The 111,096-nt window shown below is 69.2% G+C and carries 112 protein-coding genes, 3 tRNA genes and 3 pseudogenes (2 of these 118 running past the window's edge); 78 read left to right on the top strand and 40 right to left on the bottom strand.

Going from position 1 to position 111,096, the window contains the following annotated elements; translation table 11 throughout:
* Window positions 1-441: the 5' portion of a phosphate signaling complex protein PhoU gene (phoU, locus tag BJQ95_RS14795; RefSeq protein ID WP_130177718.1), read on the bottom strand. The gene continues 222 nt to the left of window position 1, outside the view; 441 of the gene's 663 nt are visible here — the first part of the coding sequence; the start codon lies at window positions 439-441; the stop codon falls past the left edge of the window.
* 182 nt (window positions 442-623) lie between these two features.
* Between phoU and BJQ95_RS14790 the strand changes: the two genes are divergently transcribed.
* Window positions 624-1,778, top strand: a complete 1,155-nt coding sequence (locus BJQ95_RS14790; RefSeq protein ID WP_130177717.1) for a cell wall metabolism sensor histidine kinase WalK — start codon at window positions 624-626, stop codon at window positions 1,776-1,778.
* Entirely contained in the window at window positions 1,775-2,455 is a 681-nt protein-coding gene (locus BJQ95_RS14785; protein ID WP_130177716.1) for a response regulator transcription factor, read from the top strand. The genes BJQ95_RS14790 and BJQ95_RS14785 overlap by 4 nt, the downstream gene beginning before the upstream one ends.
* Before the next feature lie 91 nt (window positions 2,456-2,546).
* Here BJQ95_RS14785 and BJQ95_RS14780 read toward each other — a convergent pair whose 3' ends face one another.
* The gene (locus BJQ95_RS14780) at window positions 2,547-3,089 is read right to left on the bottom strand and encodes a hypothetical protein (protein WP_130177715.1); all 543 of its coding nucleotides are present in this window, start codon (window positions 3,087-3,089) and stop codon (window positions 2,547-2,549) included.
* A gap of 191 nt (window positions 3,090-3,280) precedes the next feature.
* On the opposite strand from BJQ95_RS14780, the gene BJQ95_RS14775 reads away from it, so the two are divergent.
* The 4 genes from BJQ95_RS14775 (at window position 3,281) to rlmB (ending at window position 7,661) form a co-directional block, all read left to right on the top strand.
* Complete coding sequence (locus BJQ95_RS14775) at window positions 3,281-3,763, top strand: CarD family transcriptional regulator (protein WP_130177714.1); 483 nt, start codon at window positions 3,281-3,283, stop codon at window positions 3,761-3,763.
* Between the two features lie 128 nt (window positions 3,764-3,891).
* Window positions 3,892-5,136, top strand: coding sequence for a 2-C-methyl-D-erythritol 4-phosphate cytidylyltransferase (gene ispD / locus BJQ95_RS14770; protein ID WP_130177713.1), 1,245 nt, complete (start codon window positions 3,892-3,894; stop codon window positions 5,134-5,136).
* Between the two features lie 9 nt (window positions 5,137-5,145).
* Window positions 5,146-6,561: a cysteine--tRNA ligase gene (gene cysS, locus BJQ95_RS14765; RefSeq protein ID WP_130177712.1), complete on the top strand. Its 1,416-nt coding sequence runs from the start codon at window positions 5,146-5,148 to the stop codon at window positions 6,559-6,561.
* Window positions 6,561-7,661 (top strand): 23S rRNA (guanosine(2251)-2'-O)-methyltransferase RlmB, encoded by a 1,101-nt coding sequence (gene rlmB / locus BJQ95_RS14760; protein WP_130177711.1) that lies wholly within the window; start codon window positions 6,561-6,563, stop codon window positions 7,659-7,661. Before cysS ends, rlmB begins: the two co-directional genes overlap by 1 nt.
* A 197-nt stretch (window positions 7,662-7,858) precedes the next feature.
* Here the strand turns inward: rlmB and BJQ95_RS14755 are convergent, their stop codons facing one another.
* Together BJQ95_RS14755 and BJQ95_RS14750 are read right to left on the bottom strand one after the other, a co-directional pair.
* Window positions 7,859-9,166: a DUF4032 domain-containing protein gene (locus tag BJQ95_RS14755; RefSeq protein ID WP_256041402.1), complete on the bottom strand. Its 1,308-nt coding sequence runs from the start codon at window positions 9,164-9,166 to the stop codon at window positions 7,859-7,861.
* 156 nt (window positions 9,167-9,322) lie between these two features.
* Window positions 9,323-10,420 (bottom strand): ABC transporter ATP-binding protein, encoded by a 1,098-nt coding sequence (locus BJQ95_RS14750; protein ID WP_130177614.1) that lies wholly within the window; start codon window positions 10,418-10,420, stop codon window positions 9,323-9,325.
* A 287-nt stretch (window positions 10,421-10,707) separates the two neighbouring features.
* On the opposite strand from BJQ95_RS14750, the gene BJQ95_RS14745 reads away from it, so the two are divergent.
* Together BJQ95_RS14745 and BJQ95_RS14740 are read left to right on the top strand one after the other, a co-directional pair.
* The gene (locus BJQ95_RS14745) at window positions 10,708-11,637 is read left to right on the top strand and encodes a thioredoxin domain-containing protein (RefSeq protein ID WP_130177613.1); all 930 of its coding nucleotides are present in this window, start codon (window positions 10,708-10,710) and stop codon (window positions 11,635-11,637) included.
* Between the two features lie 101 nt (window positions 11,638-11,738).
* A tRNA-Thr gene (locus tag BJQ95_RS14740) sits at window positions 11,739-11,814 on the top strand.
* Window positions 11,815-12,076: 262 nt separating this feature from the next.
* Here the strand turns inward: BJQ95_RS14740 and BJQ95_RS14735 are convergent.
* Both BJQ95_RS14735 and BJQ95_RS14730 read right to left on the bottom strand, forming a co-directional pair.
* Window positions 12,077-12,382 (bottom strand): CopG family transcriptional regulator, encoded by a 306-nt coding sequence (locus BJQ95_RS14735; RefSeq protein WP_130177612.1) that lies wholly within the window; start codon window positions 12,380-12,382, stop codon window positions 12,077-12,079.
* Complete coding sequence (locus tag BJQ95_RS14730; protein ID WP_130177611.1) at window positions 12,379-12,675, bottom strand: transposase; 297 nt, start codon at window positions 12,673-12,675, stop codon at window positions 12,379-12,381. The genes BJQ95_RS14735 and BJQ95_RS14730 overlap by 4 nt, the downstream gene beginning before the upstream one ends.
* Window positions 12,676-12,860: 185 nt before the next feature.
* On the opposite strand from BJQ95_RS14730, the gene BJQ95_RS14725 reads away from it, so the two are divergent.
* Window positions 12,861-13,145, top strand: coding sequence for a hypothetical protein (locus tag BJQ95_RS14725; protein WP_130177610.1), 285 nt, complete (start codon window positions 12,861-12,863; stop codon window positions 13,143-13,145).
* Window positions 13,142-13,669, top strand: a complete 528-nt coding sequence (locus BJQ95_RS14720) for a nucleoside deaminase (RefSeq protein WP_240694728.1) — start codon at window positions 13,142-13,144, stop codon at window positions 13,667-13,669. The genes BJQ95_RS14725 and BJQ95_RS14720 overlap by 4 nt, the downstream gene beginning before the upstream one ends.
* A 9-nt stretch (window positions 13,670-13,678) precedes the next feature.
* Here BJQ95_RS14720 and BJQ95_RS14715 read toward each other — a convergent pair whose 3' ends face one another.
* Window positions 13,679-15,040 (bottom strand): chloride channel protein, encoded by a 1,362-nt coding sequence (locus tag BJQ95_RS14715; protein ID WP_256041401.1) that lies wholly within the window; start codon window positions 15,038-15,040, stop codon window positions 13,679-13,681.
* Between BJQ95_RS14715 and BJQ95_RS14710 the strand changes: the two genes are divergently transcribed.
* The 4 genes from BJQ95_RS14710 (at window position 15,039) to BJQ95_RS14690 (ending at window position 17,732) form a co-directional block, all read left to right on the top strand.
* Complete coding sequence (locus BJQ95_RS14710; RefSeq protein WP_240694789.1) at window positions 15,039-15,563, top strand: PLD nuclease N-terminal domain-containing protein; 525 nt, start codon at window positions 15,039-15,041, stop codon at window positions 15,561-15,563. The two genes, BJQ95_RS14715 and BJQ95_RS14710, sit on opposite strands and share 2 nt — an antisense overlap.
* 93 nt (window positions 15,564-15,656) lie before the next feature.
* The gene (locus tag BJQ95_RS14705) at window positions 15,657-15,950 is read left to right on the top strand and encodes a maltose acetyltransferase domain-containing protein (RefSeq protein WP_256041400.1); all 294 of its coding nucleotides are present in this window, start codon (window positions 15,657-15,659) and stop codon (window positions 15,948-15,950) included.
* 102 nt (window positions 15,951-16,052) lie between these two features.
* Window positions 16,053-17,363 carry an oxidoreductase gene (locus BJQ95_RS14695; protein ID WP_305088557.1) on the top strand — a complete coding sequence of 437 codons (1,311 nt, stop codon included), beginning with the start codon at window positions 16,053-16,055 and terminating at the stop codon, window positions 17,361-17,363.
* A gap of 132 nt (window positions 17,364-17,495) precedes the next feature.
* Entirely contained in the window at window positions 17,496-17,732 is a 237-nt protein-coding gene (locus tag BJQ95_RS14690) for a helix-hairpin-helix domain-containing protein (RefSeq protein ID WP_130178128.1), read from the top strand.
* 140 nt (window positions 17,733-17,872) lie between these two features.
* Here BJQ95_RS14690 and msrB read toward each other — a convergent pair whose 3' ends face one another.
* Window positions 17,873-18,274, bottom strand: coding sequence for a peptide-methionine (R)-S-oxide reductase MsrB (gene msrB, locus BJQ95_RS14685; RefSeq protein WP_130178129.1), 402 nt, complete (start codon window positions 18,272-18,274; stop codon window positions 17,873-17,875).
* Window positions 18,275-18,470: 196 nt separating this feature from the next.
* On the opposite strand from msrB, the gene BJQ95_RS14680 reads away from it, so the two are divergent.
* The 6 genes from BJQ95_RS14680 to BJQ95_RS14655 all read left to right on the top strand — a co-directional run bounded on the left by BJQ95_RS14680 (window position 18,471) and on the right by BJQ95_RS14655 (window position 24,038).
* On the top strand, window positions 18,471-18,770 hold the full coding sequence (locus tag BJQ95_RS14680; protein WP_240694790.1) for a DUF3263 domain-containing protein: 300 nt from the start codon (window positions 18,471-18,473) through the stop codon (window positions 18,768-18,770).
* Window positions 18,771-18,820: 50 nt separating this feature from the next.
* On the top strand, window positions 18,821-19,381 hold the full coding sequence (locus tag BJQ95_RS14675) for a LytR C-terminal domain-containing protein (protein WP_130178131.1): 561 nt from the start codon (window positions 18,821-18,823) through the stop codon (window positions 19,379-19,381).
* 221 nt (window positions 19,382-19,602) lie between these two features.
* Window positions 19,603-19,806 (top strand): cold-shock protein, encoded by a 204-nt coding sequence (locus tag BJQ95_RS14670; RefSeq protein ID WP_088457037.1) that lies wholly within the window; start codon window positions 19,603-19,605, stop codon window positions 19,804-19,806.
* A 132-nt stretch (window positions 19,807-19,938) separates the two neighbouring features.
* Complete coding sequence (locus tag BJQ95_RS14665) at window positions 19,939-20,985, top strand: DUF3048 domain-containing protein (protein ID WP_130178132.1); 1,047 nt, start codon at window positions 19,939-19,941, stop codon at window positions 20,983-20,985.
* A gap of 141 nt (window positions 20,986-21,126) precedes the next feature.
* On the top strand, window positions 21,127-22,755 hold the full coding sequence (gene groL / locus BJQ95_RS14660) for a chaperonin GroEL (protein ID WP_110128146.1): 1,629 nt from the start codon (window positions 21,127-21,129) through the stop codon (window positions 22,753-22,755).
* A gap of 122 nt (window positions 22,756-22,877) precedes the next feature.
* Complete coding sequence (locus BJQ95_RS14655; protein ID WP_130178133.1) at window positions 22,878-24,038, top strand: hypothetical protein; 1,161 nt, start codon at window positions 22,878-22,880, stop codon at window positions 24,036-24,038.
* 60 nt (window positions 24,039-24,098) lie between these two features.
* On the opposite strand, the gene BJQ95_RS14650 is transcribed toward BJQ95_RS14655, so the two are convergent.
* The 3 genes from BJQ95_RS14650 to BJQ95_RS14640 form a co-directional block, all read right to left on the bottom strand.
* Window positions 24,099-24,389 carry a WXG100 family type VII secretion target gene (locus tag BJQ95_RS14650; protein ID WP_130178134.1) on the bottom strand — a complete coding sequence of 97 codons (291 nt, stop codon included), beginning with the start codon at window positions 24,387-24,389 and terminating at the stop codon, window positions 24,099-24,101.
* Between the two features lie 166 nt (window positions 24,390-24,555).
* Window positions 24,556-26,340 carry a cell wall metabolism sensor histidine kinase WalK gene (locus tag BJQ95_RS14645; protein WP_256041399.1) on the bottom strand — a complete coding sequence of 595 codons (1,785 nt, stop codon included), beginning with the start codon at window positions 26,338-26,340 and terminating at the stop codon, window positions 24,556-24,558.
* 29 nt (window positions 26,341-26,369) lie between these two features.
* Entirely contained in the window at window positions 26,370-27,062 is a 693-nt protein-coding gene (locus BJQ95_RS14640) for a response regulator transcription factor (protein ID WP_066597326.1), read from the bottom strand.
* A 169-nt stretch (window positions 27,063-27,231) separates the two neighbouring features.
* On the opposite strand from BJQ95_RS14640, the gene BJQ95_RS14635 reads away from it, so the two are divergent.
* From BJQ95_RS14635 to BJQ95_RS14625, 3 genes are read left to right on the top strand one after another with little or no spacing between them, the layout of a single operon-like run.
* Complete coding sequence (locus BJQ95_RS14635; protein ID WP_130179216.1) at window positions 27,232-28,521, top strand: NAD(P)/FAD-dependent oxidoreductase; 1,290 nt, start codon at window positions 27,232-27,234, stop codon at window positions 28,519-28,521.
* A gap of 49 nt (window positions 28,522-28,570) precedes the next feature.
* Window positions 28,571-29,479 carry a dihydropteroate synthase gene (folP, locus tag BJQ95_RS14630; protein WP_256041398.1) on the top strand — a complete coding sequence of 303 codons (909 nt, stop codon included), beginning with the start codon at window positions 28,571-28,573 and terminating at the stop codon, window positions 29,477-29,479.
* Entirely contained in the window at window positions 29,479-30,192 is a 714-nt protein-coding gene (locus tag BJQ95_RS14625) for a pyrimidine reductase family protein (RefSeq protein WP_256041397.1), read from the top strand. Before folP ends, BJQ95_RS14625 begins: the two co-directional genes overlap by 1 nt.
* Before the next feature lie 112 nt (window positions 30,193-30,304).
* Here the strand turns inward: BJQ95_RS14625 and BJQ95_RS14620 are convergent, their stop codons facing one another.
* The 3 genes from BJQ95_RS14620 to BJQ95_RS14610 form a co-directional block, all read right to left on the bottom strand.
* Window positions 30,305-31,963, bottom strand: coding sequence for a DNA repair helicase XPB (locus BJQ95_RS14620; RefSeq protein ID WP_130179215.1), 1,659 nt, complete (start codon window positions 31,961-31,963; stop codon window positions 30,305-30,307).
* A 64-nt stretch (window positions 31,964-32,027) separates the two neighbouring features.
* On the bottom strand, window positions 32,028-33,875 hold the full coding sequence (locus tag BJQ95_RS14615; RefSeq protein ID WP_130179214.1) for a helicase-associated domain-containing protein: 1,848 nt from the start codon (window positions 33,873-33,875) through the stop codon (window positions 32,028-32,030).
* Between the two features lie 5 nt (window positions 33,876-33,880).
* Window positions 33,881-34,156 (bottom strand): multidrug ABC transporter ATPase, encoded by a 276-nt coding sequence (locus BJQ95_RS14610; protein ID WP_130179213.1) that lies wholly within the window; start codon window positions 34,154-34,156, stop codon window positions 33,881-33,883.
* Window positions 34,157-34,250: 94 nt separating this feature from the next.
* Here BJQ95_RS14610 and BJQ95_RS14605 point away from each other — a divergent pair, with 94 nt between their 5' ends.
* Window positions 34,251-34,631 (top strand): cold-shock protein, encoded by a 381-nt coding sequence (locus BJQ95_RS14605; protein WP_130179212.1) that lies wholly within the window; start codon window positions 34,251-34,253, stop codon window positions 34,629-34,631.
* The gene (locus tag BJQ95_RS14600; RefSeq protein ID WP_130179211.1) at window positions 34,624-35,424 is read left to right on the top strand and encodes a DUF3027 domain-containing protein; all 801 of its coding nucleotides are present in this window, start codon (window positions 34,624-34,626) and stop codon (window positions 35,422-35,424) included. Before BJQ95_RS14605 ends, BJQ95_RS14600 begins: the two co-directional genes overlap by 8 nt.
* Here BJQ95_RS14600 and BJQ95_RS14595 read toward each other — a convergent pair.
* Window positions 35,359-35,526, bottom strand: a pseudogene (locus tag BJQ95_RS14595) (DUF2530 domain-containing protein); the annotation flags it as partial. The gene BJQ95_RS14600 and the pseudogene BJQ95_RS14595 sit on opposite strands and share 66 nt — an antisense overlap.
* 6 nt (window positions 35,527-35,532) lie before the next feature.
* Window positions 35,533-36,648 carry a phosphoserine transaminase gene (gene serC, locus BJQ95_RS14590; protein ID WP_130179210.1) on the bottom strand — a complete coding sequence of 372 codons (1,116 nt, stop codon included), beginning with the start codon at window positions 36,646-36,648 and terminating at the stop codon, window positions 35,533-35,535.
* Window positions 36,649-36,722: 74 nt separating this feature from the next.
* Between serC and BJQ95_RS14585 the strand changes: the two genes are divergently transcribed.
* The 9 genes from BJQ95_RS14585 (at window position 36,723) to BJQ95_RS14545 (ending at window position 43,415) form a co-directional block, all read left to right on the top strand.
* A complete protein-coding gene (locus BJQ95_RS14585) occupies window positions 36,723-37,430 on the top strand; it encodes a metal-dependent transcriptional regulator (RefSeq protein ID WP_130179209.1) in 708 nt (235 codons plus the stop codon).
* A gap of 291 nt (window positions 37,431-37,721) precedes the next feature.
* Entirely contained in the window at window positions 37,722-38,531 is an 810-nt protein-coding gene (locus tag BJQ95_RS14580) for a C40 family peptidase (protein ID WP_130179208.1), read from the top strand.
* 366 nt (window positions 38,532-38,897) lie between these two features.
* Window positions 38,898-39,116, top strand: coding sequence for a hypothetical protein (locus tag BJQ95_RS14575; protein ID WP_370688342.1), 219 nt, complete (start codon window positions 38,898-38,900; stop codon window positions 39,114-39,116).
* Complete coding sequence (locus tag BJQ95_RS14570) at window positions 39,113-39,631, top strand: HNH endonuclease (protein WP_130179207.1); 519 nt, start codon at window positions 39,113-39,115, stop codon at window positions 39,629-39,631. Before BJQ95_RS14575 ends, BJQ95_RS14570 begins: the two co-directional genes overlap by 4 nt.
* Window positions 39,632-39,823: 192 nt before the next feature.
* Window positions 39,824-40,138 carry a hypothetical protein gene (locus BJQ95_RS14565; protein ID WP_130179206.1) on the top strand — a complete coding sequence of 105 codons (315 nt, stop codon included), beginning with the start codon at window positions 39,824-39,826 and terminating at the stop codon, window positions 40,136-40,138.
* 148 nt (window positions 40,139-40,286) lie between these two features.
* Window positions 40,287-40,643 (top strand): three-helix bundle dimerization domain-containing protein, encoded by a 357-nt coding sequence (locus BJQ95_RS14560; protein ID WP_205750249.1) that lies wholly within the window; start codon window positions 40,287-40,289, stop codon window positions 40,641-40,643.
* 313 nt (window positions 40,644-40,956) lie between these two features.
* Window positions 40,957-42,132: a CHAP domain-containing protein gene (locus tag BJQ95_RS14555; RefSeq protein ID WP_130179205.1), complete on the top strand. Its 1,176-nt coding sequence runs from the start codon at window positions 40,957-40,959 to the stop codon at window positions 42,130-42,132.
* A gap of 142 nt (window positions 42,133-42,274) precedes the next feature.
* A tRNA-Arg gene (locus tag BJQ95_RS14550) sits at window positions 42,275-42,346 on the top strand.
* Between the two features lie 64 nt (window positions 42,347-42,410).
* Window positions 42,411-43,415: a Gfo/Idh/MocA family protein gene (locus BJQ95_RS14545; protein ID WP_130179204.1), complete on the top strand. Its 1,005-nt coding sequence runs from the start codon at window positions 42,411-42,413 to the stop codon at window positions 43,413-43,415.
* Window positions 43,416-43,751: 336 nt separating this feature from the next.
* On the opposite strand, the gene BJQ95_RS14540 is transcribed toward BJQ95_RS14545, so the two are convergent.
* Entirely contained in the window at window positions 43,752-44,021 is a 270-nt protein-coding gene (locus BJQ95_RS14540; protein ID WP_130179203.1) for a hypothetical protein, read from the bottom strand.
* Window positions 44,022-44,448: 427 nt separating this feature from the next.
* On the opposite strand from BJQ95_RS14540, the gene BJQ95_RS14535 reads away from it, so the two are divergent.
* Window positions 44,449-44,721: a DUF2277 domain-containing protein gene (locus BJQ95_RS14535; RefSeq protein WP_130179202.1), complete on the top strand. Its 273-nt coding sequence runs from the start codon at window positions 44,449-44,451 to the stop codon at window positions 44,719-44,721.
* A gap of 50 nt (window positions 44,722-44,771) precedes the next feature.
* On the opposite strand, the gene BJQ95_RS14530 is transcribed toward BJQ95_RS14535, so the two are convergent.
* From BJQ95_RS14530 to BJQ95_RS14520, 3 genes and pseudogenes are all read right to left on the bottom strand, one after another.
* A complete protein-coding gene (locus BJQ95_RS14530; protein WP_256041396.1) occupies window positions 44,772-45,692 on the bottom strand; it encodes a S1C family serine protease in 921 nt (306 codons plus the stop codon).
* A gap of 85 nt (window positions 45,693-45,777) precedes the next feature.
* Window positions 45,778-45,951 (bottom strand): annotated as a pseudogene (locus BJQ95_RS14525) (helicase HerA-like domain-containing protein); the annotation flags it as partial.
* Window positions 45,952-45,957: 6 nt separating this feature from the next.
* A complete protein-coding gene (locus BJQ95_RS14520) occupies window positions 45,958-46,845 on the bottom strand; it encodes a hypothetical protein (protein ID WP_130179201.1) in 888 nt (295 codons plus the stop codon).
* Between the two features lie 164 nt (window positions 46,846-47,009).
* Between BJQ95_RS14520 and BJQ95_RS14515 the strand changes: the two genes are divergently transcribed.
* Complete coding sequence (locus BJQ95_RS14515) at window positions 47,010-47,213, top strand: hypothetical protein (protein ID WP_130179200.1); 204 nt, start codon at window positions 47,010-47,012, stop codon at window positions 47,211-47,213.
* Between the two features lie 12 nt (window positions 47,214-47,225).
* On the opposite strand, the gene BJQ95_RS14510 is transcribed toward BJQ95_RS14515, so the two are convergent.
* The gene (locus tag BJQ95_RS14510; RefSeq protein ID WP_130179199.1) at window positions 47,226-47,423 is read right to left on the bottom strand and encodes a hypothetical protein; all 198 of its coding nucleotides are present in this window, start codon (window positions 47,421-47,423) and stop codon (window positions 47,226-47,228) included.
* Between the two features lie 127 nt (window positions 47,424-47,550).
* Complete coding sequence (locus BJQ95_RS14505) at window positions 47,551-47,853, bottom strand: hypothetical protein (RefSeq protein WP_130179198.1); 303 nt, start codon at window positions 47,851-47,853, stop codon at window positions 47,551-47,553.
* Window positions 47,854-47,975: 122 nt separating this feature from the next.
* Here BJQ95_RS14505 and BJQ95_RS14500 point away from each other — a divergent pair, with 122 nt between their 5' ends.
* The 6 genes from BJQ95_RS14500 to BJQ95_RS14475 all read left to right on the top strand — a co-directional run bounded on the left by BJQ95_RS14500 (window position 47,976) and on the right by BJQ95_RS14475 (window position 57,584).
* Window positions 47,976-48,581 carry a DUF4287 domain-containing protein gene (locus BJQ95_RS14500; RefSeq protein ID WP_240694935.1) on the top strand — a complete coding sequence of 202 codons (606 nt, stop codon included), beginning with the start codon at window positions 47,976-47,978 and terminating at the stop codon, window positions 48,579-48,581.
* A gap of 149 nt (window positions 48,582-48,730) precedes the next feature.
* On the top strand, window positions 48,731-48,955 hold the full coding sequence (locus tag BJQ95_RS14495) for a hypothetical protein (protein WP_240694934.1): 225 nt from the start codon (window positions 48,731-48,733) through the stop codon (window positions 48,953-48,955).
* A gap of 29 nt (window positions 48,956-48,984) precedes the next feature.
* Window positions 48,985-49,149, top strand: a complete 165-nt coding sequence (locus BJQ95_RS14490) for an EamA family transporter (RefSeq protein ID WP_240694938.1) — start codon at window positions 48,985-48,987, stop codon at window positions 49,147-49,149.
* A 423-nt stretch (window positions 49,150-49,572) separates the two neighbouring features.
* Window positions 49,573-53,520 carry a Pls/PosA family non-ribosomal peptide synthetase gene (locus tag BJQ95_RS14485; RefSeq protein WP_205750252.1) on the top strand — a complete coding sequence of 1,316 codons (3,948 nt, stop codon included), beginning with the start codon at window positions 49,573-49,575 and terminating at the stop codon, window positions 53,518-53,520.
* Window positions 53,521-53,525: 5 nt separating this feature from the next.
* The gene (locus BJQ95_RS14480) at window positions 53,526-54,860 is read left to right on the top strand and encodes a M1 family metallopeptidase (RefSeq protein WP_205750248.1); all 1,335 of its coding nucleotides are present in this window, start codon (window positions 53,526-53,528) and stop codon (window positions 54,858-54,860) included.
* A gap of 336 nt (window positions 54,861-55,196) precedes the next feature.
* Window positions 55,197-57,584, top strand: a complete 2,388-nt coding sequence (locus tag BJQ95_RS14475) for an HAD-IC family P-type ATPase (protein WP_130179197.1) — start codon at window positions 55,197-55,199, stop codon at window positions 57,582-57,584.
* Here BJQ95_RS14475 and BJQ95_RS14470 read toward each other — a convergent pair.
* A complete protein-coding gene (locus tag BJQ95_RS14470) occupies window positions 57,566-57,976 on the bottom strand; it encodes a hypothetical protein (protein ID WP_240694933.1) in 411 nt (136 codons plus the stop codon). The two genes, BJQ95_RS14475 and BJQ95_RS14470, sit on opposite strands and share 19 nt — an antisense overlap.
* Before the next feature lie 108 nt (window positions 57,977-58,084).
* The gene (locus BJQ95_RS14465) at window positions 58,085-58,855 is read right to left on the bottom strand and encodes a 4'-phosphopantetheinyl transferase superfamily protein (RefSeq protein ID WP_130179196.1); all 771 of its coding nucleotides are present in this window, start codon (window positions 58,853-58,855) and stop codon (window positions 58,085-58,087) included.
* A 291-nt stretch (window positions 58,856-59,146) separates the two neighbouring features.
* On the opposite strand from BJQ95_RS14465, the gene BJQ95_RS14460 reads away from it, so the two are divergent.
* The 4 genes from BJQ95_RS14460 (at window position 59,147) to BJQ95_RS14445 (ending at window position 64,962) form a co-directional block, all read left to right on the top strand.
* Window positions 59,147-59,764 (top strand): hypothetical protein, encoded by a 618-nt coding sequence (locus BJQ95_RS14460; protein ID WP_130179195.1) that lies wholly within the window; start codon window positions 59,147-59,149, stop codon window positions 59,762-59,764.
* A 76-nt stretch (window positions 59,765-59,840) separates the two neighbouring features.
* A complete protein-coding gene (locus BJQ95_RS14455) occupies window positions 59,841-60,857 on the top strand; it encodes a magnesium and cobalt transport protein CorA (protein ID WP_130179194.1) in 1,017 nt (338 codons plus the stop codon).
* A gap of 138 nt (window positions 60,858-60,995) precedes the next feature.
* Window positions 60,996-64,706, top strand: a complete 3,711-nt coding sequence (locus BJQ95_RS14450) for an AAA family ATPase (RefSeq protein WP_240694932.1) — start codon at window positions 60,996-60,998, stop codon at window positions 64,704-64,706.
* Entirely contained in the window at window positions 64,699-64,962 is a 264-nt protein-coding gene (locus BJQ95_RS14445) for a hypothetical protein (protein ID WP_240694931.1), read from the top strand. The genes BJQ95_RS14450 and BJQ95_RS14445 overlap by 8 nt, the downstream gene beginning before the upstream one ends.
* Window positions 64,963-65,299: 337 nt before the next feature.
* On the opposite strand, the gene mscL is transcribed toward BJQ95_RS14445, so the two are convergent.
* The gene (gene mscL, locus BJQ95_RS14440; RefSeq protein ID WP_130179192.1) at window positions 65,300-65,785 is read right to left on the bottom strand and encodes a large conductance mechanosensitive channel protein MscL; all 486 of its coding nucleotides are present in this window, start codon (window positions 65,783-65,785) and stop codon (window positions 65,300-65,302) included.
* A gap of 68 nt (window positions 65,786-65,853) precedes the next feature.
* On the opposite strand from mscL, the gene BJQ95_RS19580 reads away from it, so the two are divergent.
* A complete protein-coding gene (locus BJQ95_RS19580; RefSeq protein WP_370688404.1) occupies window positions 65,854-66,054 on the top strand; it encodes a hypothetical protein in 201 nt (66 codons plus the stop codon).
* 62 nt (window positions 66,055-66,116) lie between these two features.
* Here BJQ95_RS19580 and BJQ95_RS19575 read toward each other — a convergent pair.
* Both BJQ95_RS19575 and BJQ95_RS14430 read right to left on the bottom strand, forming a co-directional pair.
* A pseudogene (locus tag BJQ95_RS19575) lies at window positions 66,117-66,209 on the bottom strand (FmdB family zinc ribbon protein); the annotation flags it as partial.
* Between the two features lie 59 nt (window positions 66,210-66,268).
* On the bottom strand, window positions 66,269-66,847 hold the full coding sequence (locus tag BJQ95_RS14430; protein ID WP_130179190.1) for a 5-formyltetrahydrofolate cyclo-ligase: 579 nt from the start codon (window positions 66,845-66,847) through the stop codon (window positions 66,269-66,271).
* 51 nt (window positions 66,848-66,898) lie between these two features.
* Between BJQ95_RS14430 and galU the strand changes: the two genes are divergently transcribed.
* The 8 genes from galU (at window position 66,899) to BJQ95_RS14390 (ending at window position 73,187) form a co-directional block, all read left to right on the top strand.
* A complete protein-coding gene (gene galU / locus BJQ95_RS14425) occupies window positions 66,899-67,792 on the top strand; it encodes a UTP--glucose-1-phosphate uridylyltransferase GalU (RefSeq protein ID WP_130179189.1) in 894 nt (297 codons plus the stop codon).
* A 99-nt stretch (window positions 67,793-67,891) separates the two neighbouring features.
* Entirely contained in the window at window positions 67,892-68,515 is a 624-nt protein-coding gene (locus BJQ95_RS14420; protein ID WP_370688341.1) for a GNAT family N-acetyltransferase, read from the top strand.
* Between the two features lie 54 nt (window positions 68,516-68,569).
* A complete protein-coding gene (locus BJQ95_RS14415; RefSeq protein WP_130179187.1) occupies window positions 68,570-69,592 on the top strand; it encodes a hypothetical protein in 1,023 nt (340 codons plus the stop codon).
* Window positions 69,593-69,648: 56 nt separating this feature from the next.
* Window positions 69,649-69,724: transfer RNA gene (locus tag BJQ95_RS14410), tRNA-Ala, on the top strand.
* Between the two features lie 211 nt (window positions 69,725-69,935).
* The gene (locus tag BJQ95_RS14405) at window positions 69,936-70,349 is read left to right on the top strand and encodes an ankyrin repeat domain-containing protein (RefSeq protein WP_130179186.1); all 414 of its coding nucleotides are present in this window, start codon (window positions 69,936-69,938) and stop codon (window positions 70,347-70,349) included.
* A gap of 155 nt (window positions 70,350-70,504) precedes the next feature.
* Complete coding sequence (locus BJQ95_RS14400) at window positions 70,505-71,308, top strand: hypothetical protein (protein WP_205750247.1); 804 nt, start codon at window positions 70,505-70,507, stop codon at window positions 71,306-71,308.
* Window positions 71,309-71,387: 79 nt separating this feature from the next.
* Window positions 71,388-72,524 (top strand): hypothetical protein, encoded by a 1,137-nt coding sequence (locus BJQ95_RS14395; RefSeq protein ID WP_130179184.1) that lies wholly within the window; start codon window positions 71,388-71,390, stop codon window positions 72,522-72,524.
* 417 nt (window positions 72,525-72,941) lie between these two features.
* A complete protein-coding gene (locus tag BJQ95_RS14390; RefSeq protein ID WP_130179183.1) occupies window positions 72,942-73,187 on the top strand; it encodes a hypothetical protein in 246 nt (81 codons plus the stop codon).
* Window positions 73,188-73,253: 66 nt separating this feature from the next.
* On the opposite strand, the gene BJQ95_RS14385 is transcribed toward BJQ95_RS14390, so the two are convergent.
* The 3 genes from BJQ95_RS14385 to BJQ95_RS14375 are packed head-to-tail and all read right to left on the bottom strand — an operon-like array spanning window position 73,254 to window position 77,017.
* Complete coding sequence (locus BJQ95_RS14385) at window positions 73,254-74,900, bottom strand: threonine/serine exporter family protein (RefSeq protein ID WP_165385029.1); 1,647 nt, start codon at window positions 74,898-74,900, stop codon at window positions 73,254-73,256.
* Window positions 74,893-76,086, bottom strand: a complete 1,194-nt coding sequence (locus BJQ95_RS14380; protein WP_130179181.1) for an acyl-CoA dehydrogenase family protein — start codon at window positions 76,084-76,086, stop codon at window positions 74,893-74,895. The genes BJQ95_RS14385 and BJQ95_RS14380 overlap by 8 nt, the downstream gene beginning before the upstream one ends.
* Before the next feature lie 10 nt (window positions 76,087-76,096).
* A complete protein-coding gene (locus tag BJQ95_RS14375; RefSeq protein WP_130179180.1) occupies window positions 76,097-77,017 on the bottom strand; it encodes a DUF4349 domain-containing protein in 921 nt (306 codons plus the stop codon).
* Between the two features lie 162 nt (window positions 77,018-77,179).
* On the opposite strand from BJQ95_RS14375, the gene BJQ95_RS14370 reads away from it, so the two are divergent.
* The 3 genes from BJQ95_RS14370 to BJQ95_RS14360 are packed head-to-tail and all read left to right on the top strand — an operon-like array spanning window position 77,180 to window position 79,318.
* Window positions 77,180-77,392 (top strand): hypothetical protein, encoded by a 213-nt coding sequence (locus tag BJQ95_RS14370; protein WP_130179179.1) that lies wholly within the window; start codon window positions 77,180-77,182, stop codon window positions 77,390-77,392.
* A gap of 23 nt (window positions 77,393-77,415) precedes the next feature.
* A complete protein-coding gene (locus BJQ95_RS14365) occupies window positions 77,416-78,288 on the top strand; it encodes an alpha/beta fold hydrolase (RefSeq protein ID WP_205750246.1) in 873 nt (290 codons plus the stop codon).
* A 49-nt stretch (window positions 78,289-78,337) separates the two neighbouring features.
* Window positions 78,338-79,318, top strand: coding sequence for an aldo/keto reductase (locus BJQ95_RS14360; RefSeq protein WP_130179178.1), 981 nt, complete (start codon window positions 78,338-78,340; stop codon window positions 79,316-79,318).
* Window positions 79,319-79,402: 84 nt separating this feature from the next.
* Here BJQ95_RS14360 and BJQ95_RS14355 read toward each other — a convergent pair whose 3' ends face one another.
* Both BJQ95_RS14355 and BJQ95_RS14350 read right to left on the bottom strand, forming a co-directional pair.
* Window positions 79,403-80,221: an aldo/keto reductase gene (locus BJQ95_RS14355; protein WP_130179177.1), complete on the bottom strand. Its 819-nt coding sequence runs from the start codon at window positions 80,219-80,221 to the stop codon at window positions 79,403-79,405.
* A 91-nt stretch (window positions 80,222-80,312) separates the two neighbouring features.
* Window positions 80,313-81,221, bottom strand: a complete 909-nt coding sequence (locus tag BJQ95_RS14350; protein ID WP_130179176.1) for a hypothetical protein — start codon at window positions 81,219-81,221, stop codon at window positions 80,313-80,315.
* A gap of 199 nt (window positions 81,222-81,420) precedes the next feature.
* Between BJQ95_RS14350 and BJQ95_RS14345 the strand changes: the two genes are divergently transcribed.
* On the top strand, window positions 81,421-82,395 hold the full coding sequence (locus BJQ95_RS14345; RefSeq protein ID WP_130179175.1) for an SDR family oxidoreductase: 975 nt from the start codon (window positions 81,421-81,423) through the stop codon (window positions 82,393-82,395).
* 65 nt (window positions 82,396-82,460) lie between these two features.
* Here the strand turns inward: BJQ95_RS14345 and BJQ95_RS14340 are convergent, their stop codons facing one another.
* Window positions 82,461-83,669 (bottom strand): MFS transporter, encoded by a 1,209-nt coding sequence (locus tag BJQ95_RS14340; RefSeq protein WP_130179174.1) that lies wholly within the window; start codon window positions 83,667-83,669, stop codon window positions 82,461-82,463.
* A gap of 73 nt (window positions 83,670-83,742) precedes the next feature.
* On the opposite strand from BJQ95_RS14340, the gene BJQ95_RS14335 reads away from it, so the two are divergent.
* Complete coding sequence (locus tag BJQ95_RS14335; protein WP_130179173.1) at window positions 83,743-84,627, top strand: sulfurtransferase; 885 nt, start codon at window positions 83,743-83,745, stop codon at window positions 84,625-84,627.
* A 54-nt stretch (window positions 84,628-84,681) separates the two neighbouring features.
* Here the strand turns inward: BJQ95_RS14335 and BJQ95_RS14330 are convergent, their stop codons facing one another.
* A complete protein-coding gene (locus BJQ95_RS14330) occupies window positions 84,682-84,984 on the bottom strand; it encodes a PhzF family phenazine biosynthesis protein (RefSeq protein WP_130179172.1) in 303 nt (100 codons plus the stop codon).
* 37 nt (window positions 84,985-85,021) lie between these two features.
* On the opposite strand from BJQ95_RS14330, the gene BJQ95_RS14325 reads away from it, so the two are divergent.
* The 8 genes from BJQ95_RS14325 (at window position 85,022) to BJQ95_RS14290 (ending at window position 93,214) form a co-directional block, all read left to right on the top strand.
* On the top strand, window positions 85,022-86,101 hold the full coding sequence (locus BJQ95_RS14325) for an iron ABC transporter permease (protein WP_130179171.1): 1,080 nt from the start codon (window positions 85,022-85,024) through the stop codon (window positions 86,099-86,101).
* The gene (locus BJQ95_RS14320) at window positions 86,098-87,165 is read left to right on the top strand and encodes an iron chelate uptake ABC transporter family permease subunit (protein ID WP_130179170.1); all 1,068 of its coding nucleotides are present in this window, start codon (window positions 86,098-86,100) and stop codon (window positions 87,163-87,165) included. The genes BJQ95_RS14325 and BJQ95_RS14320 overlap by 4 nt, the downstream gene beginning before the upstream one ends.
* Window positions 87,165-88,076, top strand: coding sequence for an ABC transporter ATP-binding protein (locus BJQ95_RS14315; protein ID WP_130179169.1), 912 nt, complete (start codon window positions 87,165-87,167; stop codon window positions 88,074-88,076). The genes BJQ95_RS14320 and BJQ95_RS14315 overlap by 1 nt, the downstream gene beginning before the upstream one ends.
* A 67-nt stretch (window positions 88,077-88,143) precedes the next feature.
* The gene (locus BJQ95_RS14310) at window positions 88,144-89,169 is read left to right on the top strand and encodes an iron-siderophore ABC transporter substrate-binding protein (protein ID WP_130179168.1); all 1,026 of its coding nucleotides are present in this window, start codon (window positions 88,144-88,146) and stop codon (window positions 89,167-89,169) included.
* Window positions 89,170-89,388: 219 nt separating this feature from the next.
* Complete coding sequence (locus BJQ95_RS14305) at window positions 89,389-90,285, top strand: ABC transporter substrate-binding protein (protein ID WP_130179167.1); 897 nt, start codon at window positions 89,389-89,391, stop codon at window positions 90,283-90,285.
* Window positions 90,286-90,479: 194 nt separating this feature from the next.
* Entirely contained in the window at window positions 90,480-91,376 is an 897-nt protein-coding gene (locus BJQ95_RS14300) for an ABC transporter substrate-binding protein (RefSeq protein ID WP_130179166.1), read from the top strand.
* 3 nt (window positions 91,377-91,379) lie between these two features.
* A complete protein-coding gene (locus BJQ95_RS14295) occupies window positions 91,380-92,420 on the top strand; it encodes an amino acid ABC transporter permease (protein ID WP_130179165.1) in 1,041 nt (346 codons plus the stop codon).
* A 41-nt stretch (window positions 92,421-92,461) separates the two neighbouring features.
* Window positions 92,462-93,214 carry an amino acid ABC transporter ATP-binding protein gene (locus BJQ95_RS14290; RefSeq protein ID WP_130179222.1) on the top strand — a complete coding sequence of 251 codons (753 nt, stop codon included), beginning with the start codon at window positions 92,462-92,464 and terminating at the stop codon, window positions 93,212-93,214.
* A 115-nt stretch (window positions 93,215-93,329) separates the two neighbouring features.
* Here BJQ95_RS14290 and hrpA read toward each other — a convergent pair whose 3' ends face one another.
* Window positions 93,330-97,433, bottom strand: a complete 4,104-nt coding sequence (gene hrpA / locus BJQ95_RS14285) for an ATP-dependent RNA helicase HrpA (protein WP_130179164.1) — start codon at window positions 97,431-97,433, stop codon at window positions 93,330-93,332.
* 86 nt (window positions 97,434-97,519) lie between these two features.
* Here hrpA and BJQ95_RS14280 point away from each other — a divergent pair, with 86 nt between their 5' ends.
* The 7 genes from BJQ95_RS14280 (at window position 97,520) to pnuC (ending at window position 102,899) form a co-directional block, all read left to right on the top strand.
* The gene (locus tag BJQ95_RS14280; protein ID WP_130179163.1) at window positions 97,520-98,179 is read left to right on the top strand and encodes a hypothetical protein; all 660 of its coding nucleotides are present in this window, start codon (window positions 97,520-97,522) and stop codon (window positions 98,177-98,179) included.
* A 2-nt stretch (window positions 98,180-98,181) separates the two neighbouring features.
* A complete protein-coding gene (locus BJQ95_RS14275) occupies window positions 98,182-98,478 on the top strand; it encodes a transcriptional regulator (protein ID WP_130179162.1) in 297 nt (98 codons plus the stop codon).
* Window positions 98,475-99,449: an ABC transporter ATP-binding protein gene (locus tag BJQ95_RS14270; RefSeq protein ID WP_130179161.1), complete on the top strand. Its 975-nt coding sequence runs from the start codon at window positions 98,475-98,477 to the stop codon at window positions 99,447-99,449. Before BJQ95_RS14275 ends, BJQ95_RS14270 begins: the two co-directional genes overlap by 4 nt.
* A complete protein-coding gene (locus BJQ95_RS14265; RefSeq protein ID WP_240694930.1) occupies window positions 99,446-100,273 on the top strand; it encodes an ABC transporter permease in 828 nt (275 codons plus the stop codon). The genes BJQ95_RS14270 and BJQ95_RS14265 overlap by 4 nt, the downstream gene beginning before the upstream one ends.
* A 170-nt stretch (window positions 100,274-100,443) precedes the next feature.
* Complete coding sequence (locus tag BJQ95_RS14260) at window positions 100,444-101,277, top strand: aldo/keto reductase (RefSeq protein WP_256041395.1); 834 nt, start codon at window positions 100,444-100,446, stop codon at window positions 101,275-101,277.
* A gap of 261 nt (window positions 101,278-101,538) precedes the next feature.
* Window positions 101,539-102,120, top strand: coding sequence for an FMN reductase (msuE, locus tag BJQ95_RS14255; RefSeq protein WP_130179160.1), 582 nt, complete (start codon window positions 101,539-101,541; stop codon window positions 102,118-102,120).
* Window positions 102,121-102,233: 113 nt separating this feature from the next.
* Window positions 102,234-102,899 (top strand): nicotinamide riboside transporter PnuC, encoded by a 666-nt coding sequence (pnuC, locus tag BJQ95_RS14250; RefSeq protein WP_130179159.1) that lies wholly within the window; start codon window positions 102,234-102,236, stop codon window positions 102,897-102,899.
* Window positions 102,900-103,012: 113 nt separating this feature from the next.
* Here the strand turns inward: pnuC and BJQ95_RS14245 are convergent, their stop codons facing one another.
* From BJQ95_RS14245 to BJQ95_RS14235, 3 genes are all read right to left on the bottom strand, one after another.
* Window positions 103,013-103,792 (bottom strand): J domain-containing protein, encoded by a 780-nt coding sequence (locus BJQ95_RS14245; protein WP_256041394.1) that lies wholly within the window; start codon window positions 103,790-103,792, stop codon window positions 103,013-103,015.
* Between the two features lie 66 nt (window positions 103,793-103,858).
* The gene (locus BJQ95_RS14240) at window positions 103,859-104,119 is read right to left on the bottom strand and encodes a PLDc N-terminal domain-containing protein (protein WP_130179157.1); all 261 of its coding nucleotides are present in this window, start codon (window positions 104,117-104,119) and stop codon (window positions 103,859-103,861) included.
* 296 nt (window positions 104,120-104,415) lie between these two features.
* On the bottom strand, window positions 104,416-104,832 hold the full coding sequence (locus BJQ95_RS14235; RefSeq protein WP_130179156.1) for a hypothetical protein: 417 nt from the start codon (window positions 104,830-104,832) through the stop codon (window positions 104,416-104,418).
* Window positions 104,833-105,119: 287 nt separating this feature from the next.
* Here BJQ95_RS14235 and BJQ95_RS14230 point away from each other — a divergent pair, with 287 nt between their 5' ends.
* Window positions 105,120-107,105 (top strand): thioredoxin domain-containing protein, encoded by a 1,986-nt coding sequence (locus BJQ95_RS14230; protein WP_240694929.1) that lies wholly within the window; start codon window positions 105,120-105,122, stop codon window positions 107,103-107,105.
* Between the two features lie 403 nt (window positions 107,106-107,508).
* Window positions 107,509-109,326, top strand: coding sequence for a stealth family protein (locus BJQ95_RS14225; protein ID WP_130179155.1), 1,818 nt, complete (start codon window positions 107,509-107,511; stop codon window positions 109,324-109,326).
* On the opposite strand, the gene BJQ95_RS14220 is transcribed toward BJQ95_RS14225, so the two are convergent.
* Window positions 109,256-110,194, bottom strand: a complete 939-nt coding sequence (locus BJQ95_RS14220) for a phosphodiesterase (protein WP_130179154.1) — start codon at window positions 110,192-110,194, stop codon at window positions 109,256-109,258. The two genes, BJQ95_RS14225 and BJQ95_RS14220, sit on opposite strands and share 71 nt — an antisense overlap.
* Window positions 110,195-110,497: 303 nt before the next feature.
* Window positions 110,498-110,734, bottom strand: a complete 237-nt coding sequence (locus tag BJQ95_RS14215; RefSeq protein ID WP_130179153.1) for a hypothetical protein — start codon at window positions 110,732-110,734, stop codon at window positions 110,498-110,500.
* A 125-nt stretch (window positions 110,735-110,859) separates the two neighbouring features.
* Between BJQ95_RS14215 and BJQ95_RS14210 the strand changes: the two genes are divergently transcribed.
* A protein-coding gene (locus BJQ95_RS14210; RefSeq protein ID WP_240694928.1) for a phosphatase PAP2 family protein crosses the window boundary here: on the top strand, window positions 110,860-111,096 show its 5' end (the start). It continues 600 nt past the right edge of the window; 237 of the gene's 837 nt are visible here — the first part of the coding sequence; the start codon lies at window positions 110,860-110,862; its stop codon lies beyond the right edge, outside the window.

Genomic DNA, 111,096 nt, shown 5'->3' with positions numbered 1-111,096 from the left:
GGCCAGTGCCATGTCTTCGGTGGTGAGCAGCTCGGCGAGCATGTTCGCGATCTTCACGTCCAGGGCGCCCATCTCGGCGAACGTGGGGCGCAGGCTCTTGGGGATCACCTTGTCGGGGAACCGGTACCGGGCCAGCTGGGAGATGTGGGTGGACATGTCGCCCATCCGCTCCAGGGACGCGCTGATCCGCAGGGCGCTGACGACGATGCGCAGGTCGCGGGCGACCGGCTGCTGCCGGGCGAGGATGGTGATGGCCAGCTCATCGAGCTGCACGGTGAGCTCGTCGATCTTGTTGTCGTCGGCGATGACCTCTTCGGCCAGCGCCACGTCGGACTTGTTGAAAGCCTTGGTGGCCTTCTCAATGGAGATGGCCACGAGGCGCGCAATCTCGGCGAGACGGTCCTGCACCTCGGCGAGCTCTTGCTGAAATACTTCACGCATGTATCTGTGGTCCTTCCTGGTCGCGCCAAAGCGCGCGAACGCATGAGACCCGCCTGGCCCCCGATAAATAGTGGCGAACGCAGGTTAACAGCAGGTGCCGTGCGACTGAACAACTACCAAAGTAGCGTGTGCCCACCCTTGCCGTCGCGATTGACCCGTGCCAGGGTCACTAATCTGGTCAAATGGAATCATCCTGGCTTGTGTTGCTGTCCCTGGCACTGGGCCTCACCGTCGGCGCTGGGTTCGTGACCCTGCTCTATGTGGCGGAGCGGCACGGCAAACGGGCCGCCGAGGTGGTCAACCCGGCGGTTCCGGACGGCATCGACCAGGTCCTCGATGCCCTGGAGAGCGCCGGGGTGGTGCTCGACCCGTCGAACAACGCGATCAAGTCCTCACCCGGGGCGCTGAGCATGGGACTGGTGGTCAACCAGCAGCTCACCCACCCCGAACTGCTGGACCTGGCTCGTGGCGTCCGCCGCACTGGCGAATCCGTCTCGGAAGACCTGGTGCTCTCCCGCGGTCCGTTCGGTGACGCGAGCATGCACCTGCGGGTGCGGCTGGCCCGGCTGGGCTCCCGGTATGTGCTGCTGCTGGCCGAGGACCGCACCGAGGCGTTCCGGCTCGACGAGGTGCGCCGGGACTTCGTCGCCAACATCAGCCACGAACTGAAGACCCCGATTGCCGCGGTCGGGCTGCTCGCCGAGGCGCTCGACCATGCGGCCGACGAGCCGGTGCAGGTGCGACGTTTCGCCGACCGGCTCACCACGGAGGCCGGCCGGCTGGCCCGGCTGACCCAGGAGATCATCGAACTGTCCAGGCTGCAGGCCCAGGATTCCCCCCGGCAGCCGGAGTTGCTCGAGGTCGACGACATCGTGGCCGCCGGCATCGACCAGAACCGGGTCGTGGCGGATGCCGACCGCATCACCATCGCGGTGGGCAAGAAGTCCCGCGCCCAGGTGTACGGCGACGAACGGCTGCTCGTGATGGCCGTGCACAACCTGGTCGCCAACGCCGTGAACTATTCGTCGCCGGGGTCCAGGGTCGGCGTCGGGTCACGCGTCACCGACGGTGTGATCCAGATCACCGTCACCGACCAGGGTGTCGGCATCCAGGAGAGCGATCTGAACCGGATCTTCGAGAGGTTCTTCCGCGTCGACCAGGCCAGATCCCGCAACACCGGCGGAACCGGTCTGGGCCTGTCCATCGTCAAACACGTCGTGCAGATCCACGGCGGCGACATCCGGGTCTGGTCCCAACCTGGCCACGGCTCGACCTTCACCATTCGCCTGCCAGAGGCGACACACCCCGCGCCAGCGGCGACAGGAGACATCCCATGACCCGAATCCTTCTAGTTGAAGACGAGCAGGCGCTGAGCGAGCCGCTGAGCTTCCTGCTCGAACGGGAAGGCTACGAGGTGACCGTGGCGGAGGATGGCCCGAGCGCCCTGGCCGAATTCGACAGGGCCGGCGCCGACCTGGTGCTGCTGGACCTCATGCTGCCCGGCATCCCCGGCACCGAGGTGTGCCGGGAGATCCGCACCCGCTCCTCGGTTCCGATCATCATGCTGACGGCCAAGGACTCCGAGGTTGACATCGTCGTGGGACTCGAATTGGGCGCAGACGACTACGTCACCAAGCCGTACTCCACCCGGGAGCTGCTCGCGCGCATCCGGGCCGTGTCGCGACGGCACGCCGACCCCGCCGAAGAGGATGACGGCGTCCTCAACGCGGGCACCGTGCGGATGGACATCGAACGGCACACCGTGGCGGTCTCCGGCGACGTGGTAAACATGCCGCTGAAGGAATTCGAGTTGCTCGAGTTCCTGCTGCGCAACGCCGGCCGGGTGCTCACCCGCGGACAGCTGATCGACCGGGTCTGGGGCACCGACTACTTCGGCGACACCAAGACCCTCGACGTGCACATCAAGCGCATCCGCTCCCGGATCGAGGCGACACCGTCGGAGCCCACCATGCTCGTCACCGTGCGCGGCCTGGGCTACCGCTTCGAGGCCTGACCCTCCCGGCGGCGGGTATCCGCCCCCGGAGACGCCGAAATGCCCCGCGGCTTTCGCTCGCGGGGCATTTTCGCGCGTTGTCGCGGACCGGTTACGGGGCCGTGGTGGCTTCCGGCGTCGCTGTGGGCAAAGGGGTTTCGCCGGCGGGTTCCGTGGGAACGACCGTGGGCACGGGTGCCGGGGTCGGGACCAGGGTGGAGTACTCCGCCAGTGTGCCGTCGAGCACCGGAACGAGCAGCTCGATGCCGGTGAGGTCGCCGTATTGGAAGAACACCGGGAACAGCGACCCGGCCGAGGCGTTCAGGCTCTGGACGGCGAGCAACTCGCCGCCGGGCAGGCCGATCTCGGTGGTGGCGTTCGCGTCGATGGTCACGGTCTTGTCGACCTTCTCGTCGACGCCCTCGTACTGCACCAACAGATCGATGTCTTCGTCGCCGCCGTTGACAACGTGCACCACGAGGTTCGCGTTCTCACCGTCCTCGGTGATCAGCATCGCGTTGCGGATCGCCAGGTCGCCGAGGTCGCCGCTGACGCCGTCGCTGGCGTCATACTGGATGGTCGTCGCTTGGGGAGCGAACAGATTGCATCCGCTGGTGCCCAACAGGATGCCGGCCGCCACAACGACGGTTGCCATGGTTCGCGCTCTCACAAGACCTCCACAAGAGTTCAGCGTTCAGCCGAGGTGGCGTGAACGCTGCAGATTTGGGTTGAGTTTAGCTTACGGAACCGACCGGCCACGGCGCAGCAGGGTCGACCGTGAATACGGCCACCGGAGGCTGACGGGGAGCGGTGGTATCATAGACGTTGCTGAAGGGATATCAATACATGTTATTTGAAGTCGGCGAAACAGTCGTTTATCCCCACCACGGCGCTGCGACGATCACCGAGGTGAAAACTCGCATCATCAAGGGTGAAGAGAAACTGTATTTGAAGCTCAACGTCACCCAGGGAGACCTCACCATCGAGGTGCCCGCCGAGAACGTCGATCTTGTCGGTGTGCGCGACGTGATCGGTCAAGACGGCCTTGACAAGGTGTTCGAGGTCTTGCGCGCCCCGTTCACCGAGGAACCGACCAACTGGTCGCGCCGGTACAAGGCCAACCTGGAAAAGCTGGCCAGCGGCGATGTCATCAAGGTGTCAGAGGTCGTCCGCGACCTGTGGCGCCGGGATCAGGACCGCGGCCTGTCGGCCGGGGAGAAGCGGATGCTCGCGAAGGCGCGGCAGATCCTCATCTCCGAACTGGCCCTGGCCGAGAAGACTGACGAGGACCAGGCCTCAACGGTGCTCGACGAGGTGCTCGCCTCGTAGTATCTCCTGTTCGTACGACAGGCGGCGCCCAACGGTGCCGCCTTTCGCACGTTCTGCGCCTGTGTCCCACCCCGATCACCGCCCACATTCACCGCGCATCACTGCGCCCCACCAGATAGCCTCCAGACATGCCTGAAATTCCGGTTCCCGCCGTCGCGGTCATCGTCGTCGCCGCCGGCAGCGGCAGCCGGCTCGGTCGCGACCAGCCCAAGGCGTTCGTGCCGCTTCAGGGTCGCGCCATCCTTGAACACGCCCTCAGCGGGGTGTTCGGCCTGGCCGAACCCGCCCAGGTGATCGTGGTCGCACCCGAGGCCCAGCTCGCCGAAGCCAGGGTCATCGCCGACCGGGTCGCCGGCAGCGCCGCCGGGTATGTCGACGTCGTCGCCGGCGGGGACACCAGGCAGGCCTCCGTGGCCAGGGGCCTCGCCCGGGTGCGCGCCGGCGTCGCCGTGGTGCTCGTGCACGACGCCGCCAGGGCGCTCACCCCGGCTGCCCTGATCGACGCCGTGGTGGCCGCCGTGCGGGCCACCGGCCACGGCATCGTGCCCGGACTGTCCGTGGTCGACACCATCAAGAGTGTCGACGCAGACGCCACCATCCTGGGCACCGTCGACAGGTCCCTGCTGAGCGCGGTGCAGACGCCGCAGGGTTTTCCCCGCGCCATGCTCGACGCCGCATTCGCCTGGGCCGCCACCCTGCCGGCCACGGATGCCGCGGCGCGGGACCTCACCGACGATGCGGCCCTCGTCGCGGCGGCCGGCAACGCCGTCACCGTCATTCCCGGCGACCCGCTGGCCTTCAAGGTGACCACGCCCTGGGACCTGCGCCGCGCCGAACTGCTGCTCGGGGCGGACGCCCCGGCGCCGGCCGCCGCCCAGCGGGTGGGCACCGGCCTGGACGTGCACGCCTTCGACGACACCAGCGCGCTCTGGCTGGCGGGCCTGCACTGGCCGGGGGAGCGGGGCCTGTCCGGGCACAGCGACGGCGACGCGGCCGTGCACGCCATCTGCGACGCCCTGCTCGCCGCCGCGGGCCTGGGCGACATCGGTCAGGTCTTCGGCACCGCCGACCCGCGGCTCACCGACGCGCACGGCGAGGTGTTCCTCGCCGAGACCCTGCGCCTGGTGACCGAGGCCGGTTACCGGGTGGGCAACGTCACCGTTCAGATCATCGGAAACCGGCCCAAGCTCGCCCCACGACGGGCCGAAGCCCAGGAGCTGCTCACCGGCATCCTGGGCGCGCCGGTGTCGGTGTCGGCGACCACCACCGATCTGCTGGGCTTCACCGGGCGCGGTGAGGGCATCGCCGCACTGGCCACCGCACTGCTCATACCCGAGCAGGTCCACCCGAGCATCCGAGCGACCCTCGCCTAAACTGAACCAGTGAGCATGCGACTATACGACTCGAAGGCCCAAACCCTTCGCGATTTCCTGCCGATCGTTCCGGGCAAGGTCGGAATCTACGTCTGCGGACCCACGGTGCAGTCGTCCCCGCACATCGGCCACCTGCGCAGCGCCCTGGTCTACGACCAGCTGCGCCGCTGGCTCAGCTACCGCGGCAACGACGTCACCTTCATCCGAAACGTCACCGACATCGACGACAAGATCCTGCTCAACGCCACGGGCACCACCGAACAGTGGTGGGCACTCGCGTACCGCTACGAACTCGAGTTCACCGCCGGCTACCAGAAGCTCGGTATCCTCGCCCCCACCTACGAGCCGCGCGCCACGGCGAGCGTGCAGGAGATGCAGGACATCATCGGCCGGCTCATCGACGCCGGCCACGCGTATCCGGTCGCGGATGACTCCGGTGACGTGTACTTCGACACCACGAGCTGGCCCGCCTACGGCGAGCTCACCCGGCAGAACCCCGACAACATGGAGGCGGCCGCCGACGCCGACCTGCGCGGCAAGCGCGACGGGCGCGACTTCGCCCTCTGGAAAGGCCACAAGGAGGGCGAGCCCGCCTCGGCCGCCTGGGCGTCCCCCTGGGGTTCCGGCCGGCCCGGCTGGCACATCGAGTGCTCCGCCATGGCCGCCCGCTACCTCGGGCCGCACTTCGACATCCACGGCGGCGGCCTCGACCTGCGCTTCCCGCACCACGAGAACGAGCTGGCCCAATCCACGGCCGCCGGCGACGCGTTCGCCAACTACTGGGTGCACAACGGCCTGGTCAACACCAACGGCCAGAAGATGTCCAAGTCGCTGGGCAACTCGGTCTACGCCGCCGAACTGCTCGACCAGGCCCGCGCCATCGTGGTGCGGTACTATCTGGGCGCCGCGCACTACCGGTCCACCCTCGATTTCCACGAGGGCTCCCTGGCCGAGGCCGAGGCCGCCCTCGAACGCATCGAGAGCTTCCTCGACCGCGCCGACCGGCGCCTGGCCGACACCCGTTTCGCCGGCTCCGGCGTTGAGATCGTGCCGGATGACTTCGCCAGGGCCATGGATGACGACCTCGCGGTGCCGCAGGCGCTCGGCGTGCTTCACGACACCGTGCGCGCCGGAAACGCGGCCCTCGACGCCGAAGACCTGCACGCGGCCGCGGCCGCGCGCGGCCAGGTTCTCGCGATGAGCGAGGTTCTCGGCATCAACCCCCTGTCGCCCGGCTGGGCCGTGGCGACAGACGAACCCGCCATGGTGGCCCTCACCGCCCTCGTGGAGCGCCTGCTCGACGACCGCGAGACCGCCAGGCAGAGCCGCGACTACGCAGCCGCAGACCGTATCCGGGACGAGCTCGTCGTCGCCGGCATAACCATCGAAGACACCCCGTCGGGTGCACATTGGAGTTTTGACTGATGAAGAACTTAGACCGCAAATCGCGCACCGGCGCGGTACGCAAGGGCAGCAGGGGGCCGCAGGTCGGCTCCGGCGGCCAGGGCCGTCAGGCTCTCGAGGGTAAGAAGCCCACCCCCAAGGCCGAAGACCGTCCGTACCACCCCGCCGGCAAGGCCAAGGCTGCCAAGGACCGCTTCGCCGCGGCCGGCGGCGGTCGCAGCCGCGCACCCGGAGGCTCCGGTTCCGGCGCCCCGCGCTCGGGCCGCAGCACCGGCACCGGCAACACCGGCGGCGGCGGTTCGTCCACTCGCAAGGCCAAGTCGGATGCCGAGTTCGAGGTCGTCACCGGCCGCAACTCGGTGCTCGAGGCGCTGCGCGCCAAGATCCCCGCATCGGCGCTCTACGTGGCCACCCGCATCGAAATGGATGACCGGGTCAAGGAAGTCCTCAAGCTCGCCACCACCCGCAACATCCCGGTTCTCGAGGTCATGCGCCCCGAGATCGACCGGCTCTCGGGCAAGGACGCCGTGCACCAGGGCCTCGCCCTCAAGGTGCCCGCGTACGAGTACGCGCACCCGGTGGAGCTGCTCGACCTGACCATCAGCCGCGGCCACAGGCCGCTGTTCGTGGCCCTGGACGGCATCACCGATCCGCGCAACCTGGGGGCGATCATCCGTTCCACCGCGGCGTTCGGCGGCCACGGCGTCATCGTGCCGCAGCGTCGCTCCGTTGGCGTCACCGCCTCGGCCTGGAAGACCTCGGCCGGAGCGGCCGCGCGCCTGCCCGTCGCGATGGCGAGCAACCTCACCCAGACCCTCAAGGCGCTCAAGGAGCGCGGCATGCTCGTGATCGGCCTCGACGGCGGCGGCGACACGCAGCTGCCCGAGCTCGGCCTCGGCTACGCGGAGCGCCCCATCGTCGTGGTCGTCGGCAGCGAGGGCAAGGGCCTGTCCCGCCTCGTCACCGAGACCTGCGACGCCATCGTGTCGATCCCGATCAACGCGAACACCGAGTCGCTGAACGCCGGAATCGCCGCCGGCGTCACGCTGTACGAGATCTCCAAGCTGCGCGCCACGGCGGCGGCCGCGAAGGCAGCAACGAAGGCGGCCGCGCAGGCCTAACCGCACGCTGCGCACGCTGCAACGGGCAGGTCCTCCCCACCGGGGAGGACCTGCCCGTTTCTCATAGAGTCGCCCCTGCCCCTGCCCCTGCCCCTGCCCCTGCCCCTGCCCCGCGCTCGCGAGAGGGCAGTTGGGGCTAGTGGAGAGGGTTGTGACTGGCCTCGAGTGACTTCTCACCGCAGCGCGGGAGCGGGGTGTCAGACGTTCAGGCGCCAGTCGTCGACGTCAACGCCGTCGTCGGCTGTGAGGCCTTCTTCTTCGAGGTCAGGCAGGGCGATCGGCGTGGTGGGCGGGTCGATCACGGTGGCCTCGTCGCGGCGGTGCCGCAGCACATCCTGAACGTAGGAGGTGACGGCTTCGGCCAGGGGGATGTCCCGGCTCGCGTTCTGCGCCATGTACCAGCGGTGGTCGAGCAGTTGGTGGAACACCTCGGCCGGCTCGAGCTTGCCCTTGAGCTCGCGGGGGATGGCCCGCACGACGGGCTCGAACACCCGCACCAGCCACTCGTGCGCCATCATCTCCTCGTCGGCGTCCGGGTTGCCGTAGGCGACCCCGTAGGAGTCGAGGTCGTTCAGCAGCCGACGGGCCTGGTTCTCTTCAGCGTCGAGACCGGTCAGGCGCAGCAGTCGGCGCTGGTGGTGGCCCGCGTCGACGACCTTGGGCTGGATGCGCACCGTCGTGCCGTTCTCGTCGGTCTTGATCGCGAGTTCCTCGATATCGAAGCCGAGATGGTTGAGGCGTTCGACGCGTTCGGTGATGCGCCAGCGCTCACTGCTGGCGAACGACTCGGAGCCGGTGAGCTCCTTCCACAGCAGCCGGTAGGCCGCGACGATGCCGTTGCTCACGTTGATCGGGTCGAGCTCGTCGGCGACGCGGCCGCCGGCCTCGAGGTCCATCAGCTCGCCGGCGATGTTCACCCGGGCGATTTCCAGATCGTTCTCGCGCTGGCCGTTGGACAGGCCGCCGGGGTAGAGCTGCCCGGTTTCGGCGTCGACGAGGTACGCGGCGAAGGCTCCGGCGTCACGGCGGAAGAGCGTGTTCGACAGCGACACGTCGCCCCAGAACAGGCCGACCATGTGCACTCGCACGAGCAGCAGGGCCAGCGCGTCGACCAGGCGGGTGGCGGTGTCTGGCCGCAGGGCCTGGGAGTACAGCGCCCGATAGGGCAGCGAGAACTTGAGGTGCCGGGTCACCAGCACCGAGTTGAGCGGGTCGCCGTCTTCGTCGGTGCGGTTGGTGATCACGGCAAGCGGTTCGACGCAGGGGATTTCCAGGCCTTGCAGGGTGCGGAGCATGTCGTACTCGCGCTTGGCCATCTCGCTGGTGGTCTCCTTGATGGCGACAACCCGGCCGCTCAGGTGCGCGAACCGCACGAGGTGGCGGGAGAGGCCCTTGGGAAGCGAGGCGATGTTCTCGTTCGGCCACGCATCCAGCGGCACGTTCCAGGGCAGATCGAGTAGGGCCGGGTCGGCCGTTGCGGACGTGATGTTCAGAGAACCGCTCATGAGGAGCCTAACTATCGGGAAGGCCCGGCAGGGCCGCAATCCGCCCCGGCCGGAAGCGGCGCGGAGGCGAGGAAACGGCGCCGACGGGCATCCGGGCGCCGATATGACAAACTCGACCGCCGAAACTGCCGACGGTCGAGTTTGTCGTGGGGCAACTTAGTCGCTGACGGCGCCGCCGAGACGGAGGCCGGTCTCAGCGTCGAACACGTGCAGGTGGTTCGGCGTCGGGGTCAGGTAGACGGTGTCGCCGGCGGACGGGTGCGAGCGGCCATCGACGCGAGCGACGATGTCGGTGCGCTTGCCCTCGACCGTGGAGTGGCCGTACAGGTAACCGTCGGCGCCGAGCTCCTCGACCAGGTCGACGTCAACGGCGAGGCCTTCGCCCACCGTGGTGGACAGGTGGATGTCCTCGGGGCGAACTCCGATGGTGACCTTCGGGCCGGTTGCGCCGGCGAGGGTGTCGCGGGCCACGGGCACCGTTGCGGTACCGAACTTGATGCCACCGTCGACGGTGTCGGCCAGGAACAGGTTCATGGCCGGGCTGCCGATGAAGCCGGCAACGAAGACGTTGTTCGGCTTGGCGTAGAGGTCGCGCGGGGTGCCGACCTGCTGCAGGACGCCATCCTTGAGTACGGCGATGCGGTCACCCATGGTGAGCGCCTCGGTCTGGTCGTGGGTGACGTAAACGGTGGTGACGCCCAGGCGACGCTGCAGCGACGCGATCTGGGTGCGGGTCTGAACGCGCAGCTTGGCGTCAAGGTTCGACAGCGGCTCGTCCATGAGGAACACCTGGGGCTGACGCACAATGGCGCGACCCATGGCGACACGTTGACGCTGGCCACCGGAGAGCGCCTTGGGCTTGCGGCTGAGGTAGGGCTCGAGGTCGAGCAGCTTGGCGGCCTCGAGGACGCGGGCAGCGCGCTCGTCCTTGTTGACACCGGCGATCTTGAGCGCGAAGCCCATGTTCTCGGCGACGGTCATGTGCGGGTACAGCGCGTAGTTCTGGAAGACCATGGCGATGTCGCGGTCCTTCGGGGGAACGTCGGTGACGTTGCGCTCACCGATGAAGATGTCGCCGTCGTTGACCTCTTCGAGGCCGGCGAGCATGCGCAGAGACGTGGACTTTCCGCAGCCGGACGGGCCGACGAGGACGAGGAATTCACCATCGGCGACCGAGAGGTCGAGGTGATCGACTGCCGGGCGGGTCGAGCCCGGGTACAGACGGGTGGCCTTGTCAAAGGTTACTGAAGCCATTATTTCGTTATTCTCCTTCACCGGCAGGTACGTGCCGGACGATCCGTTGTGATGGGATTTGTGCGTCCGGCTGACGTAGCACCAGCGCAAGACCTTCCCAGTATGGCATGCCCGGGATGCGTGTCCGCTGAATTCGTTGCCCAGCGCGCGCCGCCGGGTCCGGTGTGCCCGCCGTGTGCGCCCGGTGAGGCGCCGGTTGGTTATTTCCCAGACTGGGGACCTACTATTTGAAAGTGCTCACGCGCACATCCGCGGGCGCAACCCCCTTCAACTCGGAGCGATCATCCATGACAACTGGCGGCCCAGGCGACTCACGTCCCTCGAAGAATCAGCGTCGCGACGCCGCGCGCACGAAGGCCGCACAGATCCGGGTGGAGCAGAAGAAGCGCGACCGCCGCAACCGGGTGTTCCTGCAGGGCGGCATCGCCGTCGCCGCCATCGCCGTGGTGACGGCCATCGTCCTGATCATCGTCAACTCCGTGCAGCCGGCCGGTCCCGGCCCGCGCAACATGGCCAGCGATGGTCTCCTCATCGGCGAGGGCCTGACCGCCGTGACCACCCCGGCGTTGCAGCCGGGCGCCGAGCTGGTACCGTCCACCCCGGACCCCACCGGCGCCGTCCCCGACATCCGGGTGTACATCGACTACCTGTGCCCGTTCTGCGGCACGTTCGAGACCACAAACGCCGAGCAGATCTCGCAGTGGGTCGACTCAGGCGCCGCCACCGTCGAAATGCACCCGATTTCTATTTTGACCAGCAAATCCGCGGGAACCCAGTATTCGCTTCGGGCCGCGAACGCGGCCGCTTGCGTGGCGGATTCCTCGCCGGACGACTTCCTGGCCTTCAACTCGGCGCTCTTCGAGGCGCAGCCCGTCGAGGGCACGGCCGGGTTGAGCGACGACGACCTCAAGGGCATCGTGACGAGCTCCGGCGTGTCGGCGAACCTGTCCACGATCAACGACTGCATCGACGAAACCACGTTCAAGTCCTGGGTGCAGGACGCCACGGACCGGGCGCTGAGCGGACCCATCCCCAATTCGACCTCCCTTGAGGCGATCACGGGAACCCCGACGGTGCTTGTGAACGGCAAGCAGTACGTGGGCGCCCTGGACGACCCCAAGGAGTTCGCGGCTTTCGTGCTGCAGGCAGCCAGTGAGGCGTACTCCACCACAACCCCCACGCCGACCGCCACGCCCACCGAGACCCCGGCCGGATAGCCGGCTGTTTCCTTCCCGAATCCGGCCGCGGGCGCGAATGCGTCGTCATCGTGTCGTCGGGTGATTTAGGATGAATGCTCGAGGCGGTTCGATTGCCTCATGCCGGCCTGGCGCAATTGGTAGCGCACCACTCTTGTAAAGTGGGGGTTACGGGTTCAAGTCCCGTGGCCGGCCCCACACCCTCTGAAATCACTGGGATCCACGCCGATCCGGCTCTGACGGAATCTGCCGCAGTCGTGATTCAGCGAAGATGAGAAACGACGGCCGGGCAGCGAGCGCGGCGTCGCGGGCGCGGCCCGTGCGGCCAGGTGGCGCAGCTTCGGCCCTCCGGCTCATTGTGGCGTGAGGCTCTCGATATGGTCGGATGCTGTGCAGTCGAAATTCCGGGTAGTGGTCGATCGAATACTCGGCCACGAAGCTGAGGGCACGCGATGCAACGTCAGGCGACGAGCTCGCGGAGTCGCTGGATGTCTGCGGTGACCCTGTCGAGTGCGGTGCCAATGGACTCGTCACGGTGGGTCGCGAGGGCATCCAGAATCCAACCGCGCAGGAGGGTGGACACCGGAACGTCGAGCTTATCCGCAAGGATCTCAATCGCGGCGACGTCGTCGGGCGCGAGCCGAACGGCAACCGGAACCGACTTGTTGGGACGGGACGGGGTGGCTCTGGGCGGCATCGGTTCGTCACGTGTGGCATCTGCCTCGGCGGCGACATTTTCAACCAGCTTTTGGATGTTGCTGCTCACTGTTCAAGCCCTTCTCGATACGTTCGCCGGTCTGCGGTGCCGGCTCGCCATCCATTCGCACCCCACCACGCCTGAGTGCGGTCATCCCGATGGATCAGGACGACCACGATCACAGCGCTCGCCGTGTGCGAATAGCCGAGCACTCGCGCGCTGTTGCCCGACGTGCTCTTGGGGTCCGGGTCGAACCACTGCGCGTCGACGTCAGCCAGCGCTTCCGTCGCCTCAGTCACGGACACTCGATGCTTCGACCACATGTGATCACTGAGGTGCGTCCAATCAACGTCGAACCCCATAGTGGAAGTTTACGATTGTAAACACCGGCCTGCAAGGGGGTGGTGGGGCCGAAACGGGACAGAACGCACGTGAGGGTTACGGGTTCACGTACCGTCGCCGGCCCCACTTTCCTGGCGCCCGGGCACCTCGGGCTACGATGACCCCGTGTCGGCCAGCCGCAGCGCCGGCGGAATCGAGGATTCCCATGTTCACCTTGCACATCGAACACTCCGTCGGGGACTACGACGCGTGGAAGCGGATGTTCGACTCGGATCCGCTCGGCCGCAAGACCGCCGGCGTCTCCGCGTTCCGGGTCATGCGCCCGGTCGACAACGCGGGCTCGGTGCGGATCGACCTCGACTTCGAGTCCCGCGCCGATGCGGAGAAGATGAAGGTGGCGCTCGAGCAACTCTGGAAGGGTCCTGGGGCGGCCTTGATGCGCGACCCCCGCGCGCTGCTCTCCGAAACAGTGGAAGACATCACCCTGTGACGGGACCGCGACCGGGCGGCGAGATCCTGACCGATCCGACGCTCATCTCGGCGGCCGATGAGATGCACCTGGCCCTTGCACTGGACGTGGCCCGGCGCTCCCGAACGAACGGCAATCACCCGTTCGGCGCCATCCTCGTGGCCGGTGACGGCACCGTACTCGAAGGCCAGAACACCGTCGTCACCGCCGGCGACCCGACCGGGCACGCCGAAACCAACCTCGTCCGCCTCGCCAGCGCACGTCTGTCCACCGACGACCTGCGTTCGAGCACCCTGTACACCAGCACCGAACCGTGTGTGATGTGCTCCGGTGCCATCTACTGGGCCGGGATCGGCCGGGTGGTCTACGCGCTGCCCGAACAGATGCTCGCACAGGTGGTGCCGGAACAGGGCGGGGAACCCACGCTGGACCTGCCCTGTCGGGACGTGTTCGCCCGCGGCGGCAACACCGTGCACGTCGCTGGACCTGCGCTCATCGCCGACGCGGCTGCCGTGCACGCGGGGTTTTGGGACGCCGCTCACTGACAGCGGGAGTCAGCCCGTCGCCGGGCCGTCGGTCGAGAGTGCGCCGCTCAACCGCCGGCCCGGCGGCTCAGGGAGTCGGCCGGTGATGACGTGCGCGACCACCACGGCCACGATCACCAGCGGCATCACCGCGAATGCGTCACTGCTGAGCAGTACCGTGGCCAGCAGCACGCTGGTCAGCGGCAGGCGCAGCATCGACACGCACATCGCCCCGATGCCCACGCCCACCGCCGGCACCAACGCCATCCCCGGCAGGTGCGAGGCCGCCACCCCCAGGGCGGCGCCGACGAACATTGCCGGGAAGACCGGGCCGCCCCGGAACGCGCTGAGCGAGAGCCCATAGGCCAGCGCCTTACACAGCACCAGCAGCAGCAGGGCGCCCACCGGCCACGCTGCACCGCCGGAGAGGAGCGCGGGCAGCGCCGACTGGCCGGAGAAAAGCACTTCGGCAGTGTCCTCTCCGGTCACAACCGCGAACAGCACGGCCAGTCCGGCGATCGCCACACCCAGCGCGGGCGTCACGATGATCCGGTGAGCGTGCACGAACGGCCGCACGATGCGGGCGAGGGCCCGGATGCCCCAGGCGACCAGCGGGCATCCGGCCCCGAGCGTGAGAGCCCAGAGGAACATGGCCAGGGTGGGGGTGGAGAACGCCGGCAGGTCGGGGAGGGCGAGGGAAAAGGTGCCCAGGCCGGTCCAGGAATCCAGTCCGACGAAGACGAGGGAGCCGATCCCGGCCGCGAGCAGTCCAGGCAACAGGCCCACCCCGAGCATTGCGCCGGCCAGCCCGGAGGCCTCCATCAGCAGGAACGCGCCGAGCAGAGGCGAGCCGAGCAGGGTGCTCACGGCAGCGAAACTGCCGGCGGAAGCGATCACCGCGACGGCCGTCGGCGGGGAATCCTTCTTGATCAGCAGCAGTGCGAGGGCGCCCAGGCCGCCGCCGAGGGCGATCAGCGGTGCCTCGGGGCCGAGCACGGCGCCCAGGGCCAGGGTGGCCAGGGCGGCCAGGATCAGTCCCGGCAGTTCCCGGGGCTCGGGGAACCCACCGGCTTTGAAGCCCTCCGAGGGCGGATGGCCGCTGGTGCCCGGCAGTCGCTGGATGCTCAGCGCCACCAGCAGCCCCGCCAGGGCCAGCAGCGGGAACGGCCACCAGAGCGGCACGCTGGCGAAGCCAAGCATGCCGGGCATCTCGGTGAACAGGTACGCCTGCAGCCAGTCCACCAGCGCCAGGAAGCCGTAGGCAGCGATGGAGACCGGCACCCCGATCAGCCCGGCCAGGAGGAGGATGCGGAGGTAGCCGCGAGAACGGATCACCGCCAGCGGATCGACCGCACTCGGTGGCGCTGCCGGCGGATCGGGGTGGGCGGGCATGTCGCGATCCTCCTCGGTCGGGGCGGGCGTGGCGGAGTCCCAGCCCACGCTGGCCCTGTCGTGTTGCCTGCGCAAGGCCGGTGCCGCCGCGCCGCCAATGGGGGATGGTCGGCCGGTTGTCCGGTTCACTAAGCTGACCGCCATGTATGCGCTCTTCTCTGCCGTGCTCCTGGTGCTCCTCATCGCCGCCCTGGTGGACATCATCACCCGGCAGGAGGGGCAGGTGAAGCACCTGCCCAAGGTCCTCTGGGTGATTCTGGTGATCTTCCTCCCGGTAATCGGCAGTGTGCTCTGGTTCGCCATCGGCCGGGAGTATCCGGCGCGTGCCGACCGGCCCCGGGTGAATGTGCCGCGCCGTCCGGCGTACCAGGGGTTCGCGGAGCCGCCGGTCCGGCGGGTGCGCACCACCGAGGAAGAACTGGCCGACCTGGACCGGGAGATCGATTTCCACACCGAACAGGCTCGCATCCGTCGTATCGAGGCCGAGCTGGCCGAACGGCGGAGGCCGACGGACGAACCGTGAGGCGGCCGGCGGACGGGGAGCGCGACTGAGCGTCACGCGGAGGGCTGTCGACGGTCTACGCTCGGGTTTGTGGTCAGAGACAACAAAACTTCTTTGCATCCCGTTCTCTCCGAATTCGACAAGATGGTCGCGGGGGAATGGTACCGGTACCGCTTCGGGCCCGAGCTGGCGGAAATGACGACGAGCACCCAACCTATCTGCCGGCAGATCACCGCGCTCTACGACGACGACCAGCCCGCTGCGCATACGCTGGTCAACGAGATGCTCGGCAGCGTGGGCGCCGGAGCGGACTTCCGGCCGCCCCTGTACCTGGACTACGGCGCCCAGCTGCACGTGGGTGCGAACACCTTCTTCAATGCGGACTTCCTCACGCTGGGCGGCGGATAGATCACCATCGGCGCCAACGTGCTGGTGGGGCCGAGCGCCCGGCTGTACACGCCGAGTCACGCTCTGGATGTTCAGGAGCGCCGCGCGGGCTATGAGCGGGTCTTGTCGATCACCATAGAAGAGGACGTCTGGCTCGGCGGCAACGTTGTGGTCTGTCCCGGTGTCACCATCGGAGCTGGGTGCATCATCGGTGCCGGCTCGGTCGTCACCAAGGATGTGCCGCCGGGGGTCATCGCCGCCGGCAATCCGGCCCGTGTGGTGCGCGCGATCGGACCGGACGACCGGATCGGGCTGGGCGCGGCCTCACCGCGGCCGCGGGTCGCGGCAAGTCAGAACTGCCCGAGGATCTCCTGGCGCTTGGCCGCGAAGTCCCCCTCGGTGACCAAACACTCATCCCGCAACCGGTCCAGCTCCTGCGCGCACGCGTACGCTGGAGCGATGAGCACAACACCCCAGCACGCCCTTCCCTCTGGATTCACCGCGCGATCGACCGCGACCGAGGTGCTCGCCGGCATCGACCTCGGCGGCAAGACGGCCATCGTCACCGGCGGCTACTCCGGCCTCGGCATCGAGACCGTCGCCGCGCTCGCCGCGGCCGGCGCCCGGGTGGTGGTGCCGGCCCGGCGTCCAGAGGCGGCCTGGGCCGCCCTGGATGCGCGCGGCCTGGCCACCGTGGAGGTCGAGGCGCTCGACCTGGCCGATCTGGTCAGCGTGCGCGCCTTCGCCGAACGCTTCGTGGCCACCGGCCGCAGCATCGACATCCTGATCAACAACGCCGCCATCATGGCGTCCGCCGAGGCCAGGGTCGGCGACGACTGGGAGTCCCAGTTCGCCACCAACCACCTCGGTCACTACGTGCTGACCAACCTGCTCTGGCCCGCGCTCACGGCCGAGGGCGGCGCCAGGGTCGTTGCGCTGTCGTCGACGGGCCACAAGCTCAGCGGCATCCGCTTCGACGACCCCAACTTCAGCTCCGGCTACGACAAGTGGCAGGCGTACGGGCAGGCCAAGACCGCCAACAGCCTCTTCGCGGTGCACCTGGATGCCCTCGGCGCCGACTCGGGCGTGCGCGCGTTCGCCGTGCATCCCGGCGGCATCATGACCGAGTTGCAGCGACACCTGCCCCGGACGGAGATGATCGCCGCGGGGTGGATGACCGAGGACGGCACCGTGAACCCGCTGTTCAAGTCCCCGGAGCAGGGCGCGGCCACCTCCACCTGGGCGGCCACCTCGCCGATGCTCGCCGGCATGGGCGGCGTCTACTGCGAAGACTGCGACATCGCCGAACCCACCGTGGCCGGCAGCGCCACGGCCCGGATCAGCGGAGTCGACGCGCATGCCATCGACCCGGCTGCGGCGGCCAGGCTCTGGGCCTTCTCGGCCGAGCTCACCGGAGTGAACGCCTTCGCTTGACCCTGGCACTGCTCCCGACCGCCCGCCCCGCCCAACTGTTTCCGCAACGGACAAGTGCACCCGGTGCGCCGGGTGCAGTTGTCCGCATGGGCAACAGTTGCGAACGCTCGGCCGGGATTCTAGGTTGGGGAGATGGGCGAGGATGCGGGTCGGGCAGTGGGTGCGGCTGAGGTGCCGGGTCGGGCTGGAGATGCGGACGGGACGCTGTGGGTCGAGCAGGGAATCCCGGCTCCAGCACGGCGCGCGCTCGTCGCAGCGGGCATCCTTACTGTTGAGGACCTGTGCAGGGCGGACCCGGATGTTCTCGCCCGGCTGCACGGGATGGGCCCCAAGGCGCTGGCGCGGTTGCGTCCGCTGTGCGACGGCTGACACCCCGGCCCCGGTTCGTCCGGCCCGCGATCGCCTAACTGTTTCCGTAACGGACAAGTGCACCCGGTACGCCGGGTGCACTTGTCCGCACGGGTAACAGTTGCGACTGCGCAGCCGCAGCCGCGCGAAGCGGATGCGGCTTACTCGCCTGGCGTGAAGTTGAGCGAGATCGAGTTCATGCAGTAGCGGTCGCCGGTGGGGGTGCCGAAACCGTCGTCGAACACGTGGCCCAGGTGCGATCCGCAGGCGGCGCAGCGTACCTCGGTGCGCACGACACCGAGCGAGCGGTCTTCGATGAGCTCGACGGCCTCGGGGCGCACCGACTCGTAGAAGCTCGGCCAGCCGCAGCCGGAGTCGAACTTGGTGCCGCTCTTGAACAGCTCGGCGTTGCAGGCACCGCAGGTGTACACCCCTGCACGACCCTCGTCGAGGAGCTCGCCGGTCCAGGCTCTTTCGGTGGCCGCACCGCGCAGCACGCTGTACTGCTCCGGGGTGAGTTCAGCCTTCCATTCGGCGTCAGACTTGGTGACCTCGTAGTCCATGGTGCGTCCTTTCAATCCAGTCTCGGCAGAGAACTGCCTCCAGCGTAAACTCGGCCGGCGGCCCTGGCATTCCCGGCTGCGGCACACTCGGTAATTGCCCAGCCGATTCCCACCTTGACGGTATCGGGTCCGGGTCTTGCGCGACAGGCGGGACCGGTCAGGGAAAACCCAGTCCGTGCCAAATAGGATGACGCGTATGGCGACCAGTGAGCACGGCGAGAGCGAACGGCGCGCCGACGGCGCTCTGGGCCTCAGCCCTCGCGATAAAAACCTGCTCGCTTTCGAGCGGCGCTGGTGGTCACAGCCCGGCGCCAAGGAGCAGGCAATTCGCACCGAGTTCGGCCTTTCAGCCGCCCGCTATTATCAGATGTTGGGTGCCTTGCTCGACTCGCCGCTTGCCCTCGCGCACGATCCCATGCTGGTCAAACGACTGCAGCGGATGCGTGACGCGCGCTCGCAGGCACGGTCGGCCAGAGCCATCCGCCCCATCGAGTAGGGAACCTCCTACCGTATGTTCAGCCAACCGAGGATCGAACCAGACAGACGATGCCCACTTCGTACCCGAAAGACCGCTTCGATGACCTCCCCCACAAGCTCGACCGGGTGGGGGCGCACCGAGCACCAGCCAAGAAGGGGCGCCGGTGGGTTGCGGTGTGGTGGGCGCTCGGCGCGACCGCTCTGCTGATCGGTGTGGGTGCCGTCGGCCTGACCGTGTTGGACAACCGGTTGAATTTCACCATTCCCGGGATTGAGGCCGAGACGCCCGCTGCGGAGCCGACGACCGAGCCGGTGCCCACCGCGGAGCCGACCACTGACCCCAGTGCGAGTGTCACGGTGCTCAACGGCACCCCGACGACCGGCGTGGCCCGGTCGGTGGGCGACCTGCTCACCACCGGCGGCTGGACCGTCGGCAGTACCAGTGACGCAGACGCCGAAGACGTCGTCACGACGACCGTTTATTACTCGGATGCCTCTCTGGAGGGCGCTGCCCGCGGTGTGGCGGCCTTGCTGCCCGGTTCGGTGGTGTTGCTTTCCGAAGACTTCGCGGGCTCAGACGCCAGCCTGACCGTCGTGGTCGGCTCCGACTACGCCATGCCCGTCGAGTGAGCTGACCACCCGTCTCGAGCCATACTGGGAATGCGGCGCACAGTCAACCCCCTTTTGATCTTGGCTCCCGTCACTAGTGTCTGCAGTGGTCGCTCATCTTCTCTGAAAGCGCTCTCAGCCTGAGGGCGCTTTCACAAGACGGTGGACGCAGTTTCTGCGCCAGGCCCGGTCACACCAACGGGTGAGTGCCGAAATACAACACTGCACTAGGGGAGTTTCACATGGCGAACGGAACCGTCAAATGGTTCAACGCTGAAAAGGGTTTCGGCTTCATCACTGTCGATGGAGGAGGACAGGACGTCTTCGTTCACTACTCCGCCATTGACATGCACGGCTACAAGGTTCTTGAAGAAGGTCAGCACGTCATCTTCGAACTCGGTACCGGAGCCAAGGGTCCGCAGGCCGAATCGGTCCGCCCGGCTTAACCACCACGCGTCGAACAGCATCACCCACCCGCTCGATCGGGATCTTCACGAACACTGATCGAGCGCCGATTGTCAGTCACGCCACCACCTAGACCGCCAGGCAGACATACCAGGCGGGCTAAAGTGTGTGGCGTGACTGCGTTTCGGATGTCCCTTCGGCCCACCCGTCGATCCCGGCCCCGCCTGCGCGGGCCGCTCGCGGCGATCCTGGTCGCCGCCGGGCTCGGTCTGGGGCTGGTCGGCTGCTCGGCACCGCAGCCTGAGCCGACCGCATCACCGAGTCCGACACTGCCACCCGGCGTCGCGCCCCTGCGCGGCACACCGGTGGATCCGGCCGCTTCCGAGCATCCGTCGTTGGCCGTCAAGATCGACAACCACCCCGCCGCCCGGCCGCAGATCGGCCTCGAGAGCGCCGACCTGGTCTTCGAGGAACTGGTCGAGGGCGGGCTCACCCGCTACGCCGCCATCTGGCACTCCGACATGCCCGCCGAGGTGGGTCCGGTGCGGTCGATCCGCCCGATGGACCCCGAGATCCTGAGCTCCTTCGGCGGGATCGTGGCGTATTCGGGCGGACAGCCGCAGTTCGTCGACGCGATGAAGGCCACCCCGCTGTTGAACGTCATCTTCGACGAGGATGCCACGGGCCTGTTCGTTCGCGCCGAGGACCGGGATTCCCCGCATGACCTGGTGCTCGCCGCGGACGAAACCGTGCGGCTGCACTCCGACCTCGCCGAGCCGCGCGCCCAGTTCGACTATGCCGACGGCGGCGAAGACACCACCGCGGTCCTGGCCGGCGACCCCACGGCCACGATCGTCACCCGGTTCTCCGAGGCCGGCGGGCGGGCCTGGGACTGGGACCCTGCAGCGGGCTACCTCCGCAGCCAGGACGGCGCCGCGGACCTCGACACCACGGGAACCCAGCTGCGCGCCACCAACATTCTGGTGCTGCGGGTGGAGGTGGACCGGAGCGGCGAGGTGCCCCGCACCATCCTGACCGGCTCCGGTGAGGCCTGGGTGTCGACCGGCGGGTCGACGATGCCGGCCACCTGGTTCAAGGATGGCCCGGCCGCGCCGATCCGGTTGGCCGACGCGGCCGGGGCCACGATCGAGCTCGCACCTGGAAACACCTGGATCGAACTGGTTCCCGCTGACGGCGGCAGCGTGGAGCTGGTGCCCTGACTCGACCGTCCGGCAGGCACCGACGCCCCATGTTCACTTGCACTCTCGACCCCAGAGTGCCAGAATCGGTTTAGCACTCTGCTGTTTGGAGTGCTAACCCATCATCGTTTTGGTAACGTCCGGGAGGGACGAGAAACACATATGGCAAAGATCATTGCTTTCAATGAAGAGGCCCGTCGCGGCCTTGAGCGCGGCCTCAATATCCTCGCTGACACGGTCAAGGTGACCCTCGGCCCGCGCGGACGCAACGTCGTGCTGGAGAAGAAGTGGGGCGCCCCCACGATCACCAACGACGGCGTGTCCATCGCCAAGGAGATCGAGCTCGACGACCCGTACGAGAAGATCGGCGCTGAGCTCGTCAAGGAGGTCGCCAAGAAGACCGACGACGTCGCCGGCGACGGCACCACCACTGCCACCGTTCTCGCTCAGGCTCTGGTTCGCGAAGGCCTGCGCAACGTCGCAGCCGGCGCCGACCCGATCAGCCTCAAGCGCGGCATCGAGAAGGCCACCGCTGCGGTCATCGCCGAGCTCATCGCCAGCGCCAAGGAGATCGAGACCAAGGAAGAGATCGCGGCCACGGCTTCGATCTCTGCCGGCGACGCCGAAATCGGCGCGATCATCGCCGAGGCCATCGACAAGGTCGGCAAGGAAGGTGTTGTCACCGTTGAGGAGTCGAACACCTTCGGCACCGAGCTGGAGCTCACCGAGGGCATGCGCTTCGACAAGGGCTTCCTGTCGGCGTACTTCGTCACCGACCCCGACCGTCAGGAAGCGGTCTTCGAAGACCCCTACATCCTGATCGTCAACTCAAAGGTCTCCAACATCAAGGACCTGTTGCCGATCGTCGACAAGGTCATCCAGAGCGGCAAGCAGCTGCTCATCATCGCCGAGGACGTCGACGGCGAGGCCCTGGCCACGCTCGTTGTGAACAAGATCCGTGGCATCTTCAAGTCGGTTGCCGTCAAGGCCCCCGGCTTCGGTGACCGTCGCAAGGCGCAGCTGCAGGACATCGCCATCCTCACCGGCGGCCAGGTCATCTCCGAGGAGGTCGGCCTCAAGCTTGAGAACGTCACCCTCGACCTGCTCGGTAACGCCCGCAAGGTCGTCATCACCAAGGACGAGACCACCATCGTCGAGGGTGCCGGCGACGCCGAAGCCATCGCCGGTCGCGTTCAGCAGATCCGTAACGAGATCGAGAACACCGACTCGGACTACGACCGTGAGAAGCTCCAGGAGCGTCTCGCCAAGCTCGCCGGTGGCGTTGCCGTCATCAAGGCCGGCGCCGCGACGGAGGTTGAGCTCAAGGAGCGCAAGCACCGCATCGAGGACGCCGTTCGCAACGCGAAGGCAGCCGTCGAAGAGGGCATCGTCGCCGGTGGTGGCGTTGCACTCATCCAGGCCGGCAAGACCGCCTTCGAGAGCAAGGCCATCCTTGACCTCGTCGGCGACGAGGCAACGGGCGCGAATATCGTGCGCGTCGCCATCGACGCTCCGCTCAAGCAGATCGCGCTCAACGCCGGCATGGAGCCGGGCGTTGTCGCCGACAAGGTGCGCAACCTGCCCGTCGGATTCGGCCTCAACGCCGCGACCGGTGAGTACGTCGACATGATCGCCGCCGGCATCAATGACCCGGTGAAGGTCACCCGCTCGGCGCTGCTGAACGCATCGTCGATCGCCGGTCTGTTCCTCACCACTGAGGCCGTCGTCGCCGACAAGCCCGAGAAGAACCCGGCCCCGGCCGGCGACCCCTCGGGTGGCATGGACTTCTAAGTCGCGCCTCACCAGCACTGACGAATAGATGTGGGCGTCCCCTTCTGGGGGCGCCCACATTCGTGTGTCCGGTGCGGTTCTCGAACTCCTGGGTGTTACCGTGCGGTATGGGGACGCGGGGGTTGTCGACGTCGTCGGGCACGCTGGTGCCGGCGGCGTTGCTGGCGGTCGCACTCCTGGCCGGATGCACGACTGAATCGCCAGTACCGGCAGAATCGGCAGTTGGCCCGAGCGGCACCCCGGCCCCGGCGGATGCGGTCACCGCACCGGCATCCAGGCTGGGCCTGGACTGCGCCGACCTCGTGCCGGATGATCTCGCTGCCGAAACCGTGGCCACCGGACTAGTGCCGCTGCCATATGCTGCAGCGTTGCTCGGCGGGGGCCCGCTCAGCTACGCGATCGAGCAGCTCGGCGGAACGGCCTGCGCCGCGACAGCCCTGACAACTTCGGTGCCGGTAGTGGGGGTCGAGCCGGTCGAGCCGGTCGTCTCCGGCTACACGGTGCTCGTGCTCCCCGACGCCGCCGAGATGTACGCCCGCTACGCGGAGCTCTATACCGACGTCCCGAGCGGCGCCGATGCGCCCTACGGTGACTCCTTTGGAGGTGCATGCTTCGGTCGCGGCGCTGAGTCGTCGTGCACGAGCAACATCCTCGTCGGCAGCACCTGGATCGACGTGCAGCTGACGGGCATCGATGCGCACGCAGCGCTCAGCGACGATGATGTGGTTGCGCGCGTAGCTCCGTTGATCGAGTCCATCGTCACGACGGTGGCGGATGCCCCGGCGCCCGGGCCGCTCTGGACGCCGGCCGGGAACGCGGTGGAGTTGCCGGCCGACTGCACCGTCTACGCCACCGCCGACGAGGCGCGGTCGACATTCCAACGCACCGAGGAGCTGTGGGTCGGCCCTGCGGGCGGCGGCGGCTGGGGTCTCTCCGCGGGCGCGTGGACCATGAGCGGAGCTGAACGATGCTCCTGGCTGCTGGAGAACTCCGACAACGGCGTACTCTCCGTCGAAGCACTTCCCGGTGCGGCTTGGGCCTACGACGCGATGTTGAGCCTGACCGCAAGACCCGACCAGGGCGCCAGGAGCGAGGAATCGATCCCGGGCGTCGAGCGGGCCTCGTTCGCCTGTGGCAGCTCGACCGAGACCTGCAGCCTCGACACTGTGATCGGCGGCAACTGGGTGCAGTTCAATACCTCGTCTGCTCACGGTGATCCTGACGTTCTACGCGACAGATTGACCCGGACCGCGGCAGGAGCCGCCGCACGTCTCTCCGGCTGAGCCGGCCCGTAGCCGGCCCGTAGCCGGCCCGTAGCCGGCGTACGGCCTCTCCGGAGGGCGCTACCGGGCGAACAGCCGGGCGTTGGCCTGCTCCACCTCCGCGTACTGAGCTCCGGCCTGCCCGAGCGCCTGGTTGAGCACGTCAGCGCTCTGCTCGACATGCTGTTGAGTGCTGCGCCACGCCGACACCGCCGCCTGGAACTGCGTGGACGCCTGGCCGGTCCAGGAGCCTTCCAGCCCGGTGAGCTGCCCGAGCAGGGCGGCCACCTCGGCCTGGATCCGCCCCATGGTGGCGCGGGCTGCGCCCGTCGTCGTGATCAACGCGTCGCTGTCTACCTGGAACTGGGCCATCGACATTCTCCGTTCGCTTCGCTCGGGTGCCCGGTCGGGCGCCCGGAGGCGACGGTACGGTGGAACGAATGTGCCAGGCGCCTGCCGCCGGTCGTTGGGGAGAACTCCGTGCCCGGCGGCCTGGGGAGGACCGGGTGCCGGGGGGTGGACCTGTCGACGGGGCGGGTCAGCCCAGCGTCGTCAACGGTAGCGCCTGCGGGGCGGCGGGGGACTCGGCCAGCGGGAACCAGACCCGGAAGGTCGCTCCGCCGCCCGGGGTCTCGACGACCTCGACCGAGCCGTTGTGGCTCGCCACGATGGAGGCCACGATCGCGAGGCCGAGGCCGCTGCCGCCGGTCTCCCTGGCCCTGGAGGTATCGGCCCGCCAGAAGCGCTGGAAGATCTTGTCACGGATCTGCGGGGGGATGCCCTCGCCGTGGTCGATGACCGAGATGGAGGCGCGCTGGTTGCGCCGGTCCACGGCGACCTCGAGTTCGACCGGACTGTCGGCCGGGCTGAACCGAAGGGCGTTGCCCATCAGGTTGGTGATGACCTGGCGCACCTTGTTCTCCTCGGCCATGATCACCGCCTCGAGCTCCGGTGGGGCCTCGACGGCGGGGGGAGCGTCGTTGGCGGGCAGGACCGCATCCGTACGCTTGGGCCGGCGGGTGCGGAGCCTGGCGAGGGTGGCGCCGGCGAAGGAGATCGTGCCGGTGCTGGACCCGGACGGGTCGGCCTTGGGCGCGGCGCTCTTGGCGGCGGCGCTCTTCGTTGCGGCGCTCGTGGCGCTCGCCCCGTTGACGGCCGGAGCCGGCGCGGGCGACACCGGGGCGGGGGTGACTTCACCGGTGGAGTGCGCCAGGTCGATGGGGGCCTCCTGCGCCTTCTCGGTGAACTCGGCCGGGTGACTGGTCAGCACCGTGACCCGGCGGCCGGGCGAGGAGGCCATGGCGTCGAGCGCGGCATCGTGGGCGAGGGGCAGCAGGTCAACCCGGGTCAGCGAGAGCGGCTTGGTCTCATCCAACCGGGCCAGTTCGAGCAGGTCCTCGACCAGTCCGCCCATGCGGATGGCTTCCTTCTCAATGCGTTGCATGGCCTGGGCCACGTCGTCGGGGGTCTGCAGCGCTCCCATCCGGTAGAGCTCGGCGTAGCCGCGCACCGAGACCAGCGGGGTGCGCAGCTCGTGGCTGGCGTCGCCGACGAAGCGGCGCATCTGGTCGATCGTGCGGGCACGGTCCTTGAAGGCCCGGTCGATGCGGCTGAGCATGGTGTTGAGGGACCGGTTGAGCCGGCCCACCTCGGTATTGGGTGTGGCTCCGCCCAGCCGCTGGCTGAAGTCGCCGTCGGCGATGGCCGCAGCCGTGCGCTCGACCTCGCGCAGCGGCGCGAAGGTGGTGGTGACCAGCAGCCGGGTGAGCATGGCGCCCACCAGCACCACCCCCACACCGAAGCCGAGGAAGATGCTGAGGTAGGTGTTGACGGTGTTCTGCGCCGACTGCAGCGATACGGCCATCAGCAGGGTGCCGTAGGTGCCGGTGGAATTGATCACGAACGGCACGGCCACGGCGTGGAACTCGGTGTCGCCCTCCTCGTCGGAGAGCTTCTGCACGGCGCCGTTCATGTTGATCACGCTCTGCAGGTCCAACGGCATCGTCACGGCGGGCAGGCTGGAGCGGGGCCGGTCCCCCCAGGTGCGCTGCTTGAGCACGCCGTTCTGGTCGTAGACCGCCACGAAGTAGTCCGAGTCCACGCCGGCGCTGCCGTTCTCCATGGAGTTGCGGTAGTCCATCAGCGTGGTCTGCGCCTCGGTCTGTAGGCTGGCATCCACCTGCTGCACGACGTAGTTCTGCAGGATCACCATGGTGCCCACCCCGGAAACGAGCAGACCGAGCGTGAGCATCAGCACGGTCACGCCGGTGATCTTGGAGCGGAGCGAAATCCGGCTCCAACGGTCCATCAGGGCCACATGCATGATTCCAGTCTAAGGAAGTGAAACTGGGTCTATGCCTTGGCGGCCTTGAGCATGTATCCGAAACCGCGCTTGGTCTGGATCAGCGGCTCGCTGGAGTGCATGTCCACCTTGCGGCGCAAGTACGAGATGTAGGACTCCACAATGCCGGCGTCGCCGTTGAAGTCGTACTCCCAGACGTGGTCGAGGATCTGCGCCTTGGAGAGCACCCGGTTGGGGTTGAGCATCAGGTAACGCAGCAGCTTGAACTCGGTGGGGCTGAGCTCGATGGGCTGGTCGCCGACGAGCACCTCGTGGGTGTCCTGGTCCATGGTGAGCTCGCCGGCGCGGATGACCGCGTCTTCGTCGGCGTGCATCGTACGGCGCAGGATGGCTTTGATCCGGGCCACGATCTCGTCGAGGCTGAACGGCTTGGTCACGTAGTCATCGCCGCCGACGGTGAGGCCGGTGATCTTGTCTTCGGTGTCGTCCTTCGCCGTGAGGAAGAGGATCGGCGCGGTGTAGCCGGCCGAACGCAGGCGCTTGGTCACGCCGAAACCGTTCATGTCGGGCAACATCACGTCGAGGATGATCAGGTCGGGCTCTTCCTCAAGCACGGCGGAGATCGCCTGGGCGCCGTTACCGACCGCGCGAACGGCAAACCCGGCGAAGCGGAGGCTGGTGGTGAGGAGATCCCGGATATTGGGTTCGTCGTCAACGATAAGGATGCGGGGGCCGTCAGTCATGCACCTAGTATCTGCGCGTTAGCTGGTGCTTTCCTGTGAGTGGGCGGTACGCGCGCAGGCGATCCGGTGACAGGGGTTCCGGTACGGTCCGGATGCCTCTACCGTCAGAGCTACCGGCAGGATCGGGTGACGGGCAGCAGAAGCTGCGATAGCGGGGCAGGAGCAGCGAATGGACGGTTCAGTGCAGCCGGGCGGGACGGGTGGTGACCCGATTGTCATCGTCGGCGCCGGGCTCGCCGGGGCTCGGGCGGCCGAGGCCGTGCGGGTGGCCGGATTCGAGGGGCGGGTGGTGCTGGTCGGAGAGGAAACCGCGGCCCCGTACCTCCGCCCGCCGTTGTCGAAGGAGTACCTCGCCGGGTCGGCCGACCGGGACTCGGTGGATGTGCATCCGCTCGGCTGGTACGCCGAGCATGCGATCGAGCGGATCGCCGGGCACCGGGCCGCGGTCCTGGACCGGGCCGGGCACCGGCTGGCCCTCGACGACGGACGGGAACTGCGATATTCGCGGCTGCTGCTGGCCACCGGGGCATCACCGCGGCCGTTCCCTGGACCGGGGGCGAGCCTGCCCGGGGTGCACTACCTGCGCACGGTCGAGGATGCCGACCGGCTGCGCGCGGCGCTGGCGCAGGGCGGCCGTCGGGTGGTCATCGTCGGCAGCGGCTGGATCGGGCTGGAGGTGGCCGCCGCCGCGAAGGGGCAGGGGAACGATGTCATCGTGCTGGGCCGCGGCGCCGTGCCGCTGCAGGCCGCGCTCGGCGCCGAGGTGGGCGCGGTCTTCGACCAGCTGCACCGTGACCACGGGGTGCACGTGGGCAACAACACGAACGTCGTCGAGCTGGAGGGGGAGACCCGCAGCGGCGGCACCCGGGTGACCGGGGTACGGCTGAGCGACCGTACCCTGGTGCGCGCCGATCTGGTGGTGGTGGGCCTGGGCGCCACGCCGAACACCCAGCTCGCCCTCGGTGCCGGCCTCGCCGTCGACAACGGCATCGCGGTGTCGGCCACATTCCAGACCGACGACCCCGACGTCTTCGCGGTCGGGGACGTGGCAAACGTCTTCCACCCGCGGCTGGGCCACCGGCTCCGGGTGGAGCACTGGGCGAACGCCGATACGGCCGGCGCCGCCGCCGGGCGGGCGCTGCTGGGCGACACCACCCAGTACGCCGCGATCCCGTACTTCTACACCGACCAGTTCGACCTGAGCATGGAGTATTCCGGGTTCGGCGACCTCGCCCGGGACGCCGAGGTCGTCTTCCGGGGCGACAGGCCCGGCCGGGAATTCGTGGCGTTCTGGCTCGCCGGCGGGCAGGTCGTCGCGGGGATGAACGTGAACGTCTGGGATATCAACGAGACCGTGCAGCGACTCATCCGGTCCAAGGTCAGAGTCGACCCGCGCCGACTCATGGATGAGAGCATAGCCTTGGAAGACCTGCTCGAGCCGACCCCCGGCATGGCCTGAGCACACCCCCGCCGCAGGCCCGCTGCGGCCCGGCACCACGAGGAGTCAGATGGCCAGCCCGACCTCCGCACCCGGGATCATCCTGCCCCGGCTGGACGTGCCAGTGCGCCGCCTGAACGGCCGCGACTTCGACTTCGACCGCGAGGTGGCGGTGATGGCGGTGATCAACCGCACCCCCGACTCGTTCTACGACCGTGGTGCCACCTTCGCGCTCGAGAACGCCGTCGCCGCGGCACGGCAGGCCGTGGCCGACGGCGCCGACTGGGTCGACATCGGCGGGGCCAAATTCGCGCCCGGCCCCGCGGTGCCCGTCACCGAGGAGATCGAGCGGGTGGTCCCGGTCGTCGCCGCACTGCGGGGCGCCGGCGTGGTGATCTCGGTGGACACCTTCGACCCCGACGTGGCCAGGGCCAGCATCGTCGCGGGGGCGCACGTGATCAACGACACCACGGGGGTGCACGACCCGCGGATGGCCGAGGTCGTCGCGGACAGCGACGCCACCCTGGTGATCACGCACAGCCTGGCCCGTCCGCGCACCCCCTACCCGGCACCGCAGTACGACGACGTGGTGCGCGAGGTCGCCGGCTTCCTGCGGGCCAGGGTGGAGCGGGCGCTGGCCAACGGGGTCCCGGCCGAGCGGCTGATCATCGACCCCGGCCACGACCTGAACAAGAACACCCGGCACTCCCTCGAGCTGACCCGCCGGCTGGGGGAGATCACCGCGCTCGGCCTACCCACCCTGGTGGCCGTGTCGAACAAGGACTTCATCGGCGAGACCCTCAACCGGGACAGGGACAGCCGGGTGGAGGGCACCCTCGCCGCGGCCGTCTACTGCATCCTGCAGGGCGCCCGCATCGTGCGGGTGCACAACGTGTCGGCGGCGGTGGACGCCGTGCGGATGACCGAAGCCATTCTCGGCTGGCGCGAACCGGCCTACCTACGCCACAACCTCGCCTGATGCACACCCTTGATCCCGGCGACGTGCTGGCCCGCTACACGGTCGGCGACCGGTCGGCCCCGCACCTGCGGGTGAACTTCATCAGCAGCCTGGACGGCGCCGCCACCCACGACGGCCTGAGCGGTGGGCTCGGCGACGATGCCGACCGGCTGGTCTTCGACACGGTGCGGATGCTCACCGATCTGATCCTGGTCGGGGCGGGCACCGTGCGCGCCGAGGGTTACGGCGGGATCCGGTTCAGCGCCGACGCGGTGGCCTGGCGGGTCAAGCACGCCCTGCCGGAGCACCCGCCGGTGGCGATCGTCTCCGGCCGGCTCGACCTGGACCCGGCCCTTCCGGTGTTCACCGACGCGGCCACCCGGCCGATCCTGATCACCCACGCCCAGGCCCCCGCGGACCGCCGAGCGGCGCTCGCCGTGGTCGCCGACGTGCTGGTCTGCGGCGAGGCATCCGTGGACCACGCGTTGATGGTGCGCACCCTCACCGGGCTCGGCTATCCGCAGGTGCTCTGCGAGGGCGGCCCGAGCCTGTTCGGTTCGCTGCTGGCCGCCGACGCGGTGGACGAGCTCTGCCTCACCCTGGCTCCGCTGCTCGAGTCCGGCCGGGCCCCCCGCATCGCCGGCGCGCCGGATGCGTCGCCGCGCCGGATGCGCCTCGCGCACGCGCTCCCCGCCGGAGACACCCTCCTCCTGCGCTATCTCCGCGCCCGCTGATCATTCGCTGGTCGAGCTTGTCGAGGCCCGGTGACGTGCCTCGTGACTGTGGCCGCGTTCCTGAGGACGGCGTGCGTGGTCTCGACAAGCTCGACCAGCGGGACGGCGCGGGTTAGCTGGCGGCTCGGGCGGGCTCGTCGAGGGCGTGGGCGTCGAGGATTGTATACGAGTAGCCCTGCTCGGCCAGGAAACGCTGGCGGTTCTGGGCGAAGTCCTGGTCGACGGTGTCGCGGGCGACCAGGGTGTAGAAACTCGCGGTGAGGCCGGACTCCTTGGGGCGCAGCAGACGGCCGAGCCGCTGGGCCTCCTCCTGCCGGGACCCGTACGACCCCGACACCTGGATGGCCACCGAGGCTTCGGGCAGGTCGATCGAGAAGTTCGCCACCTTTGACACCACCAGGAGGTTCTCCTCACCGACCCGGAACGCCTGGTAAAGCCGTTCCCGTTCGTCGACCGGGGTGGCCCCGGTGAGCTTGGGGGCCTGCAGGGTCTCGGCGAGCTCGTCGATCTGGTCGAGATACTGGCCGATCACCAGGATGCGTTCGCCCGGGTGCATCGCCACCAGCTTTTTGACGATGTCGAGCTTCGCCGGCGCGGTGGCGGCCATCCGGTAGCGTTCGTCGTCGGGCGCCGCGGCGTAGCTGAGTCGTTCGGAGTGCGGCAGGTCGATGCGCACCTCGAAGCAGGCCGCGGGGGAGATGTAGCCCTGCGCCTCGATCTCCTTCCACGGGGCGTCGAAGCGCTTGGGCCCGATCAGGCTGAACACGTCGCCCTCCCGGCCGTCCTCCCGCACCAGGGTGGCGGTCAGACCCAGCCGCCGGCGGGCCTGCAGCTCGGCGGTGAGCTTGAACACCGGCGCGGGCAGCAGGTGCACCTCGTCGTAGATCACCAGGCCCCAATCCATGGCGTCGAGTAACTCGAGGTGCGCGTATTCGCCTTTCCGCTTGGCGGTGAGGATCTGGTACGTGGCGATGGTGACCGGTTTGACCTCCTTCACCTGGCCGGAGTATTCGCCGATCTCCTCCGCGGTGAGGGTGGTGCGCTTGTGCAATTCATCCCGCCACTGCCGGGCGGACACGGTGTTGGTCACCAGGATCAGGGTGTTGGTCTTGGCGGTTGCCATCGCGCCGGCGCCCACCAGAGTCTTGCCGGCGCCGCAGGGCAGCACCACCACACCGGAGCCCGCCTCGAAGAAGTTGGCCACGGCCTTGTTCTGGTAGTCGCGCAACGCCCAGCCGTCTTCGAGCAGGGCGATGTCGTGCGGGGTGCCCGGCGTGTAGCCGGCGAGGTCTTCGGCGGGCCAGCCGAGCTTGACCAGTTCCTGTTTGAGCTGGCCGCGGGCCCACGGCGCCACCAGGAACGAGTCCGGGGTGGGCTGGCCGACCAGCAACGGGGCGATCTTGCGCGCAGCCGCCACCTCGGTAAGCACCGGGGCGTCCAGGCTGCGCAGGATGAGCGCTCCCTCGGGGTCCCTGTCGATGACCAGCCGGCCGTACCGTCCCACCGTCTCCTCGAGATCGACGGTGACGGTCTGCGGGATCGCGAATTTGGAGTACTTCGTGAGGGTGGCGAGCATGTTCGCCGCGTCGTGCCCGGCCGCCCGCGCGTTCCAGAGGCCGAGCCGGGTGATCCGGTAGGTGTGGATGTGCTCAGGCGCGCGCTCAAGCTCGGCGAAGACGGCAAGGTCGTGCCGGGCATCCTCCGCCAGAGGATGCGCGACTTCGAGCAGAACCGTGCGGTCACTTTGGACGATCAGCGGGCCATCGGACATAAGCGTCAATGCTACGCCCGTGCAGCGTGAACGTGCCTACCCGCGTCCGGGGGTGCGCTGCCGGTCAGGGGGCGGGAACGATGCTGACGACGCTGGAGAGCGGCAGGGTGCGTTCGATATCGGCCCGCCGGTCCCTGGCGCGGAAGCGGCCGCCGCCGACGCTGGCCGGCTCGAGGAGGTAGTCCACGACGTCGCCGTCGGGCATCCGCACGCTCACCAGCACGGTCTCCCGGTGCTTGATGGCCGAGTCCAGCTGCCGGGCCAGCCACGCGTGCGCGGCCTTGGCTTCACCGCCGTCGGTGGCGCGCAACTCCTCGACGAGAGCGATCGTGGGGTCGGGCAGTTCGGTTCGGGTGGGCCGCACGACCGGGTGCCGGCGCGGGTGCACCACCTCGCCGGCCGGGTTCTCGGCGGCGACGGGGTACCGGGCGTCGGTGAGGGCCCAGAACACGGCATCGGCCGGGTGCCGGCTGGTCAGCCGGGTGGCGGTGACCGACTCAAGAGCCAGGGCCGTGAACGTCTGGTCGACGGCAATGGCGCCGAGCACGGCGGAGTCGTCGGAGGACACGTAACTGGGCCCGGCCGGGTTCGCCGGGTCGACACTGCCCACCCGCACCCTGCCATACCTGTCGGCGGCGTCACGGATGAGGTAGTCCACCGGTTGCGGAACGCCGGTGAGGGAGATCGCGGCCAGGAACTGCAGGATGGACTCCGCATCGTCGCCGGCGGCCAGGGCGCGGTTGACCGACGCGCCGCTCAACCGGTAGCTGGAGGCCAGCTCGCGGCTCTCAACATCCGCGAAGGTGCGCAGCCGGGCGTCGATCGACGCCGAGAGCGGGCCGGGCGCGACGATCGAGAGGTCGTGCTGCAGGTAAACGGTGCCCACCTCGGCGGGCAGCGAGGCCGTGATCGTGGCGATGGCGGCGTCGATGTCGCCGACCAACACGGATGCGCCGGCCGCACTGGTCGTCTGCCTCGCGGTGATGCCGATCAACTCGGCGTCGCGGGCGAAGGCGGCGATGCGTTCGTCCATCCAAGTGCCGCCAGCCGGGTACAGCCAAGCCACGAACCGGTGCATGGCGTCGCCCCAGGCCACGCCGGGTCGCTGGGCGAGGATCTGCCGTACGTCGGCGGGCAGGACGCCGAGCCAGGACGCGGCGAGGACACCCCAGCGCTCGGAGGCGCTCAGGAGCAGCCAGTCGACGCCGGCGGCGGATTGGGACCAGTAACCGGCGTCGAGGGCGACCAGCTCGGCGCGGGCGGCGATGCCCACGAGCGGGGCGACGGCGTCGATGTCGACCAGCATGGCCATGGCGAGGCGTTTGGTGTCTGGCAGGCCGAGGCCGCCCCGGCTGAGTTCCCTGGCCGGCTCCTGACCGAGTTCGGTGAGCAGCTCGGCGATCGACGAGACGGCGGCGAAGGCGCGTTCGGCGGCCAGCCGTTCGGTGAACCGGCCGTCGGTCGCCGACAGTGGGGCCAGCGCGGTGGGTGCGGGCACGCCGGCCAGCTCGGCGGTGCTGGGCAGGCCGTCCTCCGGCCAGGCGCGCAGGCGCGCCGTGACGGCGGGATACGGACGTACGGAGTCGTCGGTGCGGGTCAGCAGCATCAGCTCGTCGAGGTGGTTGACGCGTGCACAGATGTCGGCGGCGTCCTGGGTGTCGTGGCCGAGGTCGGCCAGCCGTTCGACCAACTCGTCCAGCGAGGGAGCGCCGAGATCAGAGGCCACCGCCAGGACGGCCAGTGTGCTGCGGTCCAGATGCGACAGCGTCGCTTGAATCGCGGCGGGCTCAAGGAGGGCTTCGGCGAGGTCGAAGAAGTCGTGGATGCCGTGGGGATTCACGGATCTGAGAGCGATCGTGCGGCGCAGTGCTGCGTCGTTCAGTGCGCGGAGGCGTGAGGCGAGCGTCAGCATGGTGGCTACTCCATTTTCTGTCGAGCCTCGCGAGCGCGGCGGATTCCGCTGACGACCATCAAGGTGATGATCAGCAGGAAGCCGAGGGGAAGACCGAATAGGGGCAGGGTGAGCACGGCCGGCCAGACGCCCGTGCTGAACCCGTCGTTGTCGCCGGCACCGGCAGCGGTGCCGAGGATCACAGCGAGGAAGGCCAGGATCGAGAGCCCGACCACGCCCGCCACCATGTAGGCCAGGACCCTTTCGAGCCGGCCCGGGTCGTGCGGAGTTTGAGTGGTCACAGACCTAAGGATACGGGGCATAGTCAGCTACAACAGAATATGCTGAGTGAAGCGGCGCGTATTCTGCGCGCCTCAAAATCACAGCGAGGTTCAGATGCCCACCGGCAAAGTCAAGTTCTACGACGAGGAGAAGGGTTTTGGCTTCATCAGTTCCGATGACGGCCACGAAGTCTTCCTGCACGCGTCTGCGGTGCCCGCCGGAGTGACGGTGAAGACCGGGATGAAGCTCGAGTTCGGCATCGCCGATGGCAAGCGGGGCGCGCAGGCGCTGTCAGTGCGTGTGATCGAGGCTCCGCCGAGCCTGGCCAAGTTGAGCCGCAAGCCGGCCGACGACATGGCCATCATCGTCGAAGACCTGGTGAAGCTGCTCGATGGTATCGGGTCGAGCCTGCGCCGCGGCCGGTACCCCGACGCCGCGCACAGCAAGAAGATCGCAGCCGTGCTGCGTAAGGTCGCCGAGGAACTGGATGCTTGATCCCTTCGACCCCACTCCGCCCAAGGCCCCGCCGGTCGCTGCGGCCAAGGCCATCGAGCCCACCGTTGACGAGGGTGCGGCGACCACCGAGACCGGCCAGACGGATGCGGCACCGGCCGAGTCCGTCCAGGACATGCCGGAACTGGACGACGACGAGGTGTTCGAGGCCGATGAGGTGCTCGTGGCCGCGGTCGACCAGGCCAGGACGGCCCTCGAACTGATCACTCCGGCCGAGACGATCGGCGAGCCGCTGGGCTACATCGTCGAGGGCGAGCACGTGCTGTCGCTGCTCTTCGACTGCCTGATGACCGGGTACCCGGGCTGGCGCTGGACGGTCAGCCTGACCCGCGTCGAAGGAGACTCCGCGCCGCAGGTTCTGGAAACCGAGCTGATGCCCGGCGACGATTCCCTGCTCGCTCCCGAGTGGGTGCCGTGGAGCGACCGGCTCGCCGACTCCAAGGTGGCCGAGGAACTCGCTGCCGCCGGACTGGCCGGGAACGACGACCACGACGACGACGACGACGATGACAGCGACGACGACGACGATGATGACGATGACGACGACGATGACGACAGCGACGATGACGACGAGAACGCCGAGTCCGACGGCGCCGTCGACAACGGCGTCGACGTTCTCGATGGGATCGACGTGGACGAGGCGCTAGGGGCGTCTGAACAGCACGAAGCCGAGGCCGCAGAGGCCGAGGCCCAGACCGATCACGGCGCACCACAGCCACCAGCCCACGCCGGCGTCATCCAGTTCAGCTCGGAAGACGACAGTCAGCACCAGTAGGACGAGCCAGCCGGCCGAACCCGCTGCCACCGCTTTGCGCGCATTTGCGCGGACGGGCAGCGGGTCCGGCCGTCTTTCGCTGTCTTTGAGCCACAGGCGCATGGGCGACTAGGCCAGCTTGTCCACAATGTATTCGATCGACGAGACGAGCTTTCGCACATCCGCCGGGTCGATGGCAGTGAAGGTCGCGACGCGCAGCTGGTTGCGGCCGAGCTTGCGGTAGGGCTCGGTGTCGACGATGCCGTTGGCGCGCAGGACCTTCGCGATGGCGGCGGCGTCGATGCTGTCGTCGAAGTCGATCGTGGCGACGACCTGCGAGCGGTGGCTCGGGTCGGTCACGAACGGTGTGGCGTAGTCGACGGTTGCGGCCCAGTCGTAGAGCACCGACGAGGATTCGGTCGTGCGTGCGGATGCCCAGGCCAGTCCACCGTTGCCGTTGATCCAGTCAAGCTGGTTCTCCATCAGCAGCAGTGTCGATACGGCGGGCGTGTTCAGCGTCTGGTTGAGCCGGGAGTTGTCGATGGCGTTCTTCAGGCTGAGGAACTCCGGGATGTACCGGCCGCTGGCGGCGAGGCGTTCGACCCGCTCGATGGCGGCGGGGGAGAACAGGGCCAACCAGATGCCACCGTCGGAGGCGAGGTTCTTCTGCGGGGCGAAGTAGTAGACATCCGCCTGGTCGGCCTCGAAGTCGATGCCGGCAGCGGCGCTGGTGGCGTCGATCACCGTGAGCGCACCCGTGTCGCCCTGCACCCGGGTGACCGGAGCCATGACACCGGTGGACGTCTCGTTCTGCGGCCAGGCGTAGACGTCGATGCCCTCGGTGGGCACGGCGGTGGCGCGCGAGCCCGGCGCCGCCTTGATCACATCGGGAGCGGTGAGGAACGGGGCGGCGGCGGCGGCGGCGAACTTGCCGCCGAACTCGCCGAAGACGAGGTTCTGCGCGCGGGTTTCGATGAGCGAGAACGCGGCGGCGTCCCAGAACGCGGTCGAACCGCCGTTGCCCATGATGAGTTCGTAGCCCGCCGGGGCTCGGAACAGGTCGGTGAGGCCCGAGCGAACGCGCCCGACCAGATTCTTCACCGGTGCCTGGCGGTGGGACGTGCCCAGAATGCTTGCGCCGGCACCAGAGAGGTAATCCAGCTGCTCCTGGCGGATCTTGGACGGGCCGCAGCCGAAACGTCCGTCGGCGGGCAGCAATTCGGTGGGGATTCGTAGGTCCGGCATAACAGGATTCTAGTTGTCCGGTCCGCACGGGTAGTGTTGTGGCGTTGCACATTTGGCCGAGCGGGAGGCTGCGGATGACTGACCTTATCGACACGACCGAAATGTATCTCCGCACAATCCTCGACCTGGAGGAGGAGAACATCGTTCCCCTTCGCGCCCGGATCTCCGAGCGGCTGGGCCACTCCGGCCCGACGGTGTCCCAGACCGTGGCCAGGATGGAGCGCGACGGGCTTGTCGTCGTCTCCGGCGACCGCCACCTCGAGCTCACCCTGACCGGCCGCAGTAAGGCCGTGCACGTCATGCGCAAGCACCGACTCGCGGAACGCCTGCTCAGCGATGTCATCGGCCTCGAATGGGAGTTCGTCCACGACGAAGCCTGCCGCTGGGAGCACGTGATGAGCGAGCAGGTCGAACGCAAGATCCTCGAAATCCTCGGTCACCCCACCGAATCCCCGTACGGCAACCCGATCCCCGGCCTCGACGAGCTGGGCGACTCCCCGGCCGTGGCGTTCATGGCCGGCGTCACCAACCTGCTCGACGTCGTGGCGGCGTCGGACGTGCCCGTCAGCGCCGTCATCCGCCGGCTGGGGGAGCCCGTGCAGTTCGACCCCGAACTCCTGGCCCAGCTCAAGCAGTCCGGCGTGCTGCCGGGCAACACCGGTGTGTTCTCCGCGGTCGGTTCCTACGTTCTGGTGCAGGTCGAGGGCTTCGGCGACGGCTTGGAGCTGCCCAATGAGGTCGCGGGTCACATCTTCGTGACGACGCCCGCCACCGTCTCCTAACCGCACCAGGGGTTCTGCAAGAATTCACAGTCTCGTTACCCATTCGTTAGATTTCGTCCATTTGGGGTGACAAAAGCGAATTGGTCACGTAGCCTCAGACCTGCCCACAGATCAGAGACCGGTCGTCGGGCCCGCTCAAGACGCCTCTACCCTGCCCGTCTCTTGCTGCGGAACCTCCACGCGTTCACGCGCATCGGACGGGACAACTACCTAGTGTTGTCGAGGCGCCGGAGGTTCGACTTGTCCCCATTAGGTAGAAGACTGCCCCGAAGCGGTCGAAGTACCACGGCTGTGACCGTGCGACCCGTCACCACCGATCCGGTGCGCGCAGCGCAAACGGAGGTGGGACCCCGTGTCGTGCTGCCGCCGGGGGCGCCTGTCAGGCGCTCCAAGCGGCGCAGCGCCACTGGCCACATCGTGATGATGACCCTGGCAACCGGCCTCGTTGCCACCATGGCTTTGCCTGCCTACGCGTTCGCCCCGGCGGACGCCGAGGGCAACTTCTCTGCCACGGGTGCCACCGTGCTCACCAAGGCCGGCGCCCAGAACGTCGCCGTCGATGAGGAGGCCGCAACGGTCACGGTGGCGCAGGATGCCTTCTCGGCCACACCGCAGGCGGAGATCGACGCGGCGGACGCCGCGGAAGCGGCCGAAGCGGCCGAAGCCGCCCGCGTCGCAGCCGCGACCTCGATGACCACCTATGCGGCGTCGTACACCGGCCCGTCCGCGGCGGACTACCTGGCCAGCCCGGCGTATCCGAGCTTCAGCCTCTCATCGGTGTACAACGTCGCGCTGCAGTACCAGGGCGTGCCCTATGTCTACGGTGGCGCCACCCCGGCCGGCTTCGACTGCTCTGGCTTCGTGATGTACGTGTACGCGCAGTTCGGAATTTCTCTGCCGCATTCCTCCACCGGGCAGGGCGCCGCCGGCACCCGCATCGCCCTCGCCGAGGCCCAGCCGGGCGACCTGGTGATCATGGACGGACACGACGGGTTCTACGCCGGCAACGGCAACATCCTGCACGCCCCGTATGAAGGGGCGTCGGTGCGGGTGCAGCCGATCTGGACCAGCGACTACTACATCGTGCGCCTGGGCATTTGAGCCGCCGAACGACGGGCTGAGAACCTGCCTTCGGTAAACACTGGGTAACGCCTAGCACAAATGGTGCGCCACGATTTACGTGGTGCACCGTTTGTGGGTTAACCTGATGCCCTGATGTTCTGCGGGATTCTGGGAGAGCCAATGCGCAAGCTACGCACGATCCACACCATGGATGTGCGCGGACACTTCGCGCTGCGGCACGGCAGTCAAATCTGTTGCGAGTTCGGGTGCCGCAAGCACGCCGAAGCCAGCGGGGCGTTGTCATGATGACGACGCCCTTTTTGTTTGCCCAAATCTCCTCCCCGCGCTCGCCAGGCAGCAGTTCGAATGGCTGGAAGCCGTCCAGCCTTTTTCGAAAGGGAGCGTATGCGCACACTGGTCCTCAACGCGGGATATGAACCCCCCGCGGTCGTGTCGTTCACGCGGGCACTCGTGCTCGTCATGAACCAGAAGGCAACAATCATTCAAGCGGAGGGCCACCCGGTCTGGGCGGCGACGGAGTCCTGGGAGCGGCCGAGCATCATCCTGCCTGAACCAACGGACCGCGCATCTGCCAACGCCAGCGCATGGGAGTTGGCGTCATGAACCGCAGTCTCGTCCTCAACGCCAGCTACGAGCCGTTGGCTGTCGTTTCTGTTCGCCGCGCCCTTCACCTGGTGCTGGGCGGCAAAGCGTCTGCGATCGCTGCATCCAATGTCAAGATCCACAGCCGGTCTCTGGTCTTCGACGCTCCCAGCGTGATCCTCCTCAATCAGTACCACCACATTCCTCGCAGGTCGGTTCCACTAACGAGGCGGACCCTTCTCGAGCGCGATTCGTACACCTGCGCGTACTGCCGCAAGTACGGAGACACGATCGACCATGTACTGCCGCGCTCTCGAGGGGGCGTGAACGCCTGGGACAACGTCGTGATTGCCTGTTTCCGGTGCAACAACAAGAAGTCGGACTCCCTGCTGAGCGAACTGGGTTGGAGGCTCCCGTTTGTTCCCGCGGCGCCGGCCTCGAACGTTGCCGCGACCATCAGCTCACTGTGGAAAGAGCCCGCATGGGAGCAGTTCACGAGTCCGTGGCAACAACATGAACTCAGACTGGCTGGTTGATACACGAACCACGACCGTCACGAAACAGCCCTGGATGAGGCACCAGGGTGGGAGCGCTGCTCGCGTCACCTCATCGCGAACGAAGACGATGACCCGGCTTCGTGTCGTTCCGAAGAACGAGCTCCCGGAATTCCCAGCAGACGCCCACCGCTAGTTAACCTGATGCTCACCTTCAGGGCTGAGGATAACGTCATGATCACCATGACGGCCATCGTGCGCCCGGTCGAAGCGCTCCGCAGCTTCCCTGTTCTCGGCCAGAATCTTCGCCGACACTACGAACACACTCTGCTCTTCACGGATCAGATGTTCGTCATCTTCCCTGGCATCGGAGCGGTCCTCGTGACCGAGCACGCTAACAAGTATCGCTTCGACATCGTCGGCCACGATCAAGCGATTGCCGATCACCGCGTCATGAAGCTCGAGGCCCATATCTTGCATGAAACGGGAGGTCAGCGCATCCGGTTCGACTGGGCCAAAGCGGCCCGTGTCCCCGTGCCGTTCCGCTAGTCAGACACCTCACCGCATGGTTGTCCATGCTGCGACTTTCCAGAAGGCTTGCCGAATCCCGACGGCGCGATAGACCGATCGCGACACACGGCAAACGTTTCGCGTTATCGCGGTTGCCGTCGGAGCGCTTCCGCTGAAGAATGTCTTCATGAGCGAGCTAGACGAAACTCAAGCCATCGACCAGGTAATCGACCGGCTGGCGCAGCGGTTCCCGAGCTTGGAGCGAGACCACATCGCGAGCGTCGTCCAAGATGAGCATGAACAACTGGAGGATGGTCGGGTACGTGACTTCGTTCCCGTCCTCGTCGAGAAGGCCGCGAAGAATCGACTGAAGAAGGAAGCCAAAGAATCCGGCGCCGTGGTCCAACGGCCGGAAGCGCTGGTTCCTCTGCCGGACACTGACCCAGACCCGGACCCGATGGAGGTCGAGCGCGCAAGCCGCGAGGGCCAAGGTAGCCACTTGTTCGGCGGTCTTTTCGGCAACTCCGGCGAGAACAGGCCCTAACGAGATTCAGCGCGAAACGGCTCTTCGTCCCGATTGCGCATGAAAGCGAGGGGACGCTCCCGCAACATCGGGTCGAAGATCCGCAGACGTTCAATCACCGCCAGATCCCGTCCACAACGCTGACGAGATCTGGGCGAACAATTTCGCTCGTCATCTACTGTTGCGTCCTCCGTCGATCGACAAGGATTCGTGGATGCGCACCCCTTTATCGTGCCATTGTCACGAAAACGTAACGCTCAAGGTGACAGAGGGCATGCCCATCGCCTAAGGTTGTGAAGTCCCCCTCCGGTAGCGGCTGTATAGAGGTTTATCTGTGACTCATTCCGGCCCCGCCGGCTCGCCCGAGGGCGACGGCCCGCTTCTCACGCGCCGCGAGGCCCGGGCGCAACGCGAAGCCGCTGAGGCCGCCGCAGTCGCTGAAGCAGAGACGCCCGCCGCAGCCGCCGCAGCAGCAGAGACGGCCGCCGCGACGGAGACGCCGACCGCCGAGGCCGTCGACACCCCGCCAGCGGCAACGGTCGTCATTCCCGCCGTCCCTTTACCGCCGGTCCCGGTCCTGTCGGTATCGCCGGACCTGGCCGTTGTCGTCGAGAGCGCCAGCACCCCGACCTCCGACCTGGGCCCGCAGTCGTCTATTTCCGCGCCGACGGCGCCCACCAGCCCGGTTCCCCCGCACATCGGCCGCCTGCGCCCTGTCGGGCTCCGCTCCGTCACCGCGGCACCCAAGTCGCCGACCGGCGCCCGGACCAGCCGTCTGGTCAAGCGCCGCAAATCGGTCGCGAAGATGGTGACCCTGCTGGCGATCCCGGCCATCTTCCTCACCGCCGCGCTTCCCGCCTACGCGTTCTCGCCACAGGGCGGCTCTGCCCTCGTCAGCGCCAAGGCCTCCGGTGACACCCAGGCGCTCACCGTGGCCGCCGCCGCTGCCGCCGTGAGCATCTCGGCCGACGGGTTCACCGCCACGAGCCAGGCCGAACTCGATGACATCGAGGCGGGCATCCAGGCGGACCTCGTGCAGCAGCAAGCCGCCGAAGACGCCCGTTCCGCGGCGGCCGACTATGCCGTGATCGGCATCCGGGCCGAGGGCGACGACTATCCGTGGCGCGACGCCGCCACGGAATCCCAGGGCGGCGGGCTCTCCCCGCTGGGCTACTACTACCGCGAGTGTGTGGACTTCGTGGCCTGGCGACTCAACCGTGACGCCGGCGCCACCAGCTCGTTCAAGTGGACCTGGTCGACGATGACGCCCGGCGGCGGCAACGCGTCCGCCTGGGCCAACGCCTGGTCGAACAAGGGTTGGGCCAGCAGCAAGGCGCCCGTCGTGGGCGCTGTGGCCTGGTTCACCTACAACCACGTCGCCTACGTACAGTCGGTCCCGGGCGACGGCACCGTCGTGCTCGAGGAATACAACTGGATGGGCTCGCACGCGTATCACACGCGCACCGTGCCGATCAGCGAGGTGCCGGTCTACCTCTACCCGCCGACCTGAGGCGCCTGCCCGGTCACGACTTGCCCCGCTGCGGACGGGCTGCCCCGGTGTACCCGGGCAGGTGGTCCGCACGAGGGCAACCCGGCGAACACGGGCGTCGTGGGCTCATCGGGCGCGGATACCGGCTAAACTTTCCCGGTCAGCCTCTGTAGCTCAATGGAAGAGCAGTTCCGTCCTAAGGAAAGGGTTGGGGGTTCGAGTCCCTCCAGGGGCACCTAGCACAACACTGCACAGCCGGCCGGGCATCGGTTCGCCGGCCACGGCTGTACCGTCAAGGGATGAGGACTACGCGGTGGGCGATCCTGGGACCGGGCGATATCGGCGGCTGGTTCGCACGGGCGCTGCCCAACTCGGCCCACGGCATCCTGCACGCGGTCGGCAGCACGAACCCCGGTCGGGCGGCCGCGTTCGCGACGGAGCACGGTGCGCCCATCACCGGGACGTACGAGGAACTCCTCGATAGGGATGACATCGACGCCGTGTACATCTCCACGGTGAACACGACCCACACGCAGCTGGCGGTGGCCGCGCTCCTGGCCGGCAAGGCCGTGCTGTGCGAAAAGCCGGTGGCGCCCACCCTGGCGGAGGTGGAGCGGGTCCTGGGCCAGGCGGCTGCCTCCGGGCTGCCGTTCGTGGAGGCGTACAAGCACCGGTTCGGGCCGTTCGCGCGGGCGCTGGATGCCGCGGTCGCCGACCACGAGGTGGGTTCCGGGCTGCGGTTGACAGCGTCGTTCAGCTTCGCCGCCGGCCAGCGCACCGGCCGCCTGTTCGATCCGGAACTGGCCGGCGGCGCCATCCTCGATGTGGGCGGCTACCCGGTGTCACTCGCGGTGGGACTCGCCGCCACCGCCGGCCTCGACCCGGCCGACTTGACGCTCACGGCCGTCGCGGGACGAGTCGGAGACACCGGGGTGGATGAGCAGGCCACCGCGACAGTGTCGGCACACGGCTTCACGGCGGAGGTGGCGTGTTCCATCGTCACCGAGTTGCCGAGATCGGCAACTCTGAGCGGGAGCGCCGGCATGATCGAGCTGCCCGACGTGTTCGGCAGCCGGGCCGCATCGGCGTCGTCGTTCACCGTGAACACCTCCGGCGGCGACCGTGTCGTCGAGCCGGCGACGGTGGATCCGTTCGCCGCGGAAGCCGACGCCGTGTCGCTGGCGCTGCGGGACGGCCGGACCGAGGCGCCCGAGGTGCCCGAGGTGCCCTGGGCGCACAGCCGCAGTATTGCGCGCCTGCTCGGTCAGTGGCGGACCGGACTCGAGGCGGCGCCACGCGGCTGAGCGCATCCGGAGCCGGTTAGGGCGCGATTGCGGCGCCCTGACGGCGCGGTCACGCAACGCGGTCACGGCGCGGTCGCGGCGGGTCGCAAGGTGGTCACGGCGGGTCGCAAGGCGGTCAGGGCGGGGCGCAAGGCGGTATGCGGGTCAGGCGCCGCTAGGCGGGTGGCGCGCCACCCGCCTACCGGCGCCTGACCCGCCTAGCGGCGCTGATGCGGTGCGGCGCCGGCAGGGTGCGGAGCCGGCAGGGCGCAGCGGCGACAGGGTGCGGAGCCGGCGGGGTGCGGCGCGGGCCGCCGCCGCGGCCGGAGCCGCGGCGACGGTGCTGGGGTGCGCCGGTCATCGGAACTGGGTCAGCTTCAACACCAGGTGCTCGTCTCGAACCCGGTCCAGCTCCCGGCGGGCCTGGAGTGATTCGGGGGCGAGCGTGGGGCGTTCCCGGCGACGAGCCTGCACGGGCCGGCGTCCCCAGTGGATCAGGGCGATGCCAAGGTGCATGGCGGCGCGATCGACCAGTCCCACGCGGCGCAGCGGCTGCGCCTCGGGGGAGCGGACGGGTTGGGGCGGGTGGTCGTGGCGGCCCTCAGCGGGCGCCAGATGAGTATTCATGATGATGCATTCCTTTAATAGGATGGTTCGGAAGACTCCGGGAGAGCACCAGCGCGTTCGGGCTCGCCGAATGAAGGGTGGCCGCAGGGCGGCATGAGGGTGACACGCGGAGTGCGCGCCGCTCACGGGGTGAGTGACCCGGGCAGAGGATGCGAACGAGTGCGAATGCACACGGGTGCGGATGCTGCCTGGTCGGGCTTCGAGAGCGTCACCACCGTCTGGACCGGTGGGTTACCTACTGGCCGGTCAGGCGGTGAAGACGCCGACGAAGCCGGCAGTGGTACGGAAAGCGAATGCAATCTTCTGAGTAATCACGCTGAGCTCCTTTCGTCGTATGGCGTAGGCCTCACCGTAGCGGGCAATCCGCTCTCGGCGCAACACTTTTCTCGCACTTCCGGGCTCGCGCCGGGCTGGGTAGCCTCGACGTATGTGTCGGAACATACATCAGCTTCACAATTTCGAACCTGCAGCCACCGACGACGAGGTGCACGCAGCGGCGTTGCAGTTCGTGCGCAAGATCAGCGGCTCGACCAAGCCGTCGAAGGCCAACGATGAGGCCTTCAACCGGGCGGTCGAAGAGATCGCCCACATCTCGCGGCACCTGCTGCAGGACCTGGTCACGACCGCACCGCCGAAAAACCGCGAGGTGGAGGCGGAGAAGGCCAAGGAGCGTTCGGCGAAACGGTTCGCGGTCGCCTGATCAACCGGACCTGAGCAACCGGACCTGGCCAACCGGCCGGCGAGCCAGCGTCAGGACTCCTGAAGCTCCCGTGGCACGGTGATGGCGTCGACCAGGGCGCCGTTTCGCCAGACCGTGATCTCGATGGGCTTGTCGATCGCGTCCTCGACCATCAGCTGTTGTACGGCCGTGGCCGTGACCACCGGCTGACCGGCCAGTTCGACCACGATATCGCCGGGGTGCAGCCCGGCCTGGGCCGCCGGGCTGCCCGGGGAGACGCCGGCTACCTGCAAGCCGGTCGGCGAGCCGATCCGGGCGGCCAGGGCCGGCGGCAGCGGCACCTGCGCGCCGGCGATGCCCAGCCAGGCCCGCCGCATCCGCCCTGTGGTCTTCAAGGCGGTGATGATCGCCCGGGTAGTCGCGTTCACCGGTACCGCCAGGCCCACCCCGATGCCCGCCACCGCGGTGTTGACCCCGACCATGCGCCCGGCGCTGTCGGCCAACACGCCGCCGCTGTTTCCCGGGTTGAGGGCGGCGTCGGTCTGGATCACCTCGTCGATCACGCGCCCGGACCGGGTCGGCAGCGACCGGCCGAGCGCCGAGACGATGCCGGCGGTGACGCTTCCGGCCAGGCCGAGCGGGTTGCCCAGGGCGATGACCACCTGGCCGACGCGCAGCCGCGCGGCATCGCCGAGCTGCACCGGCGGCGGGGTAGGTTCGCGGGAGTGCAGCACGGCCAGGTCGGAGAGGATGTCGCGGCCGACGACGTCGACCCGGCTGCCGCTGCCGTCGGCAAACCCGACGTCGGCCACAGTGGCACCCGCGACGACGTGCGCGCTGGTGAGCAGGAAGCCGTCGCCGATCACGCTCGCGCTACCCGCGCCGGCTCCCTGACTGCTGCGCACCGTGACACTGGCCACGCTCGGCAGCACCCGTGTCGCCACGGCCATGACGGTTTTCGAGTAGGCGTCGAGCAGCCCGTCGTCATCCATTAGCGGCATATCGTTCATGGCACCAGAGCGTACGTCGGTCCGACGCGACGGTGGGCGCCGTTCGCTGCCAGCAGACGGAAGTCCCAAACAGCAGGTGCGCCTCGTTGAAGAAGAACACCAGCTTGGGCTTGTCCAGGTCGCCCGCCTCGGGAAGGTCGTTCAACAGGTCGGCGAGCAACCAGCTCAGGAACGTGGAAGATAGCGCGGGCCGGTCCGGCACCCCGGGCACCTCGAGCAGGCTCACCAGGCCGCGTCCGTCGGCGTGTCAGTCGGTTTTCTCGAGGGCATCGGCGGCGTCGCGGGCGTCCCGGGCGCGGGCTCTGGCGTCGTCGGCCGCACGGGTGGCCTGGGTACGGGCCTCGGCGAGGGCGTCGTCGTCGTTGGTGACGGCCCCAAGCGCCGCCTCGGCCGTGTCGAGCTGCTCCCGAAGTTCCGCGATCTCCGCCTCCAGGCTGGCCCGGCGAACTTCGAGCCGGTGGGCGCGACGCTCCAGGGCATCGACTTCGGCGGCGGCGGCGTCCGCATTGTGTTCCTGGCGTTCGGCTTCCGCCCTGGTCTCTCTGCGGCGGCGGACGTCGGCGAGTTGCACGGGGTCCGGCAGTGCGGGGCTCTGGGCGCCGCCAGGCGACGCGACCCAGGGCGCCGCGTCCGGTACGGCGACGGCACCGAGCAGGTCGACGGGGTCGAAGCCGCCGGCCCGCAGTGGCTTGACCAGCAGCCCGCTGGCGACAGCACCGGCGGCGGCGGGATCCGACGTGCCGGCCAACAGGGTCTGTTCGACGTCGCCGAGCACCGCCGCGGTGGGCGGGTGGCCGAGTCCGGCGGCTCGCGCGGCACCCGCCTGGGCCAGTGCGGTTACGGCGGCCCGGCGCTCGCCGCCGAGCCGGCGCAACGCGTCCCGGTCCAGCTGCTCCTGGGCGGTCCGCATCCGCTCGCCTAGGGCGAGGAGCGCAGTGAGATCGTCGGGGTGCTCCCGGGCGAGGAGATTCACCACCCAGGCGGAGGGTGCGGGCTTGCGCAGCGCCGCGACCTGTTTCGCCAGGGCGGCGTCCGAGGGTTTCAGTTCCTGCGCCCTGGTGTTGCGGGCGGCGGTGAAGTCCTGGGGCTGGATAGCGTAGAGCTCGCGGGCGAGCACGTCGAGGGCAGCGACCATGGCACCATCATCGCCCGCGCAGACCCCGGACACCAGCATTCCCGCTTCGTCGGCTGCCGGAAGTGCCGGCCGGAACGCACCGGTGCCGGTATCGCCTCGCGATCAGCGCGGTTACCCTGTGTTCCATCGGTCAGTCAGGTAATTCTCACGGAGCGGAGGGTCTGATGGCAACGGATGGTCGAGGCAGTGTGATCGTGCGAGACGGGTCGTGGGGATTTTTCTTCCTGTTGGCTTACGTCGGCGCCGCCATCTACTTCATCTCCACGTCGGACGGATCATTCTGGGCGTTCCTCCTGGGTCTGCTCCAGGCGATCGTCTGGCCGGCCTACGTCGTGTATCACGTGCTGCTGTTGCTGGTCGGGCCCTGATCGGGCGGGGTGTTACGCCGCGCGCTCGACGTCGGCGGGCTGGTCCGCCCCGAGCGCGATCCGGTCCATGGCGTGCGAGGGTGCCCGGTCGATGCTGACGGGGAGGTCGGCGGGGCCGTGGCCACCGGCCGACACCGTTACGACGCTCGCCGTCATCACGATGGGGCGCAGCGAGCGGCTGGCGGGAAGGGTGTGCAGGATCGTGGTCATGAAATTCCTCTCGATGGGCGGCTGCCGATCGGGTGGACGGGATCGGTAAATCCATAGTCCCGAATCCCGTCGAGGCAGGCATCCCCTGAAGGGATGAACCTGTGTAGTACGTGCGATGTAGTCGGGGTCAGCCGCGGGACTGCAGGAAGACCATGACGAGGGTGCCAGCGCCGTAGAGCAGAAGTTTTCCCTTGTAACCGGCCCACCACTGACGCTTTACGGGCTCGGTGGCGTCGGGATTGTCGCCGGCATCGGCATCCACGTCGCTGTCGACGTTCGTGCTGCCGTCGGAGCGGTCTCCGGGACCGGGCCGGGTCGGGGCGCTGACGGCCGGGCCGCCGGTCAGGCGCTCGAACGGCCGGGTCAGAAACTCGGGAATCTGGATACGGTCGAACTCGTCGCGCGGTTCCTTGCTTTTGTCCTTGCTCATCCGGAATCGCCCCCTTCGCTCTCAGTCTAGAGAATCCGGGAAGCCGTCACGTCGCCACGGGTGCCCGGCGTTGGACCTGGCAGCGGACACCCAGTATTCTCGTGCCGAGCACGGGAGTTCCGATGACCACACACGAATCCTTCACACGCACCCGGGTCTGGGTGGCCGAGCCGGTGCGGACCGACGACGCGATCCGCGAGCGCACCGGGCATGCCTGGGAGGAATGGGTCGACCTCATCGACGCCGGCCCCGGCCGGCAGGCCGGGCACACCGCCATCGCGGCCTGGGTGCACGCCGAGCACGACGTGGACGGCTGGTCGGCGCAGGGCGTGGCCGTGGGCTACGAACGCATCACGGGCCTACGGCTGCCCGGCCAGATGCCCGACGGCAGCTTCAGCGTGAGCCGCAGCCGGGTGCTGGCCCGTGACCGGGACGCGGTGCGCGCGCTGCTGCTGAACGAGGGTGCTCGCGCCGATCTGTTTCCGGGTTTCGACACGGTGCTGCGCTCGAAGCCGGCGTCGAAGGCGCTGCGATTCGCCCTGGCCCGCGCCGGCGAACCGTTGGGGTCGATCCTTCTCTCCGCCGACCAGCTGCCCGACGGACGGCTGCGGCTGGGCGTGACCCACGACGGGGTGGTGTCATACGACGAGGGCGAGCAGTGGAAGCTCTTCTGGGCCGAGTGGCTCACCGCCGTCGAGCAGCACACCACGGCCACCGGGGGCGCATAACTCCTGCAGATCCACCCGGCATCGGCGGTGCACCCCGGAATTCCGGGGGCGGAGCGCCGGGGCCCGGCAAAACAGCAGGAGTTGCGCATCCCGCTCAGACGTCAGCTGCGCATCGAAGTGTCACCGGACGACGCGCCCTCCGCGGGCCGGTGGGGGCCGGCCACGGCGACGCGCGCCGTGCGCTGTCGCTTCCGCAGGTGCTGCACGCCGTGGCGCTCGCGGCCATCGGCTACGGCGAGGGAGCGCTGCTCTCCCGCGAGTTGAGCTCCTGGCAGACCATCTGCTGGGCGCTGATCGTGGCACTGCCGGTGATGCTGCCGCTGATGCTCGCGGGCCTGGGTTCCGGCTGGCCCGAGGCGGATGCGCCGGCCTGACTGGCTTTCGCCTACCTGGCCGGGTGAGCATGTTCCTGGGCTTCTTCGCCTTGTACCGCGGCCTGGCCATCGGCCCGATCGCCCGGGTGAGCCAGATCCAGCTGGTGCAACCGGTGCTCACCATCGTCTGGGCGACGCTGCTGCTGGGCGAACGGCTCTCTCTCCTCTCGTGCTGGTCGGTGCGCTTGCGGTGATCCTCTGCGCGGCAACGGCCGTGCGGGCCCGCATCCGCTGACCCGCATCCGCCGCCGGGGGCGACGAACGTTGAAAAGGACAAAGGAGGGAAACAAGGATCCTTTGGGCAATTCCGTCCTGATTGCCTCACTATTTCCTTATTTGGAGGTGCAGGAACAGGGACACGGGGGGTGCGGAGCAGAATGAACGGGTGCGACGCGTGTTCACCCGCCGGCTACCTCATGGCCTTAGGCTGAACGGGTCGCGGTTCGTCGCGAAACCGGACAGGAGTGTGCGTGACCCCGATCCAGCCTGATCGCTACCCTCGCTCACCCGAGTCCTCCGCCGTGCCCGGACCGCACATCGGGCCCGCTGCCGGACCGCACGCCCGGCCCGCTGCCGAGTCGCTCGCCGAAGCCGTCGCGGCATCCCCGGGCGAATCGGTGCCGGCCGCCGGCCACGAGCAGGGCGTGCTGGATGCCGGCCATCTCGTGCACCCCGAGCGCACCCTGGTCGAGATCCTGCTGGCCACCGCCGAGGAGCACCCCACCGCGCTCGCGCTCGAAGACGCCGCAGGGGCCCTGAGCTACCGCCGGCTGGTGCGACTGGTCAACGACCAGGCCGTGCGGCTCAGCCAGGCCGGCGTGCGCCGCGGCGACACCGTCGGCATCCGCATCCCGTCGGGCACCCGCGAGCTCTACCTGTCCATCCTGGCCACCCTCGTCGTGGGCGCGGCCTATGTGCCCGTCGACGCCGACGACCCCGAGGAACGTGCCCGGCTGGTCTTCGGCGAGGCCCGGGTGGTGGGCGTGATCGGCGCCAAGGGGGTGTTCACGGTGCGCGACGGCCTGGACGCCGGGGTGCTCGCCGACCGGCCCGTCATGGCCGAGGAGGATCCGTCGCTGGCGCACTGGGGCGAACCGATGCCCGGCCCGGACGACGACGCCTGGATCATCTTCACCTCCGGTTCCACCGGGGTGCCCAAGGGCGTTGCCGTCAGCCACCGCTCGGCGTCGGCGTTCGTCGACGCCGAGGCCGGCCTGTTCCTCGCCAACGAACCGATCGGCCCGACCGACCGGGTGCTGGCCGGACTGTCGGTCGCGTTCGACGCCTCCTGCGAAGAGATGTGGCTGGCCTGGCGGAACGGGGCCTGCCTGGTGCCCGCCCCGCGTTCGCTCGTACGCAGCGGCGCCGACCTCGGTCCGTGGCTGATCTCGCACGGCATCACCGTGGTCTCCACGGTGCCCACCCTCGCCGCCCTCTGGCCGGAGGAGGCGCTGGAGAACGTGCGCCTGGTGATCTTCGGCGGGGAGGCCTGCCCGCCAGACCTCGCCGCTCGCATCAACGCCAGGGGCCGGGAAGTGTGGAACACCTACGGCCCGACCGAGGCGACCGTCGTGGCCTGCGGGGCCCTGCTCGACGGCAGCGACCCGGTGCGCATCGGCCTGCCGCTGGACGGTTGGAGCCTCGCCGTGGTCGACGCCGACGGCGTCCGGGTGCCGGCCGGCGAGACCGGTGAGCTGATCATCGGCGGCGTGGGCCTGGCCCGCTACCTCGACGCGACGCAGGATGCCGCGAAGTACGCCCCACACGTCGGGCTCGGCTGGGAACGGGCCTACCGCAGCGGCGACCTGGTGCGCTTCGACCCTGAAGGCCTCGTGTTCGTCGGCCGCGCCGACGACCAGATCAAGCTCGGCGGCCGACGCATCGAACTCGGCGAGATCGATGCCGCGCTGCAGGCGCTGCCCGGCGTGGCCGGCGCCGCCGCGGTCGTGCAGACCACTCCGGCCGGCAACCAGGTGCTGGTGGGCTACCTCTCCCTGGTCGATTCGGCGCCGGAGAGCCCCGGGGCCTTCGACCTGCCCGCCGCCACCGCGGCCCTGCGCGTGGCGCTGCCGGCGGCCCTCGTGCCGCTGCTCACGGTCGTGGAATCCATCCCGACCCGCACCTCCGGCAAGGTCGACCGCGCCTCCCTGCCCTGGCCACTGCCCAGCCTGGCCGGGTCCGAGGCGGCCGGCACGGATGTGCTCAGCAGCACCGCCGGCTGGCTCGCCGAACACTGGGCCGCGATCCTCGGACTGCCCGTCGCAGACGCCGACAGCGACTTCTTCGCCTACGGCGGCGGCTCTCTCTCGGCCGCCCAATTCGTCTCCGCGATCCGGGAACGCTACCCGGACACCCGGATCAGCGACATCTACGACCACCCGAGGATCGGCTCCCTCGCCGACGAACTCGACGGTCGCACCCCACCGACGGCCAGGGCCACCCGGCAGGTGCTGCCGACCCCCGCCCGCACCGGGCTGTTGCAGAGCCTGCTGAGTGTGCCGCTGCACCTGCTCGTGGGCGCCAGATGGCTGGTGTACCTGGCCGCGGCCAACAACGTGCTCGCCGCCGCCGGCGCATCCTTCGCCCCCACCGTGTCGTGGTGGGCGGTACTGGCCGGTTTTGTGCTGCTGGTCACCCCGCTGGGCAAGATGGGCATCTCGGTCGCCGCCGCCCGGCTGCTGCTGCGGGGCGTGACCCCGGGAAACTACCCGCGCGGCGGCTCGGTGCACCTGCGGCTCTGGCTCGCCGAGCAGGTGGCGCACTTCGTCGACGCCGCCAGCCTGGCCGGGGCGCCGTGGATCAGCTACTACGCACGGCTGCTCGGCGCCCGGATCGAACCCGGCGTCGACCTGCACTCGGTGCCGCCGGTCACCGGGATGCTCAGCATCGGCGAGCGCGCCGCCATCGAACCCGAGGTGGACCTGGCCGGGTACTGGCTCGACGGCGATACCCTGCGCATCGGCCGGGTGCGGATCGGCGCCGAGGCCGTGATCGGCTCCCGCAGCACCCTGCTCGGCGGGGCCAAGATCGGCGAGGGCGCCGAAATCGAACCGGGCTCCGCCGTCTCCGGCCGGGTGCCGCGCGGCGAACGCTGGGCCGGCTCGCCCGCCAGCCGGGTCGGCTCCGCCCGCCGGGCCTGGCCCGCCGAACGGCCGGCGAACGCGCGCCGCTGGCTCCTCGCCTACGGCGCCGGCTCAGTGGGCCTCACCGCCATCCCTGCCGCCGCGGTGCTGCTCGGGGTGCTCATCATCGGCCTGGTCATCGGCGACGCCGGCAGCCTCGGCACTGCGGCAGGCCGGGCCGCGCTGGCCGTGCCGCCGGCCGTTCTCGCCGCCGGCCTGCTCTACGCCGGTGCCGTGATCGGCGCCGTGCGGCTTCTCGGCCTGGGCCTGACCGAGGGCCACAACCCGGTGCGCAGCCGCGTGGGCTGGCAGGTCTGGATGACCGAACGGCTGCTCGACGGTGCCCGCACCCTGCTGTTCCCGCTCTACGCCAGCCTGCTCACCCCGGTCTGGCTGCGGCTGCTCGGCGCCAAGGTGGGCCCGGGGGTCGAAGCCTCCACGGTGCTGCTCGTACCCTCGCTCACCACCATCGCCCCCGGCGCGTTCCTGGCCGACGACACCATGGTGGCCTGTTACGAGCTCGGCGGCGGGTGGATGCGCATCGGCCGCGCCAAGATCGGCCGACGGGCGTTCCTGGGCAACAGCGGCATCGCCGGGCCCGGCCGCACCGTGCCGCGGGACGGCCTCGTGGCCGTGCTCTCGTCCACGCCGAAGAAGGCCAAGCGTGGCTCGTCCTGGCTGGGCAACCCGCCGGCGCGGCTGCGCCGCCGGGTGACCGACATGGACGAGGGCCGCACCTTCCACCCGCCGGCCCGCCTGGTCCTGGCCCGGTCGCTCTGGGAGGTGCTCCGGCTGGTGCCGGTGTTCGCCTCGGCGTGGATCGCGCTCGGCGTGCTCGTCACCCTCGAGGCGTTCTGGCTGCTCGGCGGCCCCGGCCTGGCCCTGCTCGTCTCCGGTTTTGTGCTGATCGCGGCCGGAGCGGTGGCGGCAACCCTGACCACGGCCGCCAAGTGGCTGCTGGTGGGGCGGATCCGGGCCGGGGAGCATCCGCTCTGGTCGTCGTTCATCTGGCGCAACGAGGTGTCGGACACCTTCGTGGAGATGGTGGCGCGGCCCTGGTTCGCGCAGAACGCTCCCGGAACCCCGTGGCTCGCGCTGTGGCTGCGGTCGCTGGGCGCCACCGTCGGCCGTGGCGTTTGGTGCGAGTCGTACTGGCTGCCGGAGGCGGACCTGGTCACCCTCGCCGCTGGCAGCAGTGTCAACCGGGGCTGTGTGGTGCAGACCCACCTGTTCCACGACCGGATCATGCAGCTGGACACCGTGCACATCGGCGCCGGCGGCACGCTGGGGCCAAACAGCGTGATCCTGCCGGCGGCGCGGATCGACGATCATGCCACCGTCGGACCGGGGTCGTTGGTGATGCGCGGCGAGCGGGTGCCCACCGATTCCCTGTGGTCGGGCAACCCGATTGCGCCGTGGCACCGACCGCCATGGAAGAGTTGATCCTTATGTTGAAGTGCACGCCCACCATTCTCGGGTCCGCGTCCGCGGGGGATCCCTACCTTCCGGCCAGCGGCAACGGCGGTTACACGGTGGAGCATTACGAGCTGGAGCTGGACTACCGGGTCGCCACGAACCGGCTGACCGCGATCGCCACGATCACGGCGCGGGCCCTGACCGGGCTCAGCCGGTTCAGCCTGGACCTGGCCGGCCTGAGCGTGGACAGAGTCACGGTCAACGGCGTCGCGCCGGTCAAGACCGTGCACGCCGCCCGCAAACTGGTGCTCACCCCCGCCGTGCCACTGACCATCGGTGACACGTTCGAGGTGGTGGTGCGCTACCGCGGGGCGCCGCGTCCGGTTCGCAGCCACTGGGGCGAGCTGGGCTGGGAGGAACTCACCGACGGCGTGCTCGTCGCCGGGCAGCCGAGCGGCGCACCGTCGTGGTTCCCCTGCAACGACCACCCCAGCGACAAGGCCACCTTCCGCATCCAGCTCACCTGTGAGGCCCCGTACACGGTGGTGAGCAACGGCCCGCTGGTCGCCAGGAGCACCCGCTCCGGCCGCACCACCTGGACCTTCGACGTGCGCGAGCCGATGGCCGCCTACCTGGCCAGCGTGCAGATCGGCCGGTACCGCCGGCAGGATATCGCCGCAGCACCGGTGGCGCACAGCCTGTTCTTCCCGCCCGCGCTCGCCCGGCCGGTGGCGGTGGACTTCGCCCGGGTCGGCGAGATGATCGCGGTGTTCAGCGAGGCCTTCGGCCCGTACCCGTTCCCGGCGTTCTCGGTGATCGTCACCGCCGACGAGCTCGAGATCCCGCTCGAGGCGCACGGGCTGGCCGTGTTCGGCCGCAACCACGTCGACGGCCTGCACGGCAGCGACCGGCTGATCGCGCACGAGCTGGCGCACCAGTGGTTCGGCAACAGCCTCACCCTCACCCGCTGGGCCGACATCTGGCTGCACGAGGGCTTCGCCTGCTACGCCGAGTGGATCTGGGCCGAGGCCAGCGGCGGGCTGAGCGCCCATGCCAACGCTGTGCTGCACCGCGCCGAGCTGGACCTGTTGCCCAAGAACCTCGTCGTGGCCGACCCCGGTCCGCACGACATGTTCGACGACAGGGTCTACAAGCGCGGGGCGCTGGCCCTGCACGCCGTGCGCCAGGCCATCGGCGACGAGGCGTTCTTCACGGCGCTGCGCGCATACACCCGCACCCACCGGCACGGGAGCGTCACCACCGACGACCTGCTCGGCTGCTTCGCCGTGGCCTCCGGCACCCGTGTCGCCGACAAGATCATCGCCCGCTGGGTGGCGGGCAAGAGCCTGCCGCCGCTGGCCGCCTAACCTGCCGCGGCGCGATGCATCGCGGGCGCGCAAGTGCTCCCGACTTGCCGCAAAGAGCCCCTTCGGGCGCTCCCACGGGGTAGTTCGCCGCAAGTCGGTGAGTGTCGCATCCGTCGCTTGCCGCAAAGAGCCCCTTCGGATGCCGCCAGGGGGCGCTTTGCGACAACTCGCGTACCGTATGTTGCCGAGTTACCGCGAATGTACCTGCCGGTGCTCGTCGCGACGGAGTGGGCAACGTAGTACACGAGTGGCGGCCGGACACCGGCGCGATCGCGGATCTTCCGAGGTACTGTAGCCGGTGCCGGCCGTGGCCGGGCGGGTGAGAAGGGACACACGGTGACCATTGCTGCGACCGGGTTGACTGCCGCCGAGGTGGAGGAACGCGTGGCCAGCGGCCGCACCAACGCCTTCGTGCAAGACACCAGCCGCAGCATCTGGAGCATCCTGCGGGCCAATGTGCTCACCCTGTTCAACGGCATCATCCTGGTCTGCTTCCTCGTTCTCCTCGCGATCGGGCGATGGCAGGATGCGTTGTTCGGCTTCAGCGCCATCGCGAACGCGGTCATCGGCACGGTGCAGGAGTACCGCGCGAAACTGGCGTTGGACCGCCTGGCGCTCCTCAACGCCCCGAACGCCCGCGTGCTCCGCGAGGCGGGCGAAGAGGAGATCGCCATCGAGGCGGTCGTGCTGGACGACATCCTCGTGTTGCGGGCCGGCGATCAGGTCGCCGCCGACGCGATCGTGGTCGGCTCCCGCGGCCTGCAACTCGACGAGTCCCTGCTCACCGGCGAATCGGATGCGGTGGAGAAGGCACCGGGCGACCGGGTGCTGTCCGGCTCCGTCGTCGTGGCCGGGGAGGGCACCGGTGCTGTCGATCGGGTCGGCGCCGACTCCTTCGCCAACTCCCTCGCCGCCGAAGCGAAGAAGTTCTCCCTGGTGGCGTCGGAACTCCGTTCCTCGATCAACAAGGTGCTCACCTGGGTGGCCTGGATCATCGGGCCGATCGCGCTGCTGGTGCTGAACGCCCAGATGATCGCGCAGGGCGGCTGGGAGGAGGCGACCGGTGGGGCATGGCGGGATGCGGTCACCGCCACCATCGCCGCCGTGGTGGCGATGGTGCCGCTCGGCCTGGTGCTCATGACCAGCATCACCTTCGCGGTGGGCGCTGTGAAGCTGGCCCGGCAGCAGGTGCTCGTGCAGGAGCTGGCCGCTGTCGAGGGGCTGGCGAGGGTGGACATGATCTGCCTCGACAAAACAGGCACCCTCACCCAGGGTGACATCGTGTTCGACGCGCCGCATCCGCTCACCGCCGTGGCCGGCTGGGAGGGCGTGCTGGCTTGGTACGGGGTGCAGAACGATGCGAACGCGACCGCGCGCAGCCTGGCCGGACGATTCGACGACCCGGTGGCGGAGGAGCCGTTGGACCGGGTCCCGTTCTCCTCCGCCCGCAAGTGGAGCGCCGTGGTCTTCGGTGACGGGATGTGGGTTCTCGGCGGCCCCGAGATGGTCTTCCCGGCCGCCGTGTCCGGAGGCCCGGTGCTACAGGAACTCGCCGCCCGGGCCGGCGACGTCGCCGCGACCGGCCGGCGCACGCTGGTTCTCGCGCACGGGAGTCCGACGCACGATGAAACCGTGCCGGTCGACGCCGTACCCGTCGTGCTGCTCACCTTCAAAGAGAACATCCGGCCCGACGCCGCCGAGACGCTGTCCTTCTTTGCGGCGCAGGGAGTGGGCGTGCGGATCATCTCCGGCGACAACCCGCAGACCGTCGCGGCGATCGCCCGTGAGGTGGGTCTGGATACGCCGTCCGGCTTTGACGCCCGCGACCTGCCCGACACCGACGCCGAGCTGCTCACGGTGCTCGACGACTACCTGGTGTTCGGCCGGGTCACGCCCGATCAGAAACGCCGCATCGTCGTGGCGCTCAAAGCAGCCGGGCACACCGTGGCCATGACCGGTGACGGGGTGAACGACGCGCTCGCCATCAAGGAGGCGGATATCGGCATCGCCATGAACTCCGGCGCGGCGGCCACCAAGGCCGTGGCCCGGTTGATCCTGCTGGACGGCCGGTTCTCCCACCTGCCCAGCGTCGTCGCGGAGGGGCGCCAGGTGATCGCGAACATCGAACGCGTCTCGATGCTCTTCCTCACCAAGACCTCGTACGCAACCTTCCTCGCGATCACCTTCGGCATCCTTTTGTTGCCGTTCCCGTTCCTGCCCCGGCAACTGTCGGTCATCGACGGGCTCACCATCGGCATCCCGGCGTTCTTCCTCGCGTTGCTGCCCAACGCGCAACGGTATGTGCCCGGGTTTCTCCGCCGCTCCCTCACCTTCGCGGTCCCGGCCGGCCTGGCCGTGACTCTCGGCCTCGCCGCCTATGCCCGGCTCGCGGCGGACCTGGCGATCCCGGAGCCGGAGATCCGCAGCGGGTCCACTCTGATCCTCACCATCATCGGACTCTGGATCCTCGTGGTCCTCTCCCGGCCCGTCAGTCGTCTCAAGGGCCTCGTGATCGGAGCCATGATGATCGGGCTGATTCTGGTGTACACGCTGCCGATCAGTCGCGACTTCCTGCAACTGGTCGACCTCACCCTGCCCACGGCGGCCCTCACCCTCAGCACCTCGCTGGTGTGCATCGCGCTCATCGAGATCGTGCGATTCGTGCACCGGCGCGTCTCCCGGCGCGACGCGGAGCGGGCGTTGTCTCAGCGCACCGCGAAGTAGGGCCGGCCCGGCCCGACCCACAGCGGCAGGATGACGGCGGCCACCAGAACCAGCTGGATCGTCACCCCCGACCAGTCCCCGTCGTCGGCGACCACCATGGCGGTGATCGCCAGGGCCAAACCCAGCAGGATCACCACCGTCGCGCCCAGGCGCGACGCCCGGCTGCCGCGAGCGACCCCGGAGGCGAGGGCGATCACGAACAGGCCGAACAGGATGATGCCGGCTCCGACCAGGGTCACCCCGAGCGCAATACCCTCGGCGGCCACGTCGGGGGCGTAGCGAAGGAAAACTGTCACGATCCCGAGCCCGATCTGGGTGATCCCGCCGATGTACATCAGAACCACGGCCCCGGTCACCAAGCCGGGGCGCCGCGGGTGCTCTTGCGCCGTCATGGACGGTTCCTCCTCACCGGGGACGGCCCGGCTCCGCCTCGCCGAACCGGCGGGGCAGACTGAACCGTTCGTGCGCCCAAAATACCGACGCCGAGGCCATCCGCGCAATCACCGCGGCGGCGTGGGTGCCGCGACCATGACCAGGGCAGGACGCTGGGAGCAGACCACGACGACGGTGGCCACCGTGCCCCGCGGAGCGTCCACGGGCCACACCTGTACGTCGTTGTCGGGGAAGGGGGCCTCGGGCCAGGACACGGTTCGGTGATCGGTCGGGCCCGGCGAGCGACCGTTGAGCCTGCCGGCCTCCTCGAGGGTGACCGTGAGCTCGCGGGGGTCGGCCCGGAAGCCCAGTTCGGCCGCCTTGAGCACGGCCTCCTTCGTCGTCCAGACGGCGGCCAGGGCCGACGCCGCGGCGGCCGGTGGCAGCGGGGCGAGGGTCGCGGCTTCGGCGGGGGAGAGCGCCACGTCGTCCAGCGGAGCGCGGGCGAGGTCCGCGAGCGACTCCAGGTCGATGCCCACCGGGCCGGCCGCGGTGACCGCCAGGGCGACCAGGTCGCCGGACCGCGCCAGGCTCACGTGAACGGTGGCGGAGGCAGCGGGAGCGTCGCGGAGCTGAACCCGGAGGGGGCCGTGACCGGGTCTCTCGCACGTGGGGCAGAGTTGGGTGAGGCAGACGGATGCGGCGTCGACGCCGACCAGTCGGGCCACCAGGTGCGCGAGCGACCGGTGGTCCTCGGCCCTGGCCGCCGCCCGGCTGCCCAGCGCGACCACCACCGTGCAGGTCAGATCGACCGCTTGCAGATCTGCGCTCAGGTGCTCGTGCGGGTGCTCGCCCAGGTCGTCGCGCAGGGCAGGGCGGGGGGACGGGGCATCGTGCACGCCCTCACCCTAGCGCCGGCAGGTCTGGGCTGAGTTGCCAGGTGCCGCCCCATCCGGCGGTGGGACAGGGCCGGAACTGGCAACTCACCCCGCCGGCGTCGGGCGACGTGCCAGTTGGCGCCGCTAGGAGCCCGGGGAGGGGGCACGAGCTGGCAACGCGGGAACGCGCCGGAGGCCGCACGGGGCTTGTCCAGGCGCACCGCGGGTGCGAGAATCGTCGGGATCGGCCTGAACGCACGCGCAGCGGCGTGCGCGGCTGTCGAGGCTCCAGGCGCGGTAGGTGAGGTTGCAGTGAAGAGGTTCGAGGGTCTGGCAAAGCCATCCACTCTCGCCGCCGGGTCGGTGTTCCTGATCGGCGGCATCCTGGACCAGGCATTGCGCCTGACCGGCGACCCGGTCAGCGAACTCGTGCAGGGCCCGGCGTATGCGGTGCGGTCGCTGGCCCTGCTCGGCGGAGCGCTGCTGTTGATCCTTGCGCTGGTGTCGATCTATGAGCGCCACGCCAAGCAGATCGGCCCGTTCGGTTTCTCCGCCGCGGTCGTGGCCGGCACCGGCACGATCCTGCTCAGCGGCCAGTTCTGGGCGGAGGCCTTCCTCTTTCCGACCCTCGGCCGCGTCACACCCGAGCTCCTCGACGGCACCGAACGGCCCGGCTCCTACGCGTTCGGGCTTCTGTTGACCGCCGCGGTCTTCGGGGTCGGCTGGCTGCTGCTGGGCAGCGCCATCCTGCGCGCCCGCATCTACCGGATCCTCCCCGCCGTCTTCATCCTCGCCGGCGGCGCCATCTCCCTGCTGCCCGGCTGGGCGCTCGGCCAGGCGGTGCTCGGCATCGGCCTGGTGCTGCTCTCCTTCAGCCCCAGCTATCGCAAGCACGAGGGTCCGCAGCGAGTGGGCAGTCAGCTGCACTGAAACGCCGGTGCGCCACGCCGGTGCGCGCCGCACGCATCCGCCGGTGTCACACTTGTACGGCGAGTAAGGAGCGGCAGTGGCGCTGATTGATGACGCGATCTATGTGGATGGTCGACGGGTGGCGACTCCGGAGACGCTGCAAGACGTCTTCGAGGTGCTCAAGGAGAAGGACGGGTTCGCTTGGATCGGACTGTACCGGCCGACCGATGACGAGGTCAGGAGCGTGGCCGACGAGTTCACCCTGCACCACCTCGCGATCGAGGACGCGCTCAAGGGGCACCAGCGCGCCAAGATCGAACGCTACGCCGACACCCTGTTCCTGGTGTTGCGCCCCGCGCGCTACCTCGATGAGGAGGAACGGGTCGAGTTCGGCGAGTTGCACGTCTTCGTGGGCCCGGACTTCGTCGTGACCATCCGGCACGCCGAGTCGCCAGACCTCGTCTCGGTGCGGCGCCGGCTGGAGAGCACCCCCGACCTTCTCGCGTTCGGGCCGCAGGCGGTGCTCTACGCGATCCTCGACCAGGTGATCGACGAGTACGCGCCGGTGGTCGCGGGTCTGGAGAACGACATCGACGAAATCGAGGATCAGCTCTTCGACGGCGACCAGGCCGTGTCCCGTCGCATTTACGCCCTGTCCCGGGAGGTCATCGAGTTCCAGCGGGCCACGCAGCCGCTGATCGGGATGCTCGAGTCGCTGCGGGAGGGCTTTGAGAAGCACGGCGTGGATGTGGAGCTGCACCGGCACCTGCGCGATGTGCTGGACCACACCATCCGAGTCGTGGAACGCGGCGACGCGTTTCGCCAGCTCCTGCAGAACGCCCTGACCGTGCACAGCACCCTCGTCGCGCAGCGGCAGAACGACGAGACCCGCCGACTGAGCGAGACCGGCCTGGCGCAGAGCGAAGAGGTCAAGAAGATCTCCAGCTGGGCGGCGATCCTCTTCGCCCCCACCCTGGTCGGCACCATCTACGGCATGAACTTCACCCATATGCCTGAGCTGAAATGGCAATTCGGTTATCCCTTCGCGATCACCCTGATGGTCGCCATGGGTTTCGGGCTCTACGCCGTGTTCAAACGCAAGGACTGGCTCTAGCGGCCCGAATTCGGCTGTATTCGCAGAGAATGCTGCGAATGCGGGAAAAAACCGGGTGGCCTAACCGAGAACCGGTCGGCAGAGAAATAGGGTGTGGGTGTGTGGCGCCTCGATAGAAAACCAGAAGATGACGACTTCGTGTCGGATTACTCCGACGCGCCGTCTGCCGACTCGCGTCTCGCGACCTCTCCGGACTCGGTGAGTCTGGGGGACCCGGCGCTGGTCGCCGGGAACATCGCCGAACCCACCTGGCAACGCTGGCGCGACGAACTCGGCGCCGTCGGCGGGCACTCGCCGCTGCTGCACTTCGGGGACAGCCCGCGCTCTCGCATCGAACTCTCCGCCACCCACCCCGGTGGCCTGCCGCAGTTCATCACCGGCAAGACCACGCTGCTCTCCAACCTCATCCGTGACGAGCTGGCGCTGCGCAACGCCCGCCTGGCCGCCAACGAGATCACCCAGAAGGGCATCGAACTGCGCTCGATGCGCGGCATCGAATCGGTGCACCTCGCCATCGGGCTGGCCCAGTGGCGCTACGGTGACGTGGAGTTCACCGCACCGGTGCTGCTGCGGCCCCTGGCCATCCGCCGGTACGGTCGCGACTTCGAACTCAAGCTGAAAGGCCAGCCGTTCCTCAACCCGGAGCTGGCGCGGGCGCTGCACGAACAGTTCCAGATCACCCTCGACGCCGACGCGTTCGTGGCGCTCGCCGTGACCAACGGTGCGTTCAAGCCGCAACCGGTGATCGACCGGTTGCGCGGGCTCACCTCGCACCTGCCCTGGTTCAACGTGGTGCCGCGCCTGGTGGCGTCGTCCTTCGCCGACGTCGGCCGGGCCATGGCCACCGACGCGCAGAAGCTCACGCATCCGGTGCTCGACGCCGTCGCCGGCAACCCCACCGCCAAGCGGGCCATCGAGATGGCCTACAACCCGGTGCTGCCGATCGCGCAGGACGTGCGCCCGCCCGGCACCGACACCCTGCTGCTGGATGCCGACGCCGAGCAGGAGAACGTCGTCGCGCAGATCAGCGCCGGCAACTCCCTCGTCGTGAAGACCCTGCCTGGCACCGGCGGCACCCAGACCATCGTCAACGCCATCGGATCGCTCATCGCCCAGCACAAGCGGGTGCTCGTGGTCAGCGCCCGCCGCTCCAGCCTGGACGGCATCGCGCACCGGCTCGTGCAGGTGGGCCTGCCCGGCGTGGCCGTCACCCCGCGCACGCTGCGCCGCGACCTGATCCAGTCGATCACCCGCAACGAAAAGTGCACCCAGCCCCGCGTCGGCGATGTCGACGACGCCCTGGTGCGCCTGCGCAAGGTGCTGCTGGACTACCGCTCCGCGCTCACCCGCACGGACGGCGCGCTCGGCGTGTCGGTGCTCGACGCGCTCGGCGAACTCGCCAGGCTCGCCCAGCTGCCGGCCCCGCCGTCGACAACGGCCCGGCTCGACCGGGTCGCCCTGGAGCGGCTCGCCCACGACCGGGCCAGCGCCGCCGCGATCCTGATCAAGGCCGCCGTGCTCGGCCAGTTCCGGTACGGCCCGGGCGACTCACCCTGGTACGGCGCCGCGTTCACCTCTACCGCGGATGCCGGAGCGTCGCACGAGCTGGCCAAACGGTTGAGCAAGACCGATTTGCCCCGACTGCTGGAGCGCGCCGGTCACCTGGTCGGCCAGACCCGGTTGCGCCCGTTCGAGACCGTTCACGAGCTGGGCATCTACCTGCGCCTGCTGCTGGACATCCGCGAAACCCTCGACAAGTTCCAGCCCGCCGTGTTCGACCGGTCCCTCACCGAACTCATCGCCGCGACCTCCGCCCGTCGCGATTCGCCCGAGATGACCAGCGCCAACCGGCGTCGGCTGCGGAAGCTCGCCGACGAATACCTGCGTGCCGGTGTGCACGTGAGCGACATGAACGAGAGCCTGCGGCGCATCCAGCAGCAGCGCACCCTCTGGCAGCGCTATGCCGCCGCCGGCGTCACCCCGGAGGTGCCTGTCGGCATCAACGATGTGCACGTCGCGTTCCAGCGCGTGGCCGAGGACCTCGGCAAGCTCGACGTGCCGCTCGGCACCGCCGGTACCCCGCGCCAGCTGCTCTCCCGGCCGATCCGCGAACTCGTGCACATGATGTCCGGCCTCGCCGCCGAGAGCGAGGTGCTCGCCAACCTGCACGAGCGCACCGCCCTGCTCGCGACCCTGCGCGAACACAACCTCGACCCGCTGATGACCGACCTCTCCCAGCGCCACGTGTCGGAGAAGGACGTCGCCGCCGAGCTGGAGCTCGCCTGGTGGCAGTCCGTGCTCGAGGTGATGTTGGGCGGCGACAAGGCCCTGCTCAACGCCAACACCCAGGTGCTGGACCGGCTCGAAGCCGACTTCAAGCTCGTCGACGAGGCGCACGCCTCCACGACCGGGCAGATCCTGGCCTGGCTGCTCGCCGAGACCTGGAAGATCGGCGTGGTCGACTGGCCCGAAGAAGCCGACCAGCTGCGCCGGCTGTTGCGCGCAGACCGCGCCACCCCCGCCCGGATCAACGAAGTCTCCCCGCACCTGGGCCGCGTGCTCGCCCCGGTCTGGCTCGCCTCGCCTTACGAGGTAGCCGCCCTCGACGACAGGATGACCTTCGACGCCGTGCTCCTCGTCGACGCCGGAGCGACGACCCTCGCCGAGAACGTCGGCGCCGTCCGCCGCGCCAAGCAGGTTGTGGCGTTCGGCGACCCGGTCACCCAGACGCCGTCCGGGTTCGAAACCGGAATCGTCGAGCCCTCCGAGGCACCGAACCCGCAGGAGACCAACGTCGACGCGCTGCACGCCGACTCCGCCCTGGCCCGACTGGGCGAACTACTGCCCACCCTCACGCTCACCCGTAGCTACCGGGCCGGCGGTGAGGACCTCGCCGAGCTCGTGAACCACCGTTTCTACGGTGGCCGGATCGACTCGTTGCCCTGGGCGGGCAGCTTCCTCGGCCACGGCAGCCTCACCCTCAACTACGTCAAGGGCGGCCACGGCATGCCCGACGCGGACACCGGCGCGGTCGAGAGCGTCGACGCCGAGGTCGCGAAGGTCGTGGACCTGGTCATGGACCACGCCGTCAAGCGGCCCCGCGAATCGCTGATGGTGATCACCGCCAGCGCCCGGCACGCCGTGCGGGTACACCAGGCGGTGCTCGCCGCGTTCTCCAAGCGCACCGACCTCTCCGACTTCATCCTCAAGGACCGCGCCGAACCGTTCACCGTGCTCACCCTCGAGCAGGCCGTGGCGCAGAGCCGTGACCGGGTGATCTTCTCGATCGGTTACGGCCGCACCCCGCACGGCCGGCTGTTGAGCAACTTCGGCTCGCTCGGCGAACCCGGCGGCGAACGGCTCCTCGCGATCGGTATGACCCGCGCCCGCCGGGCGATGGACATCGTCTCCTGCTTCCGTCCCATCGACATCGACGCCGACCGCCAGCGGCACGGCATCCTCGCCCTGTCACAGGTGCTCACCGAGACCGAGGCGCGACGCAACGAGGTAGCCGTGCCGGATGCCCGTGAAGCCATGCTCGTCGACCTGGCCGGCCGCCTCGAACGCAAGGGCCTCACCGTCTCGCTCGGCCACCGCGGCAAACTCGCGCTGGCGGCCTCACACGCCGGCCGCGCCGTGGTCGTGGAGACCGACGCCGTGGTCAACCGGGCGAGCCTGCGCGAGTCGCTGCGGCTGCGCCCCGAGGTGCTGCGCCGCCTGGGCTGGCACTACCTGCGCGTGCACAGCTTCGAACTGTTCAGCAACCCGGACGCCGTTGCCGCCCGCGTCGCGGCCCTCGCGGGCGTCGCGCAGACCGAAGGGTCGGACGGTCCGGCTCACCGTGCCTGACCCGGCTGCCGGGTCTGACGCGGCGGCTGCGCCCGATGGCGCGGCCGTCACCGCGGCATCCGCTGACACCGCGGTGCCGCGTCAGTCGGTGGTCAGGTCGGCCGGCGCCCGCCGGGCCCGGCTGACGCCCGCGCCGGACACGGACACCAGCCCGGAACCGCCGTCCCGCGAAAAGGGAGGCCAGACCTCTGGGGACGGCTCCTCCACAAGCGCGAATGACGCCCGCCTGCGCCAGGACAAACCGCCGCACTGGTAGCAGCTCCCGTCAGCCCCGCGTGTGACCGCGCCGCCTCGAGCCGCCCGAGCGCGAGAAGGCAGTTGGGGCCGGTGTGTGAGCCCGTGAGTGGCCTCAACTGTCATCTCGGCGATGCCCGTGACGGCGAGGGGGCAGTTGGGACCGGTGTGGCACCGCGCAAGTGGCCTCAACTGTCATCTCGGCAGGTCTTCCCTCGCAGGTGCCGCGCCGGCCCGCACGGCCGGCCGGTTGCACAACTCCTGCAATTCCCGTCACGACGGGCGGCGGATGCCGCAATCACGCGGGAGCGCAACTCGGCGCCGGAATTCTGCAGGAGTTATGCATCCCGTGGCGGGGTCTAGAGGGTGTGCTTGGGGCTTTCGGACCCGGCCGGCGCAGCAAACGGGGCGGGGGCATCCGTCGCGGCAACGGGAGCGGCGGCGCCGCTCTGCACGGCGAGCAGGTCGCGGATCTCGGTGAGCAGGTCCAGGTCGGTGACCGGGTGCTTCATCGGGTCAAGCGGCACACCGGCCTGACGGCGGCGGGCCTGGTTCTCCTTCAGCGTGTTCAGCGGCATCACGAACGCGAAGTACACCACGGCGGCCACCAGGAGGAACTGGATGAGCGCCGCGAGCACCAGGCCGAACGAGAGCTCACCGGAGAAGAACGGGACGACCATCGACTTCGCCAGGCTGTCGGCGTTGAAGATCGCCGCGATCAGGGGATTGAAGATTCCCGCGACGATGGCGTTGACCAGGCCGGTGAAAGCGGCACCGATGACGACGGCGACGGCCAGTTCGATGACGTTGCCGCGCATGATGAATTCTTTGAAACCGTTGATCATGGCTGGATGCTTTCTGGTGCGATGTTGGTACGAGGCGAGGTGCAGGTCAGGACGCCTTCGGCGCCGGCGTGGGCGTCGAGCTGGAACCGGACGACGAACCGGAGCCGCTCGAGGACGAGCCCCCGGTCGACGGGGCGGGCGAGCTGCTCTTCTCGGCAGGCTTGGACGGCGACGACGACTCGGACGAGGACGAGTCCGCCTTCGTGGAGGCCTTCTCGGCCGAGAGCGACGACTTGCCGCTGGACTCGGCACGCGAGTCGTTGCGGTAGAAGCCGGAGCCGGTGAAACTCACGCCGATCGATGAGAAGACCTTGCGCAGCTTGCCGCCGCAGGTGGGACATTCCGTGAGTGTATTGTCGGTGAACGCCTGCTGAATATCGAAGGCGGTGTCGCACTCGGTGCAACGGTAAGAATAGGTAGGCACTGCGTCTTTTCGGTTTGTGGTGTTCGGGGCTCTGACCGGCAGGTGCCGGTCGGGAAAGTCTAGAAGACGACGATGCGCGTGGGGGTGACGAGGCCGTTCACCGGCTGATCGTGCACCTCGCGGGGAACCTCGTCGACGTATTCATTGTCGTACACGACGGCGTACACCGGCGGGCACTTCTCCATCGAGCCGAGGGTCTTGTCGAAATAGCCGCGACCCCAGCCCATCCGCAGCCCGGTCATGTCGATCGCGGCGGCGGGCACGATGATCAGGTCGACGTCGTTGATCGCGATCGGGCCGAGCAGCTCGCCCTGGGGCTCGGGGGCTCCGGACAGGCCCGGCACTTCGGTCTCCTCCTCGCCGACGGTCCAGTCCAGCAGCCCGTCGTCACGGGAGACCGGGAACAGCACCCGGATGCCTCTGGCCTCGGCCCAGTTGACGAACGGCCGGGTGTTCGGCTCGGTCGGGCTGGAGAGGTAGCAGGTGATCGACCGCGCCGAGAGATCGGTGACGATGCTCTGCAGGTTCTCGGTGAACCCCGCGGTGGCGGCTTCACGCTCTGCGGCGGTCATGGTGTGGCGGCGCTCCCGGAGGTCTGCGCGGAGCGCCCGCTTGCGGTGCTCGATGTCAGAATCCATACAAGTCATCCTAGGTGCGTAACCAATACAGGTTGCCGCTAACCTAATGCCATGGTTACTCACATTACAAAGGCCGTTATTCCCGCCGCCGGTATGGGAACCCGGTTTCTGCCGGCAACCAAGGCGATGCCCAAAGAAATGCTGCCGGTCGTCGACAAGCCCGCCATCCAGTACGTCGTCGAAGAGGCCGTTGCCGCCGGGCTGACCGACGTGCTGATGATCACCGGCCGCAACAAAAACGCCCTGGAGAACCACTTCGACCGGGTCACCGAGCTCGAAGCGGTGCTCATCCAGAAGGGTGACCGCGACCGCCTGGCCAAGGTCAACGAGTCCACCGACCTCGCCGACATGCACTACGTGCGTCAGGGTGACCCGCTGGGCCTGGGCCACGCGGTGCTCCGCGCCAAGATGCACGTGGGCAACGAGCCGTTCGCGGTGCTGCTCGGTGACGACATCATCGACGCCCGCGACCCGCTGCTCGACAAGATGCTCGCCGAACAGATCGGCCGCAACACGAGCGTCGTCGCGCTGCTCGAGGTCGACCCGTCGCAGATCCACCTCTACGGTGCCGCCGCGATCGAAAAGACCGACGACCCCGACGTGGTGCGCATCACCGGCCTGGTCGAGAAGCCCGCGGCAGAGGATGCGCCGTCGAACCTGGCCATCATCGGCCGCTACGTGCTGCGCCCCGAGGTGTTCGACGTGCTCGAGCACACCAAGCCGGGCAAGGGCAATGAGATCCAGCTCACCGACGCCCTGCAGGAGATGGCCGTCAACCCCGAGACCACGGGCGGCGTCTACGGCGTCATCTTCCGCGGCCGCCGCTACGACACCGGTGACCGGCTCGACTACATCAAGGCCATCATCCAGCTGGCCGTGGACCGGGACGACCTCGGTGCGGAACTGCGCCCCTGGTTGAAGGAGTTCACCTCCGCTCTCGAGTAGGACAGCCGGGGGCTAAGCTGCGCATCATCATCGGGCTTCGGCCCCCAAGTAGACAGGCTCATCGTGCCGACCGCGATACCTACCCTCCGTGAGGGCGCAGTGACGCTGCGCCCGATCCGGTTGCGCGACGCCAGGGCCCTCGAGCGTCAACTGATGGCCAACCGGTCGTGGTTGCGCACCTGGGAGGCCACCAGTCCGTACGCCCCGATGTCGTTCGACACCCGGGCCAGCATCCGCAGCCTGCTCGCACACTCGCGCACGGGCAGCGGGCTCCCGTTCCTGGTGGAGTACAACGGTGAGCTGGCCGGCCAGCTGAACGTGTCGTCGATCACCTGGGGGTCGCTCTCCAGCGCATCCATCGGCTACTGGGTCGGCGAGGAATTCGCCGGCCGCTCGATCACCCCGATCGCGGTGGCCCTGGCGACCGACTACTGCTTCGCCCAGCTCGGCCTGCACCGGATGGAGATCTGCATCCGGCCGGAGAACGCGCCGTCACTGCGGGTGGTCGAGAAGCTCGGCTTCCGCTATGAGGGGCTGCGCCGCCGCTTCATCCACATCAACGGCGCCTGGCGCGACCACTTCGCGTTCGGGCTGGTGGCCGAGGAGGTGCGCACGGGCGTGCTGCGCCGCTGGCAGGATGGCGAGGTGCCGACGGCCAACGCCACCGTGAACGAGTACGACCGGGCCGCCGCGGCGCATCCGTTGCAGGTGGCCGACAAGTGACACACCCCCCGGTAATCAGGCACGGATGGTCCCCGGACTCCTACGTTAGGGAGCATGAGTAGCGAAGTCCTGGGTGGGGGAGTGATGGTGGCCGTTGCCGCCGCGCTCTGGGTGACGTACCTCATGCCGACATGGGCGAGACGACGACAATACCTCGCCACCGAACGCAACGCCGTGCGCCTGCAGCAGACCCTGCGCATCCTGGCCGAGACGTCGGAAATCCCCCAGGAGGTACGCGTGGAAACCAACGCACGCGGAGTGTCCGCCCAACGCAAACTCCTCGCCCAGGCCGAGGAAGACGCCCGGATCGCCTCGAAGGCCGCCGGCGACGCGGCCGCTGCCGCCCGCCGCGCCGCCGTGCTGCGCGCCGCCGCCGCCCGCCCCAAGGCCCTCACTCCGGCCGGTAAGGCCACACGGTTGCGCACCATGCGTGCACTGAGCTCGCTGCTGCTGCTCATCGGCCTGGTGTTCACCGTGGTGGGCGCCACCATGCTCTCCTCGGGCGTGTGGACGCTTCTGGCCGGCGGACTGGTGACCGCGGTGACCGCCGTCGCCACCCTCGGTCGTCTGGCCGCGGTGAGCCGATCTGCCCGCTCCCCGCGCGCCGCAACGGATGCCGACGCGGCCGCCGGCCGCCGAGCGCCCGTCGGTGCCCGCGGCCAGCGCTTTGAACCCGTGAACTTCGTCGCCGAGGTCCCCGTCGCCCAGCCCAGCCCGTGGACCCCGCAGCCACTGCCCAAGCCCCTGCACCTGTCTCCGGGCTCGATCGCCCAGGCCGCGATGGCGTCGGTGGATGCCGCCGCCCAGCTGCGCCAGGCCGCCGCCGAAGCGGAGCTGCAGCGCCGCGCCCTGGCCATGGCGGAGGCCATCGCCCCGTCAGAGGTCACCCCGATCACCCGCCCCGTCGTCGCCCGCGCCGCGGCCGCCACCGCCGCGGCCGCCACCGCCGCGACCGCCGCGAAGGCCGCCCCGCAGGCGGCGCCGAGCCGGTTCGCGAACATGGGCATCATCGGCGACACCGAACCCGGCATGACCGATCTCGACGACGTGCTGCGCCGCCGCCGCGCCGTCGGCTGACGGACGCGAACGGTTCGGACGGCTCGCGCTCGCGTGATAACGTAAGTACGCAGTCTGGGGCTATGGCGCAGTTGGTAGCGCGTCTCGTTCGCAATGAGAAGGTCAGGAGTTCGAATCTCCTTAGCTCCACCACTGAATCAGAAGGACCGCGGCCGCCGGGCTGCGGTCCTTCTGCGTTGCACCCGCACCCGACCGCGGAGATTCTGCAGGAGTTGTGCACCCCGCCCGGCGGGGCGGCCCACGGCAGGTGGGCCGGAGCGGTTGGTTAGGATTGGGGGCATTGCCGGGGCGGGCAGGCTGCGGAGCCTGGCGGGTCCAATGTTCTAAACAAGCGGAGACGACAATGACAGCTCACCAGGACCAGCCGGTGGCCGAGACGCCCGCTGCCGTTGTCGAGGGTGTCTTCGAGCTGGCCAGAGACGGCCGCACCGGCCCGCTGGCCGAGATGCTCGACGCCGGCGTGCCCCTTGACCTGGTCAACGGCCGCGGCGACAGCCTGCTGGTCGTGGCCGTGTACGGGCAGCACCGGGAGACCGTGCAAAACCTGCTGGGCCGCGGCGCCGACACCGCCGTGGTGAACGGCATGGGGCAGACGGCGCTGGCCTGCGCCGTGTTCCGGGGCAACGAAGCGATCCTGCTCGACCTGCTCGAGGCCGGCGCCGACCCCGATCTCGGCAGCCACTCCGGCATCCAGATCGCCGACCAGTACGCCCTGCCGCGGATGCGCGCGGTCATCGAGGCGCACACCGGCGCCTGAGCCGCCCTCCGCGCGTCCAATTGCGGACTTCCTGCCTTCCCCGACAAAACGAAGGCCGGAAGTCTGCAACTCAATGCGCAGCCCGGCGTTTGTGTCGGCGGTCGTGGTTACCGTGGTGGCACCTCGATTTCGAGGGTTCAGGCGGCGACAGGCGGATGCGATTGGACGAGGACTCGGATACGGCGGGACGTAGCCACACCGCGGGCGTCGCCGTGCGGTTCCGCTGCGGGCACGGCGCGGATGCGGCCGAGGCGCGCGTCACCCTGCGCCAGGACTGCCCGCTGTGCATGCTGCTGGCCGAGACCGCCCGCAGCCGGGAGCAGCTGCTGCGCCGGGTGGCGCCGGCCGGTCGGGCCGCTCTGGCACGGGAGACCCGCATCGGCGTCGAGTACGAGTGGATCTGCAGCCGGGGGCACTCCAGGTACCAGGCCAGCGTGCGGGAGACCCTCACCGGGCCGGGCTGCCCCAAGTGCCGGAAGAACGCCCAGGCACCCGCGGCGCGCGGAGAGGGCGGTGTGCCGTTCATGAAGCCCGGGCTGAAGACACGCACCTCCCGGGCCGAACAGAAGCTGCGGATGCTGCTGGGCGAACACATCCGGCTACCGCACCGGGTGAATGCGATTCGCATCAACCGCACCTTCTACGGCAAGCCGGAGGTGTGGCCGGACATCATCATCCCCGCCCTCAGGGTGGCCATCGAATACGACTCGCCCGGGCGCGACAAGACCTCGCACCGCGGCCTCAAGGAGGCCTCAGACCGGGAGAAGGACGCGGCCCTGGAGGAGGTCGGCTGGGCGGTGATCCGGGTGCGCGCGGACGGCCTGGAGAAGCTCGGGCCACACAGCATCGTCTGCGCCGGGGTCACCGCCGGCCTCGTCGACGAGGTCCTGGCCATGCTCGTCATGATTCGCGGCCCGGAGGCCGTTGCCGCCCTTATGGGAAGCGAGCCGAGTGGCTAGAGTGGGCCGGGTAAGGGGCTCACGGTCGAGCTGAGGGTCGGCGGATGGGCCGAAGCCCGCAAGCAAAGGAGCCCGTGTCGTGCTTCACACCGACATACCCACCCGAGACGACGTTGACGCCCTAGCCGGGGTTCGTGAGCATCCGTGCGTGTCGATCTACCTCAGCACCACCCCGTTGCCCAAGGACGCCGACATGGCCAGGGTGGAGCTGAAGAACCAGCTCTCCGAGGCGGTGCAGCAGTTGCGGGCCGCCGGCACCGACCGGCACCTGATCGAGCAGCAGGAAGAAATCCTGGTGGACCTGATCGAGGACGTCGACTTCTGGCGGCTGTTGTCGTACAGCCTGGCCATCTTCGCCACCCCCACCAGTGTGCGCACCTTCCGGCTGCCCAACCGGCTCAACACGGCCCTGGAGGTTTCCGACCGGTTCTACCTCAAGCCGTTGCTCCGCGCGGTCACCTTCCCGCAGGCCGCATTTGTGCTCGCTGTCGCGCAGAACTCGGTGCGCCTGCTGGAGATCAGCGCGGAGAGCCCGGTTTATGCCGTCTCGGTGCCCGGGCTGCCCAGCGACGTGGCCGACGCCGTGGGCCTGCCGTCGATCAACGGCCGCACCCAGGACAGCCACATCATGGGTGGACGCATCCAGGGCGGCGAAGGCCAGAAGGTGCGGATGCGCCAATACGCCCGGGCGATCGACCGGGCGTTGCGCCCGGTGCTCAGCGGCCTCGACCTGCCACTGATCCTCGCCGCGGCCGAGCCGCTCGCGGGTATCTACCGTTCGGTGAACAGTTACCCCAACCTCACCGACGCCATCATCGGCGGCAACGCCGAGGAGACCCCGGACGAGGACCTGGGCCGGGCCGCCCGGGGGATCCTGGATGAGCTCTACGCGGCCGAGCTCACCCAGCTCGTGGACCGGATGGCCAGCCGCGCCGCGCACGGCCGGGCGGTCACCGACCTCAGCGACGTGGCGCGCGCCGCCACCTACGGAGCCGTGGAGACCCTGTTTGTGGATATCGACCAGAGCGTGCCTGGGCTGGTCGACGAGGAGACCGGGGTGGTCACCCTCAGCGACTCGGAGGACGCGGTCAGTTACGGCGTCGTCGACGAAATCCTGCGCCGGGCGCTCTTGTCGGGGGCGGAGATCTTCGCGGTGCGCGCCGGCGACATGCCCGGCGGCGGCGCGGTGGCGGCCGGGGTGCGGTTCGTGGTCTGAGAAACGAAGAAACCGGTGCCGCCCGTTGAACGGGCGACACCGGTACGTTTCGAGCGCCGGACGGGACAGGCCCGGCAGGACACGAGTCAGCGCTTGCGGGCCTTCTCGGTCTCAGCGGACTTCAGCTGCTTGTCGGCGCGCTTCTCCTTGAGTGACTTGCCGGCGACCTTCTTGGTCGCATCCTTCTTGGGTGATTTGTCAGCCATGTGTACTCCTTCGACCTGAACCTGGGCGGCACGGATGATCTGACCCTACGCGGGTTCGGCACAAAGGGCATCTTGAGACCGGAGCGCGCCGTCGTGCGGCCCGATTTGGGGCGATGCCGTGCCCTGTGCCTTTTCAGGGTGTCGACATAAGCTGTGTGCGATGAGGCGCCTCGTCACTGGGACGGGGCGTCGTACGGAGAGCCGGGAGATCATGAACGCACAGGAAACATACAAGGCAGTGCTATTCGGCCCGAACGTGATCGGGTCCGGCACCGAGATCGAACTGCACTTCGCCAACGGCGGCTACCAGGACGTGGTGGTGCTTGAGGCCGTCGAAGACGGCCAGACGATCACCCGCACCTACCGCAAGGGTCGGGAGACCGCAGAGCCGATCCCGTACCGGTTTGTCGACGAGGAGGTCACGGACGAGACCGCTGAGGGTAGCGTTCCCAACTAGCCGGTCGGCCTGCAACTCCGGCGGCCGCGCGGAACGCGCTGCCGCCGGACTTGCGGTTATGGTCGGCTAGATGCGGGCGCCCGGCTTGGTGGTGCGGCTCAGCCGCACGGGCAGGGCCATCAGCGGGCCGACGAAGCGGCGCTGCAGGCTGCGCCCCGGGCCCCAGACATACTGCACGAGCAACTGGGCCAGGATTGCGCTGGCCGCCAGGGCCACGGCGATCGCGCCGGCGGTGAGCAGGTTGAGCAACCCGTTGATATCGCCGTCGGACATCTGCAGCAGCCCACGGAACAGGGCCAGGCCCGGCACCAGCGGCACGAGCGCGCAGACGATGATCACCAGCGGTGGGGTGCGCACGATGCGCGCGCCGACCGCGGCCAAGAGCCCAGCGCCCATCGCCGCGGCGCCGGAGGACCAGACCAAGCCGAAGCCGGAGCTGATGGCGCCGAGGTAGATGGCCTCGGCCACCGCGCCGAGCAGGCAGAGCACCCAGAACGCCCGCCAGGGCACCTGTGTGGCCAGGCCGAAGCCCACCACGATGACCACCGCGGCGACCAACTGGATGGCCAGGACGCCCAGGGTAGGCGCGAGATCGGCGTTGATGCGCAGGTCGAGGCCGAACTTGGACAGCACCAGCGACGCCCCGGCGACCCCGGCAACGAGCCCGCCGGTGATCAGCAACGCCTCGATGAGCCGCGCCGTGCCGGTCAGGTAGAACCCGGAGAGCGTGTCGTGGACCGCGCCGAAGGTGGTCACCCCGGCCAGGAGCATGATGATGGTCGCGACGACCACGAGGGACGGGGTCGCGGTGGGGTCGACCAGCGGCACGAACGCGGCGAACAACGGGCCGATGGCCCCGCCCACCACGGTCTGATAGAACAGCGGAACCCGTCGTCTGTCGAGCGCCGTGGTGAGGAAGTCGATGACGAACGCGGCGACGAAGGCGGCGAGGATCACGATCGGGCCACCGCCGATCAGCGCCGCGGCGCCGGCGCCGACGAGGCTCCAGCCAAGTCGCCGGTACAGCAGGGTGACCTGGGGCTTGGAGGAGACGATCGTGGCCAGGCGTTTGCGGGCCTCCGCAACATCCGTGGGCTCGTCGATGAGGTCGGCGATCAGCTCGGACGTGGCGGTGAGCTTGGCGTAGTTGAGGGTGCGGTACTTGACGTCGCGGCTGCGTGAGATGGACTCGTGGGTGGACTGGTCCTCGTGCGTGAGCGTGATGATCGTGTGGGTGATGTTCGCCTCGGTGCCGCGCAGTCCGTACGCCCGGGTGAGGGCGAGCATGGCCGCTGAGGCGTCTTCGGCGCCGGCGCCGGAGGAGAAGATCACTTCGGCCAGGCGCATGGTGAGGTCGAGCACCGACCGGGTGTACGCGGCGATGTCGATGACCGGGATGGCGGTGGTGGAGGTGCTCGGCGCATCCTCGTAGGCGCGCACCGCGGCGATCCCGCTGGCGTCGGCGCGCAGGATCGGGATGCTCGTGGTGACCGGCCGCGGGGTGGTGGGGTGCGGCGCCCGGTACGGCTGCTTGGGGATGGGCGCTGTCGCGGAGCTGACCGGGGTGCTGGTGATCGTCGACGTGGCGGCCGGGATCGTTGCGGGTGTGGCGGTCGTGGACGGGATGGTCTGGGGCACGGCAGTCAACTGGACAACTTCCACACTTCGGGGGTCGGTGATGCGGGAGGGGATCGGGCGTGTGGGCTCAGTCATCGAGCGGGCCGAGCCAGGCTGTCGCGACGGTTGCGTGCGCCGAATCGGCGTTGGACGGGTGGAACAGCCCGGCCAGCACGTCACGGTAGAGCCGGCCGAGTTCATCCCCGGCGAAGTAACTGGCCCCGCCGTTCACGCGCAGCATCAGGTCGACGACCTGTTTGGCGCTCTCCACGCTGCGATGTTTGAGTCCGGCCAGTTTCGCGAACCAGAACGGGCCGTGATCGGCGAGGGCGTCCACGTCGCCGGCCAGCGTCTGAATCTGGGGGTACACGGCATCCAGCAGCAGGGCCGCCTCGGCGATGCGGCGGCGGATGTCCGGATCCTGGGCGAGCGGACGGCCGTCGTTCTTGGCCGAGCGGCGCCGTTTCGCGGCCGCAACACCGAGCTCCAGCGCCCGCTGGGCGATGCCGGTGTACACGCTGGAGAGCAGGATCTCGAAGGTGGCGAAGATGCCGAAGATCAGCGGGTCGTTCACCGGTCCGGGTGCCAGGGTGCGCACCACCCGGGCGGCGGGCGCGAACGCACCGTCGAGCACCGTGGTCTGGCTCTGGCTGCCGCGCATGCCGAGGGTGTCCCAGTCGTCGTTGCGGGTGATACCGGGGTCGGCGCGGTCCAGGAACGCCCACACGATCAGCGGCCGGGCCGGGTCGGAACTGTCCAGGCCCATGGTGCCCAGCTGGGTCCAGACCGGGGACAGTGAGGTGAACACCTTGGTGCCGGTGAACCGGTAGCCGCCGCCGGGCTGCGGCGCGGCATCCGTCGACGAGCCGAACAGCACCAGGTCGTTGCCCGGCTCGCTGACTCCGAAACCGAAGATCGTGCCCTGCGCGGCCTCGGTGAGAACGAATTCGAGGGCGGTATCGCCCCGGTCGTGCATGGCCTTGGCGACGCCGGTCCAGACCAGGTGCATGTTCACCGCCAGAGCAGTGGCCGGGGCGTGCGCGGCCAACCGGGCCTGCTCGGCGGCCAGCTGCGGCAGGGTGAGGCCCAGGCCGCCGAACCGGGTGGGCACCAGGGCGCGCAGGTAGCCGGCCTCGGCCAGCTCGGTGACGTCGTCGAACGGGAAGGTATTGGCGGCGTCGTGCCCGGCGGCGCGGGAGCGGATGCGACCGAGGAGAGCGTCGTCGAGCAGGACCGTCGGAACGGTGCGGGAGGGCCCTGCGGGGCGGGAAGACTCGGTCACACCCGCAAGCCTACGTAGCCTTTCCCTTCCGCGTGGCCAGGCGCACGATCAGAACGACGATCCCGCCGGCCACCGCCACGATGGCCAGCCACGGCAGGGCGAAACCGATGCCCACCAGCAGGGCTCCGAGCGCCGTCACCAGGGTGGTCCAGCCGGCGACGATGCCGGTCCAGAAGTTGTCAGGGGCGCCGGGGGCGACGGTGCCGGTGGAGTACAGGTCCAGGGCGATGGTGGAGTACTCGACCTGGTCGGTGAGGTAGTCGCGCTGCGATTTCATACCCTCCAGCTCGGCCTGACGGGCCGAGAGCTCACCCTCGATGGCGATCAGGTCGGTGGTGGTGGTGGCCTGCGCCATCAGCGCCAGCAGCCGGTCGACGGAGGTGGTGAGGGACGTGATCCTGGCGTCGAGATCCTGGCTCTGTTGGGTGACGTCGGAGGCGTTGAGCGACACGTAGTTCACCGTGCCGAGCGCCCGGAGCGCGTCGAGGGTGCGGTCGAGGTCTCCGATCGGGATGCGCAGCGACAGGTTCGCGCTCGCGGACTGGTTCTCGGTCTCAGGGGTCTCGGTGCGGCTGTCGACCCGGCCGCCGGCCTCCTCCACGATCGTCGCGGCATCCTCGGCCGACCGGATCGGGTCGGCAACGGTCAGCGACACCGAACCCGTCGTGATCACCGAACGATCGGCGATAGCGGCGTCCCCGGCGACAGCCTCGCCGGGCGCGGCCATCTCGCCGGGCACGGTGCCGGCATCCATCGACTCGGAGCGGACGCCGGAGTCGGTGGCGCTGTTCGAACCGGAGGCCGTACAGCCGGCCAGGAGCAGGGCGGCGAGTGCCAGGACGGCGGTGGCACCGATCCGCCCGGTCAGGCGGCCGTGCCGTTGTTGCGGGCCAGTCGCCGCGGTGCCGTCTGTCTCCGTGCTGTAGCTCATGGGCCAACTGTAGGGTCGGGCCGCATCCGCAATCTGGACGGTTTCTGGGAGTCGGATCACAATCGAGTCTCGGCCTGGGGCCGGGTCGTACGCTCGAAGAGGCGCCGATTTCTGCGGCGCCGTTGCCCGCACGACTAGTCAGTTCTCGCTCGAGGAGGAACCATGGGATTCGCAGACGACGCCAAGGACGCGCTCGCGGCCACCGGCCAGAAGATCGGCCGCGCGACCGAAGACGCCACGGAACGCGTCTCGGACAAGCTCGACGAAGCCAAGGCCGACGCCGAGGTCAAGAAGGCCGAGGCCGATGTCAGGAAGGCCGAAGCCGAGCGCGACTCCACCAAGGCCAAGAACGACTACAAGGAAGGCCTGCGCTAGCCGCGGCCGCCGGGAGCGGCGCCGTGGACGACAGATCGCGACGCTGGGCGGCGCTGACGGAGAGACTCCGTGGGCGCCGCGCTCCCCGACTCAGCATCCAGACCGACACCGGCACCGGCCCCGTTGTGATCCTGGTGCACGGCATCGCGTCCACCGCGGTCACCTTTCGCAAGGTCGTGCCGCTGCTGGCCCCGGGGCACCGGGTCATCGCCGTGGACATCCTCGGCCACGGCGCGTCACCGGCACCGCCGGACTGCGAGTACACCCTCGACGACCATGTCGCGGCGCTCGCCGCCACCATCCGGGCACTCAACCTGCGCGAGCCGTTCGTGCTCGTCGGGCATTCGCTGGGCAGCCTGATCGCCACCCGGTACGCCGCCGAGCAGCGCTGGTACACCCGGCGAGGCCTGCGGGTCGCCCGCCTGGTGCTGGTGGGACCGCCGATCTACCTCTCACCCACCGACATCGGCGACCCGTGGGTGCGCGCCAGGGTCACCGCGTACCTGCGCGCCTACGAGTTCCTGCGCTCGAACAAGGACTTCACCCTCGCCAACGCCGCGGTGCTCGGACGACTGCTGCCCAAGGGCATCCTGGAGCTGAACGAAAACACCTGGACCCCGTTTGTGAAGTCGCTCGAGCACTGCATCGAATCGCAGACGATGGTGAGCGACATCGCCAGCCTGCACGTGCCTGTCGACCTGATCTACGGAACCCTCGACGCCTTCGTGGCGCCGGGCAGCTTGCGGGTCGTGGAGCGGATGCGGCACGTGCACACCCACCGGGTGGAGGCCAACGACCACATCGTGCGCAGCCGCATCGCCAAGGTGCTGGTGCGGGTGATCGACGGGTCCGGCGCACCCGCCGCTGAGCCGGCCACGGTCCCGTCGACGCGGTGACCCGGTCGGCCTCCCGCCGGCGCCGCACGCCGTCGTTAGGCTTGACCCTATGGATAAGAGAACACTGGGCAGAACCGGCCGCACCGTCTCCGTCATCGGACTGGGCACCTGGCAGCTGGGCGCCGACTGGGGCGACGTCACCGAATCCGACGCCACCGCGGTACTCGCCGCCTCCGTTGAGGCCGGCGTCACCTTCTTCGACACCGCGGACGTCTATGGCGACGGCCGTAGTGAGCAGATCATCGGGCATTTCCTCGAGCACAGCGGTGCGGATATCACCGTGGCCACGAAGATGGGCCGCAGGGCCGAGCAGCTGCCGGAGAACTACGTGCTCGAGAACTTCCGCGCCTGGACCGAGCGGTCCCGCCGGAACCTCGGCACCGAGACCCTCGACCTGGTGCAGCTGCACTGCCCGCCCAGCGCGGTCTTCGAGTCCGGCGAGGTTTACGACGCCCTGGATACCCTCGTCGACGAGGGTGTCATCGCCAACTACGGCGTGAGTGTGGAGACCTGCGAGCAGGCGCTGGCGGCCATCGCCCGGCCCGGCATCGCGACCGTGCAGATCATCCTCAACGCGTTCAGGCTGAAGCCGCTCGACGAGGTCCTTCCGGCCGCGCGCGCCGCGGGCGTCGGCATCATCGCCCGGGTGCCGCTGGCCAGCGGCCTGCTCACCGGCAGGTACACCCGCCAGACGGTGTTCGCCGAGAACGACCACCGCAACTACAACCGCGACGGCAGCGCCTTCGATGTGGGCGAGACCTTCTCCGGCGTCGACTACGAGACCGGCCTGAGCGCCGCGAGCGAGTTCGCCGCGCTGGTGCCGGAGGGCCTCACACCCGCGCAGGCCGCGCTGGCCTGGGTCGCGCAGATCGACGGGGTCTCCTCGGTGATCCCCGGCGCCCGGTCGGTGAAGCAGGCCGAGGGCAACGCATCCGCCGGCGCCCTGCCCGCCCTGCCCATCGAGTTCATGGAGGGCGTGCAGTCGATCTACGACCGCCTGCTGCGCGAGTCCATCCACGAGCGCTGGTAAGTCCCGTCCCCCTTTTCGCGAACTGTGAGCTAAGCACCTTCCCACGCGCTGGGAAGGTGCTTTTCTCACAGTTCGCGGGGGTTTTTAGTCAAAGTCGTCGGGGTCTTTGCCGGTTCGCTCGTCGGCGTCCAGGGACCGGAGGGTGGCGTGATCGGCGGCATCCAGGGTGAAGTCGAAAACGTCGAGGTTCTCCCGGATGCGCGACGGCGTCACCGACTTGGGAATCACCACGTTGCCGAGCTCGATGTGCCAGCGCAACACCACCTGGGCGGCGGATTTGCCGTAGCGGGCGCCGATGGCGGCGAGGGTGGCGTTGCCGATCGCCCGGCCCCGGGCCAGCGGCGACCAGTCCTCGGTGAGGATACCGTGGGCCGCGTTGTAGGCCCGCACCTCGGTCTGCGCCAGCCAGGGGTGCAGCTCCACCTGGTTGACCGCGGGCACGATGTCGGTCTCGGCTAGCAAACGGTCCAGGTGATGGGTGTGGAAGTTCGACACCCCGATCGACCGGGCCCGGCCGTCGGCGCGGAGGGCCTCCAGGGCGCGGTAGGTGTCGATGTAACGGTCCTGCCGGGGCGCCGGCCAGTGGATCAGGTAGAGGTCGACGTAGTCCAGGCCCAGCTTGGCCAGACTCTCGTCGAAGGCGCGCAGGGTGTTGTCGTAGCCGTGGTCGGCGTTCCAGACCTTGGTGGTGACGAACACCTCGTCCCGGGGGAGTGCCACCCGGGCCAGGCCCGCACCGACGCCGCGTTCGTTGGCGTAGAGCGCTGCGGTGTCGATGTGCCGGTAGCCGGCTTCCAGCGCGATCTCGACGGCGCCGGCGGCCAGGTCCTCCGGGATCTTGTAGACCCCGAGGCCGAGCTGGGGGATGGTGTGACCGTCGTTGAGCTGCAACACATGGTTCATGCCTCCCATTAAACCCCTCGCGCATGGGTGCTCGGCCCCTCTCGCGAACCGTGAGTTAAGCACCTGAAAACTCGGGTTTGTGGTGCTCAGCTCACAGTTCGCGGGACTGCAAGACGATGCGCACCCGACGAATGAACTCCTCGCCCCCGTGCCTGAGGTCATCGTCGGTGATCCGGATGACCCGCCAGCCGTGATCCTCGAGCCGCTCCCGCCGGGTGATGTCCTTGCGGAACTGGTCCCGGTCGGTGCGGTGGCCGTCACCCTCGTACTCGACGCAGGCACGCAGCCGCGGCCAGGCCAGGTCGACCCGGGCGATGAAGTTGCCCTCGGCGTCGGTGATCACGTAGTTCGTGAACGGCTCAGGCAGCCCGGCATCGACCAGGAGCAGCCGGGTCTCGGTCTCCTTGGGCGACTCGACCCGGCCGCGCGCCAGGGCTGCCGCCATCCGCAGGCGTTTCACGCCGCGGCGTCCGGTGCGGGCGAGGGCGGCGCGGTGCAGGTCGTCCGGGATGAACGCCGGGTGGTCGCCGCCGAGGAGGACGTCGGCGACAGCGACGAGCGCGGTACGCGGCAGCACCGTGCTGAGGTCCGCCCAGGTCTGTAGCGGCGAGGTCACCGGGATGCCGCCCAGGTATTCGACGTTCAACAGCTCGGTGCGCAGCTCGTGACCGACCACCCCGATCATCTGCGGCGGCCGGGTGCCTGCCGGCACGGTGACATGGATGCGCCGGTCGGACTCGAGCCAGCCGGGCACGGGGAGCCCGTGCAGGAGCGCTGCCGTGTGGTGGCTGATCACATGGGTGGGCGGCATCCGCTCGGCATAACTGCGGCTGAGGTCGAGCGCGCTGGTAGGGGGCGGACCGGCGACGCGCACGGCTCTGAAGGGGGCGCACAGGTCCGATCCTTGAAGGCGCCGTCGGGTGAGGCCAAGGCTTCGGGCCAGGGCGACCGGGAAGGGCTCGCCCAGAAGCTCCGGGGGAAGGGGCGAATGTCGTGGCATGCACAGAGGATGCCAAATGTGCGCCCGCCGCCGGAGAATCTCTCCACAGGGCCCGCCGTGCCTCCCGCGAACTGAGAGAAAAGCCCCTCAAACTCGCGATTTTGGGTGCTTAAGTCACAGTTCGCGGGGAGGGTGGGCCTAGTGTCGGGAGCTTACGGCGAATGACCGAGCCGCGAACCGCAGGTATGAGGAGACCCCGATGGATGGACTGCCCGCCCTGCGCGGCTCGACAGCGCTCGTTACCGGGGTGTCCAGGCGCAAGGGCATCGGCTATGCCGTCGCGGTGCGCCTGGCCGAGCTGGGCGCCAGCGTGTTCATCCAGCATTTCGCTCCGCACGACCTCTTGCAGCCGTGGGGCGGGGACGACCTCGACGCGGTGCGGGCGGGCATCCGCGCTGCGCTGACCGAGGGCGCCGTATTCGGTGACGTGAGCGCCGACCTGGCCGAACCGGATGCCGCGGCGGCGGTCATGGCCGAGGCCGCCGGGCTCACCGGACGGGTCGACATCCTCGTGGCCAACCATGCCCGCAGCGGCGGCGACGGGTCGATCTTCGACCTCACCGCCGACATGCTCGACGGGCATTGGCAGGTCAACGCCCGCGCCACCCTGTTGCTCACCCGGGTCTTCGCCGAGCAGTTCGGCGACGCGGTGCGCCCGGATGCGGCCAGCCCGGACACCGCTCCTAACCACGCGGCAAGCCGGGACACCGCTTCTGCGACCACTGACGGGGCGGGGCCCGCGGCCACCGCTCAGGCCCCGCGGCGGCCCGGTGAGCGCGGCGACCAGACCGCCGCCATCGACGAGCTCGCCACCGGGCGGGTGATCTGGCTGACCTCCGGGCAGATCCACGGCCCCATGCCCGGGGAGGTAGCGTACGCGGCCAGTAAGGCCGTGCTGGCCGGGCTCACCCCGACCGTGGCCGCCGAACTGCTCGGCCGCGGCATCATCCTGAACACCGTCAACCCCGGCCCGGTGAACACCGGCTACCTCGATCCGGACACCACCGACCGTCCTCTGGACGGGATGCTCGAGTACCTTCGCACCATCCCATTCGGCCGGTTCGGCGCCCCCACCGACCCCGCCCGCCTGATCGGCTGGCTGTGCACCCCGGAGGCCCGGTGGCTGGTAGGCCAGGTGCTCACGAGCGACGGCGGTTTCAGCCTCGCGAACTGAGAGAAAAGCACCGAAAACTTGAGTTTCTGGGTGCTTAACTCACAGTTCGCGGAAGGGGAGGCGGGCTAGGAGACCTGGATGCTGATGGGCTCGGTGTCGGGGATCGGACCGGCGTCGCGGCCGCGCAGGTCAGGGTGCCACCGGCGGCCGAGCGCGGGGATGATCGTGCCGAGAGCGGCGAACCCGGCCGCGACGTAGATCGCCGCGCCGGCGCCGGAGTGGTCGATGGCGAAGCCGGCCAGCGCCGAGCCCAGCGCTGCACCGATGAGTTGGCCGGTGCCGATCCATCCGTAGGCCTCGGCGGTGTCGCTGAACTTGACGCTCGCCGAGACGATGCCGAACAGCACCGCGAACGACGGGGCGATGCCGATGCCGGCGACCAGTAGCGCGCCGGAGAGCCACCAGAAGTTGAGGAAGAGGCCCGCGACGGACAGTCCGATCGTGACGATGAGCATCCGCGACGCCAGCGCCCACGGACCGATCGGCAGGTGCCCGAGCGCGAGACCGCCGATGAGCGAGCCGATCGCGAAGATGCCCAGCACCCAACCCGCGTTGGCGCTGCCGTGGCCGAACACGGCGACCACACCGGCCTCGACGGCCGCGCAGGCGGCGACGAGCATGAAGCCCACGACGGTGCTCAGCAGTACCGCGGGCTTCTTGAGCACCACGCCGAGCTTGCGGCGGCTGCGGGGGATGCGTACGCGGCCTACCTCGGGCAGCGCCACGAACCAGATACCGCCGGCGACGAGGAAGAACGCGGCGAGCAGGATGCCGGCGGTGCTGCTGACCTGGATGGCCACGAAGGTGGCGATGACCGGGCCGAGCACCCAGATGATCTCCTGAGCCGAGGCGTCCAGGGAGAACAACGGGGTGAGCTGGCGGGAGTTGACGACCTTGGGATAGATGGTGCGCACAGCCGGCTGGATGGGCGGCATCGACAGGCCGGCGACGAAGCCGACCACCATCAGGCCCACGATCGGCAGCGGCGCCAGCGCCATCACCACGATCGCCGTGGTGCAGATGATCATGGTGACGATGAGCACCGGGCGCATGCCGAGGCGGCCCATCAGCCGGGATGTCAGCGGGCCGGCGATGGCCTGGCCGATGCTCATCGCGGCCAGGACCAGGCCGGCGGCGGCGTAGGAGTCGAAGAGCTTCTCGATGTGGATCAGGAACGCCAGCGAGAGCATCCCGAACGGGAATCGAGCGGTGAGCTGGGCTCCGATGAGTCGGGCGACGCCCGGAGTTTTCAGAAGGGTCCAGTAGCTGCTCACAACCGCCTAGTCTACGGCCGGGCCGACCCGCGGCGCACAGCCGGGCGGCCGGGCGGCCCGCTAACGTGAACGGGTGCACACACTGATTTCGGCGGTTGATCTGGCCGCGCTCCTCGTCGTCGGCCCCGCCCCGCGCATCCTCGACGTGCGCTGGAAGCTCGGCGGCCCTCCCGGCCGCGCCGAGTTCCGCCGCGGGCACCTGCCCGGGGCCGTGTACGTGGACCTGGACTCCGAGCTGGCCGGGCACGGCACGGCGGCCGACGGCCGGCATCCGTTGCCCGACCGGGCCGACCTGCAGGATGCCGCCCGCGGTTGGGGCCTGAACGACGGCGACACCGTCGTGGTCTACGACGACCTGGGCAATATGTCTGCCGCACGTGCCTGGTGGCTGCTGCGGCATGCCGGCGTGCGCGACGTGCGCCTGCTCGACGGCGCTCTGGCCGCCTGGCGCGCCGCGGACCTGCCGCTGCTGGCGGGTGAGGAGCCGGTGGTGCCCGGGTCGGTCACCCTCACAACCGGCGCCCTGCCGACCCTCGACGCGGATGCCGCCGCCGCGCTTGCGCAGGACGGCGTGCTGCTGGACGCCCGCGCCGCCGAACGATACCGGGGCGACACCGAACCGATCGACCCGTGCGCCGGCCACATCCCGGGCGCTTTGAGTGCGCCGACCGGCGGCAACCTGGATGCCGAGGGCCGATTCCTGCCCGCCGCGGAGTTGCAGGCCCGGTTCGAGGCACTTGGTGTGCGCGGTCAGGTGGTGGCCGGGACGCGCGGTCCCGGCTACGACGTGGGCGTGTACTGCGGTTCCGGAGTGACGGCCGCCCACGAAGCAGTGGCGCTCACCCTGGCCGGATTCACCCCGGCGGTCTACGCCGGCTCCTGGTCGCAGTGGTCGAACCTGCCGGACCGGCCGGTCGCGACCGGGGACGCTCCCGGCGGCGCATCCGCTCGCACTTAGGCCCTTCTCGAGAACCCGGTTTGGTCTTCGCGGCCCGCGGTACGTCCGGCGGCACTAGTTACACCGCGTGCCGCCGGGGGTAACGCGTGCCGTGGCTGACGCGCCGCGAGGGTACGCGATCTCGGCCGCGGTCCCGGTCACGACGATGCCGCCGGTGGCGGGCACGTCCACGAGTAGCAGGCTCGGCCGGTGCACGTGCCAGCCCTGGTGGATGACCACCCGTGTCGGCGGTGTCACCAGGCTGAGCTCGCGCAGGCAGCCGCCCACCGAGGCGGCGGCCGATCCGGTGGTCGGGTCCTCGCTGAGGCAACCGACCGGGAACAGGTTGCGGGCCTCGAACTCCTTCGGGCCCAGCACGGGTGACTGCTCAGGTCGAGGCTGGCATACTTAGGTAATGCTTACCTCAGCGGCTCCGGGGACGGGCGCGCCGACCCGCGGGTCCGTCGCGCCCGCAGCCGCCGACGCCCTGCGGGTGCCGCGCCGCCGCCAGGTCGCCGGGCTGCTGGTCGCCGTGCTCCTGCTGGTGCTCGCCGTGGCCGCCTCCCTCGTGGTGGGCAGCCGGGAGATTCCGCTGGGCACCGTGCTCGGCGCCCTGCTGCGCCCGGACCTCACCGTGACCGACCACACCGTGGTGCTCGACCTGCGCGTCCCCCGCACCGCCATCGGCCTGCTCGCCGGCCTCGCGCTGGGACTGGCCGGCGCGCTCATGCAGGGCATCACCCGCAACCCGATCGCCGACCCCGGCCTGCTCGGCGTCAACGCCGGCGCCTCGCTCTTCGTCGTCGCCGGCATCGCCTGGTTCGGTGTGACCTCGGCGCTCGGCTACGTCTGGTTCGCCTTCGCCGGCGCGTTCGTGGCCGCCGTGATCGTCTACGTCGTCGGCTCGCTCGGCCGGGAGGGCGCCACTCCGGTGAAGCTGGCCTTGGCCGGCACCGCGCTCACGGCCTCGCTCACGTCGCTGATCACCATCGTGCTGCTGAGCAACCAGGAGGCTTTCGACAAGTACCGGTTCTGGTCGGCCGGCTCCCTGGTGGCCCGCGACCTCGACTCCACCCTGCAGCTGGCCCCTTTCATCGCTGTCGGCGCGCTGTTGTGCCTCGTCGCGGGGCGGATGCTCAACGCCCTCGCCCTGGGCGACGACCTGGCCCGCGGGCTCGGCCAGAACCTCGTGGCCGCCCGCATCGTCTGCGCCGTCGCGGTGGTGCTGCTCTGCGGCTCCGCCACGGCCATGGCCGGCCCGATCGTGTTCGTGGGCCTGGCCGTGCCGCACATCGCCCGCCGCTTCACCGGCCCCGACTACCGCTGGATCCTGCTCTACTCCGCCGTGCTCGGCCCGGTGCTGCTGCTCGCCGCCGACGTGCTCGGCCGAGTGATCGCCCGGCCCGGGGAGATCGAGGCCGGCCTGGTCGTCGCGTTCCTCGGCGCCCCGATGCTCATCATGCTGGTGCGCCGGGTGAAGCTGGCCGGCCTGTGAGCGCCGGCGTCGCATCCGCCACCCGGCCGGCCGCGGATGCCGCGCCGCTCGCGCTGGCCCGCACCCTGCGGCACCGTCGGGAACGCCGCATCGTGCTGGTGCTGGCCGCGCTGGTGCTGGTCGTCGCCGCCGTGAGCCTGATGGTGGGCGCCTACAACCTCAGCGTGCCCGACCTGCTGCGCACCCTGGTGGGCCAGGGGTCCAGCAGCGAGAACTTCATCGTGTTCAAGCTGCGGCTGCCCCGGCTGACCCTCGCGATCCTCGTCGGTGTCGCGTTCGCGGTCTCCGGCGCCCTGTTCCAGACCGTGCTGCGCAACCCCCTGGCCAGCCCGGACATCATCGGCGTCACCGGCGGCGCCAGCGCGGCCGCGGTCTTCGGCATGCTGGTGCTGGGCCTGGGCAGTGTCGCCACCTCGTTCATGGCTTTTGCCGGCGCCATGGTGGTGGCCACGGCGATCTACCTGCTCGCCTGGCGTGGCGGCGTGGTCGGCTACAGGTTCGTGCTCATCGGGGTGGGCGTCGCGTTCATTGTGCAGGGCCTGCTCGGCTACCTGCTCTCCCGCGCCGACCTCCGGAACGCCGAGGACGCGCTCACCTGGCTGGTCGGCAGCGTCAGCGGCGCCCGCTGGCCCGAGATCGCGGTCCTGGCCGGGTTCCTGGCGGTACTGCTGCCGGCCGTGGCGGTGCTCGCCGGGCGGATGCGGATGCTGCAGCTGGGCGACGACACCGCCAGCAGCCTGGGCGTGCGCGCCGAACGCTCCCGGCTGGCGCTGCTCGTGGCCGCCGTGGCCCTCGCCGCCCTCGCCACCGCGTTCGTGGGCCCGCTCGCCTTCATCGCCTTCGTCTCGGCGCCCATCGCCCGGCGCCTGGTGGGCACCGGCAGCCTGGCGCTCGTGTCGGCCGCCTTGATCGGTGTGCTGATCACCACCGTCGCCGACTTCACCGCCCAGCACCTGCTGCCCGGCTCCCTGGAGCTGCCCGCCGGCATCATCACCGGTGCGATCGGCGCGCCCTACCTGCTCTGGCTGCTCGCCACCCAGAACCGAATCGGAAAGGGAGCCTGATGCCCCAGACCACCGACCAGACACCCGGCCAGGCCGCCGACGCCGCCGCCGCGGCCGGCGACCAGACACCCACCCAGGCCACCGGCGCGCCTGCCGGCGCGGCCGTCGCATCCGCCCGCCACGCCCTCACCGCCACCGGCCTCAGCCTCGGCTACGACGGCGCCCGCATCGTCGACGACCTCAGCCTCGCGATCGATCCCGGCGCGATCACCGTGATCGTCGGCGCGAACGCCTCCGGCAAGTCCACCCTGCTGCGGGGGCTGGCGCGCCTGCTGCCGCCGCAGGCCGGCGCCGTCACCCTCGACGGCCGGGACATCGCCGGCCTGCCCAGTCGGCAGGTCGCCACCATCGTGGGCCTGCTGCCGCAGCAGCCCATCGCGCCGGAGGGCATCGGCGTGGCCGACCTCGTCGGCCGCGGCCGGTACCCGTACCAGGGCTGGTTCCGGCACTGGTCGAGCACCGACGACGCCATCGTGGCCGAGGCCATGGCCGCCACCCAGACCCTGGAGTTGGCCTCCCGGCGCATGGAGGAGCTCTCCGGCGGGCAGCGCCAGCGGGTCTGGATCGCCATGGCGCTGGCGCAGAACCCCGACATCCTGCTGCTGGACGAACCCACCACCTTCCTCGACGTCACCCACCAGGTGGAGGTGCTCGACCTGCTGCACGAGCTCAACCACGACCAGGGCACCACGGTGGTGATGGTGCTGCACGACCTCAACCTGGCCGCCCGGTACGCCGACCGGCTCGTCGTCATGCGGCAGGGCAAGATCATCGCCGAGGGCGCCCCGGCCGAGGTGCTCACCGAGGCCGTGGTGCTCGAAGCGTTCGGGCTCACCGCCCGCATCGTGCCCGACCCGGTCTGCGGTTCGCCGCTGGTCGTGCCCATCGGCCGTTTCCACGGTACGGCCTGATCCGCTATATTAGGTGAGGCTACCCTAAACGCAGGTAGCCGTACCCCCTTCAGAACCGGAGTTTCCTGTGCCCAGACGTTTGACCACCGTGCTCGCCGCCACCGCGGCCATCGCCGCTCTCACGCTCAGCGGATGCTCCGCCTCCTCCAGCGAGGACACCGGCTCCGACGCCGCCGCCGGCGGGTCGTTCCCCGTCACCATCGACCACGCCTTCGGCGAGACCACCATCGACGCCGAACCGACCCGTGTGGTGGCCTGGGGCTGGGGCAGCGCCGATGACGCCATCGCCCTCGGTGTCGTGCCGGTCGCCATCCCGTTCCAGGCCTACGGCGGCGACAAGAACGGTGTGCTGCCGTGGATCTCCGAGGCCCTCGAGGAACAGGGCGCCGAGCTGCCCACCGTGCTCTCCGACTCCACCGAACCGCCCTACGAGGAAATCGCGACCGCCGCGCCCGACGTGATCCTCGCCGCATACTCCGGTATCACCGAGGAGCAGTACGACCTGCTCAGCGACATCGCCCCGGTCGTGGCCTACCCCGACGAGCCCTGGTCCACCGACTGGCGCGAACTGGTCGAGATCACCGGTACCGCGCTCGGCAAGTCCGACGAAGCCACCACCCTGCTCGCCGACATCGACGCCACGATCGCCGAGAAGGCCGCGGCGCATCCGGAGTTCGCCGGCAAAACCGTCGCCCTCACCTCCGACAGCGGCGGCGTGTTCTACGTCTACACGGATGCCGACCCGCGCGTGACCTTCGCCACCGAGCTCGGCTTCGACAGCGCCCCGAGCGTGGCCGAGCTCGCCAACGGCGAGTCGTCCTTCTACTACACGCTCAGCTACGAGCAGCTCGACCAGCTCACCAGCGACGTGATCGTCAACTTCGGCGCCACCCAGGAGGAATCCGACACGTTCCTGAACGCCGGCTACGCGCAGGTGCTGCCGCAGGTGCAGAACGGTGCCGTGGCCTCCCCGGTCGGCGCCGCCTTCGTCTCGTCGGTCTCGCCGCCCACCGGCCTCTCGCTCACCTGGGGCATCGACGACTACGTCGACCTGCTCTCCACCGCAGCGCTGGCGGCCGACGCCGCGAAGTAGAGGCACCGCTCGCCCGAGCGTGCGCCCGGCCGGGCGTTTTGCGCTGCCTGCAGCACGATAACCTTGAGAGGCGTCCGTTTCGACTGATCCCGAAGCCGATATTGTACGAGCCGTACTCCAGCGCAGGGGTGTTTCAGGCTCGCTCCAGTCGTACCATCCACGGACCGCTCAGTCGACTCGATCCCGTGAGGCCTCGAGTCCCATGAAAAAGGTTGTGCCATGCGCGCTAAATACGTCCTCCCCTCCCTCGCCGCCGTTGCGGCGCTGATGCTCACCGGATGCGTCGACAACTCGACTCCGGCGACATCAGGTTCGCTCGAGAGCAGCGCCGCTGCGATCACGAAAGACGACGCGGCAGCGGCACTGGTCCCGGCCGAGGTGGCCGATCGTGGCACCCTGATCATCGGAACCGAACCGACCTACGCACCGAACGAGTTCAAGAACGAGGCCGGCGACCCGATCGGCTGGGACGTCGAGCTCGCGAGCGGCCTCGCCGCCAAGCTCGGCCTGACGCCGACGTTCCAGGTCGCGAAGTTCGACAACATCATTCCGAGCGTGGCCGGCGGCAAGGCCGATATCGGGGCGTCCTCCTTCACCGACACCGTCGAGCGCGAGCAGCAGGTCGACTTCGTCAACTACTACAACGCCGGCATCCAGTGGGCCTCGGCCACGGGTGCGGACGTCGACCCCGACAACGCCTGCGGCCTGAAAGTGGCCGTGCAGACCGCCACCTTCGAGGACACCGATGAGGTGCCCGCCAAGAGCGACGCCTGCGTCGCCGCCGGCAAGCCGCCGATCGACAAGCTGAAGTTCGACACCCAGGCCGACGTGGCCAACGCGGTTGTGCTCGGCCAGGCCGACGCGCTCAGCGCCGACTCCCCGGTCACGCTGTACGCGATCGCTCAGACGGGCGACAAGCTGCAGCCGGCCGGCGACACTTTCGATGAGGCCCCGTACGGCATGGTGGTCGCCAGGGGGTCCGAACTCACCGCCGCCGTGCAGGCTGCCCTGCAGTCGATGGTGGATGACGGCAGCTACGAGGCCATCCTTGATGCCTGGGGTGTCACGGACGGTGGCGTGGACGAGATCACGATCAACGCAGCCGCGAACGGCTGACCCCGGTGACCAGGCTGCAGGAGTCCGCCGCCGCGGGACCCGGTAGCCTTGGCGGGCATCGTTTGGGCTGTTCCCGAACCGATATCGCCGAGCCGTTCCCCCAGGGCGGGGGTGTATTAGGCTCACTGCAGTCGTACCGTTCACTGCCATTCAGTCGAATCGAAACCTCGACACCCTACGAAGAAGGTCGTGCCATGCGCGCTAGATACGTACTTCCCGCCCTTGCTGCCGCCGCCGCGCTGATGCTCACCGGCTGTGTCGACAACTCGACACCCGCGACAAGCGGCTCCGACACCGGCAGTGCCCCCACCATCGAGACGGACGACGCGGCAGCGGCGCTGCTGCCCGCCGAGGTCGCCGACACCGGCACCCTCGTCATCGGCACCGACCCGACCTATGCGCCGAACGAGTTCAAGAACGAGGCCGGCGACCCGATCGGCTGGGGCATTGAGATCGCCAGCGGCATCGCCGCCAAGCTCGGCCTCGAGCCCGAGTTCCAGGTGGCGAAGTTCGACAACATCATCCCGAGCGTGGCCGGCGGCAAGGCCGACATCGGTGCGTCGTCGTTCACCGACACCGTGGAGCGTCAGCAGCAGGTCGATTTTGTCAACTACTACACCGCGGGCATCCAGTGGGCCTCCCAGGCGGGTAAGGATGTCGACCCCAACGATGCCTGCGGGCTGAAGGTCGCCGTGCAGGCCACCACCTTCGAGGACACCGACGAGGTGCCCGCCAAGAGCGATGCCTGCGTCGCCGCCGGCAAGCCGCCGATCGACAAGCTGAAGTTCGACACGCAGGATGCCGCCACCAACGCGGTGGTGCTGGGCCAGGCCGACGCGCTCAGCGCCGACTCCCCGGTCACGCTCTACGCGGTCGACCAGACCGGCGACGAGCTGCAGCTGGCCGGTGAGACCTTCGACGTGGCCCCATACGGCATCGTGGTCGCCAAGGGCTCCGAGCTCACATTGGCCGTGCAGGCCGCACTGCAGTCCATGGTCGACGACGGCAGCTACCAGGCCATCCTCGACGAGTGGGGAGTCGCCGACGGCGGCATCGACGAGATCACGATCAACGCGGGCGCGAACGGTTAACCCATGAGCACCACAAACGTCAACGGCGCGGCGGCGGGCTCACCCCCGCCGCTGCGCGAGGCAGCATCGACGTCGGAACCGATCAAGGCCATCCGGCTGCGGCACCCCTGGCGCGTGGTCTTCGCCGTTCTGCTCGTGGCGATCTTCGCGTTCTTCGTCATCGACGCCGCGTTCCGGCCGGCCTACGACTGGCCCGCAGTGGGCAAGTACCTCTTCGACCGTCGTATCTCGATGGCCGCCCTGATCACGATCCAACTGACCGTCTTCTCGATGGTGATCGCCATCATCCTTGGCGTGATCTTGGCTGTGATGCGGCTCTCACCCAACCCGGTGGTCAAGAGCGTGGCCTGGTTCTACCTGTGGATCTTCCGCGGCACCCCGGTCTACGTGCAGTTGACCATCTGGGGTCTGATCTCGCTGATCTACACGAGCATCGACATCGGCCTGCCGTTCATGACCCCGTGGATCTCGTTCAGCACCAACGCGGCGCTGAACACCTTCACCCTGGCCGTGATCGGCCTGGCCCTGAACGAGGCCGCGTACATGGCCGAGATCGTGCGGGCCGGCCTGCTCTCGGTCGACAAGGGCCAGGAAGAGGCCTCCGTCGCCCTGGGCATGAGCTGGTCGCAGACGATGACCCGGGTCATCTTGCCGCAGTCGATGCGGGTGATCATCCCGCCGACCGGCAACGAGGTGATCTCGATGCTGAAAACCACCTCCCTGGTCACCGCCGTGCCGTTCAGCCTGGAGCTGTTCACGAGATCGCGAGATATCTCGGCGGAGACCTTCAACCCGATCCCGCTGCTGATCGTGGCGTCGATCTGGTACCTGTTCTTCACCTCGATCCTGATGGTGGGCCAGTACTTCCTCGAGAAGCGCTTCTCCCGCGGCGTGGGTGACCGGCAGACCGACAAGGACGACCCGGCGCCCATCACCGGTGCCATCACCGGTGTCGTGCCCACAGTCGGGGCGGGCCAGCCGACCGTGATCGTGCCGCCGAAGACGGATGCGCCGGGCACGACCGGAGACGGAGGAGCACGATGAGCGCTACGACAGTGGGGGGCGTCGCATCCCTGGACGTGCCGATGGTTCTCGCCGAACAGGTGACCAAGAGCTTCGGCTCGCACGAAGTGCTCAAGGGCATCACGCTGGAGGTCAAGCGCGGCGAGGTGATGTGCCTGGTCGGGCCCTCGGGCTCGGGCAAGTCCACGTTCCTGCGCTGCATCAACCACCTCGAGGTGCTCTCGGCCGGCCGGCTCAGCGTGGACGGCGAGTTGATCGGCTACCGCGAGTCCAACGGCAAGCTCTACGAGATGGCGCCGAAGGAAGCCGCGAAGCAGCGCCGGGACATCGGCATGGTGTTCCAGCGGTTCAACCTGTTCCCGCACATGACCGCGCTCCAGAACGTGATGGAAGCGCCGCTGCGCGTCAAGGGGCTGCCCAAGTCGAAGGTCGAGTCGAGCGCGCGCGAGCTGCTCGCCCGGGTGGGTCTGGCCGACCGGGCCGACTATTACCCGGCGCACCTCTCGGGTGGCCAGCAGCAGCGCGTGGCGATCGCCCGTGCGCTGGCGATGGAGCCCAAGCTGATGCTCTTCGACGAGCCCACCAGCGCGCTCGACCCCGAGCTCGTCGGCGAGGTGCTCGACGTGATGAAGGGCCTGGCCAAGGAGGGCATGACCATGATCGTGGTGACCCACGAGATGGGCTTTGCCCGGGAGGTCGCCGATTCCCTGGTGTTCATGGACGCCGGCGTCGTGGTCGAGTCGGGCCTCCCGTCGGAGGTGCTGGCCAACCCGCGGCACGCGCGCACCCAGGCGTTCCTCTCCAAGGTGCTCTAACGACGACCGCAAACAAGGAAAAAGGTCGCAAAAGAGGACGGAATCTGGGATTTCGTCCTTTTTTGGTCACTATTTCCTTGTTTGCGGTGCGACCCGCGAAGTAACCGCGCGCGGGTCAGGAGGCGAGGACCTTCTGGATGCGCTGGAGGGAGACACTTTCCGCCGCCCGCAACTCCTGGGCGAAGAGGCTGATGCGTAGCTCCTCGATCATCCAGCGGGCGCGCACCAGGTTCGGCGCCGCGGTCTCCGGCAGCGGGATGCGACCGCCCGCGTCGGTGAAGCGCGCCGTGGCCGCCTGCACCTCGTTCATCCACACCCTGTCGCGGTTGGGGTTGTCGAGGAGCTTGTCGATGCGGGCGGTGATGCCGCCGAGGTAGCGCGGCAGGTGCCGCAGCTGCGCGAGACCGGTGGCGCTGACAAAACCGGGGTAAACCAGCCCGTTCAGCTGCTCACGGGCATCCGTGAGAGCGGCAAGCAGCGCCATGCTCGTGGAGGCCTTGAGCGCCTTGTCGGCGGCGCGGGACGCCGTGAGCACCCGGGCGACGAGGCCGACGGTCTCGAACATCGAGTCCATCACCACGCCGGAGACCCGGTCGCGGATGCTGTCGAACTCGGCCTTCATGAACACCTGGCCGTCGGGCCGCACCCGGTAGAGCACATCGTCGACGGCGGCCGCGAGGCAGTCGTCGAAGAGGGCCTGGGTGGAGCGGTACGGGCTGGTGGCCAGCGAGAGCTTCTCGCCGCCCGTGAGGTGCTGCTGCACATAGGCCACCGGTGAGGCCGTGGCCAGCAACAGCAGCCGGCGCACGCCGCCGGGCAGCGTGCGGGCCTGCTCGTCGACCGTGCTCATCATGCGGATGCTCACCGACGTGCCGTCGTCGATCAGGGTGGGGTAGCCGCGGATGGTGTTGTCACCCTGCTTGGTGTCGATGAAGCGGGGCAGCTCGACGAAGTCCCAGGTGGTGAGGCCCGAGCGCTCGATCGCGTTCGTGGGCACCGCGGCGGAGGCCTTGGCGACGGACTCGCGCACCTTGTTGCCCAGGCGGCGTTGCAGCTCACCGAGGTCCTTGCCGCTGGCGACGCTCTGGCCGCGCTCGTCGACGACCCGGAAGGTCATGCGCAGGTGCGCGGGAACCCGGGAGAGGTCGAAGTCGCGCACGGTGACGGGCACGTAGGTGAGGCGTTGGATGAGGGCGGCGAGGGTGTCGGCGAAGGAGGGGTCGGATGAGTCGCCGTGAGCGTTGGTGCGATTCGAGGCGGCTCGCGGGGTCACTTCGACGGGCTCAGTACGGCGCTCGACAGGCTCGACCAACGTTCGGTCGCCGATCGACGAACCCACGGTGGTTGAGCCAGTCGAAACCACCACACCGGGGGCCGGGGGCAGCTCGGCGAGCAGGCGCACGGCCCAGTCGGCAGCGGGCACGACGTTCCGCCGGATGGCCTTGGGCAGCGACTTGATCAGCGAGGTGACCAGGTCGGCGCGGAGGCCCGGCACCTGCCAGTCGAAGCCGGTGGGGGAGACCCGGGCGAGCAACGCCAGCGGCACCTGCACGGTCACGCCGTCGTCCTCAGCGCCCGGTTCGAACCGGTAGCTCAGCGCGAAGCGCTGGTCGCGCTGCTGCCAGGACGGCGGGAAGAGCGCCTCGTCGATCTCCGGCGCATCCTCGGGCACGAGCGCCTCGGCGGTCATGGTGAGCAGGTCGGGCGTCTGCGCGCGGGCGACGCGCCACCAGGTCTCGAAGGTGCGGGTGCTGTGCACCTCGGCGGGGATGCGGCGGTGGTAGAACTCGAACACGGCCTCATCGTCGAAGAGGATGTCGCGGCGCCGGGTGCGCTCCTCGAGCTCGGCGAGTTCCTTGCGGAGCGCCGTGTTCGCGCGGTCGAACGCGGTGACCCGCTGGTCGACGCGGTCGAGGTCCCACTCGCCGTCGACGAGGGCGTGCCGGATGAACAGCTCGCGCGCGTAGGCCGGGTCGACCCGGGAGAACTGCACCCGGCGGCGCGGCACGATCGGCACGCCGTAGAGGGTGACCCTCTCGTAGGCGACCACGGCGCCCTGCTTCTTCTCCCAGTGCGGCTCGGAGTACGACCGCTTGCAGAGGTCGCCGGCGAGCTGTTCGGCCCAGGCCGGGTCGACCACGGCGTTCATCCGGGCGAACAGCCGGCTGGTCTCCACCAGCTCGGCGCTCATCACGGCGTTGGGCTGCTTCTTGGCCAGCGCGGAGCCGGGGAACAGCACGAAGCGCTGCTGCCGGGCGCCGATGTAGTCCTTTTTGGCCACGTCCTTCAGGCCGATGTGCGAAAGCAGGCCGGAGAGCATCGACCGGTGGATGCCGTCGGGGTTCACCGCCGGATCGCCGATGTGCAGGCCGAGCGGCTTGGCCAGCTGGCGGAGCTGCTTGTAGACGTCCTGCCACTCGCGCACCCGCAGGTAGTTGAGGTACTCGTTCTTGCACAGCCGCCGGAACGCGCTGGAGCCGAGCTCCTTCTGCTGCGTCTCGAGGTAGTTCCAGAGGTTGAGCAGCGAGAGGAAATCGCTGGTGGGGTCCGCGAACCTGGCATGCTTCTCGTCGGCGGAGCCGCGGCGCTCCAGCGGGCGCTCGCGCACGTCCTGGATGGTGAGTCCGGCCACGATGGCCATCACCTCGCGGCTGGTGCCCTGCACCTTGGACTCGATCACCATGCGGCCGAACCGGGGGTCGATGGGCAGCTGGGCAAGCTGCTGACCCACCCGGGTGAGGCTGTGCGTGCCGGCCGTCACGGCCATCCGCCCGCGGCCGCCGCCACCGTGACCGCCACCGCCGCGCCCGCGCCCGCCGTCGTCGCGCCCGCCGCGCCCGCGCCCGCCGTCACGGCCGGAGCGACCGCCGGCCTGGCTCGGGTCTTCGGTGGGGGTGCCGGTGGCCGCCACGACGGCCGTGACCGCGCCGAGCTCGGTGAGCAGGTCGAGGCCGTCCTTGATGTTGCGGGAATCCGGCGGGGTGAGGAACGGGAACTGGGCGATGTCACCCAGGCCCAGGGAGATCATCTGCAGGATGACCGCGGCGAGGTTGGTGCGCAGGATCTCCGGCTCGGTGTACTCGGGCCGGCGGGTGAAGTCCTCTTCGCTGTACAGGCGGATGGCGATGCCGTCGCTGGTGCGACCGGAGCGGCCCGAGCGCTGGTTGGCGGACGCCTGCGCGATGGCCTCGATCGGCAGCCGCTGCACCTTCGAGCGCACGCTGTAGCGGCTGATCCGGGCGGTGCCGGCGTCGATGACGTAGCGGATGCCCGGCACGGTGAGGCTGGTCTCGGCCACGTTGGTGGCGAGGATGATGCGGCGCCGCACCCCGGCCACGGTGGAGGGCTGGAAGACCCGGTGCTGGTCGGCGGAGGAGAGTCGGCCGTAAAGCGGCAGTACCTCGGTGGGGCTGGTGCGGTCGCCGCCGGCGAACTTGCCCTGCAGGGCGTCGGCCGCGTCGCGGATCTCGGTCTCGCCGGAGAGGAACACCAGAACGTCGCCGTTGGACTCCCGCTCGAGCTCGTCGAGCGCCGCGGAGATGCCCTCGATGTAGTCGCGGTCCACGCTAGGCGCCGCATCCGTGATCTCGTCTTCGTCGTCGATCGCTGCCTCGGCCACCAGCGGGCGGTAGCGGATCTCGACCGGGTAGGTGCGGCCGGAAACCTCGATGATCGGCGCCGGGGTGCCGTCGGCGGCCGCGAAATGCTTGGCGAAGCTGGCCGGGTCGATGGTGGCGCTGGTGATGATCAGCTTGAGGTCGGGTCGCTGGGGGAGCAGCTGCTGCAGGTAGCCGAGCAGGAAGTCGATGTTGAGGCTGCGCTCGTGGGCCTCGTCGATGATGATGGTGTCGTACTTCTGCAGCATCCGGTCGCGGTGGATCTCGTTGAGCAGGATGCCGTCGGTCATCAGCTTGATGCGGGTGTCGGCGCCGACGCGGTCGGTGAAACGCACCTGGTAGCCGACGAGTTCGCCGACCTCTTGGCCGAGTTCCTCGGCGATGCGCTCGGCGATGGTGCGCGCGGCGAGCCGGCGCGGCTGGGTATGCCCGATCGACTCCCGGCCGAGCTCCAGGCAGATCTTGGGCAGCTGCGTGGTCTTGCCCGAGCCGGTGGAACCTGCCACGATCACGACCTGGTTGTCGCGGATGGCGCGCGCGATGTCGTCGCGGCGCTGGCTGATCGGCAACTCGGGCGGGAAGGTGATTGTGACGGGAATCATTAGCCCTCCATGTTATTGCTTCGCGGGGGTACTCCACTTCGAGTCCGATGCTTGATGCGCAAAGTAGTTTGTGTTACAAAGTAGATATGGATGAGAACCCAACTGCCGCCACCGCCGACCTCGACGAGCCGATGGGGGACCCGCAGCAGATGCTCGCCCTGCTCGAGGCCCAGCAACGCCGGGTGGCGGATGCGCAGATCGCGCCGGTCGTCTGGCTGTACTTCATCTGGGGCGTCGCCTGGTTCGTCGGTTTCCTCGCCCTCTGGTCGGGCGACCCCGACGGCAACCCGTGGTTCACGATTCCGGCCGGGGTGGCCACGCCGTTGTTCATCGTGCTGCTGGTGATCTCGATCGTGTCCTCCGCGGTGATCGGGCTGCGGATCAACCGGGGTGTGCGTGGGGTGTCCAGCTTCTCCGGCGCTGTCTACGGGTTGTCCTGGTCGGTGTGCGGCGGCGCCTTCGCGTTGCTGGGGGTGGGCCTCATCCGCAACGGCCTCTCCCCGGAACTGGCCAACCTCTACTTCCCGTCCGGCTACGCCCTGATGTGCGGCACGATCTACCTGGGCGGCGCGGCCCTCTGGCGTGACAAATCCCAGCTCGTCCTCGGTCTGTTCATGCTCGTGGTCGGTGCGGCCGCCCCGTTCGCCGGGTCGCCCGGCAATGACCTGGTCTTCGCCCTCGCCGGCGGCGGGGCGTTCCTGGTCACCGCCGCCGTCATGGCCGTGCGGCTGCGCCGGAACCGATGACCATGGACGAGCTCGACCCGGTGATCCACGCATCCGCCCGGCTCAAGATCACCGCCACCCTGGCCACGCTCGAGGTCGGCGACCAGATCGCTTTCCCCCGCCTGCAGGAACTGCTCGGCATGACCGCCGGCAACCTGTCCACGCACCTGCGCAAGCTTGAAGACGCGGACTATGTTGACGTCATCAAGTCGCACCAGGGCCGTACCCCGGCCACCTACCTGGCCCTGTCGCGCACGGGCCGGCGCGCGTTCGAAGACTACCGAGAAGCCCTGCGCGACCTGTTGGGAGAATCCGCATGACCGTTCTAGCCCGCCTCGACCAGGTCACCCGCCGCTTCGGCGAGGTACTCGCCGTCGACGACGTCACCCTTGACATCCACTCCGGCAGCATCCTGGGCCTGCTCGGGCCCAACGGCGCCGGCAAGTCCACCGTGCTCACCATGCTGCAGGGGCTCCGCAAGCCGACAACCGGCACCGTCACCCTGTTCGGCGGCTCGCCCGGCGACTACCGGATGCGCCAGAAGCTCGGCGGCACCCCGCAGGAGACCGCGCTGCCGCCGACCCTGCGCGTGGGCGAGGTCATCGACTTCGTCGGCCGGCACTTCGACGAGCCGCTGAGCACGGCGGCCGTGGCCGACGAGTTCGGCCTGGGGGAGTTGCTCAAACGCCAGACCGGCGCGCTCTCGGGTGGCCAGAAGCGCCGGCTCAGCGTGGCGCTCGCGTTCGTGGGCCAGCCGCGGCTGGTGCTGCTCGACGAACCGACTACCGGGCTCGACGTGGATGCCCGCCGCACCCTGTGGGATGCCGTGCGCCGGCAGCACGACCGCGGCGCGACCGTGGTGGTGACCAGCCACTACCTGGAGGAGATCGAGGCGCTCGCCGAACGTGTGGTGGTGATGGGGCACGGCCGGGTGATCGCCGACGATACCGTTTCGGCGGTGATCAACCAGGTGTCGCTCCGGCAGGTGCGCCTGGTGACCGACCAGCCCGACCGGGTGAGCGGCCTGCCCGGCGTGGTGGGCCGCGACCTCGGCGACAACGGCAGCGCCACCTTCTACGCCAACGACAGCGACCGGTTGATCGTGGAGCTCGTGCGCTCCGGCATCCCCTTCACCGATCTCACCGTGCGCGGCGCCACCCTCGAAGAGGCCTTCCTCACCCTGACCGGGGCGACGGATGCCGCGACCGGGCAATCGTCCCGGCCCGCCACGGAGGCGATCCGCCATCGTGACCCCGCTGCCCGTTCCGCCCAGAAGGAGATGAACCGATGAGCACCCTCACGCCCACCCCTTCCGGCACCGCGCCCGGCACCGGTAGCCGTGCCGCGGTTCTCGGCGGGCGCACGGGCATCCTCGCGCTCACGCTCGTGCACGCGCGGATCATCCTCGTCGAGACGTTCCGCATCCCGGCCGCCCTGATCGGGTCGCTGGTGTTTCCCGGGCTGTCGCTGCTGTTCTTCGTGGTGCCGCAGCGCGCCGTCGCCGACAACCCCGAGTTCGCCACCCAGGCGGTGATCGCTCTGAGCGTGTTCGCGCTGATGTCCAACTCGCTGTTCAGCTTCGGCCTGAATATCTCGGCCAACCGCGAGCAGCCCTGGGACCCGTACCTGCGCACCCTGCCGGTGCCGGGTATCTCCCGGGTGCTCGGGCAGATCTGCTCGACCGGGCTGATGGGACTGGTGTCGATCCTGCCGGTGATCGCGATCGGGGCACTGTTCACCGCGGCGGAGGCATCCGCTCTGGGGATTCTCGCGGGGATCGTGGCGCTGGGCATCTCGGCGCTGCCGTTCATGTTCATCGGCATCTCGATCGGCTACTCGATGTCGTCCAAGGCGGCGATCGCGGTGGTGCAGATCGTGATGTTCGGCCTCGCGTTCGCGGGCGGTTTGTTCCTGCCGCCGTACCTCTTCGCCGACTGGCTCGACACGCTGTCGAAGTTCCTGCCGTCTCGGCAGGCCCGGGAGTTCGTGGTCTGGGCCGTGCAGGGCGGTGAGCTGGAGCCGTGGGTGTGGGTGGGCATCCTGGTCTGGACCGCGGCGACCTTCGCCCTGGCCCTGCTGCTCTTCCGCCGCGACGAGGGCCGCCGCTACCGCTGAGCCGCAACTGGTCCCCGTGCGGACAATTGGGCCCGGTGTGCCGGGACCAATTGTCCGCAGCGGGCACGGTTGGCCCGGGAGAGGGACGGCGGCGGACGCCGAGGGCAGCCGGATTACGCTGTCGGCATGCATGACGTGCGGCGCATCCGCCCGGTCCCTAGGCTCAGTGGATGACGAAATCCGTACCCACCATCGCCCTGAACGACGGCCACACCATCCCGCAGCTCGGCTTCGGGGTCTTCAAGGTCGACCCGACCGAGACCACCCGCATCGTGACCGACGCGCTCGAGGTGGGCTACCGGCACATCGACACCGCCGCCGTCTACGGCAATGAGGAGGGTGTCGGCCGGGCGCTGGCGTCCTCGGGTATCAACCGCTCCGAGCTGTTCGTCACCACCAAGCTCTGGAACGACAAGCAGGGCACCCAGTCCGCGCTGGATGCGTTCGATGCGAGCCTGCAGAAGCTCGGCCTGGACTACGTCGACCTGTACCTGATCCACTGGCCGGCTCCGGGCAACGACAAGTTCGTGGAGAGCTGGCAGACGCTCGAGAAGATCCGCGAGTCCGGCCGGGCCCGCTCGATCGGCGTCTCGAACTTCCTGGTGCCGCACCTGGACCGACTGCTCACCGAGACGGATGTGGTGCCCGCGGTCAACCAGATCGAGCTGCACCCCGCCTACCAGCAGGCCGAGATCGCCGCTTTCGCCCGCCAGCACAGCATCCACATCGAGGCCTGGGGCCCGCTCGGCCAGGGCAAGTACCCGCTGCTCGAGGAGCCCGTCGTGACCACCGCGGCAGAGGCGCACGGCAAGACCGCCGCGCAGGTGATCATCCGCTGGCACCTGCAGGCCGGCAACATCGTCTTCCCCAAGAGCAACCGCCGCGAGCGCATGGTCGAGAACCTCGACGTGTTCGACTTCGAGCTCAGCCACACCGAGGTCGCCACCATCTCGGCGCTCGAGCGCGGCGGCCGGGTCAGCTCGCACCCCAACGACGTCAACTAGCCGCACCCGGGCTTCATCGACTTGCCGCAAACGGCCCCTTCTGCACCGCTGAAGGGGCCGTTTGCGGAAAGTCGGTGCAGTGCGCTGCGCCCACTTGCCGCAAGATACCCCTTGGCGGCGCCCGAAGGGGCGTTTTGCCGCGACTCGGCGAATGCCCGAGCGGCCCGGGCAGTGGATGCGCCGGCGCCGGGCGCATCCGCCGTCTTACGCCGTGTGTCGGCACGGGTGGCGGCAGCCGCACCGGCCACCTAGCGTCGAGGTATGTCGTACACCCTGAACGTCGTCGCCGTCTCCGGCAGCCTGCACGCGCCCTCGAAGACCACCGCCCTGGTGCGGGAGATTCTCGCCGCGCTCGAACGTGAACTCTCCATCGACGTGCACCTGATCGAGCTCAGCCAGGTGGGCCGCGAATTCAGCGGGGCGCTGCGGCGCGACGAACTGTCCGCCGCGGCCGAGGCCGACCTGCAGCGCATCGAGGGCGCCGACCTGCTCATCGTGGCGTCGCCGGTGTACCGGGCGTCGTTCACCGGCCTGTTCAAGCACGTCTTCGACTTCGTCGAGCAGTACTCGCTGGTGGACAAGCCGGTGCTGCTGGCCGCGACCGGCGGCAGCGATCGGCACGCGCTGATCCTGGAGCACCAGTTCCGGCCGCTGTTCAGCTTCTTCCAGGCGCTCACCCTGCCGCTGGGGGTGTACGCCAAGGACTCCGACTTCACCGACTACCGGGTGACCAACCCCGAGCTCAGCGATCGTATCGACCAGGCTATCCGGCGCGGGCTGCCGCTGGTGCGGGCCAGCCTGCCGGCCAACCTCTCGGCGGACTCCGCCGCCATCGTCTGGTGACATGCCGGCGCCGGCTGGATAGCACGCCGGATAGCACCGTGGAATAGTCCCGCGCCCGAACGCCTTACATTGGGACGTGCACGGATGCGACCCATCCGGGAGAGAAGTACCTTGTGTCCCTGATCAATTGGCTCTTTGACGCCCAGCTGCAGATCGGCACCCAGACCATCCTCTGGCGCGAGATCATCGGCAACGCGTTCGGCATCGCCAGCGCCGTCGGCGGGATGCGCCGCAAGATCTGGGCCTGGCCGGTGGGTATCCTCGGCAACGCGTTGCTCTTCACGGTCTTCCTCGGCGCCGTCTTCGGCACCCCCAACCCGGTCAACCTGCTCGGGCAGGCCGGTCGCCAGATCATGTTCATCATCGTGTCGGTCTACGGCTGGGTGCAGTGGTCGCGCACCCGCTCGGCCGGCACCGTGGCCGTCGCCCCGCACTGGGCCGGCACCCGTGCGCGCATCGGCCTGGGTCTGGGCCTGGTGGTCGGCACGCTGGTTCTCACCCCGATCTTCCGGGCGCTGGGCTCCTTTGAACCGGTCTGGGCCGACGCCTGGATCTTCGCCGGCTCGCTGTTGGCCACCTACGGGATGGCCCGCGGCTGGACCGAGTTCTGGCTGATCTGGGTGGCCGTCGACATCGTCGGGGTGCCGCTGCTGATCAGCGCCGGCTACTACGCCTCGGCCATCCTGTACCTCTTCTACGGAGCCTTCACCATCACCGGCTTCGTGATCTGGAGCCGGGTGCAACGCCGCCGGGCGCTCGTGGAGCGCGCACTGGTCTGAGCCGCCCGCCACCCTCCGCGACAGCGGCCGGGTGGTTGCCTGGTGCTCGGGAGGTGACCACAACCCCGCCTTCGCGTGCTTGGCCCATCGCTTTCGCGAGATGGGCCGGGGCGCTATTCGCCGGGGAGGGGCGGCGTCCGACGTCGCAGCTGCTTGGGCCGGCCAAGGGCCACCAGCCCCAGCACCGGGGCGATGAGCAGCTGCATCGCCACGAGCGGACCGAACGAGGCGAACACCACGGTGAGCACGGCGGTGGCGGCGCCCAACGCCAGCACGATCGCCAGGTATCCGGTGCGTCCGGTGCGGGCGAAGGCCACGGATGCCAGCCCGAGCGGCACCAGTCGCAGCCACAGATCGAGTGCGGACTGGGGGAGCGGCCCGCCGATGTACGAGATGCCGGCGGCCAGCACGTAGAGGCCCGTCCACACCCAGAACAGCCACGGGCCGGCGGGCTCAAGCGGCGGGGCGGGCTCGTCGTCCGCCCAACCCGGCAGGGGCCCGGGGCGGTACGGCGCCGAACCGTTGCCGGGCCATGCGTCGCCCGGACCCGCCGCAGCGCCGGGGCCAGTGCCCCGGCCCGCGGCGCCAGGCGCACCGCCACCGGGCCCCGACGCGGCGCCGGGTCCTGTGGCGCCCGGCGGGTACGCGCTGGAGCCGGGGACCCGGCGCATCCGCTCGGCCTCGGCCTCACGCAGCACGGCCCGAGCCTGGCTGATCCTGTAGAACCGGGCGGCCGCCGCGGCCAGCTCGGCCGGGCTCGCGGCGGTCAGCCTGTCGGGGTGCGAGCGCTGGGCGTGAAATCTGAACGCCCGCTCCACCTGCTCCAGTTCGGCATCAACGGGCACCTCGAGAACCGCCGCCGCCTCGGCCGGGGTCATCGTGCGGTCGCTCATGCGGCGCGGCCGGGTTCGGGGCGGCGGTGGATGCTCATGGGCCGGTGGACGGGGGAGGGTGTCCGGTCAGCGCCGGGGTGGTTCGGCCGGTACGGGCGCGGGGCCGGCGGCCACGGGGGAGTCCCCGATCCGGCGGCGAAACGAGTCCTGGCCCCAGGACAACCACACGAAGGCGCCCACGACCGGGAACATGAGGATGATCAGCACCCAGATCGCCCGCTCGGTGCCCGACATCGGGGTGCGGAATAGGGAACCGAAGACCACGACTACGGCCACGGCGATCAAAGCCATCGTGCCGATCCCCAGCAGCAGTGCCCAGATGTCCATGGTGACCCTTCGTTCCCTCCAGTCTCACAGTCGACCCCCGGTTGGGCAACCCTCCGAAACGGGGCCGTGGCACGCGAGTTGCCGCAACGAACCCGCATCGCGCTGTTCTACGCGAGGGTTCATAACCGGCTCCTCACCCCACTCTGCATAGCCGATCAACCGCTCGCCCCCACCGATCTCCGCAAGCCAGTGCACAACATTGACGCTCACCTCGAGGCTTACACCGATCGGTCACGCCTGGGAAAAGCCGCGTGGAAACTCAAGGCACACGTCGAAGTCCTGATCCCCCAGGATCACTAGACCGGTATGGCGACACCAAGCAGCGTCCCGGCGACTATGAACGCGATGACGATTGCCATCAGTCCGAGTGCGGGCACGAGCCAAGTCGCCGCTGTGCGCTGGCGGCGCTGCAGAATCAACACGGTTATGGTACCGGCCGCGGTCGCCAGAGTGGCGATCGGTGTGATCCACAGTGTTGCGTAGAGAAGCTGATAGTCGCACTGCACGCTCAGGTCGCTACACGCGGCGACTCCCATCTGCATAAACAGGAGTACGACCGACAGCAACGAACCAACGAACACGTCCACAATGAAAAGAACAACGGGCGCGACGATACCTCTCGAAACTTCCCCTAATCCTTCCGGCCGTTGCCGTCCGCTGGTGTTTGTCTCATTGTCACTGAAGGAAATTTGGTCTCCGATCCCTTTGGGCATGAGTTTCATCGTAGGTGTGGGGCCCAAGCTCAGGACCCACACAAACGCTCAATGAAACCGAGGGCGTTACCCCAGGAGAAACGTCTGCGCCAACCCGGGCAGTGACCCAGGATGTCGTGGCACGGAACACGCGCAAGCACCATGTCGGGAGCGTCAACCTGCCTTAGCCTTCTCCCGCGCCACCCGGACCGGACGCCACCGCATCAGCCGGACCCGCGCCACCCGCGCCACCCACCGGATATCGCCGCCACCAGCCGGCACGAAGGCCGCCGCGTCACAATGGTGCCATGCCCAATCGCCTCGCCGACGCCATCAGCCCGTACCTGCGTTCGCACGCCGACAACCCCGTCGACTGGCAGCCGTGGGGTGAGGCCGCCTTCGCCGAGGCCCGCCGCCGGGACGTGCCGGTTCTCGTGTCGATCGGCTACGCCACCTGCCACTGGTGCCACGTGATGGCCCGCGAGAGCTTCAGCGACCCAGCGCTGGCCGCCTACCTCAACGAGAGGTTCGTGAGCATCAAGGTCGACCGGGAGGAGCATCCGGATGTCGACACCAGCTACCTCGCCGCCGCCGGCGCGTTCACCCAGAACCTCGGCTGGCCGCTGAACGTGTTCGTCACCCCGGCCGGCCGGCCGTTCCACGCCGGCACCTATTCGCCGCCGACGCCGCTGCCCGGGCATCCGGCGTTTCGCGATGTTCTCGCCGCCGTCACGGATGCCTGGATCAACCGCCGGGACGCCGTCGAAGACAGCGCGGCCGACCTGGCCGAAGCGCTCGGCCAGGCAGCGCCGGCGTCGGCGGGGGAGGTGCCGGACCAGGCCAGGCTCGCCGACACCGTTGCCCGGCTGGCGAGCGCCGAAGACCCGGTCTACGGCGGCTTCGGCGGCGCCCCCAAGTTTCCCGCGGCGCCGACCCTGGCCCTGCTGCTCGACCGCGCCGACGGCCGCGACCTGGCCCTGCGCACGCTCAAGGGAATGGGCGCGTCGCCGCTCCGCGACCCCATCGAGGGCGGCTTCTTCCGTTACGCCGTCAACCGCGACTGGAGCGACCCGCACTACGAACGGATGCTCTACGACAACGCGCAACTGCTCGAGCTGTACACCCGGGCCTGGATGCTCACCGGCGAACGCTGGGCCCGCATCGTGGCCGAGGGCCTGGTGCGCTTTCTCGGCGCCGTGTTGCAGCTGCCCGACGGCGGCTTCGCGAGCGCCCAGGACTCGGAGAGCACCGTGGACGGGGTGCGGGTCGAAGGCGGCTACTACGCCCTCGACGAAGACGCCCGCCGTGACCAGAGCCCGCCTGCCCTGGACGCCAAGGTGCTCACCGGCTGGAACGGACTGGCGATCGGGGCGCTCGCGATGGCCGGGCAGGCCTTCGCCGACGACACCTGGCTGCACCTGGCCCGCCGCGCCGCCGACCGGCTGCTCGAGCTGCACCGCCGGGGCGACGGCAGCCTGGTGCGGGCATCCATCGACGGCCGCCTCTCGCCCGCGGTCGCGACGCTGGAGGACTACGGCATGCTCGCCGGCGGCCTGCTCGAGCTCGCCACGGCCACGGGCGAGGTTGCCTATGCGGTCGCCGCCCGGGAGCTGATCGACCGGACCCTGCCCGATGCCGGACGCGGGTTCAGCGCTCCGGAAGGTGCCGACCCGGTGCTCACCGGTCAGGGCCTGGCCCTGACCACCGACCCCTCCGAGGGCGCCTACCCGTCCGGACTGTCGGCCATCGCCGCGGCCGCCTGGCGGCTGCACCTGCTCACCGGCGAGGGCCGCTACCGCGACGCGGCCACGGCCGGTATGGGGCGGCTGGTCGGCTCGGGCGAGCTCAACCCGCTCGCCTACGGCGCCGCCCTCCGCCTGGTCAGCGCCCTGACGTCCCCCATCGAGCAACTCGTCGTGGTGATGCCGAACCCGGGCCCCGGGCTGCCAGCCAGCACTGGTCCCGGCGATCCCGGCGATCCCGGCGATCTCGGCGATCTCGGCGATCCCGGCGATCCCGCCGGCCCCGCCAGTCCCGGCGGACCCGAGCTGCCCGCGAGTCCCGCCGGACCCGGCGATCCTGGCCCCGGCGACGCCGCCCAGGCCCTCGTTGACGCCGCACGGCGACACCACGGCCTGGTCGCGGTGGTCAGCGAGCAGCAGGGCGCAGCCTTTGCCGCAGCCGGCTTCGACCTGTTCGCCGACCGCACGACCCGCGACGGCCGCCCCACCGCCTACCTCTGCCGCGACTTCGTCTGCCGCCTGCCCACCACGGATGCCGCCGCACTCGCCTGACCCGCTCGCATCCGCCGCCCCGCCCGCTTCTCGAGCCGCTATCTGTTCCTGCTCCGGACAATTGCACCCGGCACGCCGGGTGCAATTGTCCGGAGCGGGCACAGTCGGGGACAGCGGCGCGGCCGGGCCCGCTGCCCGCGCCGCCCCACCGGCCGCGGCGCGGGGTCACGACCCGCACCCCGCGGCGACGTACACTAGATCGACATCTCTGTTCCCAGCGGGCCCTCGCCCGATCTGCACCGGGATGTCGATGCCCGGGAAAACCGGGCGCATACTCCGGGGCCTGGCGCATCGATGCCCGCCCCGCGGAGTTCCCCCCTCTGCATGTCCCGAACAGCCGCTCCGCACCCGCAGCCAGCCCTGCATCCGTTACCGCTTCACGTAATTCTCGCCAAGGAGGACCATGGCACGCTTTGACCGCACCGATTCCGCACGACAATCGCGATCCGCAAGCGGCAGCGGCTTCTCCGAGGCCGCACCGACTTCCACCGCCGATTCCACGCCGGACACCGGGTCGATTCCGGTGCTCTCGCTGAGCAGCGAACCTGAGCTGGTGCTGCTGACCCTCGACGACCGCACCCGCCGGTTCGACCGCGACGACGTTGTCGTGCGCAAGGGCGAGATCGCCCTGATCAACGGTCACTTCACCCCGCACGAATCCAGGGTCAGCGATCTGCTCGCCCTGGCCGACGCCCTCGACACCGCCGGCATCGACTACCTGCTGGTGCGCGGCGATCACGACCGCCCGGTCATCGCGGTCAACCGCAAGCGCCGCAAGAAGATCAGCCGCGCTCTGGCCGAGGCTTTCGCCAACACGCCCTTCTACCTCAAGCCGCTCGACGGCGACCCCGCCCGGCCGATCCTCGCCGCTGACGGCGCCCTCGCGACGCTGGGCACCTCCGACGTGTTCAGGGTCTACCAGCCGCGGATCGAACCGATCGGCCGGCTCCGCTACGGCGCCGAAACCGCGTTCCAGCTCGAGTTGTGGCGGTTCGGCGAGGACGAGATCGTCGCCCCCGTCGAGAACGCCCTGATGCGCCGCCGGCTGCCGCGCGCCGAGGCCCGCGAGACCACGGTCGAGCTGTTCGGCCGCACCTGGCGCACCCTGCAGAACATGTTCGACGACCTGGTCAGCGACATCAGCTTCGACATCGACCTGGTCTTCTCCTGGGTGGACGGCTCCTCCAGCGACTTCCAGAAGGCCCGCGCCCTGCGCATGGCCGGGTACGTCACAGGCTCCGGCGACGACTCGGATGCCCGCTTCCGCCAGATCGACGAACTCAAGTACGCCCTGCGGAGCGTCTACATGTTCGCGCCGTGGGTGCGCCGCATCTTCATCGCCACCGACTCGCCGGCTCCCGAGTGGCTGGTAGATCACCCGCGGGTGACCATCATGAACAGCGAAGACTTCTTCCCGGACGTCTCGGTGCTGCCCACCCACAATTCGCACGCCGTAGAGAGCCAGCTGCACCACATCCCGGGCATCGCCGAGCACTTCATCTACTCCAACGACGACATGTTCTTCGGCCGTCCGGTGGGACCTGAGCTGTTCTTCTCACCCGGCGGTGTCACCAAGTTCGTCGAGGCTGCGACCCGCATCGGCCTCGGCGACAACGACCCGAGCCGCAGCGGGTTCGAGAACGCCGCCCGGGTGAACCGTGCATTACTGCGCGAACGATTCGGCAAGGTCACCACCCGGCACCTCGAGCACACTCCGGCCCCGCTGCGCAAGAGCGTCATGGCCGAGCTGGAGGCTGAATTCCCCGAGGACTTCCGTCGCACCATGGCCAGCCGGTTCCGCTCGGCCACCGACATCTCGGTGACAAACTCGCTGTACCACTACTACGCGCTGGCCACCGGCCGCGCCGTGGAGCAGACCCAGGCCCGCTCCCTTTACGTGGAGACCACACTCAAGCTGGCGCTGCGGCAGATGAACAAGCTGCTCAAGCGCCGCGACCAGGACATGTTCTGCCTGAACGACGGCAGCTTCCCCGAGATCAGCGACGAGGTGCGCACCGCGGCCGTCACCGACTTCCTCGAGCGTTACTTCCCGATCGTGGCGCCGTGGGAACGCGAAAGCGTGATCGCGGCGAGCCAGCACGGCGAGGACACCCTCATCGAGAGCGCCCTCGGGCTGGGCAACGGTGACGTCAGCGCAGAATCCGGATCGGCGTGGTCATTGGCGGCTCGCGGTATGCGGGGAGACTTCCCGCAGCCATGATCTCGATGCCGGATGCGGCGAGGCGACGGGCGCTTTCGGCGGCGTCGACGTAGTCCAGCGGCTCGTATTCGCCCAGCGGCACCACCGAGTGCAGCACGGTGTCGGCGTAGACGTGCACGAGGTTGAACGCCCGCGCGCCGTCCCGGCCGCGGGTGCCGCCGACGGGAACGTTGAGGTCCTGCGTGTAACAGGTCGCCGACGCGACCGACACCGGAATGCCGGCGAAGGTGGCGGTGGAGGAGTAGTGCAGGTGTCCGGCCAGGATGCTGCGCACATCCGTGCCGCGGAGCACCTGCGCGAGGCTGGCCTGGTCACGCAGCTCCACCGCCACCGACAGGTCGAGCATGCTCGGCACCGGCGGGTGGTGCATGGCGAGGATGGTGCCGTCCGGCGCCGGGACTTTCAGCTGCTCGCCGAGCCATTCGAGCTGACGCTCGGAGATCTCGCCGTAGTGGCTGCCGGGCACCGTGGTGTCGAGGGTGATGATGCGCAGCCCGCCGACGTAGTCGACGTGGTCGATCGGGGCTTGGCTGGGCTCCTGGTCGAGCAGCTCGGTGCGGAAGTTCGCCCGGTTGTCGTGGTTGCCCATCACCCAGAGCACCTTGGCGCCCATGCGGGCGGCCGCGGGTTCGACGATGCCACGCAGCTGCGCGTAGGCGTGGGGCTCGCCCTTGTCGGCAAGGTCGCCGGTGATGATGATCGCGTTGGGCCGCCCGCCGGATGCTTCGACATCCGCGAACAACCGTTCGACGTGTGCGGCACTGTCCACGCTGCCGTAGAGACGATTGCCGTCTGCGAGCAGGTGCGTGTCGCTGAGGTGGAGAAGGAAATAATCCGGCCTGGGGTATTCGGCCGTTCGAATGCTCACGGAGCTTCCATTCGTTTGGTACTTAGGCACTTTACGGGGATTGCGCTGCGGATGCTACACAAACAAGTCGATCAGAGAAACATGAACATAGCGTGTCCAACACGCGAAAAGACAGGACCCGGGGTCAAAGGCCAGGGTCAACTCACATTGGTCGATGTGGTTGTGGCGGGCCAGCGGGTCCGGCCGCGCTCAGCGAAGACTCGGCCGGGCAGACTCGGCCGGGCAGACTCGGCCGGGCAGACTCGGCCGGGCCAGGGCACTAGCCAGCGCCGGATGCTGTCCGGCGAGTGTGCTGCCGCCCGGTCAGGGGTGGGTGAGTCCGGGTGCCGTGGGCGGCAGCACCGGGTTCTCGCCCTGCTCGTACGGTTCGAGGTGGTCGTGCTCGGCCGCAGCGGCCCGCCGTCGCTCCGACTCGAAGTCGCCCTCGAGCCCCGGGTATCCGCCGCGGTCGAGGGAACGGCCCGGGCCGGGCTGGGCCGTGTTCGACCGTTCCTTGTCCGACCGTTCGGGGTGCTCCCGTCGTGTCTTCCTGCTGAACATATTCCGACGCTACGCCACAGAATCCCCATGTCAAGGGAGAATTCGCGCGCCTACGGGTCCGGCGCGCACACCTGTTGTGCACCTTGCTTTCACGATTCACCCATGCAGTCGTGGGAAACTAGGGGGTGCCCTCGATCTCCCGCCTCACGCCCACCCGCTATATCGGCGCCGCGCTGCTCTGCATCGCCGCCTTCGCGGCGCTGTACCTGTTTTTCGTGCGCGACGTCACCGGACAGGGTATCGACCAGCTGGCCTTCAACGGGGCAGAGAACGGCACGACGGGCACCACGGTCACCCAACGGCTGCTGGACCTGATTCCCTCGGTGATGGTGGCCGTGGGCGCGATCATCAGCCTCATCATC

It is taken from the genome of Cryobacterium sp. SO1 (assembly GCF_004210215.2).
Taxonomy (GTDB): domain Bacteria; phylum Actinomycetota; class Actinomycetes; order Actinomycetales; family Microbacteriaceae; genus Cryobacterium.
This window is presented reverse-complemented; position numbering and strand designations above follow the sequence as displayed.

Excerpts from the sequence above, each read along its gene's own strand:
- BJQ95_RS14790 (WP_130177717.1), top strand. The coding sequence starts at position 624 with ATGGAATCATCCTGGCTTGTGTTGCTGTCCCTGGCACTGGGCCTCACC.
- BJQ95_RS14785 (WP_130177716.1), top strand. The coding sequence starts at position 1,775 with ATGACCCGAATCCTTCTAGTTGAAGACGAGCAGGCGCTGAGCGAGCCG.
- BJQ95_RS14780 (WP_130177715.1), bottom strand. The coding sequence starts at position 3,089 with ATGGCAACCGTCGTTGTGGCGGCCGGCATCCTGTTGGGCACCAGCGGA.
- BJQ95_RS14775 (WP_130177714.1), top strand. The coding sequence starts at position 3,281 with ATGTTATTTGAAGTCGGCGAAACAGTCGTTTATCCCCACCACGGCGCT.
- ispD (WP_130177713.1), top strand. The coding sequence starts at position 3,892 with ATGCCTGAAATTCCGGTTCCCGCCGTCGCGGTCATCGTCGTCGCCGCC.
- rlmB (WP_130177711.1), top strand. The coding sequence starts at position 6,561 with ATGAAGAACTTAGACCGCAAATCGCGCACCGGCGCGGTACGCAAGGGC.
- BJQ95_RS14755 (WP_256041402.1), bottom strand. The coding sequence starts at position 9,166 with ATGAGCGGTTCTCTGAACATCACGTCCGCAACGGCCGACCCGGCCCTA.
- BJQ95_RS14750 (WP_130177614.1), bottom strand. The coding sequence starts at position 10,420 with ATGGCTTCAGTAACCTTTGACAAGGCCACCCGTCTGTACCCGGGCTCG.
- BJQ95_RS14745 (WP_130177613.1), top strand. The coding sequence starts at position 10,708 with ATGACAACTGGCGGCCCAGGCGACTCACGTCCCTCGAAGAATCAGCGT.
- BJQ95_RS14730 (WP_130177611.1), bottom strand. The coding sequence starts at position 12,675 with ATGGGGTTCGACGTTGATTGGACGCACCTCAGTGATCACATGTGGTCG.
- BJQ95_RS14725 (WP_130177610.1), top strand. The coding sequence starts at position 12,861 with ATGTTCACCTTGCACATCGAACACTCCGTCGGGGACTACGACGCGTGG.
- BJQ95_RS14710 (WP_240694789.1), top strand. The coding sequence starts at position 15,039 with ATGTCGCGATCCTCCTCGGTCGGGGCGGGCGTGGCGGAGTCCCAGCCC.
- BJQ95_RS14715 (WP_256041401.1), bottom strand. The coding sequence starts at position 15,040 with ATGCCCGCCCACCCCGATCCGCCGGCAGCGCCACCGAGTGCGGTCGAT.
- BJQ95_RS14690 (WP_130178128.1), top strand. The coding sequence starts at position 17,496 with ATGGGCGAGGATGCGGGTCGGGCAGTGGGTGCGGCTGAGGTGCCGGGT.
- msrB (WP_130178129.1), bottom strand. The coding sequence starts at position 18,274 with ATGGACTACGAGGTCACCAAGTCTGACGCCGAATGGAAGGCTGAACTC.
- BJQ95_RS14680 (WP_240694790.1), top strand. The coding sequence starts at position 18,471 with ATGGCGACCAGTGAGCACGGCGAGAGCGAACGGCGCGCCGACGGCGCT.
- BJQ95_RS14675 (WP_130178131.1), top strand. The coding sequence starts at position 18,821 with ATGCCCACTTCGTACCCGAAAGACCGCTTCGATGACCTCCCCCACAAG.
- BJQ95_RS14670 (WP_088457037.1), top strand. The coding sequence starts at position 19,603 with ATGGCGAACGGAACCGTCAAATGGTTCAACGCTGAAAAGGGTTTCGGC.
- groL (WP_110128146.1), top strand. The coding sequence starts at position 21,127 with ATGGCAAAGATCATTGCTTTCAATGAAGAGGCCCGTCGCGGCCTTGAG.
- BJQ95_RS14650 (WP_130178134.1), bottom strand. The coding sequence starts at position 24,389 with ATGGCCCAGTTCCAGGTAGACAGCGACGCGTTGATCACGACGACGGGC.
- BJQ95_RS14645 (WP_256041399.1), bottom strand. The coding sequence starts at position 26,340 with ATGCATGTGGCCCTGATGGACCGTTGGAGCCGGATTTCGCTCCGCTCC.
- BJQ95_RS14640 (WP_066597326.1), bottom strand. The coding sequence starts at position 27,062 with ATGACTGACGGCCCCCGCATCCTTATCGTTGACGACGAACCCAATATC.
- BJQ95_RS14635 (WP_130179216.1), top strand. The coding sequence starts at position 27,232 with ATGGACGGTTCAGTGCAGCCGGGCGGGACGGGTGGTGACCCGATTGTC.
- folP (WP_256041398.1), top strand. The coding sequence starts at position 28,571 with ATGGCCAGCCCGACCTCCGCACCCGGGATCATCCTGCCCCGGCTGGAC.
- BJQ95_RS14625 (WP_256041397.1), top strand. The coding sequence starts at position 29,479 with ATGCACACCCTTGATCCCGGCGACGTGCTGGCCCGCTACACGGTCGGC.
- BJQ95_RS14620 (WP_130179215.1), bottom strand. The coding sequence starts at position 31,963 with ATGTCCGATGGCCCGCTGATCGTCCAAAGTGACCGCACGGTTCTGCTC.
- BJQ95_RS14615 (WP_130179214.1), bottom strand. The coding sequence starts at position 33,875 with ATGCTGACGCTCGCCTCACGCCTCCGCGCACTGAACGACGCAGCACTG.
- BJQ95_RS14605 (WP_130179212.1), top strand. The coding sequence starts at position 34,251 with ATGCCCACCGGCAAAGTCAAGTTCTACGACGAGGAGAAGGGTTTTGGC.
- BJQ95_RS14600 (WP_130179211.1), top strand. The coding sequence starts at position 34,624 with ATGCTTGATCCCTTCGACCCCACTCCGCCCAAGGCCCCGCCGGTCGCT.
- serC (WP_130179210.1), bottom strand. The coding sequence starts at position 36,648 with ATGCCGGACCTACGAATCCCCACCGAATTGCTGCCCGCCGACGGACGT.
- BJQ95_RS14585 (WP_130179209.1), top strand. The coding sequence starts at position 36,723 with ATGACTGACCTTATCGACACGACCGAAATGTATCTCCGCACAATCCTC.
- BJQ95_RS14575 (WP_370688342.1), top strand. The coding sequence starts at position 38,898 with ATGCGCACACTGGTCCTCAACGCGGGATATGAACCCCCCGCGGTCGTG.
- BJQ95_RS14570 (WP_130179207.1), top strand. The coding sequence starts at position 39,113 with ATGAACCGCAGTCTCGTCCTCAACGCCAGCTACGAGCCGTTGGCTGTC.
- BJQ95_RS14565 (WP_130179206.1), top strand. The coding sequence starts at position 39,824 with ATGATCACCATGACGGCCATCGTGCGCCCGGTCGAAGCGCTCCGCAGC.
- BJQ95_RS14560 (WP_205750249.1), top strand. The coding sequence starts at position 40,287 with ATGAGCGAGCTAGACGAAACTCAAGCCATCGACCAGGTAATCGACCGG.
- BJQ95_RS14545 (WP_130179204.1), top strand. The coding sequence starts at position 42,411 with ATGAGGACTACGCGGTGGGCGATCCTGGGACCGGGCGATATCGGCGGC.
- BJQ95_RS14540 (WP_130179203.1), bottom strand. The coding sequence starts at position 44,021 with ATGAATACTCATCTGGCGCCCGCTGAGGGCCGCCACGACCACCCGCCC.
- BJQ95_RS14535 (WP_130179202.1), top strand. The coding sequence starts at position 44,449 with ATGTGTCGGAACATACATCAGCTTCACAATTTCGAACCTGCAGCCACC.
- BJQ95_RS14530 (WP_256041396.1), bottom strand. The coding sequence starts at position 45,692 with ATGGATGACGACGGGCTGCTCGACGCCTACTCGAAAACCGTCATGGCC.
- BJQ95_RS14520 (WP_130179201.1), bottom strand. The coding sequence starts at position 46,845 with ATGGTCGCTGCCCTCGACGTGCTCGCCCGCGAGCTCTACGCTATCCAG.
- BJQ95_RS14515 (WP_130179200.1), top strand. The coding sequence starts at position 47,010 with ATGGCAACGGATGGTCGAGGCAGTGTGATCGTGCGAGACGGGTCGTGG.
- BJQ95_RS14510 (WP_130179199.1), bottom strand. The coding sequence starts at position 47,423 with ATGACCACGATCCTGCACACCCTTCCCGCCAGCCGCTCGCTGCGCCCC.
- BJQ95_RS14505 (WP_130179198.1), bottom strand. The coding sequence starts at position 47,853 with ATGAGCAAGGACAAAAGCAAGGAACCGCGCGACGAGTTCGACCGTATC.
- BJQ95_RS14500 (WP_240694935.1), top strand. The coding sequence starts at position 47,976 with ATGACCACACACGAATCCTTCACACGCACCCGGGTCTGGGTGGCCGAG.
- BJQ95_RS14490 (WP_240694938.1), top strand. The coding sequence starts at position 48,985 with ATGTTCCTGGGCTTCTTCGCCTTGTACCGCGGCCTGGCCATCGGCCCG.
- BJQ95_RS14480 (WP_205750248.1), top strand. The coding sequence starts at position 53,526 with ATGTTGAAGTGCACGCCCACCATTCTCGGGTCCGCGTCCGCGGGGGAT.
- BJQ95_RS14470 (WP_240694933.1), bottom strand. The coding sequence starts at position 57,976 with ATGACGGCGCAAGAGCACCCGCGGCGCCCCGGCTTGGTGACCGGGGCC.
- mscL (WP_130179192.1), bottom strand. The coding sequence starts at position 65,785 with ATGATCAACGGTTTCAAAGAATTCATCATGCGCGGCAACGTCATCGAA.
- BJQ95_RS14430 (WP_130179190.1), bottom strand. The coding sequence starts at position 66,847 with ATGGATTCTGACATCGAGCACCGCAAGCGGGCGCTCCGCGCAGACCTC.
- galU (WP_130179189.1), top strand. The coding sequence starts at position 66,899 with ATGGTTACTCACATTACAAAGGCCGTTATTCCCGCCGCCGGTATGGGA.
- BJQ95_RS14415 (WP_130179187.1), top strand. The coding sequence starts at position 68,570 with ATGAGTAGCGAAGTCCTGGGTGGGGGAGTGATGGTGGCCGTTGCCGCC.
- BJQ95_RS14405 (WP_130179186.1), top strand. The coding sequence starts at position 69,936 with ATGACAGCTCACCAGGACCAGCCGGTGGCCGAGACGCCCGCTGCCGTT.
- BJQ95_RS14400 (WP_205750247.1), top strand. The coding sequence starts at position 70,505 with ATGCGATTGGACGAGGACTCGGATACGGCGGGACGTAGCCACACCGCG.
- BJQ95_RS14390 (WP_130179183.1), top strand. The coding sequence starts at position 72,942 with ATGAACGCACAGGAAACATACAAGGCAGTGCTATTCGGCCCGAACGTG.
- BJQ95_RS14385 (WP_165385029.1), bottom strand. The coding sequence starts at position 74,900 with ATGACTGAGCCCACACGCCCGATCCCCTCCCGCATCACCGACCCCCGA.
- BJQ95_RS14375 (WP_130179180.1), bottom strand. The coding sequence starts at position 77,017 with ATGAGCTACAGCACGGAGACAGACGGCACCGCGGCGACTGGCCCGCAA.
- BJQ95_RS14370 (WP_130179179.1), top strand. The coding sequence starts at position 77,180 with ATGGGATTCGCAGACGACGCCAAGGACGCGCTCGCGGCCACCGGCCAG.
- BJQ95_RS14360 (WP_130179178.1), top strand. The coding sequence starts at position 78,338 with ATGGATAAGAGAACACTGGGCAGAACCGGCCGCACCGTCTCCGTCATC.
- BJQ95_RS14355 (WP_130179177.1), bottom strand. The coding sequence starts at position 80,221 with ATGAACCATGTGTTGCAGCTCAACGACGGTCACACCATCCCCCAGCTC.
- BJQ95_RS14350 (WP_130179176.1), bottom strand. The coding sequence starts at position 81,221 with ATGCCACGACATTCGCCCCTTCCCCCGGAGCTTCTGGGCGAGCCCTTC.
- BJQ95_RS14345 (WP_130179175.1), top strand. The coding sequence starts at position 81,421 with ATGGATGGACTGCCCGCCCTGCGCGGCTCGACAGCGCTCGTTACCGGG.
- BJQ95_RS14325 (WP_130179171.1), top strand. The coding sequence starts at position 85,022 with ATGCTTACCTCAGCGGCTCCGGGGACGGGCGCGCCGACCCGCGGGTCC.
- BJQ95_RS14315 (WP_130179169.1), top strand. The coding sequence starts at position 87,165 with ATGCCCCAGACCACCGACCAGACACCCGGCCAGGCCGCCGACGCCGCC.
- BJQ95_RS14305 (WP_130179167.1), top strand. The coding sequence starts at position 89,389 with ATGCGCGCTAAATACGTCCTCCCCTCCCTCGCCGCCGTTGCGGCGCTG.
- BJQ95_RS14300 (WP_130179166.1), top strand. The coding sequence starts at position 90,480 with ATGCGCGCTAGATACGTACTTCCCGCCCTTGCTGCCGCCGCCGCGCTG.
- BJQ95_RS14295 (WP_130179165.1), top strand. The coding sequence starts at position 91,380 with ATGAGCACCACAAACGTCAACGGCGCGGCGGCGGGCTCACCCCCGCCG.
- BJQ95_RS14290 (WP_130179222.1), top strand. The coding sequence starts at position 92,462 with ATGGTTCTCGCCGAACAGGTGACCAAGAGCTTCGGCTCGCACGAAGTG.
- hrpA (WP_130179164.1), bottom strand. The coding sequence starts at position 97,433 with ATGATTCCCGTCACAATCACCTTCCCGCCCGAGTTGCCGATCAGCCAG.
- BJQ95_RS14280 (WP_130179163.1), top strand. The coding sequence starts at position 97,520 with ATGGATGAGAACCCAACTGCCGCCACCGCCGACCTCGACGAGCCGATG.
- BJQ95_RS14275 (WP_130179162.1), top strand. The coding sequence starts at position 98,182 with ATGGACGAGCTCGACCCGGTGATCCACGCATCCGCCCGGCTCAAGATC.
- BJQ95_RS14270 (WP_130179161.1), top strand. The coding sequence starts at position 98,475 with ATGACCGTTCTAGCCCGCCTCGACCAGGTCACCCGCCGCTTCGGCGAG.
- BJQ95_RS14265 (WP_240694930.1), top strand. The coding sequence starts at position 99,446 with ATGAGCACCCTCACGCCCACCCCTTCCGGCACCGCGCCCGGCACCGGT.
- BJQ95_RS14260 (WP_256041395.1), top strand. The coding sequence starts at position 100,444 with ATGACGAAATCCGTACCCACCATCGCCCTGAACGACGGCCACACCATC.
- msuE (WP_130179160.1), top strand. The coding sequence starts at position 101,539 with ATGTCGTACACCCTGAACGTCGTCGCCGTCTCCGGCAGCCTGCACGCG.
- BJQ95_RS14245 (WP_256041394.1), bottom strand. The coding sequence starts at position 103,792 with ATGAGCGACCGCACGATGACCCCGGCCGAGGCGGCGGCGGTTCTCGAG.
- BJQ95_RS14240 (WP_130179157.1), bottom strand. The coding sequence starts at position 104,119 with ATGGACATCTGGGCACTGCTGCTGGGGATCGGCACGATGGCTTTGATC.
- BJQ95_RS14235 (WP_130179156.1), bottom strand. The coding sequence starts at position 104,832 with ATGCCCAAAGGGATCGGAGACCAAATTTCCTTCAGTGACAATGAGACA.
- BJQ95_RS14230 (WP_240694929.1), top strand. The coding sequence starts at position 105,120 with ATGCCCAATCGCCTCGCCGACGCCATCAGCCCGTACCTGCGTTCGCAC.
- BJQ95_RS14225 (WP_130179155.1), top strand. The coding sequence starts at position 107,509 with ATGGCACGCTTTGACCGCACCGATTCCGCACGACAATCGCGATCCGCA.
- BJQ95_RS14215 (WP_130179153.1), bottom strand. The coding sequence starts at position 110,734 with ATGTTCAGCAGGAAGACACGACGGGAGCACCCCGAACGGTCGGACAAG.